General features: G+C 56.5%; 108 protein-coding genes, 1 tRNA gene and 1 riboswitch (2 of these 110 cut by a window edge). Of the genes, 58 read left to right on the forward strand and 51 right to left on the reverse strand.

The window, feature by feature from the left end; translation table 11 throughout:
• Together parC and U9O48_RS19005 are read right to left on the reverse strand one after the other, a co-directional pair.
• Positions 1–1,687, reverse strand: partial view of a DNA topoisomerase IV subunit A gene (parC, locus tag U9O48_RS19000; RefSeq protein ID WP_282494306.1) — the 5' portion only. Its footprint begins 572 nt before the window's first position; only the first 1,687 of its 2,259 coding nucleotides appear in the window; its start codon is at positions 1,685–1,687; the stop codon falls past the left edge of the window.
• Between the two features lie 119 nt (positions 1,688–1,806).
• Positions 1,807–2,208, reverse strand: coding sequence for a YgiW/YdeI family stress tolerance OB fold protein (locus U9O48_RS19005; RefSeq protein WP_282494305.1), 402 nt, complete (start codon positions 2,206–2,208; stop codon positions 1,807–1,809).
• Between the two features lie 149 nt (positions 2,209–2,357).
• On the opposite strand from U9O48_RS19005, the gene qseB reads away from it, so the two are divergent.
• The 4 genes from qseB to U9O48_RS19025 all read left to right on the forward strand — a co-directional run bounded on the left by qseB (position 2,358) and on the right by U9O48_RS19025 (position 5,402).
• Positions 2,358–3,017 carry a quorum sensing response regulator transcription factor QseB gene (qseB, locus tag U9O48_RS19010; protein ID WP_324723007.1) on the forward strand — a complete coding sequence of 220 codons (660 nt, stop codon included), beginning with the start codon at positions 2,358–2,360 and terminating at the stop codon, positions 3,015–3,017.
• Positions 3,014–4,363 carry a quorum sensing histidine kinase QseC gene (qseC, locus tag U9O48_RS19015; protein WP_285143982.1) on the forward strand — a complete coding sequence of 450 codons (1,350 nt, stop codon included), beginning with the start codon at positions 3,014–3,016 and terminating at the stop codon, positions 4,361–4,363. The genes qseB and qseC overlap by 4 nt, the downstream gene beginning before the upstream one ends.
• Positions 4,364–4,469: 106 nt before the next feature.
• A complete protein-coding gene (locus U9O48_RS19020) occupies positions 4,470–5,051 on the forward strand; it encodes an NAD(P)H-dependent oxidoreductase (RefSeq protein WP_103948117.1) in 582 nt (193 codons plus the stop codon).
• Between the two features lie 36 nt (positions 5,052–5,087).
• Complete coding sequence (locus U9O48_RS19025) at positions 5,088–5,402, forward strand: putative quinol monooxygenase (protein ID WP_285144002.1); 315 nt, start codon at positions 5,088–5,090, stop codon at positions 5,400–5,402.
• Positions 5,403–5,500: 98 nt separating this feature from the next.
• On the opposite strand, the gene U9O48_RS19030 is transcribed toward U9O48_RS19025, so the two are convergent.
• From U9O48_RS19030 to U9O48_RS19040, 3 genes are read right to left on the reverse strand one after another with little or no spacing between them, the layout of a single operon-like run.
• On the reverse strand, positions 5,501–6,688 hold the full coding sequence (locus U9O48_RS19030) for a glycoside hydrolase family 88 protein (RefSeq protein WP_285143983.1): 1,188 nt from the start codon (positions 6,686–6,688) through the stop codon (positions 5,501–5,503).
• Between the two features lie 28 nt (positions 6,689–6,716).
• On the reverse strand, positions 6,717–7,982 hold the full coding sequence (locus U9O48_RS19035) for an oligosaccharide MFS transporter (protein ID WP_282494300.1): 1,266 nt from the start codon (positions 7,980–7,982) through the stop codon (positions 6,717–6,719).
• A gap of 33 nt (positions 7,983–8,015) precedes the next feature.
• Positions 8,016–9,833, reverse strand: coding sequence for a DUF2264 domain-containing protein (locus tag U9O48_RS19040; protein WP_324724416.1), 1,818 nt, complete (start codon positions 9,831–9,833; stop codon positions 8,016–8,018).
• 166 nt (positions 9,834–9,999) lie between these two features.
• On the opposite strand from U9O48_RS19040, the gene U9O48_RS19045 reads away from it, so the two are divergent.
• Positions 10,000–10,839 (forward strand): helix-turn-helix transcriptional regulator, encoded by an 840-nt coding sequence (locus tag U9O48_RS19045; protein ID WP_285148275.1) that lies wholly within the window; start codon positions 10,000–10,002, stop codon positions 10,837–10,839.
• Between the two features lie 103 nt (positions 10,840–10,942).
• Here U9O48_RS19045 and U9O48_RS19050 read toward each other — a convergent pair whose 3' ends face one another.
• The 5 genes from U9O48_RS19050 to U9O48_RS19070 are packed head-to-tail and all read right to left on the reverse strand — an operon-like array spanning position 10,943 to position 15,628.
• Positions 10,943–11,830: a MurR/RpiR family transcriptional regulator gene (locus U9O48_RS19050; RefSeq protein ID WP_285143985.1), complete on the reverse strand. Its 888-nt coding sequence runs from the start codon at positions 11,828–11,830 to the stop codon at positions 10,943–10,945.
• Positions 11,827–12,774, reverse strand: coding sequence for an iron-siderophore ABC transporter substrate-binding protein (locus U9O48_RS19055; RefSeq protein WP_285148273.1), 948 nt, complete (start codon positions 12,772–12,774; stop codon positions 11,827–11,829). Before U9O48_RS19055 ends, U9O48_RS19050 begins: the two co-directional genes overlap by 4 nt.
• A gap of 12 nt (positions 12,775–12,786) precedes the next feature.
• Positions 12,787–13,824, reverse strand: coding sequence for a FecCD family ABC transporter permease (locus U9O48_RS19060; RefSeq protein WP_285148388.1), 1,038 nt, complete (start codon positions 13,822–13,824; stop codon positions 12,787–12,789).
• Positions 13,825–13,835: 11 nt separating this feature from the next.
• Positions 13,836–14,819: a FecCD family ABC transporter permease gene (locus U9O48_RS19065; protein ID WP_285148272.1), complete on the reverse strand. Its 984-nt coding sequence runs from the start codon at positions 14,817–14,819 to the stop codon at positions 13,836–13,838.
• Positions 14,816–15,628: an ABC transporter ATP-binding protein gene (locus U9O48_RS19070; protein WP_285158782.1), complete on the reverse strand. Its 813-nt coding sequence runs from the start codon at positions 15,626–15,628 to the stop codon at positions 14,816–14,818. The genes U9O48_RS19065 and U9O48_RS19070 overlap by 4 nt, the downstream gene beginning before the upstream one ends.
• A 380-nt stretch (positions 15,629–16,008) precedes the next feature.
• Here U9O48_RS19070 and U9O48_RS19075 point away from each other — a divergent pair, with 380 nt between their 5' ends.
• Positions 16,009–18,150, forward strand: coding sequence for a TonB-dependent siderophore receptor (locus tag U9O48_RS19075; RefSeq protein ID WP_285143989.1), 2,142 nt, complete (start codon positions 16,009–16,011; stop codon positions 18,148–18,150).
• Positions 18,151–18,247: 97 nt separating this feature from the next.
• Here U9O48_RS19075 and parE read toward each other — a convergent pair whose 3' ends face one another.
• The 5 genes from parE to nudF are packed head-to-tail and all read right to left on the reverse strand — an operon-like array spanning position 18,248 to position 22,655.
• Positions 18,248–20,140: a DNA topoisomerase IV subunit B gene (parE, locus tag U9O48_RS19080; protein WP_282494293.1), complete on the reverse strand. Its 1,893-nt coding sequence runs from the start codon at positions 20,138–20,140 to the stop codon at positions 18,248–18,250.
• Positions 20,141–20,167: 27 nt separating this feature from the next.
• Entirely contained in the window at positions 20,168–20,749 is a 582-nt protein-coding gene (gene yqiA / locus U9O48_RS19085) for an esterase YqiA (protein ID WP_282494292.1), read from the reverse strand.
• Entirely contained in the window at positions 20,749–21,576 is an 828-nt protein-coding gene (gene cpdA, locus U9O48_RS19090) for a 3',5'-cyclic-AMP phosphodiesterase (RefSeq protein ID WP_282494291.1), read from the reverse strand. The genes yqiA and cpdA overlap by 1 nt, the downstream gene beginning before the upstream one ends.
• Positions 21,577–21,603: 27 nt before the next feature.
• On the reverse strand, positions 21,604–22,026 hold the full coding sequence (locus tag U9O48_RS19095) for a DUF1249 family protein (RefSeq protein ID WP_102104786.1): 423 nt from the start codon (positions 22,024–22,026) through the stop codon (positions 21,604–21,606).
• Positions 22,023–22,655: an ADP-ribose diphosphatase gene (nudF, locus tag U9O48_RS19100; protein ID WP_282494289.1), complete on the reverse strand. Its 633-nt coding sequence runs from the start codon at positions 22,653–22,655 to the stop codon at positions 22,023–22,025. Before nudF ends, U9O48_RS19095 begins: the two co-directional genes overlap by 4 nt.
• Positions 22,656–22,856: 201 nt before the next feature.
• Here nudF and tolC point away from each other — a divergent pair, with 201 nt between their 5' ends.
• From tolC to U9O48_RS19115, 3 genes are all read left to right on the forward strand, one after another.
• On the forward strand, positions 22,857–24,341 hold the full coding sequence (gene tolC, locus U9O48_RS19105; RefSeq protein ID WP_282494288.1) for an outer membrane channel protein TolC: 1,485 nt from the start codon (positions 22,857–22,859) through the stop codon (positions 24,339–24,341).
• 203 nt (positions 24,342–24,544) lie between these two features.
• Positions 24,545–25,207 (forward strand): DUF1190 family protein, encoded by a 663-nt coding sequence (locus U9O48_RS19110; RefSeq protein ID WP_285143991.1) that lies wholly within the window; start codon positions 24,545–24,547, stop codon positions 25,205–25,207.
• 2 nt (positions 25,208–25,209) lie between these two features.
• Positions 25,210–26,370, forward strand: coding sequence for a glutathionylspermidine synthase family protein (locus U9O48_RS19115; RefSeq protein WP_103946988.1), 1,161 nt, complete (start codon positions 25,210–25,212; stop codon positions 26,368–26,370).
• An 87-nt stretch (positions 26,371–26,457) separates the two neighbouring features.
• On the opposite strand, the gene ygiD is transcribed toward U9O48_RS19115, so the two are convergent.
• Positions 26,458–27,246: a 4,5-DOPA dioxygenase extradiol gene (ygiD, locus tag U9O48_RS19120; RefSeq protein WP_285148269.1), complete on the reverse strand. Its 789-nt coding sequence runs from the start codon at positions 27,244–27,246 to the stop codon at positions 26,458–26,460.
• A gap of 196 nt (positions 27,247–27,442) precedes the next feature.
• On the opposite strand from ygiD, the gene zupT reads away from it, so the two are divergent.
• Positions 27,443–28,216, forward strand: a complete 774-nt coding sequence (zupT, locus tag U9O48_RS19125) for a zinc transporter ZupT (RefSeq protein ID WP_100778889.1) — start codon at positions 27,443–27,445, stop codon at positions 28,214–28,216.
• 31 nt (positions 28,217–28,247) lie between these two features.
• On the opposite strand, the gene ribB is transcribed toward zupT, so the two are convergent.
• Positions 28,248–28,901 (reverse strand): 3,4-dihydroxy-2-butanone-4-phosphate synthase, encoded by a 654-nt coding sequence (gene ribB, locus U9O48_RS19130; RefSeq protein ID WP_095283406.1) that lies wholly within the window; start codon positions 28,899–28,901, stop codon positions 28,248–28,250.
• 105 nt (positions 28,902–29,006) lie between these two features.
• A riboswitch (FMN riboswitch) is annotated at positions 29,007–29,157 on the reverse strand.
• A gap of 121 nt (positions 29,158–29,278) precedes the next feature.
• On the opposite strand from ribB, the gene ubiK reads away from it, so the two are divergent.
• Both ubiK and U9O48_RS19140 read left to right on the forward strand, forming a co-directional pair.
• Positions 29,279–29,572 (forward strand): ubiquinone biosynthesis accessory factor UbiK, encoded by a 294-nt coding sequence (gene ubiK, locus U9O48_RS19135; protein WP_285148268.1) that lies wholly within the window; start codon positions 29,279–29,281, stop codon positions 29,570–29,572.
• Between the two features lie 106 nt (positions 29,573–29,678).
• A complete protein-coding gene (locus tag U9O48_RS19140) occupies positions 29,679–30,836 on the forward strand; it encodes a DDE-type integrase/transposase/recombinase (protein ID WP_324723013.1) in 1,158 nt (385 codons plus the stop codon).
• 134 nt (positions 30,837–30,970) lie between these two features.
• On the opposite strand, the gene hldE is transcribed toward U9O48_RS19140, so the two are convergent.
• From hldE to U9O48_RS19155, 3 genes are read right to left on the reverse strand one after another with little or no spacing between them, the layout of a single operon-like run.
• The gene (gene hldE, locus U9O48_RS19145) at positions 30,971–32,401 is read right to left on the reverse strand and encodes a bifunctional D-glycero-beta-D-manno-heptose-7-phosphate kinase/D-glycero-beta-D-manno-heptose 1-phosphate adenylyltransferase HldE (RefSeq protein WP_282494285.1); all 1,431 of its coding nucleotides are present in this window, start codon (positions 32,399–32,401) and stop codon (positions 30,971–30,973) included.
• A gap of 40 nt (positions 32,402–32,441) precedes the next feature.
• Positions 32,442–35,297: a bifunctional [glutamate--ammonia ligase]-adenylyl-L-tyrosine phosphorylase/[glutamate--ammonia-ligase] adenylyltransferase gene (glnE, locus tag U9O48_RS19150; RefSeq protein ID WP_324723014.1), complete on the reverse strand. Its 2,856-nt coding sequence runs from the start codon at positions 35,295–35,297 to the stop codon at positions 32,442–32,444.
• 20 nt (positions 35,298–35,317) lie between these two features.
• Complete coding sequence (locus U9O48_RS19155; protein ID WP_324723015.1) at positions 35,318–36,619, reverse strand: inorganic triphosphatase; 1,302 nt, start codon at positions 36,617–36,619, stop codon at positions 35,318–35,320.
• Positions 36,620–36,850: 231 nt separating this feature from the next.
• On the opposite strand from U9O48_RS19155, the gene U9O48_RS19160 reads away from it, so the two are divergent.
• Together U9O48_RS19160 and U9O48_RS19165 are read left to right on the forward strand one after the other, a co-directional pair.
• Positions 36,851–37,471 (forward strand): TIGR04211 family SH3 domain-containing protein, encoded by a 621-nt coding sequence (locus tag U9O48_RS19160; RefSeq protein ID WP_282494496.1) that lies wholly within the window; start codon positions 36,851–36,853, stop codon positions 37,469–37,471.
• 60 nt (positions 37,472–37,531) lie between these two features.
• Positions 37,532–38,773 carry a multifunctional CCA addition/repair protein gene (locus U9O48_RS19165; RefSeq protein ID WP_324723016.1) on the forward strand — a complete coding sequence of 414 codons (1,242 nt, stop codon included), beginning with the start codon at positions 37,532–37,534 and terminating at the stop codon, positions 38,771–38,773.
• A gap of 10 nt (positions 38,774–38,783) precedes the next feature.
• On the opposite strand, the gene bacA is transcribed toward U9O48_RS19165, so the two are convergent.
• A complete protein-coding gene (gene bacA, locus U9O48_RS19170) occupies positions 38,784–39,605 on the reverse strand; it encodes an undecaprenyl-diphosphate phosphatase (protein ID WP_282494281.1) in 822 nt (273 codons plus the stop codon).
• 105 nt (positions 39,606–39,710) lie between these two features.
• Positions 39,711–40,079 carry a bifunctional dihydroneopterin aldolase/7,8-dihydroneopterin epimerase gene (folB, locus tag U9O48_RS19175; RefSeq protein ID WP_282494280.1) on the reverse strand — a complete coding sequence of 123 codons (369 nt, stop codon included), beginning with the start codon at positions 40,077–40,079 and terminating at the stop codon, positions 39,711–39,713.
• 107 nt (positions 40,080–40,186) lie between these two features.
• Between folB and plsY the strand changes: the two genes are divergently transcribed.
• From plsY to ureG, 8 genes are all read left to right on the forward strand, one after another.
• Entirely contained in the window at positions 40,187–40,801 is a 615-nt protein-coding gene (gene plsY / locus U9O48_RS19180; RefSeq protein ID WP_282494279.1) for a glycerol-3-phosphate 1-O-acyltransferase PlsY, read from the forward strand.
• Between the two features lie 98 nt (positions 40,802–40,899).
• Positions 40,900–41,727: an urease accessory protein UreD gene (locus tag U9O48_RS19185; RefSeq protein ID WP_324723017.1), complete on the forward strand. Its 828-nt coding sequence runs from the start codon at positions 40,900–40,902 to the stop codon at positions 41,725–41,727.
• 9 nt (positions 41,728–41,736) lie between these two features.
• Positions 41,737–42,039: an urease subunit gamma gene (locus U9O48_RS19190; RefSeq protein WP_039031754.1), complete on the forward strand. Its 303-nt coding sequence runs from the start codon at positions 41,737–41,739 to the stop codon at positions 42,037–42,039.
• Between the two features lie 9 nt (positions 42,040–42,048).
• Positions 42,049–42,369: an urease subunit beta gene (locus tag U9O48_RS19195; protein WP_324723019.1), complete on the forward strand. Its 321-nt coding sequence runs from the start codon at positions 42,049–42,051 to the stop codon at positions 42,367–42,369.
• Positions 42,362–44,065, forward strand: coding sequence for an urease subunit alpha (ureC, locus tag U9O48_RS19200; protein ID WP_285158791.1), 1,704 nt, complete (start codon positions 42,362–42,364; stop codon positions 44,063–44,065). Before U9O48_RS19195 ends, ureC begins: the two co-directional genes overlap by 8 nt.
• Positions 44,066–44,074: 9 nt before the next feature.
• Positions 44,075–44,533, forward strand: coding sequence for an urease accessory protein UreE (gene ureE, locus U9O48_RS19205; RefSeq protein ID WP_285158792.1), 459 nt, complete (start codon positions 44,075–44,077; stop codon positions 44,531–44,533).
• Between the two features lie 14 nt (positions 44,534–44,547).
• The gene (locus U9O48_RS19210) at positions 44,548–45,222 is read left to right on the forward strand and encodes an urease accessory protein UreF (RefSeq protein WP_285158793.1); all 675 of its coding nucleotides are present in this window, start codon (positions 44,548–44,550) and stop codon (positions 45,220–45,222) included.
• A 10-nt stretch (positions 45,223–45,232) separates the two neighbouring features.
• Complete coding sequence (gene ureG / locus U9O48_RS19215) at positions 45,233–45,850, forward strand: urease accessory protein UreG (protein WP_285145545.1); 618 nt, start codon at positions 45,233–45,235, stop codon at positions 45,848–45,850.
• Positions 45,851–45,914: 64 nt separating this feature from the next.
• Here the strand turns inward: ureG and tsaD are convergent, their stop codons facing one another.
• Positions 45,915–46,928, reverse strand: a complete 1,014-nt coding sequence (gene tsaD, locus U9O48_RS19220) for a tRNA (adenosine(37)-N6)-threonylcarbamoyltransferase complex transferase subunit TsaD (protein WP_282494271.1) — start codon at positions 46,926–46,928, stop codon at positions 45,915–45,917.
• A 227-nt stretch (positions 46,929–47,155) separates the two neighbouring features.
• On the opposite strand from tsaD, the gene rpsU reads away from it, so the two are divergent.
• The 4 genes from rpsU (at position 47,156) to U9O48_RS19240 (ending at position 52,085) form a co-directional block, all read left to right on the forward strand.
• A complete protein-coding gene (gene rpsU / locus U9O48_RS19225) occupies positions 47,156–47,371 on the forward strand; it encodes a 30S ribosomal protein S21 (RefSeq protein ID WP_001144069.1) in 216 nt (71 codons plus the stop codon).
• Positions 47,372–47,607: 236 nt separating this feature from the next.
• On the forward strand, positions 47,608–49,353 hold the full coding sequence (gene dnaG, locus U9O48_RS19230) for a DNA primase (protein ID WP_285148253.1): 1,746 nt from the start codon (positions 47,608–47,610) through the stop codon (positions 49,351–49,353).
• Positions 49,354–49,627: 274 nt separating this feature from the next.
• A complete protein-coding gene (gene rpoD / locus U9O48_RS19235; RefSeq protein ID WP_282494269.1) occupies positions 49,628–51,472 on the forward strand; it encodes an RNA polymerase sigma factor RpoD in 1,845 nt (614 codons plus the stop codon).
• A 202-nt stretch (positions 51,473–51,674) separates the two neighbouring features.
• Positions 51,675–52,085: a hypothetical protein gene (locus U9O48_RS19240; protein WP_285148252.1), complete on the forward strand. Its 411-nt coding sequence runs from the start codon at positions 51,675–51,677 to the stop codon at positions 52,083–52,085.
• 33 nt (positions 52,086–52,118) lie between these two features.
• Here U9O48_RS19240 and mug read toward each other — a convergent pair whose 3' ends face one another.
• Positions 52,119–52,625, reverse strand: a complete 507-nt coding sequence (gene mug, locus U9O48_RS19245; RefSeq protein ID WP_282494267.1) for a G/U mismatch-specific DNA glycosylase — start codon at positions 52,623–52,625, stop codon at positions 52,119–52,121.
• Between the two features lie 125 nt (positions 52,626–52,750).
• Between mug and U9O48_RS19250 the strand changes: the two genes are divergently transcribed.
• Positions 52,751–52,826, forward strand: a tRNA-Ile gene (locus tag U9O48_RS19250).
• 1,555 nt (positions 52,827–54,381) lie between these two features.
• Here the strand turns inward: U9O48_RS19250 and U9O48_RS19255 are convergent.
• The 10 genes from U9O48_RS19255 to U9O48_RS19300 all read right to left on the reverse strand — a co-directional run bounded on the left by U9O48_RS19255 (position 54,382) and on the right by U9O48_RS19300 (position 61,610).
• The gene (locus U9O48_RS19255; protein ID WP_324723020.1) at positions 54,382–55,407 is read right to left on the reverse strand and encodes a tyrosine-type recombinase/integrase; all 1,026 of its coding nucleotides are present in this window, start codon (positions 55,405–55,407) and stop codon (positions 54,382–54,384) included.
• 155 nt (positions 55,408–55,562) lie between these two features.
• Complete coding sequence (locus U9O48_RS19260) at positions 55,563–55,766, reverse strand: hypothetical protein (RefSeq protein WP_285148243.1); 204 nt, start codon at positions 55,764–55,766, stop codon at positions 55,563–55,565.
• Positions 55,767–56,171: 405 nt separating this feature from the next.
• A complete protein-coding gene (locus U9O48_RS19265; protein WP_285148242.1) occupies positions 56,172–56,429 on the reverse strand; it encodes a hypothetical protein in 258 nt (85 codons plus the stop codon).
• Between the two features lie 35 nt (positions 56,430–56,464).
• Positions 56,465–56,899 (reverse strand): hypothetical protein, encoded by a 435-nt coding sequence (locus tag U9O48_RS19270; RefSeq protein ID WP_285148241.1) that lies wholly within the window; start codon positions 56,897–56,899, stop codon positions 56,465–56,467.
• A gap of 38 nt (positions 56,900–56,937) precedes the next feature.
• Positions 56,938–57,186 (reverse strand): hypothetical protein, encoded by a 249-nt coding sequence (locus tag U9O48_RS19275; RefSeq protein WP_285148239.1) that lies wholly within the window; start codon positions 57,184–57,186, stop codon positions 56,938–56,940.
• Positions 57,183–57,434 (reverse strand): hypothetical protein, encoded by a 252-nt coding sequence (locus U9O48_RS19280; protein ID WP_285148238.1) that lies wholly within the window; start codon positions 57,432–57,434, stop codon positions 57,183–57,185. The genes U9O48_RS19275 and U9O48_RS19280 overlap by 4 nt, the downstream gene beginning before the upstream one ends.
• On the reverse strand, positions 57,434–57,910 hold the full coding sequence (locus U9O48_RS19285) for a DUF2778 domain-containing protein (protein WP_285148237.1): 477 nt from the start codon (positions 57,908–57,910) through the stop codon (positions 57,434–57,436). Before U9O48_RS19285 ends, U9O48_RS19280 begins: the two co-directional genes overlap by 1 nt.
• The gene (locus tag U9O48_RS19290) at positions 57,907–58,389 is read right to left on the reverse strand and encodes an Hcp family type VI secretion system effector (RefSeq protein ID WP_229237645.1); all 483 of its coding nucleotides are present in this window, start codon (positions 58,387–58,389) and stop codon (positions 57,907–57,909) included. The genes U9O48_RS19285 and U9O48_RS19290 overlap by 4 nt, the downstream gene beginning before the upstream one ends.
• An 805-nt stretch (positions 58,390–59,194) precedes the next feature.
• A complete protein-coding gene (locus U9O48_RS19295; protein ID WP_324723021.1) occupies positions 59,195–60,979 on the reverse strand; it encodes an AIPR family protein in 1,785 nt (594 codons plus the stop codon).
• A 331-nt stretch (positions 60,980–61,310) separates the two neighbouring features.
• Positions 61,311–61,610, reverse strand: coding sequence for a DUF1889 family protein (locus U9O48_RS19300; protein WP_285145554.1), 300 nt, complete (start codon positions 61,608–61,610; stop codon positions 61,311–61,313).
• 296 nt (positions 61,611–61,906) lie between these two features.
• Here U9O48_RS19300 and U9O48_RS19305 point away from each other — a divergent pair, with 296 nt between their 5' ends.
• Positions 61,907–63,076: a DNA repair protein gene (locus U9O48_RS19305; protein WP_285145555.1), complete on the forward strand. Its 1,170-nt coding sequence runs from the start codon at positions 61,907–61,909 to the stop codon at positions 63,074–63,076.
• Here the strand turns inward: U9O48_RS19305 and U9O48_RS19310 are convergent, their stop codons facing one another.
• On the reverse strand, positions 63,077–63,841 hold the full coding sequence (locus U9O48_RS19310) for a siderophore-interacting protein (protein ID WP_324723022.1): 765 nt from the start codon (positions 63,839–63,841) through the stop codon (positions 63,077–63,079).
• A 235-nt stretch (positions 63,842–64,076) separates the two neighbouring features.
• Here U9O48_RS19310 and U9O48_RS19315 point away from each other — a divergent pair, with 235 nt between their 5' ends.
• Complete coding sequence (locus U9O48_RS19315) at positions 64,077–64,625, forward strand: PadR family transcriptional regulator (RefSeq protein ID WP_324723023.1); 549 nt, start codon at positions 64,077–64,079, stop codon at positions 64,623–64,625.
• On the opposite strand, the gene U9O48_RS19320 is transcribed toward U9O48_RS19315, so the two are convergent.
• Entirely contained in the window at positions 64,622–66,181 is a 1,560-nt protein-coding gene (locus tag U9O48_RS19320) for a methyl-accepting chemotaxis protein (RefSeq protein ID WP_285148229.1), read from the reverse strand. The genes U9O48_RS19315 and U9O48_RS19320 overlap by 4 nt on opposite strands.
• A gap of 231 nt (positions 66,182–66,412) precedes the next feature.
• A complete protein-coding gene (locus U9O48_RS19325; protein ID WP_324723024.1) occupies positions 66,413–67,933 on the reverse strand; it encodes a PAS domain-containing methyl-accepting chemotaxis protein in 1,521 nt (506 codons plus the stop codon).
• 435 nt (positions 67,934–68,368) lie between these two features.
• Between U9O48_RS19325 and ygjG the strand changes: the two genes are divergently transcribed.
• On the forward strand, positions 68,369–69,748 hold the full coding sequence (ygjG, locus tag U9O48_RS19330) for a putrescine aminotransferase (protein WP_282494259.1): 1,380 nt from the start codon (positions 68,369–68,371) through the stop codon (positions 69,746–69,748).
• Between the two features lie 69 nt (positions 69,749–69,817).
• On the opposite strand, the gene U9O48_RS19335 is transcribed toward ygjG, so the two are convergent.
• Positions 69,818–70,150 carry a tRNA-binding protein gene (locus U9O48_RS19335; RefSeq protein WP_324723025.1) on the reverse strand — a complete coding sequence of 111 codons (333 nt, stop codon included), beginning with the start codon at positions 70,148–70,150 and terminating at the stop codon, positions 69,818–69,820.
• Between the two features lie 136 nt (positions 70,151–70,286).
• On the opposite strand from U9O48_RS19335, the gene ebgR reads away from it, so the two are divergent.
• The 6 genes from ebgR (at position 70,287) to ygjK (ending at position 79,947) form a co-directional block, all read left to right on the forward strand.
• A complete protein-coding gene (gene ebgR, locus U9O48_RS19340; RefSeq protein ID WP_285153886.1) occupies positions 70,287–71,270 on the forward strand; it encodes a transcriptional regulator EbgR in 984 nt (327 codons plus the stop codon).
• A 218-nt stretch (positions 71,271–71,488) separates the two neighbouring features.
• Positions 71,489–74,548, forward strand: a complete 3,060-nt coding sequence (ebgA, locus tag U9O48_RS19345) for a beta-galactosidase subunit alpha (RefSeq protein WP_324723027.1) — start codon at positions 71,489–71,491, stop codon at positions 74,546–74,548.
• Positions 74,548–74,997, forward strand: coding sequence for a beta-galactosidase subunit beta (locus U9O48_RS19350; RefSeq protein WP_282494255.1), 450 nt, complete (start codon positions 74,548–74,550; stop codon positions 74,995–74,997). The genes ebgA and U9O48_RS19350 overlap by 1 nt, the downstream gene beginning before the upstream one ends.
• Before the next feature lie 56 nt (positions 74,998–75,053).
• Complete coding sequence (locus tag U9O48_RS19355; protein ID WP_324723028.1) at positions 75,054–76,502, forward strand: amino acid permease; 1,449 nt, start codon at positions 75,054–75,056, stop codon at positions 76,500–76,502.
• A gap of 18 nt (positions 76,503–76,520) precedes the next feature.
• On the forward strand, positions 76,521–77,579 hold the full coding sequence (gene ygjJ / locus U9O48_RS19360; protein ID WP_285145564.1) for a protein YgjJ: 1,059 nt from the start codon (positions 76,521–76,523) through the stop codon (positions 77,577–77,579).
• Between the two features lie 16 nt (positions 77,580–77,595).
• Positions 77,596–79,947, forward strand: a complete 2,352-nt coding sequence (gene ygjK / locus U9O48_RS19365) for an alpha-glucosidase (RefSeq protein WP_285145565.1) — start codon at positions 77,596–77,598, stop codon at positions 79,945–79,947.
• Between the two features lie 111 nt (positions 79,948–80,058).
• Here ygjK and lsrG read toward each other — a convergent pair whose 3' ends face one another.
• The 6 genes from lsrG to lsrA are packed head-to-tail and all read right to left on the reverse strand — an operon-like array spanning position 80,059 to position 85,748.
• Positions 80,059–80,355: a (4S)-4-hydroxy-5-phosphonooxypentane-2,3-dione isomerase gene (lsrG, locus tag U9O48_RS19370; RefSeq protein ID WP_285145566.1), complete on the reverse strand. Its 297-nt coding sequence runs from the start codon at positions 80,353–80,355 to the stop codon at positions 80,059–80,061.
• Positions 80,352–81,239: a 3-hydroxy-5-phosphonooxypentane-2,4-dione thiolase gene (lsrF, locus tag U9O48_RS19375; RefSeq protein WP_285145567.1), complete on the reverse strand. Its 888-nt coding sequence runs from the start codon at positions 81,237–81,239 to the stop codon at positions 80,352–80,354. Before lsrF ends, lsrG begins: the two co-directional genes overlap by 4 nt.
• 11 nt (positions 81,240–81,250) lie before the next feature.
• Complete coding sequence (gene lsrB, locus U9O48_RS19380; RefSeq protein ID WP_095283484.1) at positions 81,251–82,252, reverse strand: autoinducer 2 ABC transporter substrate-binding protein LsrB; 1,002 nt, start codon at positions 82,250–82,252, stop codon at positions 81,251–81,253.
• Positions 82,249–83,232, reverse strand: a complete 984-nt coding sequence (gene lsrD / locus U9O48_RS19385; RefSeq protein WP_282494248.1) for an autoinducer 2 ABC transporter permease LsrD — start codon at positions 83,230–83,232, stop codon at positions 82,249–82,251. Before lsrD ends, lsrB begins: the two co-directional genes overlap by 4 nt.
• Positions 83,233–84,264, reverse strand: a complete 1,032-nt coding sequence (gene lsrC, locus U9O48_RS19390; RefSeq protein ID WP_324723030.1) for an autoinducer 2 ABC transporter permease LsrC — start codon at positions 84,262–84,264, stop codon at positions 83,233–83,235. It lies immediately after the preceding gene.
• Positions 84,261–85,748, reverse strand: coding sequence for an autoinducer 2 ABC transporter ATP-binding protein LsrA (gene lsrA / locus U9O48_RS19395; RefSeq protein WP_324724417.1), 1,488 nt, complete (start codon positions 85,746–85,748; stop codon positions 84,261–84,263). The genes lsrC and lsrA overlap by 4 nt, the downstream gene beginning before the upstream one ends.
• Before the next feature lie 217 nt (positions 85,749–85,965).
• Here lsrA and lsrR point away from each other — a divergent pair, with 217 nt between their 5' ends.
• Entirely contained in the window at positions 85,966–86,937 is a 972-nt protein-coding gene (gene lsrR / locus U9O48_RS19400) for a transcriptional regulator LsrR (protein WP_282494246.1), read from the forward strand.
• 33 nt (positions 86,938–86,970) lie between these two features.
• The gene (lsrK, locus tag U9O48_RS19405) at positions 86,971–88,551 is read left to right on the forward strand and encodes an autoinducer-2 kinase (protein WP_324723032.1); all 1,581 of its coding nucleotides are present in this window, start codon (positions 86,971–86,973) and stop codon (positions 88,549–88,551) included.
• A 61-nt stretch (positions 88,552–88,612) separates the two neighbouring features.
• Here lsrK and U9O48_RS19410 read toward each other — a convergent pair whose 3' ends face one another.
• Together U9O48_RS19410 and U9O48_RS19415 are read right to left on the reverse strand one after the other, a co-directional pair.
• Positions 88,613–89,140 carry a DUF943 family protein gene (locus U9O48_RS19410; protein WP_285145570.1) on the reverse strand — a complete coding sequence of 176 codons (528 nt, stop codon included), beginning with the start codon at positions 89,138–89,140 and terminating at the stop codon, positions 88,613–88,615.
• Positions 89,140–89,373: a DUF3289 family protein gene (locus tag U9O48_RS19415; RefSeq protein ID WP_324723033.1), complete on the reverse strand. Its 234-nt coding sequence runs from the start codon at positions 89,371–89,373 to the stop codon at positions 89,140–89,142. The genes U9O48_RS19410 and U9O48_RS19415 overlap by 1 nt, the downstream gene beginning before the upstream one ends.
• Before the next feature lie 233 nt (positions 89,374–89,606).
• Here U9O48_RS19415 and U9O48_RS19420 point away from each other — a divergent pair, with 233 nt between their 5' ends.
• Entirely contained in the window at positions 89,607–91,628 is a 2,022-nt protein-coding gene (locus tag U9O48_RS19420) for an NADPH-dependent 2,4-dienoyl-CoA reductase (protein WP_324723034.1), read from the forward strand.
• Positions 91,629–91,713: 85 nt separating this feature from the next.
• On the opposite strand, the gene rlmG is transcribed toward U9O48_RS19420, so the two are convergent.
• On the reverse strand, positions 91,714–92,850 hold the full coding sequence (rlmG, locus tag U9O48_RS19425; RefSeq protein ID WP_324723035.1) for a 23S rRNA (guanine(1835)-N(2))-methyltransferase RlmG: 1,137 nt from the start codon (positions 92,848–92,850) through the stop codon (positions 91,714–91,716).
• A gap of 84 nt (positions 92,851–92,934) precedes the next feature.
• Between rlmG and U9O48_RS19430 the strand changes: the two genes are divergently transcribed.
• The 3 genes from U9O48_RS19430 to U9O48_RS19440 all read left to right on the forward strand — a co-directional run bounded on the left by U9O48_RS19430 (position 92,935) and on the right by U9O48_RS19440 (position 95,751).
• The gene (locus U9O48_RS19430; protein WP_285148207.1) at positions 92,935–93,438 is read left to right on the forward strand and encodes a YgjP-like metallopeptidase domain-containing protein; all 504 of its coding nucleotides are present in this window, start codon (positions 92,935–92,937) and stop codon (positions 93,436–93,438) included.
• A 70-nt stretch (positions 93,439–93,508) separates the two neighbouring features.
• Complete coding sequence (locus U9O48_RS19435) at positions 93,509–94,507, forward strand: Gfo/Idh/MocA family oxidoreductase (protein WP_324723037.1); 999 nt, start codon at positions 93,509–93,511, stop codon at positions 94,505–94,507.
• A gap of 275 nt (positions 94,508–94,782) precedes the next feature.
• On the forward strand, positions 94,783–95,751 hold the full coding sequence (locus U9O48_RS19440) for a TerC family protein (protein ID WP_324723038.1): 969 nt from the start codon (positions 94,783–94,785) through the stop codon (positions 95,749–95,751).
• Between the two features lie 117 nt (positions 95,752–95,868).
• On the opposite strand, the gene U9O48_RS19445 is transcribed toward U9O48_RS19440, so the two are convergent.
• Both U9O48_RS19445 and uxaC read right to left on the reverse strand, forming a co-directional pair.
• Positions 95,869–97,356, reverse strand: coding sequence for a UxaA family hydrolase (locus tag U9O48_RS19445; protein ID WP_285148204.1), 1,488 nt, complete (start codon positions 97,354–97,356; stop codon positions 95,869–95,871).
• A gap of 17 nt (positions 97,357–97,373) precedes the next feature.
• The gene (uxaC, locus tag U9O48_RS19450) at positions 97,374–98,786 is read right to left on the reverse strand and encodes a glucuronate isomerase (RefSeq protein WP_285157401.1); all 1,413 of its coding nucleotides are present in this window, start codon (positions 98,784–98,786) and stop codon (positions 97,374–97,376) included.
• Positions 98,787–99,266: 480 nt separating this feature from the next.
• On the opposite strand from uxaC, the gene U9O48_RS19455 reads away from it, so the two are divergent.
• The 15 genes from U9O48_RS19455 (at position 99,267) to opgB (ending at position 111,126) form a co-directional block, all read left to right on the forward strand.
• Positions 99,267–100,565: an MFS transporter gene (locus U9O48_RS19455; protein ID WP_282491746.1), complete on the forward strand. Its 1,299-nt coding sequence runs from the start codon at positions 99,267–99,269 to the stop codon at positions 100,563–100,565.
• A gap of 119 nt (positions 100,566–100,684) precedes the next feature.
• A complete protein-coding gene (gene exuR / locus U9O48_RS19460; RefSeq protein WP_282491747.1) occupies positions 100,685–101,461 on the forward strand; it encodes a transcriptional regulator ExuR in 777 nt (258 codons plus the stop codon).
• Positions 101,462–101,809: 348 nt separating this feature from the next.
• Positions 101,810–102,472, forward strand: a complete 663-nt coding sequence (yqjA, locus tag U9O48_RS19465; protein ID WP_282491748.1) for a DedA family general envelope maintenance protein YqjA — start codon at positions 101,810–101,812, stop codon at positions 102,470–102,472.
• A gap of 1 nt (position 102,473) precedes the next feature.
• Positions 102,474–102,857, forward strand: a complete 384-nt coding sequence (gene mzrA / locus U9O48_RS19470) for an EnvZ/OmpR regulon moderator MzrA (RefSeq protein WP_282491749.1) — start codon at positions 102,474–102,476, stop codon at positions 102,855–102,857.
• Positions 102,858–103,012: 155 nt separating this feature from the next.
• Positions 103,013–103,381 carry a DUF1090 domain-containing protein gene (locus U9O48_RS19475; RefSeq protein ID WP_282491750.1) on the forward strand — a complete coding sequence of 123 codons (369 nt, stop codon included), beginning with the start codon at positions 103,013–103,015 and terminating at the stop codon, positions 103,379–103,381.
• Between the two features lie 29 nt (positions 103,382–103,410).
• Complete coding sequence (locus U9O48_RS19480; RefSeq protein ID WP_282491751.1) at positions 103,411–103,716, forward strand: DUF883 family protein; 306 nt, start codon at positions 103,411–103,413, stop codon at positions 103,714–103,716.
• A gap of 2 nt (positions 103,717–103,718) precedes the next feature.
• Positions 103,719–104,117: a phage holin family protein gene (locus U9O48_RS19485; protein ID WP_282491752.1), complete on the forward strand. Its 399-nt coding sequence runs from the start codon at positions 103,719–103,721 to the stop codon at positions 104,115–104,117.
• Entirely contained in the window at positions 104,114–104,413 is a 300-nt protein-coding gene (locus U9O48_RS19490) for a YqjK-like family protein (RefSeq protein ID WP_282491753.1), read from the forward strand. Before U9O48_RS19485 ends, U9O48_RS19490 begins: the two co-directional genes overlap by 4 nt.
• A gap of 268 nt (positions 104,414–104,681) precedes the next feature.
• Complete coding sequence (locus U9O48_RS19495; protein ID WP_282491754.1) at positions 104,682–105,074, forward strand: DoxX family protein; 393 nt, start codon at positions 104,682–104,684, stop codon at positions 105,072–105,074.
• Positions 105,075–105,147: 73 nt separating this feature from the next.
• Entirely contained in the window at positions 105,148–106,134 is a 987-nt protein-coding gene (locus U9O48_RS19500) for a glutathione S-transferase family protein (RefSeq protein ID WP_282491755.1), read from the forward strand.
• 104 nt (positions 106,135–106,238) lie between these two features.
• Complete coding sequence (locus tag U9O48_RS19505) at positions 106,239–106,604, forward strand: DUF805 domain-containing protein (protein ID WP_324723040.1); 366 nt, start codon at positions 106,239–106,241, stop codon at positions 106,602–106,604.
• Positions 106,605–106,714: 110 nt separating this feature from the next.
• Complete coding sequence (gene dnaT, locus U9O48_RS19510) at positions 106,715–107,254, forward strand: primosomal protein DnaT (protein WP_285145580.1); 540 nt, start codon at positions 106,715–106,717, stop codon at positions 107,252–107,254.
• A 1-nt stretch (position 107,255) separates the two neighbouring features.
• Positions 107,256–107,993, forward strand: coding sequence for a DNA replication protein DnaC (dnaC, locus tag U9O48_RS19515; RefSeq protein WP_282493445.1), 738 nt, complete (start codon positions 107,256–107,258; stop codon positions 107,991–107,993).
• Positions 107,994–108,077: 84 nt separating this feature from the next.
• Positions 108,078–108,563 (forward strand): DUF2501 domain-containing protein, encoded by a 486-nt coding sequence (locus tag U9O48_RS19520; protein ID WP_285145581.1) that lies wholly within the window; start codon positions 108,078–108,080, stop codon positions 108,561–108,563.
• 271 nt (positions 108,564–108,834) lie between these two features.
• Positions 108,835–111,126, forward strand: a complete 2,292-nt coding sequence (gene opgB / locus U9O48_RS19525) for a phosphatidylglycerol--membrane-oligosaccharide glycerophosphotransferase (RefSeq protein ID WP_282493443.1) — start codon at positions 108,835–108,837, stop codon at positions 111,124–111,126.
• Between the two features lie 131 nt (positions 111,127–111,257).
• Here opgB and U9O48_RS19530 read toward each other — a convergent pair whose 3' ends face one another.
• Together U9O48_RS19530 and tsr are read right to left on the reverse strand one after the other, a co-directional pair.
• Positions 111,258–112,415 (reverse strand): integrase core domain-containing protein, encoded by a 1,158-nt coding sequence (locus tag U9O48_RS19530; protein ID WP_324723042.1) that lies wholly within the window; start codon positions 112,413–112,415, stop codon positions 111,258–111,260.
• 180 nt (positions 112,416–112,595) lie between these two features.
• Positions 112,596–114,266: a methyl-accepting chemotaxis protein gene (gene tsr / locus U9O48_RS19535; protein WP_285145583.1), complete on the reverse strand. Its 1,671-nt coding sequence runs from the start codon at positions 114,264–114,266 to the stop codon at positions 112,596–112,598.
• Positions 114,267–114,505: 239 nt separating this feature from the next.
• Here tsr and U9O48_RS19540 point away from each other — a divergent pair, with 239 nt between their 5' ends.
• A protein-coding gene (locus tag U9O48_RS19540) for a helix-turn-helix transcriptional regulator (RefSeq protein WP_324723043.1) crosses the window boundary here: on the forward strand, positions 114,506–114,784 show its 5' end (the start). 624 nt of this gene lie beyond the right edge of the window; only the first 279 of its 903 coding nucleotides appear in the window; it begins with the start codon at positions 114,506–114,508; the stop codon falls past the right edge of the window.

Here is a 114,784-nt window from a genome sequence, read left to right on the forward strand (position 1 = left end):
CCGACGGCAGCGTGATCGGGTCGATGGCATAGCTGCGGCCGGTGGAATCGAGGAACACCACCGGCTGGTTGCTCTTGCCCTTCACCGCCGATTTGAAGCTATCGCCAGATTTGTAGCTGAGGCCCGGCGCGTCGATATCGTGGCCTTTGGCGCTGCGCACCCAGCCGCTTTGGGACAGCACGATCGTCACCGGTTCAGACGGCTGCATGTCGTGCTCGTTCATCGCTTTCGCTTCTTCGCGCTCGTGCAGCGGTGAGCGACGGTCGTCGCCGAACGCTTCCGCATCCGCCTGCAGCTCTTTCTTCAGCAGGTTGCTCATCTTGCGCTCGGACGCCAGAATCGCCTGCAGCTGATCGCGCTCTTTCGCCAGCTCGTCCTGCTCGCCGCGAATTTTCACCTCTTCCAGTTTGGCGAGGTGGCGCAATTTCAGTTCAAGGATCGCTTCAGCCTGGGTTTCGCTGATGCCAAAACGCGACATCAGAGCCGGCTTCGGTTCGTCCTCGGAGCGGATAATCTCGATCACTTCGTCGATATTGAGGAACGCCACCAGCAAACCTTCGAGGATATGCAGGCGCTTGAGGACTTTTTCCAGACGATAGTTCAGACGGCGGCGCACCGTATCGCGACGGAACGCCAGCCACTCGGTCAGGATCTCCAGCAGGTTTTTCACCGACGGGCGACCGTCCAGACCGATCATGTTCAGGTTGATGCGGTAGCTTTTTTCCAGATCGGTGGTGGCGAACAGGTGGTTCATCACCTGGTCCATATCCACGCGGTTCGAGCGCGGGACAATCACCAGACGCGTCGGGTTTTCGTGGTCCGACTCGTCGCGCAGGTCGTCGACCATCGGCAGCTTTTTGTTGCGCATCTGGGCGGCGATCTGCTCCAGCACTTTCGCGCCGGAGACCTGGTGCGGCAGCGCGGTGATCACCACGGCACCGTCTTCTTTATTCCACACCGCGCGCATACGCACGGAGCCGCGACCGTTCTGGTAGATTTTGCGGATTTCGGCGCGGGAGGTGATGATCTCCGCTTCGGTCGGATAGTCCGGCCCCTGCACGATATCCAGCAGTTCATCCAGCGTGGTTTTCGGCTGTTCAATCAGGGTAATCGCGGCTTTTGCCACTTCGCGCAGGTTGTGCGGCGGAATATCCGTTGCCATGCCCACGGCGATACCGGTAGTGCCGTTCAGCAGGATATTCGGCAGACGGGCAGGCAGCATTTTCGGCTCCTGCATGGTGCCGTCGAAGTTTGGCACCCAGTCCACCGTGCCCTGGCCGAGTTCGCCGAGCAGCAGTTCTGCGTATTTAGAGAGGCGGGATTCGGTATAACGCATCGCCGCGAAGGATTTCGGATCGTCCGGTGCCCCCCAGTTTCCCTGGCCGTCGACCAGCGGATAACGGTAGGAGAACGGCTGCGCCATTAATACCATCGCTTCGTAGCAGGCGCTGTCGCCGTGCGGATGGTATTTACCGAGCACATCACCCACGGTACGGGCGGATTTTTTGAATTTGGCGCTGGCGCTCAGGCCCAGCTCAGACATCGCGTAAACGATGCGACGCTGAACAGGTTTCAGGCCATCGCCGATAAACGGCAGTGCCCTGTCCATGATGACGTACATGGAATAGTTCAGATAGGCGTTTTCAGTGAATTCATGTAGCGCGAGGCGCTCTGCCATATCGCTCATTAAATGTCATTCCTCAACTCAGAAACCTGTGGGTTTCAGGCAATATTGCCGCAGATACTACCCTATCTGACGAGTTGAGTCACAAAGAAAAAGGGCCGCGGAATCGGCCCTTTTCATCATTATTTGCTCAGTTTGATGACTTGTTTCACGTCGATTTCAAACTCGTTCCACTCTTTATCGACCTTACCCTGGATCTCCACTTTGTCCTGCGGGCTGATGGTCTGTCCGTTCCAGCGTTTGTGGTCAATTTCCACATTCACCGTGCCAGTGGTATCTCGGAACAGATAGCGGTCATCGGACAGGCGCTCGGTGATGTTCCCGCGCAGTTTGACCCAGCTGTCGTCCTTCTGATCTTTCACTTTGGCCGCGGTGGTCAGGTTGGCGTCGTTATCGACAAAACCGCCCTGCTGGGTCTGGGTTTGTGCCGGTGTGGCGGACGGGCCGTTGAATCCGCCCTCTGCTGCAAATACCGGTGCCGTGGTCATCATCATGATTGCCGTAATGGCTGCGAATTTTTTCATCGTTTTCTCTCCCTTTAATGTGGTGTCGAATGCCATTAAACAGGGTAAACCTTAACGACTTCTTAAGGGGAAAATATAAATTTTATTGCTGTACAGCATGATGTCACAGAGGGTTTACTGCACTTATCTCGCGGCATCAAGGAGGGAACATGCGCATTTTACTGGTAGAAGACGACCGGCTGATTGGTGACGGCATCAAAGCGGGCTTAACGAAAATGGGCTTTAGCGTGGACTGGTTCACCGACGGAGCCACCGGGAAAGCAGCAATTTATACCGCGCCTTTCGATGCGGTGGTGCTCGACCTGACGCTGCCGGGCATGGACGGCCTCGATATCCTGCGCGAATGGCGCGAAAACGGGCGCAGCGAGCCGGTGCTGATCCTCACCGCGCGCGATGCTCTCGATCAGCGCGTCGAAGGTTTGCGGCTCGGCGCGGACGACTATCTGTGCAAACCCTTTGCCCTGATCGAAGTGGCGGCGCGCCTCGAAGCGCTGGTGCGGCGCAGCCACGGCAAAACCCGCAGCGAACTGCGCCACGGCCCGGTCACGCTCGACCCGGTCAGTCTGGTCGCGACCCTCAACGGCGAAACGCTGGTCCTCAAACCGAAAGAGTTCGCCCTGCTGGAGCTATTGATGCGTAACGCGGGCCGGGTTCTGCAGCGCAAACTGATCGAAGAGAAGCTTTATACCTGGGACGACGACGTCTCCAGCAACGCCGTCGAAGTCCACGTCCATCATTTACGTCGCAAGCTCGGCAGCCATTTTATCCGCACCGTGCACGGCATCGGTTATACCCTGGGTGACGCATGAAACTGACTCAACGCCTGAGCCTGAAGCTGCGCCTGACGCTGCTTTTTCTGGTGCTGTCCCTCGGCGCATGGCTGGCGGCCAGCGTCGTCGCCTGGCAGCAGACCACCCACAAGCTAGACAAGCTGTTCGATACCCAGCAGATGCTGTTCGCCAAACGGCTGATGACCATGGATCTCGACGAACTTAACGCGCCGGTGCGCATGAGCGACGTACCGAAAAAAGCCAAACACGGCCATCTGGATGACGACGCGCTGGCGTTTGCTATCTACTCCGCCGACGGGAAAATGCTGCTCAACGACGGCGAAAATGGCCGGGATATTCCTTATCACTATCGCCGCGACGGTTTTACGGACGGACGGCTGAAGGACGATAACGACGAATGGCGTTTTCTGTGGCTGAGCGCGCCGAACGGCAAATACCGGATTGTGGTCGGCCAGGAGTGGGAGTATCGCCAGGAGATGGCGCTGGATATTGTCACCTCGCAGCTCACCCCGTGGCTGGTGGCGCTCCCGCTGATGCTGCTGCTGTTGATTGTGTTACTCGCCCGCGAACTGCGTCCGTTGAAAAATCTTGCCCGGACGTTGCGCCAGCGGTCACCCGATGCAACCGATCAGCTGGCGACAAACGGGCTACCGACGGAAGTGCGCCCGCTGCTCGACGCCCTGAATCATCTGTTTACCCGCACCCAGGAGATGATGACCCGCGAGCGGCGCTTTACCTCGGATGCCGCCCACGAACTGCGCAGCCCGCTGGCCGCTCTGAAGGTGCAGACCGAAGTGGCGCAGCTGTCACTCGACGATCCGCAGGCGCAGGAAAAAGCGCTCAAACAGCTGCACGCGGGGATCGACCGCGCCTCGCGGCTGGTGGATCAGCTCCTCACCCTTTCACGGCTTGATTCGCTGGAAAATCTCGATGATATCCAGCCGATCGCGCTGGCGGATCTGCTGCAATCGGCGGTGATGGACAATTACCATCCGGCGCAGCAGGCGGGCATCGAACTGCGTCTGAACATCCACGCGCCTGACGTGGTGCGCTCCGGCCAGCCGCTACTGCTGAGCCTGCTGGTGCGCAATCTTCTGGATAATGCCGTGCGTTATAGCCCGCGCGGAAGCGTGGTAGATGTCACCCTGGAAGCCAACTGTTTTATCGTGCGCGACAACGGGCCGGGAATTTCTGCTGCCGATTTGGCGCGCATCGGCGAGCGTTTTTATCGTCCACCAGGCCAGGAACAGACCGGCAGCGGGCTGGGGTTATCCATCGTCAAACGCATCGCCACCCTGCACGGGATGCGGGTCACCCTTGCCAACGCGCGCGAGGGCGGGTTTGAGGCGACGGTGAGCTGGTAGTCAGATTATTGCCCTGTGAGCAAAAGACTTTGCACATTTTGCTCATTTTTCCGCACCGTTATTACGGGTAACATGACTGCCAAACTCGCCATTCTGAGGACAAATAATGAGCAACATTCTGATTATCAACGGTGCGAAAAAATTCGCCCACTCCAACGGCCAACTGAATGACACCCTGACCGAGGTCGCGGATGGTTTCCTGCGCGACGCCGGGCATGATGTTAAGGTCGTGCGCGCCGATAGCGATTACGACATTCAGGCCGAAGTGCAGAACTTCCTGTGGGCCGACGTGATTGTCTGGCAGATGCCAGGCTGGTGGATGGGCGCGCCGTGGACCGTGAAAAAGTACATGGATGATGTCTTCACCGAAGGTCACGGTTCTCTGTATGCCAGCGATGGCCGCACCCGCTCCGACGCGTCCAAAAAATACGGTTCTGGCGGTCTGCTGCACGGTAAAAAATACATGCTCTCCCTGACCTGGAATGCTCCGCTGGATGCGTTCACCGATGAAGATCAGTTCTTCCACGGCGTCGGCGTAGACGGTGCTTACCTGCCGTTCCACAAAGCTAACCAGTTCCTGGCGCTGGAGCCACTCCCGACCTTTATCGTCAACGACGTGATTAAAATGCCGGACGTGCCGCGCTATATCGCAGAATATCGCAAGCATCTGGCTGAGATTTTTGCTTAACTGGTAGCCTGGAATTAGAAGGAGTTAATCATGTCTATGCTTACTGTTATTGCTGAAATCCGTACGCGTCCAGGTCAACATCACCGTCAGGCGGTGCTGGATGAATTTGCGAAGATTATCCCGACCGTGCTGAAAGAAGAAGGCTGCCACGGCTATGCGCCGATGGTCGACACCGCCGCCGGCGTGAGCTTCCAGACCACCGCGCCCGATTCGATCATCATGGTTGAACTGTGGGAAACCGTGGCACACCTGGAAGCACACCTGCAAACCGAGCACATGAAAGCGTGGAGCGAAGCGGTGAAAGGGAACGTTCTGGAAACGCATATTCGTATTCTGGAGCAAGGGGTTTAAGTTCTGTGGACGTTGCCGGGTGGCACTGCGTTTACCCGGCCTACAAAACCAACCCTAACCCGTAGGCCCGGTAAGCGCAGCGCCACCGGGCTTTTTTATTACCAGTACAACTTCCAGCTCTGCGTAAACCGCACCAGCGCCTCAACGTAGAAATAATCCCCCCAGCTCGCACACTCATCCACCCCTTTATTGCTCGCCAGGTGGTAAACCGAGTGCTTCAGCAGCCCGTTGCCCTTCTCCTCTTTGCCCATCAGATAGTGACGGGTCAACGATGACATCATCCCTTTCGCCCACTCCAGATAACGCTCGCGATCCGGATCGGTCACCGGGAGATGCTTCACCAGCTCCAGCAAACCGCACACCGCAATCGCCGCCGACGACGAATCGCGCAGCGCATCGGTGCCCACCAGCGCCAGATCCCAGTGGCAGACGTAATCCTCCGGCAGTCGATTGAGGAAGTAGTTCGCCAGCCGCTTCGACAGGGCGATCATCGTCTCATCGCCGGTGTAGATGTAGCTCAGCAGGAAGCCGTAAATCCCCCACGCCTGGCCGCGCGACCAGCAGGAGTCGTCCGCATAGCCCTGCTGCGTATTGCCATAGCGCGGCGCGCCGGTTTTCACGTCCATATAGTAGGTATGGAACGTCGAGGCATCCTCGCGGATCAGATATGTCGCCGCCTGCATCACGTGCGCCATCGCAGCCTCAGCAAAGCGCGGATCGCCGGTCTGCTCCGTCGCCCAGTAGAGCAGCGGCAGGTTCATGTTGCAGTCGATGATCATCCGCCCGGCCTGTTCGGGGTCAGAAAGATCGCCCCACGCCTGAATGATTTTCGCCTTCTCATGGAAGCGCTCAAGCAGCGCCTCGGCGGCCAGCAGCGAGAAACCGCGCGCTTCGCGGTTGCCGGTCAGACGCCAGGCCGCCACGCACGACAGGGTATACAGAAAGCCTAAATCGTGGGTATTAGTGTCGTTTCGCCCGGCGATGCGCAGGCCAAACGAGCGCACATTTTTCTCGGCCATCGCGCGGAATTTCTCCTCGCCGCTCATCTCCCACGCCAGCCACAGCTGTCCGGTCCAGAAGCTGGTGGTCCACTCGACGTTGTCCGTCAGGGGATAAAAACCCTCCTCACAGGTTTCCGCCGGGAATTTTTCACCGAACTCCGTTAAATGACGGCTAATCAGTTCGAGGACATGATCCCGCGCCGAACTTAATTCATCCCTGAACACGCGCGCATCAACGGGTGCAGGAATAGCGGACAGGCGTTCCTCTGCGATACGATTTAACATATTTCGGTTCCTTCTTTGACAGCAAAAATTAGCGTGATGGGTGTTGTTCTGCGACGTTAATTGCCTGCGCGCCGCGCCATTTGCTCTGGCAGGCGGATAAGGTAAAGGCAGAAATAAGCGTAAAGGTCAGCGCCGTCGCGCCCATGATGATATAGGTCTGCTCGAAGCCGATGCGGTCATACATATATCCGGCCGGTGAAGAGACCACCACGTTGCCGACATACAGCATCGCCTGATAGCCTAATAAATACATGGTGGCGTTCACGCGTTTATCGAAATGCTCGGCGATATATTTAAATACCGATACCAGCAGGAGACAGATTTCCAGACCGTATAGCGGTTTGAGAATAGAAATTAACAGGTGCGAATCGCACATCCCGGAAATAATCAGGCGCGCGCCGACCACTAATCCGACGATTAATAATCCGCGTTTGGCGCCGATAAAGTTCACGAACAGCGGGATCACCATATACATCAGGAATTCCATCCCCGACTGCACGGTGCCCAGATAACCAAATACCGCGTTGCCCTGATGTACGTCGTCGAAGAAGGTGACGAAGTAGCGCGAGAACTGCTGCTCGGCGATAAACATCATCCACGCCACGCCCGCGACATACAGGCAGAAGGCCCAGAACTTGCGGTTACGCAGCAGCGCGTAGACGTCTGACGGCGCGATTTTCTCTTTGGTCAGCACCTCGCCCGCATGGACGGAGTTAGTGTTCACTTTCAGGTTCAGCAGGACAATCAGCATGATGACCGACGCCACGCTGCCCATGATGAAGTTGTAGGCCGGAGAGAGGTTAAACAGCAGCCCGGAGAACGACGACGCCACCGCCCAGCCGAGCGATCCCCACATACGGATCTGGCCGAACTCCATGCCGTTCAGGCGGCTAAAGCGGTCGGAATAGGATTCGCACGCCGCCACGCCCGCATACCAGGCGAAGCTTAAATAGAGCGCGCCGATAATAATCCCCAGCATCGTGTTGGACATGAGTAACGGCTGATAGACATAAATAAAGAACGGAGCCATCAGCGCCGACATCGCCACCACAAAATAGAGCAGATATTTGCTCATGCCGATTTTATCGAGAATATAGCCATAAATCGGTTTCAGAATAACGGAGAACACGCCGTTCACCGCAAATACGGTGCCAATCACCGAACCGCTGAGATTCGCCTTTTGGCCGAGCCAGATCGCCAGCAGGCCAATACTGGCCGACCAGGTAAAGAAGTAGAGAAAAATAAAGGTACTGATTTTGTAATATTCGGTTTTATTCGTTGAGCTGATTTTCATAGAATCCTCGCCAACTTGTAGGGTCCAGAGTGTTTATATAAAGAACGACAACTGACGTTCGCTTCCCGGCTCGTGGATCACGACCTGGTTATTGTTGATTTGTAGCCGCGGTGTGACCGCGTAGTTTTTCTGTTCTCCACAGGCTGTGACGGCGCAGCAGAGCCAGCTCTCTCCGACCGGGATTTCAGTCGTGAGCACAGGAATCGACGCGCACTGGGCAAACATCACGCTGCTGTTCGGGGGCGTAACAATGCTGTCGGGCTGGCGGGCCATCACGGGTGAGAGATCGACAATCACGCTGCTGCCATTTTCCGCATTCAAAACAGACCCGCGCCCCTGCAGGCGATGTTCTGTCTTGATCACCGCGAATCCGCCCTCCACCGTTTGCAATTTGCGCGCGCTATCAATGCGATGCAGGCGCAAATGCCACTCGCCAAACGGCACCAGCCAGGTATCGATATGCACGTCGTGCCACGGCGACCAGCGGGAGAAAATGAAATTCTCATCGACGCGCACTTCCTCGCAGTCGCGACGACCGCGGAAGTAGTTATCGCCATCACTGAGCAGCAGCATCGAGTCGCAGGCGGCGTGTTTGATGCCGTAGCGCCCGCGCTCAATGGTGAAACCAAAGCGGCTGGAGTAGGCAAATTTGGTGTATTTCGCCTCGGTGTTGACGTAGTTATTCAACTCCAGCTGCCCGGCGGTGAGCAGGGTGACGTGCTGCGAATTGTCGGCGTGGATCAGGATCTGCTGCGCGTTGGGGATCAGGTGTTTTTCCGCGCGTTTCGGCAACGGCTGTTCCTCTGCCTGCCAGAACGGATGATCCTCTTTCAGCGCCAGAATCAGGTAAGTTTTCAGCGCCCAGTACGGCGATCCAGGGGAGTTGTAGTCCTCGCACATCGCCAGATTGGGGTAGGCAAAACCGAGGGTCAGAATACCGTCGCGATCGAGGATCGGCTGCTGCTGCCACCAACGCAGATGGCGCAGAATCACGCCTTTCACAATGCCAGGCGTGAACACATCCAGCTCAGAAAATGCCACCGCGCTCCAGAAAGCGACCATCGCAAAACGGTAGGTCAGGCTGCGCCCAAAGGGGATCGACGCCCCGTCGGCGGCGGACAGGTAAATGAAATCGTCAGCAAACTGGCGCGCGCGGGCTTTCAGCACCGCCGCCCTCGCCTCGTCACCGCTCAGGGTGGCGTAGATCAGGCCGTAGAAGTGGAACGCCATTGAGATGTAATAGTCTTTCGGGCGGCCCACGCCGTCGGAATACCAGCCGTCGCCGAGGTAGTAGGCGTCCATCAGCGCAAAGCGGCGATCGATGGCGGACTGGTCAAACGGCAGTCCGGCGCGTTTAAAACCGAGCTGGACCATAATGGCAAAATAGTTCCAGTTGCTGTCCGGCATTTGTGCATCGGTTATCTGATTCAGCCACGCATGCAGGTTCTGCACCTCGCGCTCGCTGAAGAGATCCGTGAGCCGGTTTTGCAGCAGCGCCAGCCCGAGGCCGTAGGCCGCCATCTCCACCAGACGCTGATCGTAAGGCGCGGTTTCGCCCCAGTAGCCGGCGCTTTGCGGATCGGTGCCCAGTTTGATCGCGGTGATGTATTTCTCGCTATAGGGCGTGCTGTCACCAGACGCCAGCAGCGGGAACAGGCCCCACAGGGCGCGCGACAGCCCTTCCATTTCGGCAATATCCGTCGCGTAGTGCGCGCAGGTATCACCCAGCGAAATACGTGAACTGCCCGGTGCAAACTGGTTATCCAGCGCGCCCAACAGGGAATTTAGCTCCGCCACCACATCCTGACGGGAAGACAATGGTTTTGATGTTTCTTTATTTGCCGCCCACATACGCTCGTCCTCGTAATCATCTGCGGCAAAGAATAGTGAATCCATAACCCTCAGAAATGTTAGCCGTGTCACAGGGAAGAGAGATGAATAAACCCGAAGTTGAGAAAATTTAAAAAGGTGGTTTATAACGAGAAGGAGACGGGGAAAAGTTGAGTTTTATTGCACTATGCTTGATTCGCCAAAATCCGACCATCTGGAGCTGATCACCCTCAACGACACCATCGTGTCGTTCAGCCGCCTGTTCGCCAATACCGTGCGCTATCATCACTGGCATCAGTGTCTGGAAATTCTGTACGTCGAAGAGGGATTTGGCGTGGCGATTGTCGATAACCGTCACTACACCATGCGTCCCGGGCGGATGTTTTTCTTCCCACCGTTTACCCTGCATAAAGTGATGGTGGATGAGCAGGCCGAGGCGATTTATCGCCGCACCATTATCCATCTCGATCACCGGGCGCTGCTGAAAGTGCTGCGCGATTTTCCGCAGGCGCAGCAGCGGCTACAAAAACTGTCGCGACACGGCGGCCCCGCGTGGGTGGCCGACGTGGCGCAAAGTCAGATCCATATTAATCATCTGCTGAACTGCTATCAGCCGCCGATGAACAGCGAAAGCATCGCCAGCCTGCTGATTGGGCTGTTTGCCATGCTGCCGGACGACAGCGACGGCGCGCCGGGGAGCAGTCACGGGATCGCCAGCCAGGTGATGTTCTGGCTGGATGAGAACTATCAGGTCAAATTTAGCCTCGACGCGCTGGCGCTTGAGCTGGGTAAATCCCGCAGCTATGTGTCGCGTAAATTCCACGCGGAGACGGGCGAGAAAATTCACGATTACCTGAATACGCTGCGACTGCGAAAGGCCTGTGAGTGCCTGTTGCACAGTGACGAGAGCGTGCGGGATATCGGTGCGCGGGTCGGATTTTCGGATGTGACGTATTTTATCAGCGCGTTTAAGAAGGGGATCGGCGAGACGCCGCTGCAGTATCGGAAGAATCATTCGGGCGCTTGAGCGAGTTTTGCATTGACCTTGTAGGCCGGGTAAGGCGAAGCCGCCACCCGGCGTTTTGCCCGGCGGCGCTGCGCTTGCGCGGGCCTACGAAAACCGGTCGGCTTTATGCACTTTTCTTCCCCGGCTTTAATCCGCGGTGAAACTCGTTGATACGCTTCATGGACTTGATCGTACGCTGCGGCGCGGTGGAAGCCACGGATAACACAATCATCTCCAGACACAGCATCACCGTGCCGTGCAGCGGGATTTTGCCCTTCTCGTTCCCGCGCGGAACGTGGATCACCACGCTCGCCTCTTTGCTGAACCGCGAATCGACGGCATTGGTCAGCAGAATGGTCGGTATACCTAAACGCCGAGCTTCGCGCAGAGTGGTCTGCCCTTCCCGGTGCGCGGATTTTTGCGCCATCATCACCAGCACATCCCCGCGCTGGAGGTCGATAAGCTGCTCGGCGAGGTTAATCCCGGTACGGTTTAGCGCCGTGGCGGGCAGGCCGATGCGGCTGAACAGTCGGGCGGTGTATTCCGCCAGAATCCCCGAGGCACCGATGCCGAAAATCGCCACCTGGCGCGCCTCGCCCAGCAGCGCCACCGCCTGCGCCAGGGCGTAACGGTTGGCGGGTTCAGACAGCACTTCGCAGGTGTGCTGATGCCCCTCCAGAACAAAATCGATGCTCGAATTAACGTCGCTGGTCAGCGCCTTCACGGTGGTGGTGATCTTCTCGCTGGAACTCAGCGTCGGGCCAAACCAGTGCTCCAGCGTCTGTTTCAGATCGCGCAGTCCGGCAAAGCCCAGCGCCTGAATGGCGCGCACCACGGTGGCATCGGAGGTTTTCAGCGTGGCGGCGATCTCCATCGCCGTTTGCTCCATCACCGCTTCACGGTTGTCGTTGATGTAGCTGGCGACCAGCAGCAGGCGTGGCGTCAGCTGATGCCCACGGGCGCGAAAACGCTCGCCATACACGTCCACTCGCGATTTGTCTTTTCGGATCATTTCGCCTCCGGTAGCGGACGACCAGCGATCTGTGACTGGATCTGCGCGGCCATTAACCCCAGCGAGGCGAAGGAGTTGGAGATCGCCTCTTCGCGTGAAATCAGCACGTAATGCCCGGTGCGGCAGGCGTTGAGGAACTGGCACCAGCCGGGCATCACGGCATCCATCGCCGCCAGCTCGTCCTGCGGTTTACCGCCCGTGTCGCCGCGCCAGGTGGCAAACACGAAATCCGCATCCAGTTCCGGCAGGCGTTCGGCGCTGACGTCAATGCGCCCGCCCTCGGGAATGCTCTCGACCAGCGGCGGGAAAGTAAACCCGGCGTCACGCAGCACGCGGCCCAGGGAGTGATAGCTGTGCATGACGGTGATTTTGCCCTGATTGGCCTGGATCACTGAGACGCTGATTTTCTTCGTCTCGATCGTCGCTTTTAGCGCGCTGATCTGATCATGATAGCGACGCTCAAGGAGCTTGAGCCGTTCCTGGGTTCCGGTCAGCTGCGCCAGTTTACGGTAGATTTCCGGCGCACCGCCGTCGAGGTGATCGATGCTCACCGTCGGCGCGATTTTCTCCAGCTGCGCTACCGGCGTATTGCGGGTCGGCTCGGTGATGATCAGATCCGGTTTGGCGGCGGCGATGGCTTCGATATCAATATCCGCCGTGCCGATAAACTGAATCGACGAATTGTCGAAATCCACGCCCGTCAGCAGCCCGCCGGAGCGAATAAAATGGCTGCCATCCGGACGCGTGCGCCCGTGGCTGGCCACCGGCGGCACGCCGAGTTCGATCAGCGGAATAGTGATGTCGAGATCGTGCAGCGACACGATGCGTTTCGGGTGCAGGGGCACCGTCACCGTGCGCCCCAAATCATCCGTAAACGTCTGAACCGGTTCGGCTGCGCTCGCGGAAAACCCCGCCAGCAGCAGCATCAATAACATGACGCGCATACCCTTCCCCTTTTAAAACCTGTCCCGGCGCGCCCAGAGCAACACCAGGAAAAATGGCCCGCCAATCAGCGAGATAACAATGCCCGCGGGCAGTTGCAGCGGCAGAAACGCCAGTCGGCCGATGTTGTCTGCCAGCAGAACCAGCAGCGCACCCAGCGCCGCACTGCCCACCAGCAGCGTGGTCTGGCCGCCGCGCAGCAGAAAACGCGCCATGTGCGGGGCGATCAAACCAACAAATCCAATACTCCCCACGCAAGAGACGCAGGCCGCCGTCAGCAGCACCGGGGCCAGCACGCGCAGCAGCGCCAGACGCGAGATGCGCACGCCGAGCCCGGTGGCAGTGTGGTTGCCGAGCAGGGCAACATCCGCCGCACGGGCCGTGAACAGCAGCAAAGCAAACGCGGGCAGCGCCCAGCCCGCCGCCACGCTCACCAGCGTCCAGTTTGCAGCATGCAGGCTTCCCGCCAGCCATAGCAGCGCGGTCTGCACGTCGCGCACGTCTGCGGTGGTCATGAACACGCCCATCCCGGCGGCGAAGGCCCAGGAGACGCCAATCCCAATCAGGATGAAACGCGGACGGGAGATATCACGGGCGAGAAGCACCACCAGCAGCGCGGTCAGCAAGCCGCCCGCCATTCCCACCACCGGACGCCAGAGCACTGACAGCGCCGGGAACTGGAATATCAGCAGCAGCACCGCCACGCTACAGCCCTCTTTCACCCCGATAAGACCGGGATCGGCCAGCCCGTTGCGAGTGATGGACTGCATCGCCGCCCCGGCCATGCCGAGCATCGCCCCGCAGAGCAGCGCCATCAGCAGGCGCGGCAGACGGATCTCCTGCACGATGTAACGCGCGTCGGCGCTCAGGACCTCGGGATAAAACAGGGCGCGCGCCACGTCGGACGTGGGGATCGGCAGCGTGCCGTGGGTCAAGCCCAGCACCAGCAGCGCAGCGATCAGTGCCATGAGTCCTGCCAGCCAGGCCAAGGCCTTGGGGCGAATCAATGTTGAAAACCGGCCCCAACGCAGCGGGCGCAACTCAGCGCGCAGCACGGCCCGGCTCATCGGAACATCCTCGCGGCCATCAGGATAAACACCGGCGCACCTACCAGGGCCGTCATCACGCCGGTCGCCAGTTCGTGCGGCGTAAACAGAGTGCGGGCCGCGATATCCGCCAGCAGTAACACCAGCGCGCCGCAGCAGGCCGAGAGCGGGACCATCACACGCAAATCCACCGACACCAGACGGCGGATAATCTGCGGGACGACGAGCCCGATAAAGCCAATCGGCCCGGCAATCGACACCGCTGCGCCGCACAGCAACGCAATGGCGATCAGGGCAAGTATCCGCATGCGCACGAGCGAGACGCCTAGCCCCTGCGCCATGCGATCGCCCAGCGCCAGCATGTTCAGGGAAGGCGAAATCCACACGGCAAGCGCCAGTCCCACCGCCGTAACCCAGGCGGCGTTTTGCGTCGTTGCCCAGCTTAAGCCCGCCAGATCGCCCGCCAGCCAGGTGCGCATCGCCAGCAGGGTTTGTTCATCGAGGATCAGCACCGCCGCAGTAATCGACGACGCAAACGCCGACAGCGCCACACCGCAGAGGGTCACTTTCATCGGCGTCAGGCCGGTGCGTCCGGCAGACGACAGGGTGAGCACCAGCAGAAACAGGATCGCCGCCCCCGCCGCCGCAATCAGCGGACGCCCTACCGGGAGCGCCAGCCCGAGGGCGCTGGTGATGACCACGGCCAGCGCGGCGCCAGCGTTTAAGCCGAGAATATGCGGTTCGCCGAGAGAATTGCGGATCACCGCCTGCAGCAGCACGCCCGCCACGCCGAGCGCGGCACCGGTGGTCAGCGCTGCCGCCAGACGCAGCAGGCGCAGATTGATGATCACGTTGTGGTCGAAGTTGCGCGGATCAAACGCCAGAAACGCCTGCACCACGGCCTGCGGAGCGATAAAGCGCGCGCCGAGGCCGAGATGGACAATGGCGCCCATCAGCAGCAGCGCCAAAAATACGACGGAAGCCAGACTCGTGCGCATCATGCTGTTACGCCGCTGCGGCGAAACGGGATAAAGAAGGGTTTGCCGGTCATCGGGTTGATGGACATTTGCACGTCGACATCGAACACGGTTTTGATAAGTGTAGGCGTGCAGACGTCGCCCTCGTGCAGCACGCCCTCCACCTTGCCTTCGCGTAAGAACACCAGCGTATCGCCGTAGTTCACCGCAAAATTGAGATCGTGGAGCACCACCACGACGGTACGCCCGTGATGACGGGTGAGATCGTGCAGCAGTTCGAGGATCTCCACCTGATAGCGCAGATCGAGGAAGGTCGTGGGTTCGTCCAGCAGAATGGTGGGCGTTTGCTGGGCCAGCGCCATCGCGATCCAGCAGCGCTGACGCTGACCGCCGGAGAGACTCTCGACGGGCAGATGCGCGAAAGCCTGGGTGCCCGTCAGACGGAGCGCCTCTTCGACCGCCAGCTCGTCGGCGTCGGTCCACTGGCGCATAAAGTTCTGCCACGGAAAACGCCCGCGCGACACCAGCTCAAACACCGTCAGCCCTTCTGGCAGCAGCGGCGATTGCGGCAAAATGCCCAGCTCGCGCGAGACCGCTTTGGTCGGCTGGTCGTGGATCGCTTTGCCGTCCAGCAAGACTGTGCCGCCCATCGGCTGCAGCAGGCGCGCCATGGTGCTGAGGAGCGTCGATTTCCCGCAGCCGTTCGCCCCGACCAGCACGGTCATTTTTTCAGAGGGAATAGTGAGGGAAATATCATCGACGATGATGTTTTTCTGATAGCCAGCAGAGAGGTTTTCAAGAACCAGCCCCTGCTTTGTCGCGTTATGAGCCACGTGTACGCCAACTTAATCAAATAACCAATAAATAAAAATAAATCTCATTCTCTTTTGTGAGTTTGCCGCTGCGCCATGTAGTAGTCAAGGGGATAAACACCCTAAAAAAACCAGGGATTAATGGGCTGTATCGCTTTAAGGAATCACTTAATTAATTCCATATTTTCATAGCATTAAGAGTTTCATGGCTATCGCAAATCCGACGATTTTTGACTGTAGCCGAATTTTGCTTTTTTCCATTTACTACTACATTCCCGCATGCTTGAATGATTCTCAATTACATACCCGATACCGGACAGGCAAACGGGTAGCGCTTTACGGGCAATGACACACCATCTTCATCCGCGACCCTTCGCGGGTATTTCGGGAAAACAGATTTAATGGCTAAGTTCACACCTTCATTCTCTGGGATTAAAGGGCGCGCGCTCTTTTCACTGCTGTTCCTCGCCCCCTTCGCACAGGCGGCCGACAGCGCCACCGCGAAAGACGGCGAAACCCTGACCGTCACCGCCGATACGTCTGCGAAAACGGATGCCACCAACGGCTATCAGCCGCTGAACACCTCCACCGCCACGCTCACCAACATGCCGATGCTGGATATCCCGCAGGTGGTGAATACCGTGAGCGACAAGGTGCTGGAAGATCAGCACGCCACCACGCTCGACGAAGCGCTGTATAACGTCAGCAACGTGGTGCAAACCAACACCCTCGGCGGCACGCAGGATGCGTTCGTGCGCCGCGGTTTTGGCGCCAACCGTGACGGGTCGATCATGACCAACGGCCTGCGCACCGTGCTGCCGCGCAGCTTTAACGCCTCGACGGAGCGCGTCGAAGTGCTGAAAGGCCCGGCGTCGACGCTGTATGGCATTCTCGATCCCGGCGGGCTGATCAACGTGGTGACAAAGCGTCCGGAGCAGCAGTTTGGCGGCTCGATCTCGGCGACCTCCACCAGCTTTGGCGGCGGCACCGGACAGCTCGACGTGACCGGTCCGATTGAAGGCACGCGTCTTGCCTATCGCCTGACGGGGGAATATCAGAAAGAGGATTACTGGCGCAATTTCGGCAAAGAGCGCAGCACCTTTATCGCGCCGTCCCTGACCTGGTTTGGCGACGACGCGACCGTCACGGTGCTCTATTCCCACCGCGATTATCAGACCCCGTTCGATCGCGGGACGATCTTCGATCTGACGACCAAACAGCCGGTGAATGTGGATCGCAAAACGCGCTTTGACGAACCCTTCAACATTACCGACGGGGAGTCCGATCTGGCCCAGCTGAACGCCGAATACCGTCTCAACAGCCAATGGACCGCGAAATTCGACTACAGCTTTAGCCAGGATAAATACACGGATAATCAGGCGCGCGTGATGGCCTATGACTCCGCCACCGGCAACCTGACCCGCCGCGTGGACGCCACCCAGGGTTCGACCCAGCGCATGCACTCAACCCGCGCGGATCTGCAGGGCAACGTGGATATTGCCGGGTTTTACAATGAGATCCTGACCGGGGTGTCGTACGAGAATTACGATCTGCTGCGCACGGACATGATCCGCTGTAAGAACGTGAAAGATTTCAATATCTACAATCCGTCTTATGGCAATCTGGGTAAATGTACGACCGTGTCGGCCTCCGACAGCGACCAGACCATCAAGCAGGAGAGCTACTCCGCCTACGTGCAGGATGCGCTCTATCTGACGGATAAATGGATTGCGGTCACCGGCCTGCGCTATCAGTCTTACACTCAGTACGCGGGGAAAGGCCGTCCGTTTAACGTCAACACCGACAGCCGCGACGACCAGTGGACGCCGAAAGCGGGCCTGGTCTACAAGCTGACGCCGCAGGTGTCGTTGTTCGCCAACTACTCGCAGACGTTTATGCCGCAGTCGTCTATTGCCAGCTACATTGGCAACCTGCCGCCGGAAACGTCGAATGCCTACGAAGTGGGCGCCAAGTTTGACCTGTTCGACGGGATTACCGCTAATATCGCGCTATTTGATATTCATAAGCGCAACGTGCTCTACACGGAGAGCGTGGGAGATGAGACGGTGGCGAAAACCGCCGGTCGCGTGCGTTCTCAGGGCGTGGAAGTGGATCTGGCGGGCCGTTTGACCGAGAACACCAACGTGATCGCCAGCTATGGCTACACGGACGCGAAGGTGCTGGAGGATCCGGACTACGCGGGCAAACCGCTGCCGAACGTGCCGCGTCATACGGGTTCTCTGTTCCTGACTTACGATATTCAAAACGCGATCGGCGGGAATACCCTGACGCTCGGCGGCGGCGGGCATGGCGTGAGCCGTCGCTCTGCGACCAACGGTGCGGATTACTATCTGCCGGGCTATTTTGTGGCTGACGCCTTTGCGGCGTACAAGCTGAAGTTACAGTATCCGGTGACGCTGCAGCTGAACGTGAAAAACCTGTTTGATAAGACCTACTACACGTCGTCGATTGGCACCAATAACCTGGGCAACCAGATTGGCGATCCGCGCGAAGTGCAGTTTACGGTGAAGATGGATTTTTGATTGGTGCGGGGTTTCCCCTCACCCTAACCCTCTCCCCAAAGGGGCGAGGGGATCGATCGTAGGCCCGGTAAGCGTAGCGCCACCGGGCTTTTTCGCATCAACCTTCGATATCCGCCAGATCGCCTTTTTCCTGCAACCAGTTGCGTCGATCTTCGGAACGTTTCTTGGCTAACAGCATGTCCATCATGGCGTTGGTCTGCTGTTCGTCTTCGTCGCTGATCACTAGCTGCACCAGACGGCGGGTGTTCGGGTCCAGCGTGGTTTCACGCAGCTGCATCGGGTTCATCTCACCCAGCCCTTTAAAGCGCTGGACGTTTGGTTTGCCTTTCTTGCGTTTCAGCTGCTCCAGCACGCCCGCTTTCTCTTCTTCCGTCAGGGCGTAATAGACCTCTTTGCCGAGATCGATACGGTACAACGGCGGCAGTGCGACGTGGACGTGACCGTTCTTCACCAGCGTACGGAAGTGTTTCACGAACAGCGCGCACAGCAGCGTGGCGATGTGCAGACCATCGGAGTCCGCATCCGCGAGGATACAGATCTTGCCGTAGCGCAGCTGGCTCAGGTCGTCGCTGTCTGGATCGATGCCGATCGCCACCGAGATGTCATGCACCTCCTGCGAGGCCAGCACTTCATCAGAAGAGACTTCCCAGGTGTTCAGGATCTTACCCTTCAGCGGCATGATCGCCTGGAATTCACGGTCGCGCGCCTGTTTGGCAGAGCCGCCCGCCGAGTCACCTTCCACGAGGAACAGTTCGGTGCGATTCAGATCCTGCGCGGTACAGTCGGCCAGTTTGCCCGGCAGGGCCGGACCGCTGGTCAGCTTTTTACGCACCACTTTCTTCGCCGCACGCATACGGCGCTGGGCGCTGGAGATCGCCATTTCCGCCAGCATTTCGGCGGTCTGAATGTTCTGGTTCAGCCACAGGCTGAAGGCGTCTTTTACCACGCCGGAAACGAAGGCCGCGCACTGACGCGAGGAGAGACGCTCTTTGGTCTGCCCGGCAAACTGCGGATCCTGCATTTTGACCGACAGCACATACGCGCAGCGATCCCAGATATCTTCCGCCGAGAGCTTCACGCCGCGCGGCAGAATGTTGCGGTATTCGCAGAATTCACGCATCGCATCCAGCAGACCCTGACGCAGACCGTTGACGTGCGTACCGCCCTGCATGGTTGGGATCAGGTTGACGTAGCTTTCCGTCAGCAGTTCACCGCCTTCCGGCAGCCACAGCAGCGCCCAGTCGACCGCTTCCGTATCGCCGGAGAAGTTACCGAGGAACGGTTTTTCCGGCAGCGTCGGCAGGCCGTTAATCGCCTCGCCCAGATAGTCGTTCAGACCATCCTGATAACACCAGCGCTGCTCGCTGCCGTTCACTTCGTCTTTGAAGGTGATTTCCACGCCAGGGCACAGCACCGCTTTCGCTTTCAGAATGTGCGTTAAGCGCGAGACGGAAAAACGCGGGCTGTCGAAGAAGCTTTCGTCGGGCCAGAAGTGGACGCTGGTGCCGGTATTGCGTTTGCCGCAGGTGCCGATGACCTGCAGTTCCTGAACTTTGTCGCCGTTTTCAAAGGCGATGTTGTAGACCTGGCCGTCGCGGCGCACGGTCACTTCCACGCGCTTAGACAGGGCGTTAACCACGGAGATCCCCACGCCGTGCAGGCCGCCGGAGAACTGGTAGTTTTTATTGGAGAACTTACCGCCCGCGTGCAGACGGCAAAGGATCAGTTCAACGGCCGGGACACCCTCTTCCGGGTGAATATCGACCGGCATACCGCGCCCGTCGTCGATCACTTCGAGCGACTGGTCGGCGTGCAGGATCACGTCGATGCGTTTGGCATGGCCTGCCAGTGCTTCATCGACGCTGTTATCAATTACTTCCTGGCCCAGGTGGTTTGGGCGCGTGGTATCGGTGTACATCCCAGGGCGGCGGCGAACCGGCTCAAGCCCGGTGAGTACCTCAATGGCATCAGCGTTATAGGTTTGCGTCATGATTTAGCTAGCAATTCGCATTGGTTGTCAGAGGCTGTGCAGCCCAAGAAAATCGACAATCTGGGTGAAATGATTCTCAAAGCCCGTGAAAGCATGGTTTCCGCCTTCTTCTACAGTCTGGCGGCAAGACGCGTAATACGCCACCGCCTGGCGGTAATCCAGCACTTCATCACCCGTCTGTTGCAGCAGCCAGAGGAGATCTGGCGCGTCCAGCGGGTCTATTTGCATCACTTTGAGGTCGTAAATATGGCGTGACTCTAGCACATATTGCTGCCCCGTGTAGGGGTTCTCGTTGTGGCCGAGAAAGTCCGTCAGCAGCTCAAACGGGCGTACCGCCGGGTTAACCACGACCGCAGGCAGCATGAAGCATTGCGACAGCCAGGTGGCGTAATAACCGCCCAGCGACGAGCCGACGACGCCGAAGGATTCTCCGCCGTGTTCCATCACGATGGACTCGAGCATTTCGGCGGCGTCCGCCGGGTAGGGCGGCAGCTGCGGGACGATCATCTCGATGTGCGGATGATGCTCGCTAAGCCACTGGCGAAACTGGGTCGCCTTCGCAGAACGCGGGGAGCTATTAAACCCGTGCAGGTAGAGGAGCGTAGACATCAGTATCCTTCTGAAGCGGTGTCCGGGCGGAACTGCGCGCCTTCCAGACGACAAACTTCCGTGGTCAGCCGGCCATCCGCATGGAGGTCCAGCCAGCGCCATCCCGGCGCAATGGTATCTAAAGTAAAGTTGGCGCAGTGGGGTTTAAACTGTACGCAGGTTGACGGGGTCGCCAGCAGACGGCGGCCATTCCAGTCGAGATCTTGTTCCTGGTGAATGTGTCCGCACAGCAGATTATTCACATGAGGATATTTCGAGAGCACGCGATCCAGCGCGGCAGAGTTGCGCAGACTGTGCTGATCGAGCCAGCTGCATCCCGCCGGAAGCGGGTGATGGTGCAGCAACAGCAGAGTGTGGCGATCTGGCACATCAATGAGCTTGTTCTCAAGCCACTCGAGCTGGAAATCACTCAACTCACCGTGCGGCACGCCGAACACCTGGGTGTCGAGCAGCAGGATTTGCCAGTGATCGCCCACGAACACGCGCTTGGCCGGGGAGATCCCCGCTTCCTGCAACGCACTGTACATGGCAGGCTGGAAGTCGTGATTGCCCGGTAACCAGACGCAAGGCACGCTGAAGCTCGCGATCCCGGTAGCAAAATGCTGATAGGCCGCGGCGCTTTGATCCTGTGCCAAATCGCCGGTCGCGACGATTAAATCGCAGTCGCGGTTTTCGGTACGAATGGCATCAAGTACAGCCTGATAACTCTCCCAGGTGTTGACCCCCAGCAGCGTTTCATGCTTTTCGGCGAACAGGTGAGTATCAGTAATTTGTAATATCCTGACTGGCGCCCCACCAGCAACAGTCAGGTTCAACAGGCTTTCCAAATGGTGTCCTTAGGTAGGTTTATGACGCTAACAAACCGGAATCGCCATTGCTCCATGTGCTAAACAATATCTTAGCCAGTCAGCTAAAAACTGGTTAATTTGATGCTTTTCGTCGCGTTGATGCAACTTTTTATTAGGATAATCATATCGCGCTTTGAAGCGAAAGATCTGCTGACTTGAACACACTTCAGCCACCATCGCGTCGTGATAAAGCCTGACGGTCATCGACGGCAGGCTCCAGTAGCTCACCGAGGGAGCCGTCTGTTTGATCTCGACAAGCGTAGTGTAGCGAGTGGATTCCACAATCGTTAAGCGATATTGCGCGTTGCTCACCTGATAGCTCACCGTTTCACCGGCCGCGTCGGTGCGCGGCAACAGGCGACGTAATTGTGCGAAGTTGGTCTCGCACAGACGCATCATTTCTGGGAAGTCAGGTGTATAACGCTTCATTTTTTCCACTCTTTTCGTAAGTCTTGATAATGCAGCTGGAGCCATTGCAAAGCGATGACAGAGGCTGCGTTGTCGATTTTCCCCTCATTGACCCATTGATAAGCCTGCTCCCGACTCACCACATGAACACGAATATCTTCGTTTTCATCTGCCAGACCGTGAATACCTTGCGCGGTCGTGGCGTCCACTTCACCCACCAGAATCGAAGAGCGCTCGGTAGCTCCACCCGGGCTTGCCAGGTAGCTCAGCACCGGTTTGGTTCGGCCCACAATCAGCCCTGCTTCTTCCTGTGCCTCGCGGCGGGCGACGTCTTCCGGCGTTTCGCCCTCTTCGATCATCCCGGCGACGATCTCCAGCAGCCACGGGCTTTCGCTGGTATCCAGGGCGGCAATTCGAATCTGCTCAATCAATACCACTTCGTCACGCACTGGGTCAAAGGGTAGCAACACTGCGGCATGCCCGCGCTCAAAAATTTCGCGGCGGACTTCGCCACTCATTTCACCGTTAAACAGCCGATGCCTGAAACGGTAAAGTTCCAGTGAAAAAAAACCGCTATAAAGCTTTTCCCGTGCAATAATTTCTACATCGTTTTTGGTGAAAGTCACTGGCAACTTATCTGGTTTCTGCATGGCGGTATCCTGGTCACAATTGTGTTGAAATCATGAATTTCAAGCTGTTTGGCTGCCGTTTCAAAGGCTATATGATAGATTGGTGCAAATTACCGCCAGATGGCACGTAACGCCAACCTTTTGGTGTGGATGATTCTGTTAGAATCGGCAATTATTTTTAATTAGATCAGCGCTAATACTGCTTCACAACAAGGAATGCAAATGAAGAAATTGCTCCCCATCCTTATCGGCCTGAGCCTGACGGGCTTCAGCGCGATGAGCCAGGCAGAAAACCTGTTACAGGTTTATCAGCAAGCACGTCTGGGCAACCCTGAGCTGCGTAAGTCAGCCGCCGACCGTGATGCTGCGTTCGAAAAGATTAATGAAGCACGTAGCCCGCTGCTGCCGCAATTGGGTTTAGGCGCAGATTATACCTACAACAATGGCTTCCGCGATGCGAACGGCGTGAACTCCAACGTCACCAGCGCGTCCCTGCAATTAACGCAGACCTTGTTTGATATGTCCAAATGGCGCGCGCTCTCCCTGCAGGAAAAAAGCGCCGGTATCCAGGACGTGACCTATCAGACCGATCAGCAAACGCTGATCCTGAACACCGCCACCGCGTATTTCAATGTGTTGAGCGCGATCGATTCGCTCTCCTATACCGAAGCGCAGAAACAGGCGATTTACCGTCAGTTAGATCAAACCACCCAGCGCTTCAACGTGGGTCTGGTGGCGATCACTGACGTGCAGAACGCCCGTTCACAGTACGACAGCGTGCTGGCGAACGAAGTGACTGCCCGTAACAACCTGGACAACGCACTCGAATCTCTGCGTCAGGTGACCGGCAATTACTACCCTGAGCTGGCGTCCCTGAACGTCGACAATTTCAAGACGGACAAGCCGCAGGCCGTTAACGCCCTGTTGAAAGAAGCTGAAAACCGTAACCTGGCACTGCTGCAGGCTCGTCTGAGCCAGGATCTGGCGCGCGAGCAAATCCGCCAGGCGCAGGATGGCCATCTGCCTACCGTGGGCCTGACCGCATCGACGGGCGTTTCTGACACCAGCTACAGCGGTTCAAAAACCAATAATTCGACCCAGTACGATGACAGCAACATGGGGCAGAATAAGATCGGCCTGAACTTCTCTCTGCCTCTGTACCAGGGCGGCATGGTGAACTCTCAGGTCAAACAGGCTCAGTACAACTTTGTTGGCGCGAGCGAGCAGCTTGAAAGCGCGCACCGCAACGTCGTGCAGACTGTACGTTCTTCCTTTAACAACGTGAACGCCTCCATCAGCAGCATCAACGCGTACAAACAGGCCGTTGTGTCTGCGCAAAGCTCCCTCGATGCGATGGAAGCGGGTTACTCCGTCGGTACTCGTACCATCGTTGACGTGTTAGACGCGACCACCACGCTGTATAACGCGAAGCAACAGCTCTCCAGCGCACGTTACAACTACCTGATCAACCAGCTGAATATCAAATCAGCGCTGGGTACGTTGAACGAGCAGGACCTGCAGATGCTGAACAGCACGCTGGGCAAACCGGTTTCCACCACGCCTGAAAGCGTGGCACCAGAAAACCCACAGCAGGACGCTAATGCTGATGGCTACAACGCCAATAGCACCGCCCCTGCTGCACAGCCAGCCGCCGCTCGCACCACCACGACCGGTAGCAACAGCAACAACCCGTTCCGTAGCCATTAAGTTTTGCCCGATGGCGCTTCGCTTATCGGGCCTACCGTCGTGTAGGCCGGTTAAGCAGAGCGCCAGCTGGGGCGAAATCACATCCAAACGTAAGCCAACGTAAAGATCCCCCCGAATCCCCCTCTGCGCTTCATTTTCGACCACTCATCCTCTATCCTGAGCCTTATTTACTGTGTGTTCACCTCTGGGTCCTGGAAGACAAAATGAAACGGACAAAAACGATTAATCACGCTTCGTTCCGCAAAAACTGGAACGCGCGCCACCTCACCCCTGTCGCCCTGGCGTTCACCGCCGTCTTTATGCTGGCAGGCTGTGAGCAATCCGATGAAACGGTATCGATGTATCAGAATGCCGATGACTGCTCGTCAGCCACCGGTAAAAGCGCAGAATGTACCACTGCCTATAACAACGCCCTGAAAGAAGCGGAACGTACCGCGCCGAAATATGCCACCCGTGAAGACTGTATCGCCGAGTTCGGTGAAGGTCAGTGCCAGCAGGCACCGGCTCAGGCCGGTATGGCGCCAGAAAACCAGGCGCAGGCTCAGTCCAGCGGCAGCTTCTGGATGCCGCTGATGGCGGGTTACATGATGGGTCGTATGATGGGCGGCGGTATGGGCCAGCAGCAGCCGCTGTTCAGCTCCAAAAATCCGTCCAGCCCGGCGTACGGTAAGTACACCGATGCGAGCGGCAAAAACTACGGTGCGGCAACGCCTGGCCGTACCGCGACCGTTCCGAAATCCGCTATGGCACCTAAACCTGCGACCACCAGCACCGTAACGCGCGGTGGCTTTGGCGAATCCGTGGCGAAACAGTCCACTATGCAGCGTAGCGCGACAGGCTCCACTTCTCGCTCAATGGGCGGCTGACCATGGAACGAGTCAGTATTGTCGAGCGCCCGGACTGGCGCGAAAAAGCGACTGAATACGGTTTTAACTTCCACACCATGTACGGCGAACCCTACTGGTGTGAAGATGCCTACTACAAGCTCACCCTCGCCCAGGTCGAAAAACTGGAAGAGGTGACCGCCGAGCTGCACCAGATGTGCCTGAAGGTGGTGGAAAAGGTGGTTGCCAGCGATGAGCTGATGACCAAATTCCGCATCCCTAAACACACCTGGGGTTTTGTGCGTCACGCCTGGCAGACTAACCAGCCTTCCCTCTACTCGCGCCTCGATCTGGCGTGGGACGGCGTGGGCGATCCTAAGATGCTGGAAAACAACGCTGATACGCCGACCTCGCTGTACGAAGCGGCGTTCTTCCAGTGGATTTGGCTTGAAGATCAGATTGCTGCGGGCAACCTGCCGGAAGGCAGCGACCAGTTCAACTCCCTGCAGGAGAAGCTGATCGAGCGCTTCGCAGAGCTGCGCGAGCAGCACGGGTTTAATTACCTGCATCTGGCCTGCTGCCGCGATACCGTGGAAGATCGCGGTACCGTGCAATATCTGCAAGATTGCGCCGCCGAAGCGGAAGTGGCGACGGAATTCCTGTACATCGAAGACATCGGTTTAGGCGAGCGCGGCCAGTTTACGGATACCCAGGACCAGGTGATCAGCAACCTGTTCAAACTCTATCCGTGGGAATACATGCTGCGCGAAGTGTTCTCCACCAAGCTTGAAGACGCGGGCGTGCGCTGGCTGGAACCGGCCTGGAAGAGCATTATCTCCAACAAAGCGCTGCTGCCGATGCTGTGGGAGATGTTCCCGAACCATCCGAACCTGCTGCCCGCGTATTTCGCCGAAGACGACTATCCGCCGATGGATAAGTACGTCATCAAGCCGATCTTCTCCCGCGAAGGGGCCAACGTTTCGATTATTGAAAACGGCAAAACCCTGGAAGCGGCCGAAGGGCCGTACGGCGAAGAAGGGATGATCGTGCAGGAGTTCTATCCCCTGCCGAAATTTGGCGACAGCTATGTGCTGATTGGCAGTTGGCTCATCAACGATCAGCCAGCCGGGATTGGCATTCGCGAAGATCGCGCGCTGATCACTCAGGATCTGTCACGCTTCTATCCGCATATTTTTGTGGAGTGAGTGTTTGTGCCGGGTGGCGGCTTCGCCTTACCCGGCCTACGATCTGCCTTTGTAGGTCCGGTAAGCGCAGCGCCACCGGGCTTTCTTTTAGCCCACCTGCACGGAAAGCATACTCAGACTTCCCATCTCAATGCCGTCCACCGGTACGGTAACGGGTTCACTGCCGTCCCACGCACCGAGGACGTACAGCAGCGGCAGGAAGTGCTCCTCCGTTGGGTTCGAGAGCGAACCGCCCTCATGATCCAGATAGTTCACCAGCGGATGGTCTTCCGCCGGGCCCTGCCAGGTCAGATTCGCTTTGACAAAATCATTGAACGACGTCGCCCACGGATACGGCGTGTTTTCACCGTGCCAGCGCGCCGTGCGCAGGTTGTGGACCACGTTGCCGCTCGCCACCAGCATGATGCCTTCGTCGCGCAGTTTCGCTAGCTTGCGGCCCATCTCCAGGTGCCACGCCGCCGGTTTGTTGCTGTCGATACTCAGCTGCACCATCGGGATGTCAGCATCCGGGTACATTTTGATCAGCACGCCCCAGGAGCCGTGGTCGAAGCCCCAGGCCTCTTTATCCAGCGTCACAGGAACCGGGGCCAGCAGATCGACCAACTGCTGTGCCAGCGCTGGCGAGCCCGGTGCCGGGTAGTGCGTGTCGTACAGCGCCTGCGGGAAGCCGCCAAAATCATGAATGGTTTTCGGTGCTTCCATGGCCGTGACGCCGGTGCCGCGGGTAAACCAGTGCGCAGAGACCACCACGATCGCCTTCGGACGAGGCAACGTCTCGCCGAGATGACGCCAGGCGCGGGTATAGACGTTATCTTCCAGGACGTTCATCGGGCTACCGTGGCCCAAAAACAGTGCTGGCATACGAGAAGAAGTCATGGTGATATCCTTACATAGGGTGTCTGTTTAATGTCACTACATTACCCGCTATCTGCACAACATGAACTCAGATAAGCATGATGGAGATCTTCAGTAAATTTGAATGTAAGGAAACTGTAAAGCCGGGAGTCCCCTCTCGCTTTGCAGCAGATTAATCATTAGCATTAATGAGAATCATTATCATAAGGAGCGATTCATGTCAGTACCCTTGATTCTGACGATACTTGCGGGTGCCGCCACCTTCATTGGTGCGATTCTTGGCGTGCTCGGGCAAAAGCCTTCGAACCGCGTACTGGCATTTTCTCTCGGCTTTGCCGCCGGGATCATGCTGCTGATCTCCCTGATGGAGATGCTGCCCGCGGCGCTCGGCACCGAGGGAATGTCGCCGGTGCTCGGCTACGGCATGTTCGTCGTGGGTCTGCTGGGCTATTTCGGTCTCGACCGCATGCTGCCCCACGCGCATCCGCAGGATTTGATGCAAAAAAGCGTCAAACCGTCGCACGGAAATATCAAACGCACGGCCATTTTGCTCACCCTCGGCATCAGCCTGCACAACTTCCCCGAGGGCGTCGCCACCTACGTGACGGCGAGCAATAACCTCGAGCTGGGCTTTGGCATTGCGCTGGCCGTAGCGTTGCACAATATTCCTGAAGGACTGGCGGTGGCTGGACCGGTTTATGCAGCAACGGGCTCAAAACGCACGGCGGTGTTCTGGGCCGGGATTTCGGGTCTGGCGGAAATTTTAGGCGGCGTGCTGGCGTGGCTGATTCTCGGCAGCATGATCTCCCCGGTAGTGATGGCGGCGATTATGGCGGCGGTAGCGGGGATCATGGTCGCGCTGTCGGTTGACGAGCTGATGCCGCTGGCGAAGGAGATCGATCCTAACAACAACCCCAGTTACGGCGTGCTGTGCGGAATGTCAGTGATGGGATTGAGTCTGGTGCTGCTACAAACTGCGGGCATTGGATAAAAAAACGCCGGGATAACCCGGCGTTTTTTATTTAGCTGGCTTTGCGTTCGTGCGCCTGGCGGTAGGCCACCAGGTCTTCGATCGTCACCACAGCCATATTGTGTTTCTTCGCAAACTCGATGCACTCCGGCGCGCGTGCCATGGTGCCATCGTCGTTGGTCAGTTCACAGAGTACACCCGCAGATTTAAAGCCTGCCAGCGTCACCAGATCGATGGTCGCTTCAGTGTGGCCGCCGCGAGTCAACACGCCGCCCGGCTGCGCGCGCAGCGGGAAGACGTGGCCAGGACGGTTCAGGTCTGAAGGTTTTGCGTTGTCAGCGGTAGCGGCACGAACGGTCGTCAGACGGTCAGCGGCAGAAACGCCGGTGGTCACACCGTGCGCGGCTTCGATGGTCACGGTAAAACCGGTGCCGAATGCGCTGGTGTTGTTTTCGACCATCATCGGCAGATCGAGCTGTTTACGACGTTCGTCGGTCAGACAAAGACACACGATGCCACTGCCGTGACGGATGGTCAGCGCCATCTGCTCAACGGTCATGGTTTCTGCGGCGAAAATCATATCGCCTTCGTTTTCACGGTCTTCGTCATCGAGAACCATCACACCGCGATGTTCACGGAGTGCGGTCAGTGCAAGCTCTACACGATCGGTAGAGGTGCCAAAAGCGGAAAGTAGCGTCTGATTCATGGTAAAAAAACCTCATTAAAATTATGGTTACCAGAATCAGGGCAGTCTTAGGAGCACCGCGTAAGCGGCAAAAAAATAACGTGAGCGGGCCTCGCCCGGCTGGATCGTTACTCTCTCCCATCCGGACTCTAACCGTCGGCTCTGGAATTACACCAGATCTGCTGACCTTTGAGTTTTCACCCAAAGCGCTCGCGGGCTTTCAGCGCAAGGCTGATTTACCGCCGGTGGGGAATTTCGCCCCGCCCTGAGAATAAGCGAGATAACTATAACGCTATTGATTATGCTGGGCAATGCATAAGCATCAAACAATTCTGGTTTATGTCTATGGGTTACGCGCTACAATGTTCGCTAACACCTTCCGATCAAGGGAAACGACCATGATTGACCCGAAAAAAATTGAACAAATTGCCCGTCAGGTTCATGAATCCATGCCGAAAGGCATTCGTGAGTTTGGCGATGACGTCGAGAAGAAAATCCGCCAGGTACTGCAGTCGCAGCTGACGCGTCTTGATCTGGTGAGCCGTGAAGAGTTTGACGTGCAGACGCAGGTTCTGCTGCGTACCCGCGAAAAGCTGGCGCTGCTTGAACAGCGTCTGACCGAGCTGGAAAACCGCAGTCAGCCAGCGGAAGTGAAACCGGCGCCGGCGATCCCGCCCGTCGAAGAAGCATAAGCACTTATTGCCCGGTGGCGCTTCGGTATGAACCGGAAACATGGGTAACACTTTAGACCGGATACATGGGTAACAGTTATAACTGGCATAGAAGAGGAGACTCACTATGCCCTGGACTGAGACCCGACCTATGCAACGCCTTGAATTTATCCGTGCCTGCCATGCAGGCGCGGACTCCTTTTCTGCCCTTTGCCGTCTCTTCGGCATCAGCCGCAAAACCGGCTACAAGTGGCTTCAGCGCTTCGAACCTTCTGACCCTTCCTCGCTCTTCGACCGCTCGCGGGCACCCCACTCCTCGTCCCGCTCTGTCCCGGATGACATCGCCGGTTATCTGACGGCATTACGGCAAAAACACCCGGACTGGGGGCCTAAAAAACTGCGGATGTGGTGTCTCAACCACGCTGTCGATTTTACCGTGCCCGCGGCCAGCACCATCGGCGATATCCTCAAACGCGAAGGCCTCGTACCGGATAAAAAACGTAAGCGCAGGACACCGGGAAATCGTCAGCCGCTGACCAGGGTCAGTGAAAACAATCAGGTCTGGAGCGCTGATTTTAAAGGCAAGTTCAGACTGCTGAGCAGGGAGTACTGCCATCCCTTCACCCTGACCGATAACCACAGCCGGTATCTCCTGAGCTGTCGCGGAACAGACCGGGAGAGCGAGCCGTTCGTCCGACAGTGCCTGACGGAGGCGTTCCTGGAATACGGGCTCCCGGATGTGCTCAGAACCGACAACGGCCAGCCGTTCGCCGGGACGGGTATCGCCGGATTAAGCCGTCTTGCGGTCTGGCTGATAAAGCTGGGTGTCAGGCCGGAGCGTATCCGGCTGGGACATCCGGAGGAGAACGGACGTCATGAACGCATGCACCGTTCGCTGAAGAGCGCCCTGCGGCATGGCAATACCTTCATGACGATGGAAGAGCAGCAGCGCTGGTTCAGCCATTACCGGGAAGAGTTTAACTACGAAAGGCCGCATGAAGCCCTGGCGGGCGCAACGCCCGGAACGGTGTGGCAACCCTCAGGCCGGCAGTGGGATGGCAGGGTTCCTGAATACGCTTATCCGGCAGGGGGTATGGTGTACAGAGTCAAATCGAGGGGCACGCTGTATATGGGTAAAAAGGGGACGGTGTTCCTGAGTGAAGCCCTGACTGGCGAATGCATTATGCTGGAAGAACAGGATGATGGCCTGGAGGCCATCATCTTTAATGGAATAACGCTTGCGTACTACGACCGAAAAACCGAGAGTGTGGTCCGGATAGACTAGAAAGTGTTACCTATGTTCCCGGTCTGATCTGTCACCTATGTATCCGGTCATACACTTCGCTTACCGGGCCTACAAAACCGTAGGCCGGGTAAGGCGCAGCCGCCACCCGGCGAAAAAGCGCCACCGGGCTTTTGTTACTGACTATCCTTCTGGATCTTCTTAATGATGTTGGTGGTTGAACACCCGTCCTCAAAGTTGAGCACCATCACTTCGCCGCCATTGGCCCAGACCTCTTCGCTACCCGCAATCTGCTCTGGCTTATAATCGCCGCCTTTCACCAGCAGATCCGGCAGGATGCCGGCAATCAGACGCTGCGGCGTGTCTTCTTCAAAGGAGACAACCCAGTCGACGGCTTCCAGCGCGCCGAGCACAATCATGCGCTGCTCCAGCGGATTCACCGGACGCGTTTCGCCCTTCAGACGTTTGGTCGATGCATCGCTGTTCACCGCGACAATCAGGCGATCGCCGAGCTTGCGCGCATTCGCCAGATACGAAACGTGGCCCGCGTGCAGAATGTCGAACACGCCGTTGGTCATCACCACTTTCTCGCCGCGCTTACGCGCCGCCGCGACGGCGGTTTTCAGCTCGTCTTCACTCATCACGCCAAAACCGGTATCCGCACGACCGCGCACCGCGTTTTCCAGCTCGATCGGTGACACGGTAGACGTCCCGAGTTTACCGACAACCACGCCCGCCGCCGCGTTCGCGAAGTAGCAAGCTTCTTCGAGGGAATTGCCCGCCGCCAGCGTTGCCGCCAGCACGCCAATCACCGTATCGCCCGCACCGGTCACGTCGTAAACTTCCTGTGCCTGGGTCGGCATATGCAGCGGTGGCTTGCCCGGCTGCAGCAGCGTCATGCCCTGCTCAGAGCGCGTCACCAGCAGCGCGGAGAAGTCGAAATCGGCGATGATTTTCATCCCGCGTTCAACGATCTCTTCTTCGTTTTTGCACTTACCCGCCACCGCTTCAAACTCAGACAGGTTTGGCGTCAGCAGCGTCGCACCGCGATAGCGCTCGAAATCGGTCCCTTTCGGGTCGATCAGCACCGGAACGCCCGCTTTACGCGCCAGCTGGATCATCTGCTGTACGCTGGCGAGCGCGCCTTTGGCGTAGTCAGACAGCACCAGCGCGCCGATATTGCCCAGCGCCTGTGCGATACGCTCGTGCAGCGGCTCAGGATCGACGCCTTCAAAACCTTCTTCAAAGTCGAGGCGGATCAGCTGCTGGTTGCGGGAGAGCACGCGCAGTTTGGTGATGGTCGGATGCGTCGGCACGGAAACGAAGTCGCATTTCACGTTGACTTCGGTCAGCGTTTTGCTGAGCGCGCGCGCCGCATCATCAATGCCGGTCAGCCCGACCAGACGGGAATGCGCGCCGAGAGAAGCAATGTTCATCGCCACGTTGGCCGCGCCGCCAGGACGCTCTTCAATGGTATCGACCTTAACGACCGGGACCGGGGCTTCCGGCGAGATGCGGCTGGTTGGCCCGTACCAGTAGCGGTCCAGCATCACATCACCGACAACCATAACCCCAGCACGTTCAAACTCTGGCAGTGTTACTTTCATTCCTGACTCCAGAAAGATTCACAATTTGCGCGCGATAATATCACACTTGTTTCGATACGCACGGCTCCACCAGCCACTTCTGCCAGCTGGTACGAACACGTTCTCGCTCGATGTTAAAACATTCCGGCGCCACATGGCCCGGCTGTTCCTGTAACGCCAGATGATGCAATTCATCGCGCAGCGTGGTGTAAGCGTGGGTCAACGCCTGCGCTTCCTGCTCATCCATAATGTCGTTTTGCGCCAGCAGTTCCAGAATGCGCACGTTATCAGACCAGCGCGTCAGCTTCGGCTTGTCATGCGCATGACGGAGCACCAGGTACTGGGTAATAAACTCGATATCGGTGATCCCGCCCTCATCGGCTTTGATATCAAAGCGATCGCGATGTTTGTTGCCCAGATGGGCGCGCATTTTCTCGCGCATTTCGCGCACGTCGGTCTGCAACTTTTCGCCCTCGCGCGTCGCGGTCAGGACATCGCGGCGAATCGCGTCGAACTGCGTTTTCAGCTGCGGATCGCCGTACACCACGCGAGCGCGCACCAGCGCCTGATGCTCCCACGTCCATGCCTCGTTTTGCTGATAATCCGCAAAAGATTCAGTGGAAGTGACTAACATGCCCGCCGCGCCGGACGGACGCAGTCTTGCATCCACTTCGTACAAAATCCCGGACGACGTTCGGGTGCTGAAGAGGTGCATAATGCGCTGCGCCAGGCGCAGGTAGAACTGACGCCCGTCGATTTCCCGCTCGCCGTCGGTCATGACATCAACCGGGCAATCGTGAAGGAAGATCAGATCCAGATCGGAGCTGTAACCCAGCTCCCAGCCGCCCAGTTTGCCGTAGCCGACCACGGCAAAACCGCGGCCTTCGCGATCCGCCAGATGTTTCGGCTGGCCGTAGCGCACCACCATCTGCCCCCAGGCCTGCTGGACCACCGCGTCGATGATCGCTTCCGCAAGCCAGGTGAGATGGTCGCTGACTTTCATCACGGGCAGGGTTCCGGCGATATCCGCCGCCGCCACGCGCAGCATCTGCGCCTGCTTAAACTGGCGCAGCGCCTCGAGCTGTTGCTCTTCGTCCTCTTCCGGCACACGCAGCAGATACTGGCGCAGCTCATCGCGATAGGCATCCATCGCCGTCGGCTGATAGAGCGTATTCGGGTCGAGCAGTTCGTCCAGCAGCAGCGGATAGCGCGCGAGTTTACTGGCCACCATCGGCGACGCGGCGCAGAGCGAAATCAGGTGTTTGAGCGCGCCGGGGAATTCGCTCAGGAGTTCAAGATAAGTCGTGCGGGTGATAATCCCGGTGAGCAGCGGCGTCAGGCGCGATAGCGGGATCGGCGCATCCGCCCGCGAGCAGACGTTGCTCAGCAGATGCGGCATCAGGTGATCGAGCACCTGTCGCCCGCGCGGCCCGATGGCGCGTTTGTTCATTTCCATGCGAAAATCTGCGATGAGCGCCACCACGCGATGGCGGTCGTCATCGCTCAAATGCGCCAGCACCGGCGTGGTGTCGTCCTCCTGCAGCGCATCCTGCCACAGTTCGCGCCAGTGTTCGGACAGGGTATCGTCCGCCGATTCGGCTTCGTCATCGCCAATCAAATCGTTGAAGATCCGCCGCACGCCCGCCATATGGGCGTCGAGCTGTTCGGTCAGTTTTTGCCAGTCGTCAACGCGCATCCCCCAGGCCAGACGCGCCCGGTTGAGATCGTCGCCCGGCAGGGTCTGGGTCTGTTCGTCGTTGATACTTTGCAGCAGGTTTTCGAGACGACGCAAATAGAGATAGGCATCGTGCAGGGTTTGTGCATCGCCTTCCGGCAGTAAATGCAGTTGTTCGATGGCGTTCAGCGTCGGGAGCAGCGAACGGGATTGCAGGGACGGCTCGCGCCCGCCGCGGATCAGCTGGAAGACCTGAACGATAAACTCAATTTCACGGATACCGCCCGCGCCGAGTTTGATGTTGTCTTTCAGGCTCCGACGACGCACCTCGCGGGCAATCATCCCTTTCATGTTGCGCAGGGACTGAATGACGCTGAAATCGATATAGCGGCGGAAAACGAACGGGCGCAGCATGGCGCGCAGCTCATCGGCGTAAACGTCGCCGTTATCGCCCATGATCCGCGCTTTCACCATCGCGTAGCGCTCCCAGTCGCGGCCCTGCTCCTGGTAATAATCTTCCAGCGCGGCAAAGCTCAGCACCAGCGGACCGCTGTCGCCGAACGGACGCAGGCGCATATCCACGCGATAGACGAAACCGTCCTGAGTCGGCTGGTCCAGCGCCTTAATCAGCCGCTGACCGAGGCGGGTAAAGAACTGCGCGTTATCGAGCTCGCGGCGTCCGCCGCGGGTTGCGCCCTTTTCCGGCCAGGCGAAGATCAGGTCGATATCCGACGAGAAATTCAGCTCGCCGCCGCCCAGTTTCCCCATGCCCAAAATCATCAGCGGCTGCGGCGTGCCCTCTTCGCTGCACGGCGTGCCCCACTCTTTGCAGCAGGCGTCGTACAGCCAGTCGCGCGCGGCCACAATCAGCGTTTCTGCAAGAACGCTAAGTTGCTGCAGGGTGCTCTCTTCGCTCACCAGCTCCAGCGACTGCGCCCAGGCGATACGCACCATCACGCGGCGGCGGAACTGGCGCAAAACGCGCATCAGCGTCGGCTCATCGTTCACCTCTGCCAGCGCGTCGCTCAGCCACTGCGCATAGTGCTGCCACTCGTCGGCCTGCGGCGGTGCCGCTTCCAGTTCAGCCAGCCAGTCAGGATTCGCGGTGATGCTCTCCTGGACAAAATCACTAAAAGTAAGCACTTGCTGCGCCTGCTCACTGAGTGAGTCGGCGGGTAATGATTCCGGCAGACGCGCACAAACCGTCTGCCAGTGCTGCGTGAGCTGTGAAGAAAGCGGCATTATCGGGTTCCTTGCCTGAGTTAACGTTTTCCGCTGTGCAGCCAGAACGGCTCTTGCGAAATAGCCTCATTGCGGAAATGTTCAATTTCAATACGCTGGCGCGTTTCAATGGCATGGCGAAGCCCCTGCCAGTTCTCCAGCCACGCCTGCGCTTTCGGGCCGTCATAGCTCCCCGCCAGCAGCAGAACGCTGTCGATATCGCGGTTCAGACGCACCAGCTGATCGCTGTACTGATCGCCAAGCGGGCGGTCAAAAATGGTTTTCAGCTCCGAGTTGCTGCGGGAGAGATGCGTATCGGCGAAACGCTTGAATGAGTCGGCGATTTTCTTCTGGGTTTTGTCATCCAGAAAACGCTGCCAGCCGCGCGTCACCAGAAACTCAGTCAACGCCAGTTTGGCGGCTGCAGTTTGCGGGCTGTAGACCGCCGTCTCAGCAGAGACGTCCGTCGCCATCAGGGTTTCGGTCTGGGTCAGGAAATCACGTAAGTGAGCGCTCGCTTTACGCGGCACCACACCGCCAAACAGGGTCAGGGTACTGCGCACCAGGCCCATCGCCGCAATCACATGTTTTTTCGCTTCGCTCACGCCGCGCACCCACAGCTCTTCGTGGTATTGCCACTGGCTCAGAGCCAGCTCCAGCGAGGCTTCCAGCCCCTGCTCGACGCTGGATTTGGGTGCCACGTGCAGAAGGGTGGTGGCTTTCACCTGACGCGGCGCATTGCCCGCCGCCAGATGGTACCCGCGCGCGGCTTTGCTGAGGCTGCCCTGACGCAGGCCAGACTGGCCCACCAGCTTACGCGCCAGCTTCAGCACGTCGTCGGCGTTGCCTTCCAGCAGTTCAAGTTCCAGCTCGCAAATCGGCTCCTGGAACTCGCCCGCTTTCACTTCGCCCAGATCGAGGGCAATCTCAATGCGACTTTTCCCTTCGTTCACCAGCCACTTTTCGCGCCAGAAATCGGTGCTGAACAGCGGCTGCACCTGGTCTGACAGCCCGTCCGGCAGTTCGCCGTTCGGCCAGACGTCTGCCGGAAGTCGACTCAATTCAAGTTCTGGTTTTTCAATGTCGATATTATATTCAGGGCGCTGATGTAAACCGCCGACCACACGCCCGGCAATTTTCATCGTCATCTCGTAGCGCCCATTCGCGCCACGAATGCGCAGCCCCATATCATGGCTACGCAGCCAGTTATCGGCGGTTTCGTAATAGATATTAAGGAGTTGAACCGGTTCGTGATGTTCAGCGTTCAGCTGATTCAGATGGGTTCGCAGCGCATCGACGCTGCCCTTTTCGACGATAAATTTTAGTTCGATTTCTTGTGCCATAGCCCTGTACTTTCGGTTGCGTCACAGCCGCGTCAATGAAGGCGAACTTCCTCGCCATTTGTTTGTCAGTACATAGTATTTTGCGCCAAATTGCCACGCAATGAGCAATTTGACGGGCGTAAAAGTTTAACGCGGTGGCACAGATGATTCCGATAGCTGATGCGAATGCTTTGCGTGGAGACACTGTTGCCACTACTATCGTTCCACTTTTTATGAAAATAACGACTAATGATGCTTAAATTACGCCTGATTGGACTGACTTTACTTGCTTTCAGCGCCGCGACCGCGGTCCATGCTGAAGAGAAACGTTATGTTTCTGACGAATTAAACACCTGGGTACGTAGCGGCCCTGGAGACAATTATCGCCTCGTGGGCACGGTGAATGCCGGCGAGGAAGTGGTTCTGTTACAGACAAATCAGGACAGTAATTACGGTCAGGTGCGCGACAGCACGGGCCGTACGTCGTGGATCCCGCTTAAACAGCTGAGTAATGTGCCTAGCCTGCGCACCCGCGTGCCGGATCTGGAAAATCAGGTCAAAACCCTGACCGACAAACTGACCAACATCGACACCACCTGGAACCAGCGCACGGCCGAAATGCAGCAGAAAGTGGCCCAGAGCGACAGCGTGATCAACGGCCTGAAAGAAGAGAACCAGAAGCTGAAAAACGAGCTGATTGTGGCGCAGAAGAAAGTGAGCGCCGCCAATCTGCAGCTCGATGACAAACAGCGCACCATCATTATGCAGTGGTTTATGTATGGCGGTGGCGTGCTGGGCGTGGGTCTGTTCCTCGGTCTGGTGCTGCCACATCTGATCCCGAGCCGTAAGCGTAAAGATCGCTGGATGAACTAATTCGTCTTCTCTGCCAGACTTACGTATTATCTGGTCAAAAGAGAATTCGGGAGTTCAGGCGTGAAGATTTATCTGGTCGGTGGTGCGGTTCGTGATGCGTTGTTAGGTCTGCCGGTCAAAGATAAAGACTGGGTTGTGGTGGGTGCCACGCCCGAAGAGATGCTTAACGCGGGCTACCAGCAGGTAGGCCGCGATTTTCCCGTGTTTCTTCACCCTAAAAGCCGCGAAGAGTACGCCCTGGCGCGCACGGAGCGTAAAGCCGGTTTCGGTTATACCGGTTTTACCTGCTATGCCGCGCCGGACGTCACGCTGGAGCAGGATCTGCTGCGCCGCGATCTGACCATCAACGCCCTGGCGCAGGACGATGACGGCCAGATCGTCGATGCCTACGGCGGCCAGGCCGATCTGCAAAACCGAATTTTACGCCACGTCTCCCCGGCCTTCTCTGAAGACCCGCTCCGCGTCCTGCGCGTGGCGCGTTTTGCTGCCCGCTACGCCCATCTGAGTTTCCGCATTGCCGATGAAACCATGGCCTTAATGACCGCCATGACCGACGCGGGCGAGCTGGAACATCTCACGCCGGAACGGGTGTGGAAAGAGACGGAAAACGCCCTCACGACGCGCAATCCGCAGGTCTTTTTCCAGGTGCTCCGCGACTGCGGCGCGCTGAAGGTACTGTTCCCGGAGATCGACGCCCTGTTTGGCGTTCCGGCCCCGGCGAAGTGGCATCCGGAAATCGATACCGGTATTCATACCCTGATGACCTTAAGCATGGCGGCGATGCTCAGCCCGGAGGTGGACGTACGTTTCGCCACGCTCTGTCACGATCTGGGTAAAGGCTTAACCCCGAAAGCGCTTTGGCCTCGTCATCACGGGCACGGCCCGGCGGGCGTCAAACTGGTGGAAAACATCTGCCTGCGCCTGCGGGTGCCCAACGAGATCCGCGATCTGGCAAAACTGGTCGCTGAATTCCACGACCTGATCCACACCTTCCCGATCCTGAAACCGGCCACCATCGTCAAGCTGTTCGACAGCATTGACGCCTGGCGCAAACCGCAGCGCGTCGAGCAGATCGCGCTCACCAGCGAAGCGGACGTGCGCGGGCGCACCGGTTTTGAAGCCTGTGATTATCCGCAGGGCCGTTTGCTGCGTGAAGCCTGGGAAATTGCGAAAGCGGTGCCGACGAAAGCGGTGGTGGAAGCTGGATTTAAAGGCCCGGCAATCCGCGACGAGTTAACCAAACGCCGGATTCAGGCCGTAACAGACTGGAAGGAAACGCGTTGCCCTCAGCCGAAAGACTGAGGGCAGTGGCTCAGAAGAAGACCACGTAAACGGCCGCTGCCACGATGAAGCGGTAGATCGCAAACGGAATGAAGGAAATACGTTTGATGATCTGCAGGAAGGTTTTGATCGCCACCAGCGCGACCAGGAACGCGGTCACAAAGCCCACGGCGAACATCGGGATATCGCCCGCCGTCAGGAAGTGGTAACTCTTATAGAGATCCAGCGCGGTCGCACCCATCATCATTGGCACCGCCAGCAGGAACGAGAACTCGGACGCCGCGTAGCGACTCACACCCATCAGCATCCCGCCGGAAATCGTCGCCCCTGAACGGGAAAAGCCCGGCCAGAGCGCCAGACACTGGAAGCAGCCAATCATAAACGCCTGACGGTAGGTCATGTCGTCCAGACCCGGCGCTTTCGGCTCTTTCGGTTTCAGCAGTTCGGCGGCAATCAGCAGCACACCGCCAACCACCAGCGCGTACATCACGTTAATCGGGTTAAACAGCGATTTGATCGTGTCGTGGAAAATCAGCCCCAGCACCACCGCCGGCACCATACCGAGCAGGATGTGAATCAGCGTCAGACGGCCTTTACCCTCACCTTCGTGCTGCGGCGGACGGCCAAAGTGAATGCCGATAAGCCCAAACAGGCGACGCCAGAACATCACCACCACGGCCAGAATGGAGCCCAGCTGAATCACCACTTCAAAGGTCTTTGCCGTTTCACCTTCGAAACCGAGCAAATGACCGACGATGATCATGTGTCCGGTACTGGAAACGGGCAAAAATTCCGTCAATCCTTCGACCACACCCAGTATTGCCGCCACCAGCAGCGAGTGTATATCGCTCATCTATTAACCCTTCTAAAAATGTAAAAAACGGCGCACCACAATGGACGCCGTGAAAGAGACAGCTTTAAGACCTGTATATCTAAAAATGGTTTAGCATTTATGACGTTAAATCTTTGCTTTAAGATTTGTGCCACGCTCGATGATCACGCCAACGTTGGCAGCACGCGCCACGGCCCCCGGTTTGCTGAGTTTAATGCGCACCCACGGCGAGTTGAAACGGCTTAACAGCAGATCGGCCACCTCTTCTGCCACACGCTCCACCAGTGCAAAACGTTGTCCTTCGACATGCTTCACTACCGTTTCGCTGATATCGGCATAGCTCAGGCAGTCTTTGACATCATCACTTTTTGCGGCGAGACGGTTATCCCAGCCCATTTCGATATCGAACACCAGCTTCTGCTCGATGGTCTGTTCCCAGTCGTAAACACCAATTGTGGTGATTACCGAAAGTTGCTCTATAAATACAATATCCATCACGACCTGCCTGGTTTTTGGCTAAACCGGATACCACTTCCGGCGAATTATGCGTATTATCCACAGATGCAGAGAATACAGATACATTTTCAAAACGGAACAGCGTTATGAGTGCAATCGCGCCTGGAATGATCTTCCTCGCTTACCTTTGCGGCTCAATCTCCAGCGCCATTCTGGTCTGCCGCATCGCCGGATTGCCTGACCCTCGCGTCAGCGGATCCGGGAATCCAGGGGCGACCAATGTATTACGAATTGGCGGCAAGGGAGCAGCCGTAGCGGTATTGATCTTTGATGTTCTGAAAGGGATGTTACCCGTCTGGGGCGCTTATGCTCTGGGCGTGACGCCGTTCTGGCTGGGGCTTATTGCCATCGCCGCCTGTCTGGGCCACATCTGGCCGGTATTCTTTGGTTTTAAAGGCGGCAAAGGCGTCGCCACCGCGTTCGGCGCGATTGCCCCCATCGGCTGGGATTTAACCGGCGTAATGGCAGGCACCTGGCTGCTGAGCGTGTTGTTGAGCGGCTATTCGTCGCTGGGCGCGATTGTCAGCGCGCTGATCGCCCCGTTCTATGTCTGGTGGTTTAAACCCCAGTTTACCTTCCCCGTTTCCATGCTCTCCTGCCTGATTCTCCTGCGTCATCACGACAACATCCAGCGTCTGTGGCGTCGCCAGGAAACCAAAATCTGGACCAAGTTGAAGAGAAAGAAAAAAGACCCGGAGTAATTCGGGTTTTACGCCTCCATCCATAAGCGTCTCATATGACAAGGTTCATTTCTGCCAGGGCATACTGAAGCAGTAAATGGCGAGCGGATGGATGCAGCATGTTAGCAACCCAGGTCACTGATAACGCGTATAAAGGCTGGCAGGCATCGCTTGCGTTGCAGTTTCGCCACACCCCTGAAAAAACCATCCTGCACTCGGCGCGACACGTCGGCCCGCTCACCGTTCAACGCCCTTTTTATCCCGAAGACGAAACCTGTCATCTCTATTTATTGCACCCGCCCGGTGGGATTGTCGGCGGCGATTCGCTCGATATTTCGGTCGAACTGGCCGCGGATAGCCATGCGCTCATCACCATGCCGGGTGCCAGCAAGTTCTATCGTAGCCAGGGCGCGCCGGCCCTTCTCAATCAACGATTTTTCATTGAAGAGAACGCGACGCTTGAGTGGCTGCCGCAGGACACCATTTTCTTCCCCGGTGCGAACGCCCGGCTTCGCTCCGTATTCCATCTGCATCACTCCAGTACGTTGCTGGCCTGGGAGTTGCTGTGCCTGGGCCGCCCGGTGATCGGCGAGACCTTCAGCCACGGCAGGCTCGACAGCCGACTGGAGGTATGGCTCGACGACGTACCGCTGCTCATTGAGCGCCAGCATCTGGTCGATGGCGATTTAACCCCGGTTGCGAATCACCCGTGGATCGGCACCCTGCTCTGTTATCCGGCGAGCGACACCCTGCTGGACGGCGTGCGCGAGCGCCTCACGCCGCTTGAACATTTTGCCGGTGCGACCCTCACCGACGGCCTACTGTCGGTGCGTTTTCTCTCTCACGACAACCTGATTTGCCAGCAGGCGATGCGCGACATCTGGCAGTACCTGCGACCGTTTGTTACCGCCAAAGTGCCCCACGCCCCCCGAATCTGGCAGACCTAAGAGAACCCTATGGAACTGACCCCCAGAGAAAAAGACAAGCTGTTGCTGTTTACCGCCGCGCTGGTCGCGGAGCGCCGCCTCGCGCGCGGCGTCAAACTCAACTACCCGGAATCGGTCGCGCTGATCAGCGCCTTCATTATGGAAGGCGCGCGCGACGGACAAACCGTGGCGGAGCTGATGGAAGCGGGCCGCCATGTCCTGACGCGCGCGCAGGTGATGGAGGGCGTGCCGGAGATGATCCCGGATATTCAGGTGGAAGCCACTTTCCCGGACGGCTCCAAGCTCGTCACCGTCCACAATCCGATCCTTTGAGGGGGAACGATGATCCCAGGCGAATACCAGATTAAACCCGGCCAGATCACCCTCAACGTCGGGCGCAAAACCCAGCGCACGATCGTCGAAAACCACGGCGACCGCCCGATCCAGGTCGGATCCCATTACCATTTTTACGAAGTCAATCCGGCGCTGAAATTCGATCGCGAAGCGACCAAAGGCTATCGCCTGAACATTCCGGCAGGCACCGCCGTGCGTTTCGAACCGGGGCAAAAGCGCGAGGTGACGCTGGTGCTGATCGCCGGGGCACAGCGGGTGTTTGGTTTTCGCGGCGAAGTGATGGGTCGTCTGGAGGAGAACAATGGCTGAGATTTCGCGGCAGGCGTATGCTGACATGTTTGGTCCGACGACGGGCGATAAAGTGCGGCTGGCCGACACCGAGCTGTGGATCGAGGTGGAAAACGATCTGACGATTTACGGTGAAGAGGTCAAATTCGGCGGCGGAAAAGTGATCCGCGACGGCATGGGCCAGGGGCAGATGACCGCTCAGGACTGTGTAGACCTGGTGCTGACCAACGCGCTGATCGTCGATCACTGGGGGATCGTGAAGGCCGATATCGGCGTCAAAGACGGCAGGATCTTCGCCATCGGCAAAGCCGGAAATCCGGATATTCAGCCCGGCGTGACGATCCCGATCGGCGCGGCGACAGAGGTGATCGCCGCCGAAGGCAAGATCGTCACCGCCGGTGGGATCGACACCCACATCCACTGGATCTGTCCGCAGCAGGCGGAAGAGGCGCTGGTCTCCGGCGTGACGACGATGATTGGCGGCGGCACCGGTCCGGCGGCGGGCACCAACGCCACCACCTGCACACCGGGGCCATGGTATATCGCGCGAATGTTGCAGGCCGCCGACACCCTGCCGGTGAATATCGGTCTGCTGGGCAAAGGCAACGCGTCCAATCCTGACGCCCTGCGCGAACAGGTCGCGGCGGGCGCGATCGGCCTGAAAATTCACGAAGACTGGGGCTCAACGCCAGCGGCGATCAACTGCTCGCTGGAGGTTGCCGAAGAGATGGACATTCAGGTGGCGCTGCACAGCGACACCCTCAATGAAGGCGGGTTTGTCGAAGATACGCTGGCAGCCATCGGCGGGCGAACCATTCACACCTTCCATACCGAAGGGGCGGGCGGCGGCCATGCGCCGGATATTATTACCGCCTGCGCGCACCCGAACATTTTGCCCTCCTCCACCAACCCGACGCTGCCGTACACGGTCAATACCATCGACGAGCACCTCGATATGCTGATGGTTTGCCACCATCTTGATCCGGATATCGCCGAGGACGTGGCCTTTGCCGAATCGCGCATTCGCCGCGAAACCATTGCCGCCGAAGATGTGTTGCATGATATCGGCGCCTTCTCCCTGACTTCGTCCGATTCCCAGGCGATGGGCCGCGTGGGTGAAGTGATTATCCGCACCTGGCAGGTGGCGCACCGCATGAAGGTGCAGCGCGGACCGCTTGCGGAAGAGTCCGGGGATAACGACAACTTCCGCGTTAAACGCTACGTCGCCAAATACACCATCAACCCGGCGCTGACCCACGGCATCGCCCACGAAGTCGGCTCGATTGAAGCGGGAAAACTGGCGGATCTGGTGGTCTGGTCCCCGGCGTTTTTTGGCGTCAAACCGGCCACGATCGTCAAAGGCGGGATGATCGCCTGCGCGCCGATGGGGGATATCAACGCCTCGATCCCCACGCCGCAGCCGGTGCACTATCGCCCGATGTTTGGATCCCTCGGGGCAGCACGTCACGCCACGCGCCTGACCTTTGTCTCCCAGGCCGCCGCCGCGAACGGCATTCCCCAGCAGCTCAATTTACAAAGCGCTATTGCCGTAGTGAAGGGCTGCCGGACGGTGAAAAAAGCCGACATGATCCACAACAGCCTGCAGCCGAACATCACCGTCGACGCGCAAACCTATGAGGTACGCGTTGACGGCGAACTGATCACCAGCGAACCGGCAGACGTCCTGCCGATGGCGCAACGCTATTTCCTGTTCTGAGGAGAGATAATGATCTACTTAACCCAACGCCTTGATCACGCCCACCCGGTCACCGCCAGCGTGACCCTGCCGATTGATGTGCGGGTGAAAAGCCGCGCCCGCGTGGAGTTGAACGATGGGCGCGAAGCGGGCCTGATGCTACCGCGCGGGCTTTTGCTGCGAGGCGGCGATCTGCTCACCACCGACGACGGCCTGGAGGTGATCGAAGTGATCGCCGCGCCGGAGTCCGTGTCGGTGGTGCGCTGCGCCGACCCGTATCTGCTCGCCCGCGCCTGCTATCACCTTGGCAATCGCCATGTGCCGCTGCAAATCATGCCCGGCGAACTGCGCTATCACCACGATCACGTCCTCGACGACATGCTGCGCCAGTTCGATCTCGACGTAACTTTTGCGCATCTGCCGTTTGAGCCGGAAGCCGGGGCCTACACAAGTGAAGCCCAGGGTCACTCGCACGCCCATTCCCATTAAGGCGCGCTGAACGAATGGAGCACAACCGCCAGCAGTTACGCCTGATGCAGCTCTCCAGCAGCAGCCTGCCGGTCGGCTCGTTCACCTGGTCCCAGGGGCTCGAGTGGGCGGTGGAAGCAGGCTGGATCACTACGGTGGCAGAGTTCAGCCACTGGCAGATTCAGCAGATGGAGCAGAGTTTTTTGTGCGTCGATTTGCCGCTGTTTCTGCGCCTGTATCGCGCCTGCGAGCAGAACGACTTCGCCGCCGCAAAACGCTGGACGGCGTACCTGCTCGCCTGCCGGGAAACGCGCGAACTGCGCGAAGAGGAGCGCAATCGCGGCGCGGCTTTTACCCGGCTGATTAAGAGCTGGGAGCCTGACTGTCCACCCGACTGGCTGCCGCTCTTTTCACAGAGCCAGCTGTGCGGCATGGCGTGGCTCGGCGTGCGCTGGAAAATCGACGCTCATGCCCTGGCCCTGAGTCTCGGCTACAGCTGGATAGAGAGCGCGGTGATGGCGGGTGTGAAGCTGGTGCCCTTTGGCCAGCAGGCGGCCCAGCAGTTGATTATCGAATTAAGCGACCATTTTGCTGAAAAGCTCGGTCAGGCGTGGGCGCGCAGCGATGACGAACTGGGGGCGGCGACGCCGCTCTCGGCCATCGCCTCGGCGCGTCACGAAAACCAATATTCACGGTTATTCCGATCCTGAGGATTTTTTTATGGCTGATTACAAACATCCCCTGCGCGTGGGCGTCGGTGGCCCGGTCGGTTCGGGAAAAACCGCCCTGCTCGAAGCGCTGTGCAAAGCGATGCGCGACACATACCAGCTGGCCGTCGTGACCAACGACATCTACACCAAAGAGGATCAGCGCATCCTGACGGAAGCGGGGGCGCTGGAGCCGGAACGCATTGTCGGCGTGGAAACAGGCGGCTGCCCGCATACGGCGATCCGCGAAGATGCCTCGATGAATCTCGCGGCGGTGGAAGCGTTAAGCGAGAAGTTCGGCAATCTGGATCTGATTTTTGTCGAGAGCGGCGGGGATAATCTCAGCGCCACCTTTAGTCCGGAGCTGGCGGATCTGACGATCTACGTGATTGACGTCGCCGAGGGCGAAAAGATCCCGCGCAAAGGCGGACCGGGGATCACCAAATCGGATTTCCTGGTGATCAACAAAACGGATCTGGCACCGTACGTGGGGGCATCTCTGGAAGTCATGGAAAGCGACACCAACCGGATGCGCGGGGAACGTCCATGGACCTTTACCAACCTGAAAGCAGGCGACGGCCTGGCGAGGATTATTGAATTTCTGGAAGTGAAAGGGATGTTGAGGGTTTAGCGGGTTTTGCCTAAGGTTTTGTAGGCCCGGTAAGCGCAGCGCCACCGGGCAATACAGACCGCACTTATGCAGCAGGCAACTCCGCCAGCGGCCAGCGTGGACGCACGGAAACGCTCAAATCCGCCGTCGCGCCCGCTTTCGCACGCACCATGCCCGCGTAGGCAATCATCGCGCCGTTATCGGTGCAAAACTCCGGACGCGCGTAAAACACTTCGCCGCGACGTTTTTGCATCATCTCCGCCAGCTTCGCACGCAGCGTGCGGTTGGCGCTCACGCCCCCCGCCATCACCAGACGCTTAAAGCCGGTCTGATCCAGCGCACGTTTGCACTTGATCATCAGCGTATCCACCACCGCATCTTCAAACGCACGAGCGATATCCGCGCGGGTCTGATCGTCGTTTTCATTATTACGAATGGTGTTCGCCGCGAAGGTTTTCAGGCCCGAAAAGCTGAAATCCAGCCCTGGGCGATCGGTCATCGGGCGCGGGAAAACAAAGCGTTTCTCAACACCCTGCGACGCCAGTTTCGACAGCATTGGGCCGCCAGGATAATCCAGGCCCAGCAGTTTGGCGGTTTTATCGAAAGCTTCACCGGCGGCGTCATCGATGGACTCGCCGAGCAGCTCGTACTCACCAATGCCGGTTACGCTGATTAGCTGGGTATGACCGCCGGAAACCAGCAGCGCTACGAACGGAAACTCAGGCGGATTCTCTTCCAGCATTGGTGCCAGAAGGTGCCCTTCCATATGGTGAACCGCAATCGCCGGAACATCCCACGCGAACGCCAAAGAACGCCCGACTGTCGCCCCGACCAACAGTGCGCCGACCAGACCCGGACCGGCGGTATAGGCCACCGCATCGATATCTTTTGCGGTCAATCCGGACTCTTTCAGCGCCGCCTGAATCAGGGGAACCGTTTTGCGCACGTGATCGCGCGACGCCAGTTCAGGCACCACTCCGCCGTAATCAGCGTGCAATTTCACCTGACTATACAGTTGGTTGGCTAACAGACCTTTTTCGTCGTCGTAAATGGCGATGCCGGTTTCATCGCAGGATGTTTCAATACCCAGTACACGCATGGCTTAATTTACCTCTTTTCAATACCGCGCAGTGTAGGGCGAATGCGGGTCGATGTATACCCTGAGGGGTGAGTTCGTGTATACTCTCACCCCTTACAAAAGTCCCGTTCAAAAACGGCATTGGTGCTTTACAAAGCAGCATTAGTTGCAGTAAAATTCCGCACCATTTTGAAATAAGCTGGCGCCGATGCCAGCGGCAAACCGAATTTATCAAAGGTGAGAGTTACATGCCGGTAATTAAAGTACGTGAAAACGAGCCGTTCGACGTAGCACTGCGTCGCTTCAAGCGTTCATGCGAGAAAGCAGGTGTTCTGGCGGAAGTTCGTCGTCGTGAGTTCTATGAAAAACCGACTACCGAACGTAAACGCGCTAAAGCTTCTGCTGTGAAACGTCACGCGAAGAAACTGGCTCGCGAAAACGCACGCCGTACTCGTCTGTACTAATCTGTTGAGGGCGCACGCCCTCAATGGTCAGACTGAGTTATAGTCGTAAGGCCGTGCTTCCGGAAGGAATGCGCGGCTTATTTTCGTTTATGAATCAGCACTTACACAAAATCATTCACACTGTATCAAGGCGGCAAGTGAGTGAATCCCCGGAGCTTACTTAAGTAAGTGACAGGGGTGAACGAACGCAGCCAACGCAGAGACAGTTTGAAGGATGAAGTGTAATTACGGGGCCTATGGCTGGACGAATCCCACGCGTTTTTATCAATGACCTGCTGGCCAGAACCGACATCGTCGATCTCATCGACGCGCGGGTAAAGCTCAAAAAGCAGGGCAAGAACTACCATGCGTGCTGTCCGTTCCATAACGAAAAAACCCCCTCTTTCACCGTAAACGGTGAAAAACAGTTTTACCACTGCTTTGGCTGTGGCGCACACGGTAATGCCGTCGACTTCCTGATGAACTACGACAAGCTCGAGTTCGTGGAAACCGTCGAAGAACTGGCGGCGATGCACAACCTTGAAGTGCCTTACGAAGCAGGCAGCGGTCCGAGTCAGATAGAGCGTCATCAACGACAAACGCTTTACCAGCTGATGGACGGTCTGAATTCGTTTTACCAACAGTCTCTTAAGCAAAAAGTAGCTGAACCTGCGCGTCAGTATCTGACCCGACGCGGTTTAAGCGACGAAGTCATTGCGCGTTTCGCTATTGGTTACGCCCCGCCCGGTTGGGACAACGTGTTAAAGCGTTTTGGTGGCAATAGCGAAGATCGTCAATCTCTGATCGACGCCGGAATGCTGGTGACAAACGATCAGGGAAGAAGTTACGACCGCTTCCGCGAGCGGGTGATGTTCCCCATTCGCGATAAGCGAGGCCGGGTGATTGGTTTTGGTGGGCGCGTGCTGGGTGACGGCATGCCGAAATACCTCAACTCCCCGGAAACCGATATTTTCCACAAAGGTCGCCAGCTGTATGGCCTTTATGAAGCCCAGCAGGATAACGCTGAACCCCGGCGTTTACTGGTGGTCGAAGGCTATATGGACGTGGTCGCGCTGGCGCAGTACGACATCAACTACGCGGTAGCGTCGTTGGGAACGTCCACCACCGCCGACCACATTCAGCTCCTGTTCCGGGCGACGAATAACGTCATCTGTTGTTACGACGGTGACCGAGCCGGACGCGACGCCGCCTGGCGCGCGCTGGAAACTGCACTACCTTATATGACCGACGGGCGCCAGCTGCGCTTTATGTTCCTGCCCGACGGTGAAGACCCGGATACGCTGGTGCGTAAAGAGGGCAAAGCGGCGTTTGAAGCGCGGATGGAGCAGGCTCAGCCGCTCTCCACGTTTTTGTTTAACAGCCTGATGCCGCAGGTGGATTTGAGTACCCCGGACGGGCGCGCTCAGCTGAGTACGCTGGCCCTGCCGCTGATTTCTCAGGTCCCTGGCGAGACGCTGCGCATTTACCTGCGTCAGGAGCTCGGCAACAAGCTCGGCATTCTGGATGACAGCCAGCTTGAACGTTTAATGCCTAAACTGGCGGAAAACGGTGCGGTTCGCCCCGCGCCACAGCTAAAACGCACAACCATGCGTATACTGATAGGGTTACTGGTGCAAAACCCAGAGCTGGCACCGCAAGTGCCGCCACTCGCGGGTTTGAATCATGAAAAGCTGCCAGGACTTGGCCTGTTTTCAGAACTGGTCAGCACCTGTTTGTCGCAGCCTGGTCTGACGACCGGCCAGCTTTTGGAGCACTATCGCGGCACAAAAGAGGCCGCCACCCTTGAAAAACTGTCGATGTGGGACGATATAGCAGATAAGGACATTGCAGAAAAAACGTTCACCGACTCACTTAACCATATGTTTGATTCGATGCTTGAACTGCGCCAGGAAGAGTTGATTGCTCGCGAGCGAACTCACGGCTTAAGCAGCGAAGAACGCCGGGAACTCTGGATGTTAAACCAGGAACTGGCCAAGAAATAAACGAAAGACAAAATCATTCAAGTTGTATCAAGGCAGCAAGTGAACGAATGCCTGGGAGTGTACATAAGTACATGACCAGGATTCGAGAACGAAGCTAACGCAGAGACAACTTGAAGGATGAAGTATTTAACGGCTTAAGTGCCGAATATCGATCGGGAAGCCCCCGGCAGCCGCACTGAGAGGCAGCGGCAAAAATATAAGTACGCCCTCGCTTCAAAGGTTGGCAGCGACACCGCCGACACCAATTAAACGAATTAAGTGTGGATACCGTCTTATGGAGCAAAACCCGCAGTCACAGCTGAAACTTCTTGTCCAACGTGGTAAGGAGCAAGGCTATCTGACCTATGCCGAGGTCAATGACCATCTGCCGGAAGATATCGTCGATTCAGATCAAATCGAAGACATCATCCAAATGATCAATGACATGGGTATTCAGGTGATGGAAGAAGCACCGGATGCCGATGATCTGTTGCTGGCTGAAAACTCCAACAACACCGACGAAGATGCAGAAGAAGCCGCTGCACAGGTGTTGTCCAGCGTTGAATCTGAAATCGGCCGTACCACTGACCCGGTGCGCATGTACATGCGCGAAATGGGTACCGTTGAACTGCTGACCCGCGAAGGCGAAATCGACATCGCGAAACGCATCGAAGACGGGATCAACCAGGTTCAGTGCTCCGTTGCCGAATACCCTGAAGCGATCACCTATCTGCTCGAGCAGTACGATCGCGTCGAAGCCGAAGAAGCGCGTCTTTCTGACCTGATCACCGGCTTTGTCGATCCAAACGCGGAAGAAGACCTGGCGCCAACGGCGACTCACGTCGGCTCTGAACTGTCTCAGGAAGAGATGGATGACGACGAAGACGAAGAGGAAGAAGACGACGACGACAGCAGCGACGATGACAACAGCATCGATCCTGAGCTGGCGCGCGAGAAGTTTGGCGAGCTGCGTACCCAGTACGAACTGGCTCGTGACACCATCAAAGCCAAAGGCCGCAGCCATGCAGCCGCTCAGGCCGAGATTCAGAAACTGTCTGAAGTCTTCAAACAGTTCCGCCTGGTGCCGAAGCAGTTCGACTACCTGGTAAACAGCATGCGCGTCATGATGGACCGCGTTCGTACTCAAGAACGTATCATCATGAAGCTGTGTGTTGAGCAGTGCAAAATGCCGAAAAAGAACTTCATCACCCTGTTCACCGGCAACGAGACCAGCGAAACCTGGTTCAACGCGGCTATCGCGATGAACAAGCCATGGTCTGAAAAACTGCACGATGTGGCTGATGATGTTCAGCGCGGCCTGCAGAAACTGCGTCAAATCGAAGAAGAGACCGGCCTGACCATCGAGCAGGTTAAAGACATCAACCGTCGCATGTCCATCGGCGAAGCGAAAGCCCGTCGTGCGAAGAAAGAGATGGTTGAAGCGAACTTACGTCTGGTTATTTCGATCGCCAAGAAATACACCAACCGTGGTCTGCAGTTCCTGGATCTGATCCAGGAAGGTAACATCGGTCTGATGAAAGCGGTTGATAAGTTTGAATATCGCCGTGGTTACAAATTCTCCACCTATGCTACCTGGTGGATCCGTCAGGCAATCACCCGCTCTATCGCGGATCAGGCGCGCACCATCCGTATCCCGGTGCATATGATTGAGACCATCAACAAACTCAACCGTATCTCCCGCCAGATGCTGCAAGAGATGGGCCGCGAGCCGACGCCAGAAGAGCTGGCCGAGCGCATGCTGATGCCAGAAGATAAGATTCGTAAGGTGCTGAAAATCGCCAAAGAGCCTATCTCCATGGAAACGCCAATCGGCGACGATGAAGATTCGCATTTGGGTGATTTCATCGAGGATACCACCCTCGAGCTGCCGCTGGACTCTGCCACGACCGAGAGCCTGCGTGCTGCGACCCACGACGTTCTGGCGGGCCTCACCGCTCGTGAAGCGAAAGTCCTGCGTATGCGTTTCGGTATCGATATGAACACCGACCACACGCTGGAAGAAGTGGGTAAACAGTTCGACGTTACCCGCGAACGTATCCGTCAGATCGAAGCGAAGGCTCTGCGCAAACTGCGCCACCCAAGCCGCTCTGAAGTTCTGCGTAGCTTCCTCGACGATTAATCGCAAATCGTTCTGAATAAGGCCACAGCTTGCTGTGGCCTTTTTTTATCTCTCGATAACTGCCCTGTGAAAATCATCGCAACAGCGATAAACCCACGTTGCTATTGTTATCTTTCATCATATAATCAATCCCTCAGATGATTCTTACCTAAGTAACAGAGTATTCCCCACTCTCCATTACCCAGCAGGGACTGATAAAAAAATGAAAAAAGCATGGCTTCTGATGATATGCGTGGCCCTGGCGGGTTGTGTCAATAAACAGCAAAATGCGCCTAAATCTCTGGTGACTCCTGCTGCAACACCGGTAGCGCAAGAAACTCAGGGTGTGACTAACGACGATGCGGTGAAGAGCCGCTCCCTGACGGCAAACGAGACCTGCGTCCGCTCATTGAGCGCCCTGCGCGCCTATAACCCAAAAACCTGGGAAAAATACAGCCTCGCGATGGCCGATCTGAACAAGAAAAACAGCCTGTTCCTGTCCGTGAAAAACGATCTGAACCCACAGCTGAACGATCTTGTGGTTAACGCGTACGACTCGAAAATGAAGACGCTGTGCTATCGCATTGAAAGCACGCTCGGTCAGTCGATGATTGCCCAGGTTGACTCGCTGTAACGGAATACCGGATCCCGGCAGCCTCTGTCGGGATCATCTCCCCCGCACCATCAACGCTTCATCCAGCTCCCGATATGCCTCCACCAGCTTGTCCAGCGTCGCTCGGTTCAGCCCACTCGGATTCGGCAGCACCCACACCTGCGTCATGCCAATGGTGATATTCTGTTTGCCCCACTGCGCCCCGCGCTGGCTAAATGCCTGCTCGTACGCCTGCTTGCCGAGGATCGCCAGCGCCGAGGGCTGATAGTCTTCGATCTTCTTCACCAGCTCCCGCCCGCCGCTGCGCAGCTCGTGCAGGTTCACTTCCGTCGCCTGCACCGTCGGACGTTCCACCAGCATGGTAATGCCGCAGCGCGTATCCAGAAGATGCATTTCCTCTTCAGGCTTCAGTAATCTATCGGTAAAACCCGCCTGATGAATCACCTTCCAGAAGCGGTTTCCCGGATGAGCAAAGTGAAACCCCGTATGTGCAGAGGACTTGCCAGGATTGATGCCGCAGAAGACCACCCGCAGGCCAGGTGCCAGAATGTCATTGATCATCTCATTCCCCGATGAATATATCAGGTGGTCAGTATAAAGGATTGATAATGCGTTGTTTATAAAAACAGCAGGCAGGTGTGAATGTCTGGATTGCGGCAGGGAGTTACTCTATAATTCACCGCCACGGCCCCTTAGCTCAGTGGTTAGAGCAGGCGACTCATAATCGCTTGGTCGCTGGTTCAAGTCCAGCAGGGGCCACCAGACACCGCAAGGGCTGGCGGGGAGTCACCCACCAGCCTGATTTTTCCGGGGATATTCCAGAAAAGTAACCATAGTGATTAATGGTTATTAAGTGACCGGGCATACATTGCGCCGCACTTCCTGCCACAAACTCAAACAGCCTTTTTTCATCACCAATTTTTTACCGCGCAAAGTACGCAGAAAAAAAGCGCGCTTTGGGTGCGTACCTTGCTGCGTACTTCCCCCGGGTGTGCGTACCGGTCTGACTCACTGCATTTTTGACGGCCCAATCATTCAATCTGAACCAAAGCCAGCAGCGGCAACGATTGCGAGCGTGTTGTGTTTTTTTTCCGTCAAGAACAGTCCAAATTTTTGCGCTCTATCTTCGCCTCGGCTCTGGTTTTTTCCAGTGGTACTCCGGGGATCTAACTTTCTGGATAAACCGTTCGCGCCGGGCTGCATCCCCAGCGATCACCCTCTCCAGTTCGCGGCACAGATAAGGCGTGAGCTCTGCGTTACCCCTCTCGATAAGCGCGGCCACAATGTCAGCCTTTTGCCTTGTCGTAATGTTCATGGCTTTTGTGGGCTCCTCTTTGTGTGGTAGCACGCCATTTAAAGCGCCGTGCGCATGGCGTGTTGCTGGTGGCCGGAGTGAAAAAGGAATAATAACGTATATATAGACACTGAAAAAACGTCAGTTCAGTTGGTTCACGGCCCTGCAAGCCGCGCCAGTGCTCGCTTTGTGTGAACCTACAAACAGTAAAATGAGGTTGGTTCACCCCTTAAAATGTCGGTTCACCAGTACCGGCGGACCGTGCGCACCGAACACGCCAGGCTTTCCGCTGTTAACGCCTGCGTTAATCCGGACAGTTTGCATTGCTGAATTTGTTCACGCTTTCGCGCCCTCGCTCGTTCGGCATGGCACGCGCCACCAGCCGCCCCGCGCCTGCGGTGCTGCCTCCTCAACTCCCACTGCCTTTCCCTTTCCGCTTCGGCTGCGGCCAGTATCTTTCTTGCCTCTGGCTCAGAAGGTGGGTTTCTATACCAGTCGCACTCCTGGTATCGCGCCGGTTTATCCGCACACAATCTCGCGCGCTCGATGAAGTGCCGGATCACTTTATCGGCTGTCGAGCTGCGCGCCCTTAACATCCTGATCGCTTTCTCACTGACGCCAAAATGAAAAGCAGCGCGGTGATTACTCATTGCCCGGTGCATTTCGGCCACCTTCTGCAGCACCTCGGTGAATGCCTCCTCCGTTCACCATATCCCCTTAAATCGGAATGCGCTTTCTTCACCAGAAAATGCCGTCATAAATCACCTTCTCTGAGCAATAGTCGAAAAATATCAGGAGGACACGAACCCGCAAAAAGTCCGCGTAAGAATTCGAACGGTAGAATGCGGGTTGCAGCGTGGGATGTCGCACCGGATCGGCCTGCAATGTCCGCCGCGCCTCATTTCTCCGCATTTTCTCTTTAACTCGCAAAAAATCACGAAAAAATGCGGCATTATCCAAAAACGGATGAATCGTCGATTTAAGCCAGTAAACCCGCATCACAGCAGGAAAGTAAGGAGTTTATTATATTCTCCTTACTCCACCGCGCAGGGCGTTTTTTAATGATGGTTTTTCGCGGAAAAGGTGGCCGTAAACATTCAGTGTCACCGAGGGTCTGGAATGCCCCACCATGTCCGACACATCCAGAATATCGACACCACTTTTCACCAGGCTGGACACGGCAAAATGTCGCAGGTCATGGAACCGGGCAACGCCGAATTCATTCAGCAGGCGTTTCATTACTCCTGACGTGCTGTAATTCAGGCTCAGGCGCTCACCACTACGCCCGGCAATCACCGGCGTATCGGAACCCAACAATGTTTTATCCAGGCATTCATACAAGCCGATCGGCATATCAATGGGGCGGCCCTTGCCTCTTTTCCTTCCCCTGGCAATTCCCCGCGTTGTAAGGTGTTTGTTTACCTGAATTTCATCGATACTCAGATCGCGATATGTCAGCGCCAGCACTTCACTGATACGCAAGGCACACGCCGCCCCCAGCCAGATCGCTATTTTTTCCCGCCTTTCCGCTTTTTCCAGCATGGCGATCACGGTTTCCTCGTCGGGAATTATCCAGGGTCTGTCCGCCTGCTTTTTGGTTTTCTTCACTGGGTTGTGCGCAATCATCCCGACGCGGGTGAGATAGGAAAAAGCCGCACCGATATAATTCAACGCGTGAGGATCTAACCGTTCCGTCAGTTGCCGTGAGGTAATTTTATTCAGGTATTTATCCAGCAGGTCTGCTGGCAGGCTTAACAGGCTGTAGCGGTACCGGTCATAACTGGTCGCCCGGATTTTATTTCGATTCAGCTGATCGCGCTGGTGGCCCAGCCAGAACCATGCCAGCTTCTGCAGCGTCCAGCGCTTCACTGTCTCTGCATTGTCAGCTGTTCGCCAGTCCAGGGCGGACACCTCGAGCTGATACATAAACTCTGCGGCGTCATCGATAACACGGAATTTTTTCCGGCGGCCCGTCATGGCGTCCTCATCCCGATAGTTAACGATATAGCGACGGCGCGCGCCTGTGCCTGTTTCCCGGATAAATGCCATATTTCCCCCTACCTACCCAGCAAAGGCCATTTAAGAGGACGCCAGCCGAAAGCGATCGCGTATTCCTCTTTCCCTACGTCGCGCACCAGCTGAATAAGGATATCTGCGCGGGGTGAGTATCGCATAAGGGCTGCCAGCGCGTCCGCCTGCCTCACTCACGGGTTTCTTGCCTGAAATTCATCAATCTCCGGCCCCGCCAACGCTTTTAATAACTCTTTCGCTGTCATATCCGGGCTGGCATTCCTGAGGCGCTCAAACTCTTCTGCAGCGGCCATACGCAGAGGGGTGTAAATCTGTCCCTCCAGATCAATTAGCTGCCTGTGGGCAGGCATGGCCGTATGATTCTTGCCAATAACCACACTATCCACCAGCTGAGAGACGCGGACACGGAATGCAAGCTGATCCGCTGGTGGCATCCATTCATCAGAGATAAAGCTATTCAGGAGCTCTGCGCGCGCCTATATGCGCTCAACAGAGGATAGCTCACCGTTAACGGCATTATCAGCAAGGCGCTGGCGGTATGCCTCTATTGATTCATTATTTTTCGCGGTTTGATTCATCGTTTTCATCCTGGCATTTCTAAGCCTCACAAACTGCGAATTCGCAGTTTATAAACACGCGTAAAGACAGACACAGCAATGCTTTCACGATACTTTTTTCTAAGATTTAAATTTGCGAATTCGCAGTTTAAAACCTTAGGAAATCTTAGGGGAAAATTGCGAATTCGCAGAGGGGGTAAGGGCCCGTAAACGGGCCTTGCTGAATCACCTGATAATCTTTTCACCGAGAAAAATAGCGATACCGGCAACCAGCGCGTTAAGCACTATGTACATCGTGAAATAGTTATCCTCCACGCGGTCGGGGTAAGGTTCTATCTTCTCCGTCGGGATATAATTCATCAGGTCCGTGACGGCATATTTCAGACTTTCGGCCAGCGGATCGAACATTCCCGAAAGCATCAGCACGAAAGTAATAGCCAGAAACGCCAGCAGGCGCAAAGACCACTTAGCAGGGCGTGACATCGCAACTCCCTGAGGCATTCCCAATCACCGTATTTTTATGGATCCTTTTGCTCCTCTAGCGCCTGGTCTGCCGCGCTCCCAACTTTTTCACATAGTTGTTTGCTGTGGTCCGGACAGTTTTTCTGAGCACGTCTGGCAACCGCCTCTAAATCCCCACTGTCTAGCGTGGTGTCGATGTGATTAAGTACCCAATCACCAAAGGCGGGATTTTTTTTCGCCAGCGCATCGAGCGCCGGCAGCGTGTTCCACTTGTCCACCAGCAGGCGGATCACCGCCTCAGAGTTACCCTCAGCTATGCTCCCGTCGTCGCATTGCCCGTAATGGCTGTAGTTCTCGCTAACCGCCTGCCAGCTGCTGAGACTATCCACGGCAAGATCTGCCGCCTCGGCATCCGCCGGGGTACAGTCTTTCGCCATGGCGTTACTCATGGCCAGCAGGAAAAGCGCAGCTATTGGGATAATCCGGTTCATATGAAATACGTCCTTACGCCATGAAGTCACGTAGCGAGTTATCTGCGTGATCGTCTCATTGCAACGAATGCCACCAGCCACACCAGCAGGAAGGTTATTGCAGCCCTGCCAAGTATTATCAGATTGTTGTACATGTTATCCCACTCGGCACCGGGAACCGGGCCGGCGATCTTTTCATATAGCGCAAAGAGATCACCAGCAGGGACAAGCGCATACATCAGGATCACCACCACAGCATAAGCAGCGAAAGACAACAGCCACAGCAGAGCAATATGAATAGCTTTCATCTGCCGCCACGTTTCTGCTTTAGCGTGCCTACAACCAATATTAATAAGGCATTAATGAGCACTGACAAGCCTAGTGCTGTGAACATAAACAAATCGTTCCAGTCAGCCTCCGTAATAAATCCTATCGAATTACTGAAGAGCTCAAATAAATATACCTCAGGCAAGAGGAGGTAGAACGCCGCAAAAATGATGAAAAAAGACAAAAACTGTGCGAGCCATAACCCGGCTTGTTTTGCTGGCGTCATCATTAATACACCTGAACTGTGCCGTATGCATAGAGTGAGCCAGATACCAGAAGCTTAGGGGTTTTCATGAGGGCATCTCGCAAGATCAAAAAGTGTGAAGGAGACGGCAACGTAATACACCCGTTGCTTATCCCCTCATAGCCTGCTGGGTGAAGCCTGAAATTTCCTCGTTCTACCGCTTCAATAAACGTGTGGTCGTCAATGCTTCCATCTACGCGGTATAGCGCAAACCATATTGAATGATCGGATCCTGTGTATTTAGTGGCAAATACGTCCTTCACCCGGGTGCCAATGCTTCGAGGTCTGTCCACTATGTAGTATTGACCTGGGGGCAACGGGCCAGCCCCTTTAACTGCAACTGAGGCCGGGTTATTACGATGCTGACCTTCGTTCCCCGAGTACGCGGGGAAGAAACCAATACCAGGGCAACTGAGGTTTGATAAGCCGTTGCCATTCAGCCTGAACGTACACCGGATCATCGTTCGTTCCATGAGTCAGAGAAAATGATATTCCCGTCGCAATGCTTCCAGGTGATTTTGTCGTAGCGGAGGGCGATCCCCTCGAGGTGATTGTGTTTCTCAGTGCTTTCGTTTTTGCAGTTGTGCATTAGCGGGCATACAGAAACGATTTTGACGCCTTCCAGCAGCATATTGAAGTATTCCACCTCCTGGCCTGCATCGTTGATTTTGTACCACTTAAATTCAGCGCTCTTAAGCGTCTGGCCGGTGGCTACGGCCTTGTAAAGATAGGGGCTGGAGTAATCAAACTCCTTTTCAAAATTGAGCGCGCTGTGTACCCGCGTGCCGGTGATCTTGCCCGTATTGTTGTCGGTCGGCAGGAACAAACCGTGACCAAAACCGAGCACCTCTATGCTACCCTCGCGATCCCTTACATCAACCCCGCCCTTAATATCCGCGCCGCCGTCGTCTTTAAGCCATAAATAAGCTGGAATAGCCACTTCATTAATTCCATTTAGTTGAAAAATCAACCAAACCTTACAGCTACTGAATTTGACAAAATGTAATTTTTTATAAGCACAGAAACCTCGATAAATTATTAATATGGATAACTTATATTAATAATCGCACTCAATAAATTAAGCGGGAGGGGTATGGAATCTCTACACGCGCCAACATGCCAGATTGCCTACCCATCAAATTTTCACACCCGTGAAATTAAAAAAAGTAGGCTGCCTCGATGGGTGGGCGGGCGTCGGATTATGAACAAAAAAATGAACAACCCACCATCATCAAAAAATCAGAACTAAATAACAATGAGTTAGGTCGATAATGATGTTGTCAATGAAATCCAAAAAGATAGGCTACCCCTAATGTGTCTGTGCCCTGTGCTGCTGTCTCATACCATTACTTAGTACTGGTCTCATTGAGGCGAAGATCTACCACTATCTTAGTCATGTCCTTAACCACTTTGTTAATTCCGCTGTTCTGGTTCTGCTCTCCATTCTCATTAATCACGAATAGAGAGGACTCAGAGTTAATGGCCCGTGCTGCGTCTGATTTAGCGCTGCTGGCACAATGAGTAAAGCCGGTAGGATGTTTAACGACTTCCCGTTAACGTCCTGCAGTGTACGCATGTTGTAACTTTAATTGTTGAGTTATGTCTTGCCATCATTTTATAATTAGTTATTCTTATGTGTTAGCCTATCTTGGGACATTTAAACATGAAAATATCTAGAGGATATATTTATATCACTTAAATTATATTTATTCTAAAAAATAAAGGGGCTTTCGCCCCTTACTAAATTATATTTTATTATCTATTTTTTTTACGAAAAATTCAAATGGGTTACCACCTGTCATTGATTTCATGAATGGAGCAATAGTTCCGGCTGATCTTATAAATTCTTTTTGAGCCTTTTGAATTTCACCGCTATTTGATAATCGCCCTGTTGTACCAGGCCGCAAGAGAACAACAAGTTTCGAAAATACCTTAAGAAGATTCATCCATAAATCGCATGCCTGATCTTTTGAAACTGTTTTTTTGAATCCAATTTTATATGGTGACAATATTTTAGTTTCTAGTAATGTTTCTAAAAGACCACTCATACCATGTACAGTCATGAAAGCACTTCCTCGCTCATTCAGAAAACCAAGGAGATCTTTTTCATCCTGCGTTATCTGACCTTGTTTCTGCTTCTCTTGCAATTCTGATTTGAGTAAATTGGCTGCCTCGTTGAGTGAATAAACAAAAAGAACATGCTGAGCAGAAATGACTTCATTGAAAGCAATTTTGTAATGTTTATCATCCTCCCATATCTGCATCTTATTATGATAACTATCATATGGGCTACCATGCCATGCAGTAAGAGCCTGTGCAGCAGTATGTGATTCAATTTTATTTTTCTTATTCTCGAAAATATGGCCTCTTAAGCCGCCATCATATTCAGCGATCCGTAAAGTTCTAAACTCATCTCTAAGCCTACTCTGAATTGTGTCATGCGCTCTAAAGTCAGATTGAATAACTTTATTTTGACTATTATTGAATCTAGTAATAGAACGAACGGTTTCTTTATTTTCACACTTGATAAATCTTACGCCAACCTCTATTTTAGACAAATCTTCTCGTGGATCTAGCTCCCCTAACGAACCAGTGGTCTGAGCGCCATTCACAATCCCAATGCCGGTAACTGATTTAATTAGTGCATCGTCGACTAATTCAAAATCGTGTACTAAGGCTGTGATGCCATTATTAAAAACGAAGAAATCCTGTGGTGACTCTTTCGCTGAAGATTGTATTCCTGCATTTATAACCTTGTCCGAATCTTTATTGTTAGCTCCCATGAACCCTCGGACGTTTGGATTATACAACCCCCTACTCTCATATTTCCGATAAAGATCGGCCAACCATTGACCGTTAACAGTCGTAATGAAAGTTTTCCAATCAGCGTCATGCATTAAAAAACCTTTTCGAGGCTCACCAAATTCAAATAGATCAGTAACAGCGATCGACTGTGATGATGCACGATAAAAACTGTCTAATGTTTCTAAACCTACTTCTTTAAACTGCAATGCAATGTTTTTACTAACATCACCATATGCATCCAACATAGTTTTAATTCCAGCCACACAGAGCTCCATGTCCTGCTGGATTTGAAGACTCTCAGGGCAGTTATGCACATACCAAACATGAACCGCACGAATGGTGCCTTCTCTTATAGCAGCCCTTGCATCTTTGATATGAGGAGCAACTCCCTCCGGAAGTTTTGCCTCATCTGTTGCCAGCAAAACTGACATAGCGTGCCCCAAATCAGTTCCTTTATTGCCTAAAGCACTTTTCCTAAATCTGCTCGACTCATATGCTTGACAGACGACTATCACACCAAGATCGCGGCTTACAAAAAGCAAATCAATTTTGGCATCACCACCGCCTCCCGTAACAGCGGGTAGCAAAGTCGCAATGGGGTCATCAATACTGAAGCATAACTCCATTCCAAATGCAGCAATTTTATTCTCTTTAAATGGGTCTAGATCGTCTCTTTGTTTTAATGCCAACATAAATTGGCAATCATCGAAATCTTGATACGACATGCGATATGTTATCCTTAGGTTTAAAATGCCAATAAATAATAATTATCGGATGATTCATCATATGAATTATCAACGGAGAGAAGAGGACCTGGATCACATTTTATGAAATGGGTAAAAATATGGATATACAGTGATCAGAAATGGTTAATTTTATTAAATAACAAACTAACTATATAAATAAAACATAACCCATTATAATTTTTTTAAATTAGAACACAATAATCAAAGATCAGTGTTTCAAGTCCAGCCCCTCAACCAAACATCAAGGGCTTACGCCAAAACGTAAGCCCTTAGTCATTTCCAGGATTAACCAATCAGCATCGTGGGCAACTCACACGAGCTCCCGCAATTGCTCCTGCATATACGCAGAAAAGTATTCAGGGTTCTTGATCACTACGTGGTCGGTTGCGTTAATTTTCTCGGCCCATCCGGCCACTTTCTTCGTAAAGTCGGGATCCCATCCCTCCTGAGCCCCGCGCGCCATCACGTCGGCGGCGCTGGCTGGTGTACCCAACTCTTTCAAATACTTGAATATTCCCTTCGCTGTACTCTCGTCCATCGACTGCGGCACTGACGCGGAAGTGTCCATACCACCAATGAAATCCAATGCTTTCTCAATGACTGTTGGCATACTCTTATCCTTAAAATTAACCTTTAGTAAACAAAGGTTTGCTATGGCCTGAAATTGATCGGAAATTCAAAGAGATTGTCAAGGTACCGGAAACCACATCACACACCCTTGAGCGCTTCCGATACATTCCTGAAGCATTGCATAAACCACACCCCCGAACCATTAACCCCCTCACAAACATCTAAAACTAAAGAAATCCCCCGTCGCGCCGATCATCATCCGTGTGTATTATTTCCTGTAGCTCTTACCACAACTAACCTTAACTCAAATACTTAAGCGCTAAAGCGAAAGGCATCATGAGCACACCGATCAAGCGGCTAGAAATTATTAAAAATGCCATTGAACTGGAAGATGACGACATCATCGACAGCCAGCTGGCACGGCTGAAAAGTGAAGCGTTTGACGATGAGCTACAGGCGATCGTCGCGGCGCTTGAGAATAAAAATTACACCGCAGCGATAAAAGCCATCACCGCCTGGCTGCAGAGTCAGCGCTCACTGACGCAGTGGCGCGATCCGCAGGTGGCCGCCAGCAAGCTGGAGCTGCGAGCGCTGGAAGAGCGTCTGCGCGATCTGATTGACCGCCGCAACGCCCGCGTGCAGCAGCTCGATGAGTTCAACGATCTCTATTTCTCCCGCCTCGGCCCTTTGATGTCGCAAATCCTTCAACTGCGTAAAACGCTGGCGGAGCTGAATCTGCGCCGTCAGCAGGCGGAGGCGCGTCGTCGCGAAGAGGATTATCGTCGCTGCCAGCAATATATGGCGCAGGCCGTTGAAGTGCTGACGACGCTCACGCAGCGCTGGCGCGCGCTGCCTGCCGATTCGGTGCAGGCTGCCGACGCGCGTAAACATCTGCAGCAGCAGAGCGATCTGATTGCCAATCTGCTGGCCGAAGCGCAAGAGCTCGAAATGGGCTTAACGCGCGAAGAAGAGCCGGCGCGTCAGGCGCGGGACGAGGCCAACGAAGAGTATGAGAAATATCGCGAGCAGCACCACGATGCCGAAGTACGTCTGCGCAAAGGCAAGGACTTGTCGGAAGAGGATCAGAACGAGCTGAAACGGCTCTGGCGTCAGGCCAGCAAGCTCTGCCATCCGGATCTGGTGGCGGACGATCTGAAAGAAGAAGCCAACACCATGATGGTGCAGCTCAATCAGGCCAAACAGCGCGGAGATGTGAAAGCTATCCGTTCACTGGTGGCGCGTCTGCAGCAGGGCTTTGAACCCCTGATGGCAAGCGATCGCCTGAACGATCTGGAACGTATTCGCAAAAAGATGGCGCAGGTACGCGAGCAAATCGACACATTAGTGAACGAACTGGCGGAGCTGGAAAAAGAGGAGTCGTGGCTGTTGGTCTCCTCGCTGAGCAATATGGAGTCCTATTTTGCCCAGCAGGAGAAAGCGCTGCACGACGTGCGCGCTGCGCTCGAAAATCAGGTGAACGAAGCGCAGCTCGACGAAGTGGCTTGATTACTTCGCGTGCCAGTACGCGCTGGCACGCACTAGCTGCGGGTCAATCGCGTCCGTCTCAAACTGGCGGCTCAGGTTTTTGACCACCTTCCCTTCCCCAGTCAGCCAGATAAAGTAATCTTCGGCAGGCACACTCACTTCAGCCAGACGATCCACCACCGCCTGCTCGCTGTGCCCGACAATCCAGGTGATGTTGAAATCACTCAGATGCGCCAGATAGTCCTTGTAAGATTCTTCACCGACGGTCACCACCGCGCGGATCTCCGGGCGAACCGGCAGTTGCGCGATCGCCTCCAGTCGACGACGCAGCGCAGGCATCCCGGACTCATCACACACGTACAGCTGCCACGCATAATCTTCCGGCACCACCAGAGATCCGCGCGGGCCGCCGATGGTCAGCTTATCGCCCTCTTTCGCCTGCACCGCCCACTGGCTTGCGACACCGCCATCGTGCACGAAGAAATCGAGCACCAGTTCGTGGCGCGCGTCGTCGTACAGCGGCGTGTAGTCACGCGCCATCGGGCGCACACCGTCGCCCCAGTCGATGCCTTCGTCGGTCACCACCGGCGGGACAAAAGTTGCGCCCGGAGCCGGGAAAAAGACTTTGGTATGGTCGTCAAAACCCTGTGAGTTGAAGCCCTCCAGCGCCTCGCCGCCTAAGACGATGCGTTGAAAGCCAGCAGTGACACGCTCAACGCGGAGCACGGTCAGCTCGCGAAAGCGCAGTTCATTGCGTACACGTTGTGGGTAGCGGGTTGATCTCATTTTTCTGCCTTCGTGATGTGAATACGATATATCTAAATAAATTTTAAATGATAATGATTGCTAACAAAGGAGATTGCAAGTCTTTTTTTGATATACCAAACCCAGCACATTCCAGAGCATGAGAATAAATAATAAAACCATTAATTTCAATCAACTAAAACATAATCAGCAAACGGCATTGCTAAAAAGAGACATTTAGATATAAATTAGATATATCAAATTAAGGAGAAAACCTATGCGACATTCACACGACGATTTCGATCGCGGCCACCATCATCATGGCCGCGGCGGAGAGCACCACGGCGGGGGCGGCGGGCGCCGTCAGCGCTTCTTCGGCCACGGCGAATTACGCCTGGTGATTCTGGAGATCCTGACCCGCAACGCCAGCCACGGCTATGAGCTGATCAAAGAGATTGAGAGCATGACCCAGGGGAATTACACCCCCAGTCCTGGCGTGATCTACCCGACCCTCGATTTCCTGCAGGATCAGTCATTTATTACCATTTCGGAAGAGGAAGGCGGGCGCAGAAAGATTGCGATCACCGTAGCCGGGCAGCAGTGGCTGGACGAAAATCAGGAACATCTGGAGCACATTCAGGCGCGCATTACAGCACGCTGCGTCGGCTTCCAGCTGCGTAAAAACCCGCAGATGAAGCGGGCTCTGGATAACTTCAAAGCGGTTCTGGACCTGAAAGTGAATCAGGGAGAGTTAAGCGACGCGCAGCTTAAACAGATCATCGGCGTGATCGACCGCGCGGCGCTGGATATCTCCCAGCTGGATTAAGCCAGCGCATCCTCGCTCACGCGGAACACTTTGACTAACTCTTTCAGGTGCATGGCCTGATCGTTAAGCGACGCCGCTGCCGCAACCGACTCCTCCACCAGCGCAGAGTTCTGCTGGGTGGTGGAGTCAATCAGGCCAATCGCGCTGTTAATCTGCGAGATGCCCTGCGTCTGCTCGTGGCTGGCCTGACGAATCTCCTGTAAAATCACATCCATCTCTTCGACGTTCCCGACCATACCGTTAATCAGCCCGCTGGCTTTTTCCACCAGCGTCATCCCGTCCTGCGCCTGGAGGGTTGAGTTTTCGATCAACTGGCGGATTTCGCGGGCTGAGGAGGCACTTTTTTGCGCCAGCTGGCGTACTTCACCTGCCACCACCGCAAAACCTCGTCCGTGCTCACCGGCGCGCGCGGCCTCAACCGCCGCATTGAGTGCCAGAATATTGGTCTGGAAGGCAATGGTGTCGATCAGGTTGATGATGTCCGACATGCGATGAGTCGTGTCATTAATCAGGCGCATTTTCTGCGTCACCTGCATCATCATCTCGCCGTTATTTTTGACCGCACTCGCGGCATCGGCGGACAAATTCGTCGCGTCTCCCGTATGGGCAGCCGTGTTTTTCACCGTCACGGTGATCTGCTCCATTGAGGCTGCAGTCTGCTCCACGGAGCTGGCCTGCGCTTCGGTGCGCGCCGCCAGATCCTGATTCCCCGCCACAATTTGCGCCGCCGCGCTGGAGATGTTTTCAGAGCCGGACTGTACCCGCTGCACAATATCCAGCAGGCGGGTTTTCATCTCCATCAGCGCAGAGAGCAGTTGCCCGGTCTCGTCCTGGCTGTGAGTGGTGATATTGCGGGTCAGATCGCCGTCGGCAATGGCTTTGGCAAACGAGACCGCCTCGCCCAGCGGACGAGTAATGGAACGCACGATCAACCAGCCGATCGCACTGCCGATCACCACGCTAAACGCGGTCAGGGTCATCATCCACATGCGGTTGCTGCTGGAATCCTCCTCCACCAGCGCGCCTGCGTTCTGCATCTCGGTATTTTGTACCGCGATCAGCTCCTGCACTTTGTCTTTGTAAGTCTGCTGCACCTCGACGGTTTTGGTCATCATCTCCCGAATCGCCCCCTCCCGGTCGTGGTTTTGCACCGCTTTGAGAATGCGAAAACGGGAATCCAGATATTGCTGACGTACGTCGCGAAACTCCGCCAGGATCTGTACGGATTTGGGATCGTGCAAAGTATTCGTCAATTCTTTATAAATGACGCTGATATGCGCGCTGATCTCTTTCAGGCGCTCCTGCGACTGCCCGGTATATTGGCCTTTTTCGTCGAGCAGCATCAGTTGCTGGATGCTGACAAATTCCTGGAATGAATCAATTAATTCATTGGCTTTCACCGTCGCGGGGTAATCATGGGTGAGAATAGATTTCATCTCATTATTTCCCCGGCTCAACCCCACGAGCGACAGGCTGGCGCTCAGCACCATCAACACCATTAAAAAGCCAAAACCCAAAAATAATTTTTTCCCGATCTTCACGTTATGCAAGAACATCGCTACACCATTAATGTGGTTATTTCTTAGATACTCAGCGTTATCGGATATTGGCGCGGTAACTTTATTAATAGAATAAATAATTTCACCAACACTATTACAATATATAAGCCACATGAATTAATGATGTTTAGATTTAATTTAACATCAATAAATACCGCGTATTTATTAATAAAAAAAGCCCGCTTATTCGTGCCGAAATAAGCGGGCTGGTTCCTGAATCTTACTGACTCAGTGGAGAACCGTCACCGCATCTTCAAGACGTCCGGCGCGGTGCTTCACCATCGCCGAGACGCGAGCGCTCTCTTCCACCAGATCGGCGTTTTTCTGCGTGATGTCGTCCAGTTCGGCCACCGCGCGGGTCAGGTCCGACAGCCCGGTTGCCTGCTCGGATGTCGAGTGGCTTATCTGGGCAATCAGGCGCGTCACGTTTTGCACCTGCTCGACAATATCATCCATCGTACGCCCGGCGGCGTGAACCTGATCCGACCCCGACCGCACCTTGCTGGCGCTGGCATCAATCAACTTACGAATATCGTTCGCGGCGCTGGCGCTGCGGCTTGCCAGATGGCGCACCTCTCCGGCCACCACGGCAAAGCCTTTACCCTGCTCGCCCGCGCGCGCCGCTTCCACCGCCGCGTTCAGCGCCAGGATATTGGTCTGGAAGGCGATGTCGTTGATAAGTTTGGTGATGGAGCCAATGCGCTGGGTACTGTCGGCAATATCATCCATGGTTTTGACGACGGTCTGCATCGCGTGACCGCCTTCCGCTGCCGCGCCGCTCGCCACGATTGAGAGTTTATCGGCCGCCGCTGCGGTTTCAGAGTTACTCTGCACCGACGCCGCCATCTGATTCATGGTGCTCACGGTCTGCTGCACATTCGCCACCGTCTGACGGGTGCGATCGTTGAGATCTTCATTGCCCTTCGCCAGTCGGTCGCTACCATCGCGCACACTCACCACCTGGCTGGAAACATCATTGATCAGCCAGCGGCACATCAGCCCCAGCTGTCCGACCGAACGCAGGGTCAGCCCCAGCTCGTCGCTGCGGTTCAGATGATCGACGCTGTTGCGCTCGCCGGTCGCCACTTTGAGGGCCTGGCGCGCCACATTCTCTATCGGACGGACGATTTGCTGCTCGAACAGAACGGTGCCCAGCAGCATCACCAGGGCGCTCACGCCCAGTGCGGCCCAGCTCGCATTTGTCGCAATAAGGGTGGCCGCCAGCACCGCAAACAGCACCGCCATCACGCCACGCACCCGCCAGCGCAGCGGCATCGCCGGTAATTTCCCGAGCCAGCCCTTACTCACCACCAGCCCTTTATGGACGCGCTTCCTGCAGCGCCCCTCGTTCAGGGCTTGATAGAGCGGCTCCACCGCCGCGATCTCCTCCGCCGTCGCCCGGGTACGAATCGACATGTAGCCCGTCACCTCGCCGCCGCGCACCATCGGCACGGCGTTTGCGCGCACCCAGTAGTGGTCGCCATTCTTACGGCGGTTTTTCACAATCCCGCTCCAGGGTTCGCCCTGTTTCAGGGTGTACCACATATCGGCAAAGGCCGCTTTCGGCATATCCGGATGGCGCACCAGGTTGTGCGGCTGGCCCAGCAGTTCATTGAGTTGGTAGCCACTCACTTTCACGAAAGTGTCGTTGGTGTGGGTCATGTGGCTGTGGAGATCGGTGGTGGACATGAGGGTGGTATCGTCGTTCAGAGGATAGTCATTCTGAGTGACATACGGTTGAGCGGACATGATGGGCATCCCTTGCAGGTTATTTGAATGTTAATTTTGTGGGTTTATCTCTTTTCGGCGGTAAATAATTTATCTTTAGTTGTTAAATCCGATCGAGATCGCAAATTGCAGTTAAACCGCACTTTTTGTACGCATTTCTAATTGATTGATTTCAAATACTTTCATGAAGAAATTACCCACAAAGCCTGACCTGTTAACGCCTCCTTAAGTAGCACGCCTCGCACCACGCCGGTGCAATTGACGTTTTTCCGGGCATCTGCCACGCACTAAAGCCCACCGGCAAAGCTGAGAACCCTCCTTCCGGCACGATTAAATTTTGCGCAACATTATTTTAACCTGGCGTTTATCCCGATTTTCGTTAAGTCACCGGAAGTGGCGTAATCCCTGCAATAATTAATTCAGTATCATGTGATACGCGATCCCCCGGAGCTCATTTTGAACAGGTTACCTTCCAGCGCCTCGGCTCTCGCCTGTACCGCGCACGCACTGAATCTCATCGAAAAGCGAACGCTTGACCATGAGGAGATGAAACAACTTAACCGAGAGGTGATTGACTACTTTAAAGAGCATGTGAATCCAGGGTTTTTAGAGTACCGAAAATCTGTTACCGCTGGCGGGGATTACGGAGCCGTAGAGTGGCAAGCGGGAAGTCTGAATACGCTTGTCGACACCCAGGGACAGGAGTTTATTGATTGCCTGGGTGGTTTTGGAATTTTCAACGTGGGGCACCGTAATCCAACTGTGGTTTCCGCCGTACAGAATCAACTCGCGAAACAACCCCTTCACAGCCAGGAACTGCTCGACCCGCTTCGCGCGATGCTGGCGAAGACGCTGGCGGCCTTAACGCCTGGCAAACTGAAATACAGCTTCTTCTGCAATAGCGGCACGGAATCGGTCGAAGCGGCGCTGAAACTCGCCAAAGCGTACCAGTCGCCGCGCGGCAAATTCACCTTTATTGCCACCACCGGCGCGTTCCACGGGAAATCCCTTGGCGCACTGTCGGCGACAGCAAAATCGACCTTCCGCAAACCCTTTATGCCGCTGCTGCCGGGCTTTCGCCACGTGCCGTTCGGCGATATCAACGCGATGCGCACCGTACTCACCGAGTGCCGGAAAACCGGTGACGACGTGGCGGCGGTGATCCTCGAGCCGATTCAGGGCGAAGGCGGGGTGATCCTGCCGCCGCAGGGCTATCTGCCTGCGGTGCGTAAGCTGTGCGATGAGTTTGGCGCGCTGCTGATCCTCGACGAAGTGCAAACGGGGATGGGCCGCACCGGGAAGATGTTTGCCTGCGAACACGAGAACGTGCAGCCGGACATTCTCTGTCTGGCGAAAGCCCTCGGCGGCGGCGTGATGCCGATTGGCGCGACCGTTGCCACCGAAGAGGTGTTCTCGGTGCTGTTCGATAATCCGTTCCTGCACACCACCACTTTTGGCGGCAACCCGCTGGCCTGTGCGGCCGCACTGGCAACCATCAACGTGCTGCTGGAGCAGAACTTACCGGCTCAGGCTGAGCAGAAAGGCGATATGTTGCTGGACGGCTTCCTGCAGCTTGGCCGTGAATACCCGGATCTGGTGCAGGACGCACGCGGGAAAGGGATGCTGATGGCGATCGAGTTTGTGGATAACGAAATCGGCTACAACTTCGCGAGCGAGATGTTCCGCCAGCGGGTGTTAGTGGCCGGGACGTTGAACAACTCGAAAACCATTCGTATCGAACCCCCGCTGACGCTGACCATTGAGCAGTGCGAGACCGTGCTGAAAGCGGCCCGTAAGGCGCTGGCGGCGATGAGGGTGAGTGTGGAAGAGGCATAAGTGCCACCATCCGGCCTACGTGAGTGTGGTTTCGTAGGCCGGATAAGCGCAGCGCCATCCGGCTTTTTTTTAAACGATACGCACGCCTGACGGCATCACCCGCTCCGCCGTCAACAATACGCTTTCGCTGCCGTCTTCAGTTTCGGCGCATAGCAACATGCATTCCGACACTTCCCCGCGCATTTTGGCCTTTTCCAGATTACACAGCACCACCACCGATTTCCCCAGCAGCTCCTCCTCCGTGTAATAAGGCACCAGGCTGGTGACGGTCTGCAACTGGCGCTCGCCAATATCAATCTGCACGATGTACAGCTTATCGGCATTCGCGTGGCGCTTAACGTCGATAATTTTCCCGGTGCGCATCTCCAGGCGGGCAAAATCTCCGTACGAAACCTTTTCCATGATAACCCCTCAAGTAAATATTTAGTAAAATTATCACAGCATAAGCGGCGCTGGCGATCAACGGATTTTTACTAAACAGGCGGGATTCATTACAATGGCGGAAGACTCAATTTTAACTCCCGCGCTGAGGGGCCCCATGGCAACACTGAAAGATATCGCAAAGGAAGCGGGCGTGTCGCAGGCCACCGTGTCGCGCATTCTGAACGACGACCGGACGCTGAACGTCAAAGAGGAGACCCGTCACCGGATCCTCGAAATCGCTGAAAAACTGGAATATCGCGGGAGCAGCGCGCGCAAAAGCCTGGTCCAGCACGACGCCTGTCACCACGTGCTGGCGCTCTACAGCTACCGTCAGGAGCTGGAAATCAACGACCCCTACTATCTGGCCATCCGCCACGGCATTGAAACTCAATGCGAAAAGCTGAATATCGGCCTGACGAATTGCTATGAAAATCAGGGGCTGCCGGAGATCAGCAAGGTCAGCGGGATCCTGATTGTCGGCAAACCGGCAGAGCAGATGCGCCAGGCGGCAGAAGCCCTGAGCGACAATATTTGCTTCATCGATTTTCACGAGGCGGGTTCCGCTTTTGACTCGGTGGATATCGACCTGGTGCGCATCAGCAAAGAGGTGATCGACTTCTTCGCCGCACAGGGCGTACAGCGCATCGGCTTTATCGGCGGGGAAGACGAGCCGGGCAAAGCGGACATCCGCGAAAAAGCGTTCGTCGAATATGGCCAGCTCAAAGGCGTGGTGTCGGAGAAAGACATCTGGCGCGGCGGCTTCTCCAGTTCGTCGGGCTATGAGCTGGCGACGAAGATGCTGGCGCAGGACGATTTCCCCGAAGCGCTGTTTGTCGCCTCGGATTCTATCGCCATCGGCGTGCTGCGGGCGATCCACGAGAAAGGGCTGACGATTCCGCAGGATATCAGCCTGATTAGCGTCAACGATATCCCCACCGCCCGCTTTACCTTCCCGCCGCTGACCACCGTGCGCATCCACTCGGAAATGATGGGCAGCCAGGGCGTGAACCTGCTGCTGGAAAAAGCGCGCGATGGCCGTGCGCTGCCGCTGCAGGTGTTTGTGCCGAGCCGGTTGAAGTTGCGTGGTACGACGCGTTAAACCCCATGCCCGGTGGCGGCTACGCCTTACCCGGCCTACAAAAACAACCATTCTCCTGTAGGCCGGGTAAGGCGCAGCCGCCACCCGGCAATTTCCCCGCTCTCCCCAAATCCCCTATTTTCGTGATCCGCTTAACTCATTTCAGTTTTACTGATTTTATTTAGTAAAATATTTACTAAACTCCCCTGCAATGATGTTTTAACCCGCAGGGAGATGAGATGAACCGCTGGGAGAATGTTCAACTGACGCACGAAAACCGGCTGCCGCCGCGCGCGTACTTTTTTGCTTATCAGGATATCGACCAGGCCCGCCGCTTTGCCCGAGAGGCCAGCAGCCATTTTCTGCTGCTGAGCGGCCAATGGACGTTCCGCTATTTCGACCATCCGCTGAAAGTGCCAGAGTCCTTCCCCCACCAGTTGATGAGCGACTGGGGCCAGATCGGCGTGCCGTCCATGTGGCAGCTGGAAGGCCACGGCAAGCTGCAATACACCGACGAAGGATTCCCCTTCCCGATTGACGTGCCGTTCGTGCCGAGCGCCAACCCGACCGGGGCCTATCAACGCCTGTTCACTCTCGGCGACAGCTGGAGCACGCGCCAGACGATTATCAAATTCGACGGCGTAGAGACCTATTTCGAAGTCTACATAAACGGCCACTACGTCGGCTTCAGCAAGGGCAGCCGCCTGACCGCTGAATTTGACGTTTCGCCTTACGTTCACGCGGGAGAAAACCTGCTGTGCGTCAAAGTGATGCAGTGGGCCGACTCCACCTACATCGAAGATCAGGATATGTGGTGGACGGCGGGGATCTTCCGCGACGTCTACCTGGTGGGCCGACCACTCACTCATATCGACGATTTCACCGTCACCACCACCTTTAACGACGACTACCGCGACGCCACCCTCGCCTGCCACGTCGAGCTGGAAAACCTGACTGCCCAGTCGGAAAACGTCACCCTCGAGGTTCAGCTTTTCGACGGCGAAAAGCGTCTGTATCAGGGCGAAACCCAAGCCAGCGTCGGGAAGCGTCAGACCGTTGATTTCAGCATCGACGTCAAACAACCAAAGCAGTGGTCTGCCGAAACGCCGCATCTCTATCACCTGCTGCTGATCATGAAAAACGCCGCAGGCGACACGCTGGAAGTGGTCCCGCAGCGCGTGGGCTTCCGCGATATCCAGGTGCGCGACGGCCTGATGCTGATCAACAACCGCTACGTGATGCTCCACGGCGTTAACCGCCACGATAACGATCATCGCAGAGGCCGCGCGGTGAGCATGGATCGCGTCGAAAAAGATCTGATCCTGATGAAGCGGCACAATATCAACTCGGTGCGCACCGCCCATTACCCAAACGATCCGCGCTTTTACGAGCTGTGCGATCTCTACGGCCTGTTTGTGATGGCGGAGACGGACGTCGAGTCCCACGGTTTTGCCAACGTCGGCGATCTGAGCCGCATCACCGACGATCCGACATGGGAACCGGTCTACGTTGAACGCATCGTGCGCCACGTGCAGGCGCAGAAAAACCATCCGTCGATCGTCATCTGGTCGCTCGGCAACGAGTCCGGCTACGGGTGCAACATCCGCTCGATGGCGAAAGCCTGCAAGGCGCTGGATCCCACCCGTCTGGTGCATTACGAAGAGGACCGCGACGCCGAAGTGGTGGACATCATCTCCACCATGTACACCCGCGTGCCGCTGATGAACGAGTTCGGCGAATTCCCGCACCCGAAACCGCGCATCATCTGCGAATACGCCCACGCCATGGGCAACGGCCCCGGCGGCTTAAGCGAATATCAGAACGTCTTTTATCGTCACGACTGTCTGCAGGGGCATTACGTCTGGGAGTGGTGCGATCACGGCATTCAGGCCCAGGACGCGGACGGCAAAACCTTCTACCAGTACGGCGGTGACTTTGGCGACTACCCGAATAACGCCAACTTCTGCCTCGACGGGCTGATCTACTCCGATCAAACGCCAGGCCCTGGCCTGCGGGAGTACAAGCAGGTGATCGCCCCGGTGAAAATTCACGCCGTCGATCTGGCGCGCGGCGAGCTGCGGGTCGAGAACAAACTGTGGTTCAGCACAGTCGACGACTACACCCTGCGGGTGGAGATCAAAGCCGAAGGCGAGTTGCTGAGCAGCCAGGTGTTGAAAGTGAGCGATTTAGCCCCGAACAGCGCCCGCACCGTTCAGATTACCGTCCCAGAGACAGACGGTCGCGAAAGCTGGGTCAACGTGTTCGTCAGCAAAGATTCCGCCACGCCCTACAGCGACGCGAATCACCCGATTGCACAGTATCAGTTTTCGCTGGCCCCGCGCACGCAGGTTGCGCAGCCGCTGGCCGTCAGCGCCACGCCGCTGATCGTTCACGATGAACGCCTGACCTGCACCGTCAGCGGACATAACTTCCGCATGCTGTTCTCAAAACTCAGCGGCAAGCTCACGTCGTGGCGGGTGAACGGTGAAGAGCTGATTGCCAAAGAGGGCAAAATCAATTTCTTCAAGCCGATGATTGATAACCACAAGCAGGAGTACGAAGGGCTGTGGGAACCGAATCATCTGCAGATCATGCAGGAGCATCTGCGCACCATTGAGATTTCCCGCGACGGCGATGACCTGGTGATGGAAACCCGCACCACCATCGCGCCGCCGGTGTTTGATTTCGGCATGCGCTGCACCTACCGCTGGCGCGTCACACCGGCGGGCGCACTGAGCGTCGTGCTGGCGGGCACTCCGTACGGGGACTACCCGCACATCATCCCGTGCATCGGCTTTACGCTCGGCATCAACGAAAGCCTCAACCAGGTGACGTACTACGGGCGCGGGCCGGGCGAGAACTACCCGGACAGCCAGCGGGCGAACCTGATCGACGTCTGGAAAAGCAACGTCGAGGCGATGTTCGAGAACTACCCGTTCCCGCAGAACAACGGCAACCGCCAGCAGGTACGCTGGGCGGCGCTAACCGGTCATAGCGGCCACGGCCTGCTCGTGGTGCCGCAACAGCCGATCCACTTCAGCGCCTGGCCGTACACCGCCGAGGCGATCCACGCCGCGCGCCACTGCAACGAACTCGAGCGCAGCGGGCACATCACGCTGAATCTTGACCACCAGCAACTGGGGCTGGGCTCTAACTCCTGGGGCAGCGAAGTGCTGGACAGCTGGCGCGTGCGCTTCCAGCCGTTCCGCTATGGCTTCACCCTGCTGCCGACACACGGCGATGTGCAGGCCCAGGCGTTTTCTCTCACTCCCGCAGCCGCCGAAAGCGAGGCCGAATAATGGATATTTTGAACAACCTGGAAGAGTTTACCCGCCGCTACCAGGGCGGTCGCAAATGGCAGCGCTGCGTGGAAGCGATACAGAACATCGACAACATTCGCCCCGGCGTGGCCCATTCGATTGGCGATTCGCTGAGCTATCGCCTGACCACCGACACCACCACCGACGCGCTGTTCCTCGGGCACAGACGATATTTCGACGTGCATTACTACCTGCAAGGGGCGCAAAAAATCGAGTTTGCCCCGAAGGCGCAATTACAGGTGGTGGAGTGCTACCGCGACGAAACCGACCGCGAGTTTCTCAAAGGCTGCGGCAACACGGTGGAGGTGCATGAAGGACAGATGGTGATCTGCGACATCGACGAAGCCTACCGTTTTATCAGCGACGGCGCGGTGAAAAAGGTCGTCCTGCGGGTGACCGTTGAAGACGGCTATTTCCATAACAAATAAAAAATCCGGCGGCGCCGATGTAGCGCCGCTATCCTCCCTGTACCTGGAGATTCGTTATGTCAGAGTCCACTGTTTCACAGTCCAAGCGTAATACCATCGGCAAGTTCGGCCTGCTGTCGCTGACCTTTGCCGCCGTTTTTAGCTTCAACAACGTCATCAACAATAATATCGAGCTGGGGCTGGCGTCCGCGCCAATGTTCTTCCTGGCGACGCTGTTCTACTTTATTCCGTTTTGTCTCATCATCGCCGAATTCGTCTCGCTGAATAAAAACTCCGAGGCGGGCGTATATGCGTGGGTGAAAAGTTCCCTCGGCGGGCGCTGGGCGTTTATTACCGCCTACACCTACTGGTTCGTGAATCTGTTCTTCTTCACCTCGTTATTACCGCGCGTTATTGCCTACGCCTCCTACGCTTTTCTCGGCTATGAGTACATTCTCACGCCGTTTGCCACCGTGGTGCTGAGTCTGGTGCTGTTTGCCTTTTCGACGTGGGTTTCGACCAACGGCGCGAAGATGCTCGGGCCGATCACCTCCGTCACTTCCACGCTGATGCTGCTCCTGACGATGTCCTATATTCTGCTGGCGGGCGCGGCGCTGGTCGGCGGCGTGCAGCCTGCGGATCCGATCACCGTCGAGGCGATGATCCCCAACTTTAACTGGGCATTCCTCGGAATAACCACCTGGATCTTCATGGCCGCGGGCGGTGCGGAATCTGTCGCCGTATACGTCAACGACGTGAAGGGCGGATCGAAGTCGTTCGTGAAAGTGATCATCCTCGCCGGGATCTTCATCGGCGTGCTCTATTCCATCTCCTCGGTGCTGATCAACGTCTTTATCAGCAGCAAAGAGCTGAAGTTCACCGGCGGTTCGGTGCAGGTGTTCCACGGTCTGGCGGTGTACTTCGGCCTGCCGGAAGTGCTGATGAACCGCTTTGTCGGCCTGGTCTCCTTTACCGCCATGTTCGGCTCTCTGCTGATGTGGACCGCCACGCCGGTGAAAATCTTCTTCTCGGAAATCCCGTCCGGCATTTTTGGGCCTAAAACCGTCGCCCTCAATGAGAACGGCGTTCCGGCGCGCGCGGCGTGGATCCAGTATCTGATCGTGATCCCGCTGATGATTATCCCGACCATGGGATCGAACACCGCGCAGGATCTGATGAACACGGTGATCAACATGACCGCCGCCGCCTCGATGCTGCCGCCGCTGTTTATCATGCTGGCCTACCTGAACCTGCGCCGCAAACTCGATCACCTGCCGCGTGATTTCAAAATGGGCTCACGCACCACGGGTACGGTCGTTGTGTCGATGCTGATTGTGATTTTCACCATTGGCTTTATCGCCTCCACCTTCCCGACGGGCGGCAATATTCTGACGATTGTGTTCTACAACGTCGGCGGCATCGTGATTTTCCTTGGCTTTGCGTGGTGGAAATACAGCAAATACATCAAGGGATTATCGCAAGACGAAAAAAAGATTGAAGCCGCTCCTGCTTCGACGGCCTCCTGATCACACCCGAAAAACAAAATGAAAATAACACCGACTCTTTACGGGGCACTGGCTGCCCTCTCTTTTTGCACGCCATCGATGGCCGCGGAAGAAGCACGACCAGCAGAACATGACGACACCCGCACGCCGGAACTGAGCGCCACTTCGTACCGTTTTTACGGCGAGCTGGGCGTCGGCGGGTATATGGATCTCGAAGGCCCGGAGAAACACAAATACAGCGACGGAACCTATATCGAAGGCGGGCTGGAGATCAAACACGGCCCGTGGTTTGGCCTGATCTACGGCGAAGGCTGGACCGTACAGGCGGACCATCAGGGCAACGCCTGGGTTCCCGACCACAGCTGGGGCGGGTTCGAGGGCGGTCTGAACCGTTTTTACGGCGGCTATCGCACGGAGGACAGCACCGAAATCATGCTCAGCCTGCGCCAGGATTCGTCCCTCGACGACCTGCAATGGTGGGGCGATTTCACCCCGGATCTGGGCTATGTCATCCCAAACACCCGCGACATCATGACCGCGCTGAAAGTGCAAAACCTGGCGGGTAAACTGCGCTACAGCGTGACCGCCACACCCGCCGGGCATCACGACGAAAGCAAGGCCTGGCTGCACTTCGGGAAGTACGATCGCTACGACGATAAGTACACTTATCCGGCGATGATGAACGGTTATTTACAGTACGAATTCATCGACGGCGTGACCTGGATGAACGGCCTGGAAGTGACCGACGGCACCGGCGAATTGTTCTTAACCGGACTGCTGTCACCCAATCTGGCCGCCCGCGCATGGCATCATACCGGGCGCGCCAAAGGGCAAAACGTGCCGGGCACGGAGACCGGGTTTATGGCAAGCGCGATGGTCGAAACCCTGAAAGGGCTCTACTTCTCCACCGCCTGGAGCTACGCCAAACATCGCCCTGATGATTCCGCCAACGAAACCACCTCGTTTATGCAGTTCGGCATCTGGTACGAATACGGCAACGGGCGTTTTGCTACCGCCGCCGACAGCCGCTGGTACATGAAAACCGCCTCGGGCGACCCGAGCGACCAGGTTTTCCTGATGCAATATTTCTACTGGTAACAAGGACCGATTGACCATGAAACTGACTACCCCACTTGCCCCGCTGGCCTGCGCGCTGCTGCTCAGCCTGTCGGCGCATGCAACGACTGCCGACCACTATAAAAACGTGATTAACCGCGTCGGCGCGCCGCACTACATGCAGGATTTCGACAGCGACGACCACCAGCGTTTTAACCCCTTCTTCGATCTCGGGGCCTGGCACGGACATCTCCTGCCCGATGGCCCGGAAACCATGGGCGGCTTCCCCGGCCCGGCGCTGCTGACGGAAGAGTACATCAACTTTATGGCCAGTAACTTTGACCGGCTGACGGTCACGCGCGGCGGCAAAAAAGTGGATTTCACGATGCAGGCCTGGAGTCTTCCTGGCGCGTTAGTCCAGACCCTGACCGCGCCGGGCGTGAAGATCGTCATGACATTGCGTTTCGCCAGCCCGCGCACCTCGCTTCTGGAAACGCAAATCACCACTGACGCGCCTCTGGTGCTGCAATGGGACGGCGAGCTGCTGGAAAAACTGGAAGCCAAAGAGGGCAAAGCGGTCTCCGATAAGACCATCGACGCGGCATACCCGGACTATCAGCGCCGCCTGATCGCCACGCGCGACGGCGTGAACGTGACCTTTGGAAAAGTGCGTTCAACCTGGGATCTACTGACCTCCGGCGCATCGCAGTATCAGGTGCATAAATCGATTCCCGTTGAGACCCACATTGACGGGCATCGCTTCACCAGCACCGCGCGCGTCAACGGTTCGACGAGGATCTGGACGACGTATTCCCATCTGCTGACCGCCGATGACGTCAGCCATGAGAAGGCGCAGATCCGCGATATCCTCGCCCGTCCTGCGCACTTTATGCAGGCGTCGGAGCAGCGCTGGGAAGGTTATTTGCAGCGCGGGCTGACCAACCCGGACGCCACGCCGGAACAGACGCGCGTCGCGGTAAAAGCCATCGAAACCCTGAACGGCAACTGGCGCTCGCCGGGCGGCGCGGTGAAATTCAATACCGTCACGCCGTCGGTCACCGGGCGCTGGTTCTCCGGCAACCAGACCTGGCCGTGGGACACCTGGAAGCAGGCGTTTGCGATGGCGCACTTCAACCCGGAGATCGCTAAAGAGAACATCCGCGCGGTCTTCTCGTGGCAAGTGAAAGCCGACGATAAAGTGCGTCCGCAGGATGCCGGATTTGTCCCGGATCTGATCGCCTGGAACCTCAGCCCGGATCGCGGCGGCGACGGCGGGAACTGGAACGAACGCAACACCAAGCCGAGTCTTGCGGCCTGGTCGGTGATGGCGGTTTATAAAACCACCCAGGACAAAGCCTGGCTGGAGGAGATGTACCCGAAACTGGTGGCTTATCACGACTGGTGGCTGCGCAACCGCGATCACAACCACAACGGCGTGCCGGAATACGGGGCGACGCGCGATAAAGCCCATAACACTGAAAACGGCGAGATGCTGTTCACGGTGAAAACTGGCGATAAAGAACAAACCCTTTCAGGGCTTAAGAATTACGACACGACCGTCAGCAAAGGCCAGTACGACAGCCTGCAAATTCCGGCGCAGGTGGCGGCCTCCTGGGAGTCCGGACGCGACGATGCGGCGGTGTTTGGCTTTATCGACAAAGATCAGCTGGATAAATACGTGCAGAACGGCGGGAAGCGCAGCGACTGGACGGTGAGTTTCGCCGAAAACCGCGACGCCAAAGGCACCCTGCTCGGCTATTCCCTGATGCAGGAGTCCGTCGATCAGGCGAGCTATATGTTCAGCGATAACCGCTATCTGGCGGAAATGGCGACGATCCTCGGCAAACCCGAAGCGGCGAAGCACTACGCGCAACTGGCGGATAAACTCGCGGAGTACATCAACACCTGCATGTTTGATGCGAAAACGCAGTTCTATTACGACATTCGCATCGAAGATAAACCGCTGGCCAACGGCTGCGCGGGCAGACCGATCGTCGAGCGCGGCAAAGGGCCGGAAGGCTGGTCGCCGCTGTTTAACGGCGCGGCAACGCAGGTGCACGCCGATGCGGTGGTGAACGTGATGCTCGACCCGAAAGAGTTTAATACCTTTGTGCCGCTCGGCACTGCGGCGTTAACCAACCCGGCGTTTGGCGCAGATATCTACTGGCGCGGACGCGTGTGGGTGGATCAGTTCTGGTTTGGGCTCAAAGGGATGGAACGCTACGGGCATCGCGACGCGGCGCTGAAACTGGCGGATACGTTCTTCCAGCACGCCAAAGGGCTGACCAGCGATGGGCCGATTCAGGAGAACTACAACCCGCTGACCGGCGCGCAGCAGGGTGCGCCGAACTTCTCATGGAGTTCTGCGCATTTGTATATGTTGTATAACGATTTTTTCCGTAAGGAGTAGTCTGGGCCCCTCACCCCGGCCCTCTCCCCAGGGGAGAGGGAGAAAACCGAATGCCCCCTGATCGCACTGGACGGTCCCCTCTCCCTGTGGGAGAGGGTTAGGGTGAGGGCATCAGCCTTCCGGCATCAACCCCACAAAACTCCGTTTCTTACGCGGCTCCGACATCAACGCCTCAAGCTTATCGACGCACGCCAGATAGTGCGGGGTCTGCTTGTGTGCCAGCACCGCCTCTTCGTCTTTGTACGCCTCGTAGATAAAGAACCGGGTCTTCACCCGCGGGTCCTGCAGTACGTCAAAACGCAGATTCCCCGGCTCCTGAATCGCCCCTTCGTGGTTGGCGCGAAACACCTCCAGAAACTCATCCACACGTTCCGGTTTGATATTGATTTCCACTAACGTCACATTCATTTCACCTCTCCCTGTTTCTCTTCCTGCCAGAACTGGAACGCCTCGCGGGCGCTCATGTTCTCGTGTACCACTTTTTTCACCGCTTTCAGCATCGCCAGCGGCGCGCTGGACTGGAAGATGTTGCGCCCCATGTCCACACCCGACGCCCCCTGATCGATGGCACGGAAACACATCTCCAGCGCCTCATGCTCCGGCAGCTTTTTACCCCCGGCGATCACAATCGGTACCGGGCAGCTGGCGGTCACTTTTTCAAAGCCCTCTTCCACGAAATAGGTTTTGACGAACTGCGCCCCCATTTCGGCGGCAATGCGGCTGGCGAGCGAGAAATAGCGCGCGTCGCGGGCCATCTCTTTCCCGACGCCGGTCACCGCCAGCGTCGGAATGCCGTAGCGGTTGCCCGCATCCACCAGCTTGATAATGTTGTTGATCGACTGATGCTCAAACTCGCTGCCGATATAGACCTGCGCCGCCACGGCGCAGACGTTCAGGCGCAGCGCATCTTCCATCGCCACCGCCACGCACTCGTTCGACAGCTCGCCCAGAATCGAGTTACCGCCCGACGCGCGCAGCACCACCGGTTTGTTGGTGGCAGGCGGCACCTGGCTTCGCAAAATGCCGCGGGTACACATCAGCACGTCGGTTTCGGCAAACAGCGGAGCAATCGACAGATCGATACGCTCAAGCCCGGTGGTCGGTCCCTGAAAATAGCCATGGTCAAAGGCGAGCATCACCGTGCGGTTACTTTTCGGGTTAAAGATGCGCGCCAGCCGCGACTGCATTCCCCAGTCCAGCGCCCCGCAGCCCTTCAGGGTAAAGGGCACGTTCTGCTGCGGCGTGCCGATGCCAAAATCTTTTCCGTCTTTGATGTCATCTAAATCAGCCATGTTCTCCCCCGTCAGAAGTCGTATTTGTCGATGTTCTCTTTGGTGAACACCACGCGCTCCGGCAGCAGCACGATGCCGTTCCCTTTCGCCTCATACTGATAACCCTGCACGCTGTTCGGCTCGACCTTCAGCACGCCGATGCCTTTCACATCCACGCTATCGCCCACGTTAAGATCGCCTTTTTTCAGCAAATGATCGGCGACATTGACCGCAATTTTGCCCTGCTGCACCACATCCCACAGGCCGAAGGCTTTCACCGTGCCGCGCTCGACGTACGGGCGCATCACGTTTGGCGTACTAAAGCCGACAATCGCCACCCCTTCGCGCTTGAGGTTTTCCGCCGCCTGCGCCGCCGCTGGCAGGGCGTTGGCATCCGGGGCGATGATCGCATCCAGATCCGGATAGGCTTTTAAAATCCCTTCAGCGGTTTGCAGGGATTTGGTGGCGTCGTTATAGCCAAACTGGGTGGTGACAACCTGCCACTGCGGATGGTCTTTCTCGATTTTGGCCTTCGCCTCTTTCACCCACTGGTTCTGGTCGGTCACGGTGGGGCTGGAGTAGAAGAAGGCGACCTTGGCGTTCGGCTTAGTGACCTGTTTTCCGGCCATGTCGACCAGCAGGCCGCCGAGCTGTTCCGGCGTGCCCTGGTTGATGTAGACGCTGCGGCACTCGGGTTTGGTGTCGGAATCCCAGGTCAGCACTTTCACGCCGCGCTGCATCGCGCGTTTCAGCGCCGGGCAGAGCCCGTCCGGCGAGACGGCGGAGACGATAATGGCGTTGAAGCCCTGGTTGACGAAGTTGTTGATGAGCTGCACCTGGCCGGAGACGCTCGGCTCGGTCGGGCCGTCGTAGGTCACGTCCACGCCGAGTTCTTTACCCGCCTCTTTCGCGCCGTTGCCGCCGCTGGTAAAGAAGCCGACGCCGACCAGTTTCGGAATGAAGGCAATCCGTTCGGCGGCCTGCGCCGAGGCAAAGCTTAACGCCATCGCCAGGACTATCAGTTTTGTTTTCATCTTACGCTCCGGGTATTTTTTGTGAGAAGAGTGCGCAGCCATTCACGGTGCAAACTCAGCGAACGTCCCATCACCACCACAACCAGCAGCGCCCCTGACAGCGCGCTCGACACCTGGTTGGGGATGCCGACCATCTGTAAACCCTGCTGCAGATACCCCACCAGCAATGCCGCCAGCGCCGTACCGACAACCGAACCTGAACCGCCATAAATATTTGCCCCGCCAAGCACCGCCGCCGTGAGCGCGGGCATCAGCAGGTCGCGCCCCAAATCGGAACGCGCCGAGCCGAAATAGGAGACCATCACCAGGGCGGCAATCGCCGAGGCCACGCCGACCAGGCCGTACAACGCATAGGGCATACCGTTGACCGACAGCGCCGCATAGCGCGCCGCGCGAGGGTTTTGCCCGATCAAAAACAGGTGTCGGCCAAAGCGCCCGCGATGGGTGATCAGCCAGAAGAAGAAGGTGATCACCGCGAACAGCACGAGCGGGATCGGCAGGCCAAACAGCGTCAGATTGGCAAAGGCGGTGAAGCTGTCCGGGAAGCCGCCGATGCCTTCGTAGCCGGTCGCGCCTGCCATGCCGGAGAGCAGCAGCGCCCCGCCGCCGTAGAGGTAAAGCGTGCCGAGAGTGATCACCAGCGGGCTGATGCCGGTGTAGTGGATCAGCGCGGCGTTGAACAGGCCGCACAGCAGGCCGAGTACCAGCGTGAGCGGGATCGCCAGCGCCATCGGCCACCCCGCCTGCATCATCACGCCCAGCGCAATCGCGCACAGGCCAATGGTCGAGCCGAGAGAAATATCAATTCCGCCGCTGATGATCACCAGCGTCAGCGGCAGGGCCACGATGCCGATGCAGATGAAGTCGCTGGTGCTGAACAGCAGCATGTTGATGTCTAACATCCGTGGGTTAATGGCCCCGAACAGCAGGATCTCCAGCACCAGTAAAATCAGCAGCGCGCTTTCCCAGTTAAGCTTCATTTACGCCACCTCTTTTTTGCGTTTCGGAAACGGGGTGACGTGCTTTCCCCCTTTGTTGCCGGGCTGGAAACGGCTGTATTTCAGGGCGCGCTGATGGCGGGTCAGCGCCTGACGCAGCCGCCCGTCGAGGACCAGCACGCCGAGCAGCACCAGCCCGGCGATAAAGTCATTCCACCAGGCCGGGAGTTTGAACAGCACCAGCACGGTGTCGATTTGCGTGAGGAAAAAGGCACCGAGAAACGCGCCGATCAGCGTCCCGGTTCCACCGAGAAGCGAAATCCCGCCCAGCACGCAGGCGGCGATGGCTTTCATCTCCAGCCCGCTGCCGGTCTGATTGGGCACAAAACCGATCTGCGAGGCAAAGACGATCCCGGCGCAGGCGGCCAGCACACCGTTGAGGGTAAAAGCGATCATCCGGGTGCGGTTTACCGCCACGCCGAGCTGACGCGCGGCGGCGAGGTTATCGCCCACGGCGTAAAAATCGCGACCCGACGCGGTGCGCGACAGGTTCCACGCGCCGATCAGCGCCAGAAACAGCACCACCATCCCAAGCGGCGAAATGCCGACAGCGACCGGCTCCGACAGAGCTTTCAGGCTAGAGGGCAAACCTTCGATCCACTTCCCGCCCGTCCACAGCAGCATCGCCCCGCGGTAGAGCCCCAGCGTGCCGAGGGTGGCGACAATCGCCGGGATGCGCAGCCCGACCACCAGCAGCCCGTTAAAGGCCCCGGCCAGCGCGCCAATCGCCACGGCAAACAGCATGGAAACTGGCAGGCTGTAGCCGTTGTTGAGCGCTACGCCGACGGCAATGGCGCACAGCCCGACGGTAGACCCGACCGAGACATCAATGTTGCGCGTCAGCATCACCAGGGTCGCACCCAGGGCCAGCAGGATCAGGATTTGCGAGCTGGCGAAAATCATCCCCAGCGTCTGAAAGCTCAGATAGGCCGGATTGAGCGCCACCAGCACGCCGAACAGCGCCAGAATGGCGAGGAAGGCGCTCAGCTCGCGGTTTTTCAGTAACGTCTTCATGATTGCCCTCCAAAGGCCAGCGCCATCATCCGGTCGAGGCTCACGGCGTGGCGCGGCAGTTCGCCGCTGAGTACGCCCTGATGCATCACCAGCACCCGGTCGGCAAGGCCCGGAAATTCATCGAGATCGCTGGAGATCATCAGCACCGCCACGTTCTGCGCCGCCACGCTTTTGATCAGCTGATAGATGTCTGCGCGGGCCGATACGTCCACCCCGCGCGTCGGTTCATCGACAATCAACAGCAGCGGATTGGCCTCCAGACAGCGCGCCAGCAGCACCTTCTGCTGATTACCGCCGGAGAGCGTGCGCACGGTTTGATCCGGGTGATTGAGTTTGATCCCCAGCGCCCGGTGATAACGCTCCACCACCGCCGCCTCGCGCTTGCGCTGCTGCCAGATGGAAGGCTCATTCAGCGCCACGGTGTTCCAGCGGATCGGCGCATCGAGGAACAGGCCGGAGACCTGACGATCCTCCGGGAGATAGACCAGCCCTTTGTCGAGCCGCGACAGCACCGAATCGCCGCCGATCTCCTGATTCTCCAGCCAGATCTTTCCGCCACGCACGGGCCGCAGCCCGTACAGCGTTTCGGCAAACTCGGTGCGCCCCGATCCCACAAGACCCGCCAGGCCGACGATCTCCCCGGCGTAGATCTCAAGATTCAGATCGATAAAGCCTTCGCCCGTCAGATCTTCCACCCGCAGCACCGGGAAATCCTGCGCCTGGGTGCGGCGATTGCCCGGCAGGGCCAGCCACAGTTTTTGCGTGTCGCTTAAGGCATGATCCCGGCTGACCGGCGTCATGGCGGCAATTAAGGCGTTGTCATCGAAGGCTGTCGTTTCGCCGCTCAGCACCACCGCCCCGTCGCGCATGACGGACACATGGCTGGCAAGCTGGCGGATCTCCGGCAGTTTGTGGGAGATAAACACGATGCCGACGCCAAGGGCCTGCAACGCGCGGATCTGGCGAAACAGGCGCTCGGTTTCCCCAGGGGTGAGCGACGCCGTCGGTTCATCGAGGATCAGGATCTTCGCCTCGCGCATCAGTCCGCGCAGGATCTCCACCATCTGCTGATCCGCCACTTCCAGGGTGCTGGCGGCGGCGTCGAGATTGAGCTGGCACTGGAGCTGCTGGAGTTTATCGGCGAGGCGTTTTTCGAGCGTATTTTCACGCGGCAGGCGAAAGAGAATGTTTTCCCGCACGGTAAGATTGGGGAACAGCATCGGCTCCTGCGGTACCAGATAGATACCTAACTGGTGCGCCTGACCCGGCTTGAGGCGCGCAAATGGCTTTCCTTCCACCGTCAGTTCACCGCCGTCGGGCGTTTCCACCCCGGCGATGATTTTCATCAACGTCGATTTTCCCGCGCCGTTCCCGCCCATTAAGGCGTGAACCTGACCGGACAGCAGCGTGAAATCAATGCCTTTCAGCACCGGTACGCCGGAGAACTGCTTGTGGATATCACGCGCTTCGATCAGGACCGTCATCATCGCTCCGTTATTGAACAAATGATTTTTTGATTTAATAATGTTCAAAAGCGTAGACGGTGAACTATATTGACAACCGTGCAGGGATCACAATTTCATGGATTGAGATCCTAATTACCGGGCATCGATTTTTAAATGATCCGTTTTGCCGCGTGGCTCACACTTTCTGCCCGCGTCAGAGCGAACATATGATCTAAATTTTTATAAGAGTTCAAATATGGGCGATAAACGCATTGCCGAAGAGAGTCGGTTTGCCGGACTGGCGCTGGCAGAGGAAGAACTGGTCGCCCGGGTGGCGTGGTGTTACTACCACGACGGCCTGACGCAGAATGATATTGGCGAGCGCTTAGGCCTGCCGCGCCTGAAGATCTCGCGCTTGCTGGAAAAAGGGCGTCAGTCGGGGGTGATCCGCGTACAGATTAACTCCCGCTACGAAGGGTGTCTGGCGCTGGAGACCGAATTGCAGCAGCGCTTTAATCTGAAAATGGTGCGCGTGGTGCCGGCCCTGAATACCGCGCCGATGAACGTGCGCCTCGGGATTGGCGCGGCGCAGTCGCTGATGGGCTTGCTGGAACCCGGACAGCTGCTGGCAGTGGGATTTGGTGAAGCCACTATGAGCTGCATTCAGCACTTAAGCGGCTTTATTAGCTCCCAGCAGGTGCGGCTGGTGACGCTTTCCGGTGGCGTGGGGCCGTATATGACCGGCATCGGCCAGCTGGATGCGGCCTGTAGCATCAGCATGATCCCGGCTCCGCTGCGGGTTTCATCGGCAGAAGTGGCCGGAATTTTAAAACGCGAAGCCAGCGTGCGGGATGTGATCCTCGCCGCCACCGCCGCCGACGCAGCGGTCGTGGGGATTGGCTCCGTGAATCAGCGCCGTGACGCCACCATTTTGCGCTCGGGCTATATCAGCGAAGGCGAACAGCTCATGTATGCGCGCAAAGGCGCGGTCGGCGACATCCTCGGCTATTTCCTCAATGCCGCAGGGGAACGGGTGCCGGATCTGGAGATTCATCAGGAATTGCTCGGCGTCACGCTCGATGAACTGGCGCAGCTGCCAACCATCGTCGGCGTGGCCGGAGGGGAAGAGAAAGCAGATGCGATTTACGCCGCACTGAAAGGTCGCCTGATTAATGGCCTGGTGACGGAAGAGACGACAGCCCGCGCGGTGCTGGCCCTGGCGAACTAAGCCACCTGCCCCGTGCCAGACACGAGGCATGCTATGAGTTATCTTTTAGCGTTAGATGCAGGGACGGGAAGCGTTCGCGCCGTAGTTTTTGATTTGCAGGGCAACCAGATCGCCGTCGGCCAGGCGGAGTGGAAACACCTGAGCGTGGAGAACGTGCCTGGCTCGATGGAGTTCGATCTCGACACCAACTGGCGGCTGGCCTGTCAGTGCATCCATCAGGCGCTGGAGCGTGCGCACCTGAGCGCGGCGGATATTCAGTCCGTCGCCTGCTGTTCGATGCGCGAGGGGATCGTGCTATACGATCGCAACGGCGACGCCATCTGGGCCTGCGCCAACGTCGACGCCCGTGCCAGCCGCGAAGTGGCTGAACTCAAAGAGATCCACGATTACCATTTCGAATCCGAAGTGTATGACGTCTCCGGCCAGACTCTGGCTCTCTCCGCCATGCCGCGCCTGCTGTGGCTGGCGCACCATCGCCCGGATATTTATCGCAAAGCGGCGACGATCACCATGATCAGCGACTGGCTGGCGGCGAAGCTCTCCGGCGAGCTGGCGGTGGACCCTTCTAACGCAGGCACCACCGGAATGCTCGATCTGTTCAGCCGCGACTGGCGTCCTGCTCTGCTGGATATGGCCGGGCTGCGCGCCGATATTCTCTCGCCGGTCAAAGAGACCGGTACCGTACTGGGAGCTGTCACCCGCGAGGCGGCGTCGCAGTGTGGTCTGCGCGAAGGCACGCCGGTGGTGATGGGCGGCGGCGACGTGCAGCTGGGCTGTCTGGGCCTCGGGGTTGTGCGCGCCGGGCAAACCGCGGTACTGGGCGGGACCTTCTGGCAGCAGGTGGTGAATCTCCCGCAGGTACGTACCGATCCGGAGATGAATATCCGCGTGAATCCGCATGTGATCCCCGGTATGGCGCAGGCGGAATCCATCAGCTTCTTTACCGGGCTGACGATGCGCTGGTTCCGCGACGCGTTTTGCGCCGAAGAGAAGCTGATTGCCGAGCGGATGGGGATGGACGCCTACGCCCTTCTCGAAGAGATGGCGAGTCGCGTTCCGGCGGGTTCACACGGCGTGATGCCGATCTTCTCCGACGCCATGCATTTTAAGCAGTGGTACCACGCGGCACCGTCGTTTATTAACCTCTCCATCGACCCGGAAAAATGCAACAAAGCGACGCTGTTCCGTGCGCTGGAGGAGAATGCGGCGATTGTCTCCGCCTGCAATCTGGCGCAGATTTCGCACTTTTCCGGCGTGAGGTTTGAGAGCCTGGTCTTCGCCGGTGGCGGCGCAAAAGGGGCACTCTGGAGCCAGATCTTATCCGACGTCACCGGACTGCCGGTGCGCGTCCCGGAAGTCAAAGAGGCGACTGCGCTGGGCTGCGCGATTGCGGCAGGTACGGGGGCCGGGTTATATGCGGATATGGCCTCAACGGGCGAAAAACTGGTGCGCTGGAGCCGGGAGTTTACGCCTAATCCTGAGCACCGCGAGCTGTACGACGGCATGATGCAGAAGTGGCAGGCTGTGTACGCCGATCAGCTCGGGCTGGTGGATAGCGGGCTGACGACGTCGATGTGGCAGGCGCCGGGTTTAAGTAAACTTTCCGAGGCGTAAGTGTCCATCACCCTCTCGGGTTTTAAATAATAGTCTGCCTGCCCGTAAAATGGGCAGGTGGTCAGCGAAACAACCAACGATCCAGACTATTGCCTAACCTTTTGTCCAGATCCTCAAAATACCTTTCATAATTACTTTTCTGCAGGCTACCGTCCGTACCCTGAACATATATCCCGCCCAGACCATAAATATAAAATGTTACCGTTCCGTCCTGATCGCGATCAATTCGCATCTGCATACTTTTATCTACACAACGATTGTCGCTATCAATATCTCTGAAGCAATAATAATCATCGATCCAGCGGCTATGGCTATTTTTTATACCACCAACAGCTTCCATTATTACAATACTTTCAAAGTGTTCCACTGAAATATGATAACGATTCCGTAAGATTTCCTTGTTATCATAAAACCAATTAATTTTATCCAGATCGGTTAATGGTAAGTGATCAACAGCAATTACATAATCACCAGACCATATATTTTCAGAAAACAAAACATTAACTTTCTGCAACGTACACGCATTATAGAAAGCCAACATTAAAAAGACTAACGCTAGCGGTTTCTTTAAAAAAAAGATGGCTCTCATCAATGATCACCGTTTCTTAAAAACTGTACCAAAAATGGTGAAAAATGGTTTGAATATAAAATCTCTATATAAGGATCCACATTGGCAGAGATATCCTTGAGGCTATGCGCCAGTAGCTCGCACTCCCTCATATCCCCACACAGCATATCGTTGGCGCTTACATTGTTAAAATGCGAGGCCGTATCGAAGAGTGTGCCTGGTAAATCCATTGATAGGCTGAAACAGTTGACCATCTCTTATTTACCTGAATAATAATCAATGAGTTACGAGAATTCAGTGTCAGACAGTATATTAAAATTACACGAAAAACAGGGCTTTTCTCACATTCTCTCAGCAACCTACTCGGTTGCTCCAATCTTTGAATCCCATCACATTCACCGCACTCCTCTTTTCCCCTTTTGCCCGCGACTGGCTAAATTAGTAACTCATCCGACCACATAACAATAATTTTACACTGGAAGAGATTATGAGCCGCTATCCGTCGCTTTTTGCCCCCCTCGATCTGGGGTTTACTACGCTCAAAAACCGCGTGTTGATGGGCTCTATGCATACCGGTCTGGAGGAGCATCCGGACGGCGCTGAGCGTCTGGCGGCGTTTTATGCCGAGCGTGCGCGCCACGGCGTGGCGCTGATTGTCACGGGAGGCGTGGCGCCTGCCCCTTCTGGCGTCGGCATGGAGGGCGGTGCGGTGCTAAACGACGCCAGCCAGCTACCGCATCACCGGATTGTGACCGACGCGGTGCACAAAGAAGGCGGCAAAATCGCCCTGCAAATCCTGCACACCGGGCGCTACAGCTATCAGCCGCATCTGGTCGCACCTTCCGCCATTCAGGCACCGATTAACCGCTTTAAACCCCACGCCCTCACCCACGAGGAGATCCTCGCGCTGATCGACGACTTCGCCCGCTGCGCCGCACTGGCGCGTGAAGCTGGCTACGACGGCGTGGAAATCATGGGTTCCGAAGGCTATCTGATTAACGAATTTCTGGCCGCACGCACCAACCAGCGCGACGACGAATGGGGCGGCGATTATCCGCGTCGGATGCGCTTTGCCGTCGAAGTGGTACGGGCCGTACGCGAGCGCGCCGGGGCTGATTTTATTATCGTCTTCCGCCTGTCGATGCTTGACCTGGTCGAAGGCGGCGGCACTTTTGACGAGACCGTCCAGCTGGCGCAGGCCATCGAAGCGGCGGGCGCGACCATCATAAATACCGGCATCGGCTGGCACGAGGCGCGCATTCCGACGATCGCCACCCCGGTCCCGCGCGCGGCGTTTAGCTGGGTGACGCGCAAGCTGAAAGGCAAAGTGTCGATCCCGCTGGTCACCACCAACCGAATCAACGATCCGCAGGTCGCGGACGACGTGCTGGCAAAAGGCGATGCCGATATAGTGTCGATGGCACGTCCGTTCCTCGCCGATGCGGAACTGCTGTCCAAAGCGCAGAGCGGTCGCGCGGATGAGATCAACACCTGCATCGGCTGTAATCAGGCGTGCCTGGACCAGATTTTCGTCGGCAAAGTTACTTCCTGCCTGGTCAACCCGCGCGCCTGTCATGAGACTAAAATGCCGATTGTTCCGGCGGTGAAAACCAAACGTCTGGCGGTGGTCGGCGCAGGTCCGGCGGGGCTGGCGTTCGCCATTAATGCCGCGTCACGCGGGCATTCGGTGACGTTGTTCGATGCCCTGGCGGAGATCGGCGGACAGTTTAACATCGCCAAGCAGATCCCCGGCAAAGAGGAGTTTTACGAAACCCTGCGCTATTACCGCCGGATGATCGCCCTGACGGGCGTGGATCTGCGGCTCAATCAGTTTGTCCGCGCGGAAGATCTGACCGCGTTTGACGAAGTGATCCTCGCCAGCGGGATCGCCCCACGCACCCCGGCGATCGAGGGCATCGATCACCCGAAAGTGCTGAGCTATCTCGACGTGCTGCGCGATAAAGTCCCGGTCGGCGAACGCGTGGCGATTATCGGCTGCGGCGGTATTGGCTTTGATACGGCGATGTATTTGAGTCAGCCGGGCGAAGCGACCAGCCAGAATATCGCTGAATTTTGCGTGGAATGGGGGATCGACACCAGCCTGAATCAGTCCGGCGGTCTGCGTCCGGAAGGACCGCAGTTGCCGAAAAGCCCGCGCCAGATCGTGATGCTCCAGCGTAAAGCCAGTAAACCGGGCGAAGGACTGGGCAAAACCACCGGCTGGATCCACCGCGCGACGCTGCTGTCGCGCGGCGTGAAGATGATCCCGGCGGTAAGTTATCAGAAGATCGACGATGAGGGGCTGCACCTGACGATCGGCGGTGAGCCGCAGGTATTACGCGTGGATCATGTGATTTTGTGCGCCGGACAGGAGCCAAAACGCGATCTGGCAGATCCGCTGCGCGAGGCCGGGAAAACGGTGCATTTGATTGGCGGGTGCGATGTGGCGATGGAGCTGGACGCCCGACGCGCGATTGCGCAGGGAACAAAACTGGCGTTAACCATTTAACCTGGTGCCCGGTAGCGCGGCGCTTACCGGGCCAACAAAACCTCACAGGGCGGTGCAAGCGACGCGCCGCCCGGCAAACACTATTTTAGCGACGACGACCCAGTTTCACCGCTTTCAGCACCACGAATTTGTTATTGGTGGCGACGGTTGCGCAGTTACCGAAGATCTTCTTCAGCTTGTGGAAGTAGTCGAGGTGGCGGTTCGCAACGATGTACAGCTCGCCGTTAATTTTCAGGCAACGACGCGCGTGGTGGAACATCTCCCATGCCACGTTATCCGTCAGGGCGTGTTTCTGGTGGAACGGCGGGTTGCAGATCACCGCGTTGAAGCGGAACGGCTCCACGCCTGACAGGGCGTTGTTGATCATGAACTCGCAGCGATCCAGGTTTTCCGGCATGTTGGTTTCAACATTGAGGCGGCTGGAGGCCACGGCCATTGGCGATTCATCGGTAAAGATGACGCTGGCTTCCGGGTTTTTCTCAAGCAACGTCAGACCGACCACACCGTTACCGCAGCCGAGGTCGACGATTTCGCCTTCCAGATTATCCGGCAGATGTTCCAGGAAAAAGCGTGCGCCGATATCCAGACCCGTGCGCGAGAAGACGTTAGCATAGTTGTGAATGGTCCAGTTAGTTCCATCCAGCTTCCAGCTCAGGGTTTCTGGCGCATCGGCAAGTTCAGGTTTGGTGAACGTCGGGTTGATCAAACGCGCTTTTTTCCACGCCAGCGTGGTGGTGGTTGGACCCAGCACTTTTTCGAACAACTCAATCGTGGAGTTGTGAATATCACGCGCTTTGGCGCCCGCGATAATGCGCGTCTCTGGCGTAACGACCTGGCGCAGGGCGCGCAGCTGCTGTTCCAGCAGAGCCAGCGTTTTAGGAATTTTAATGAGCACCACGCCCGGCGCCTGTGGGTATTCCGCAGTGCTGTCGAGGAACTTGACGCTGGATTCCGCGATATCGTTGTGACGCAGGTTTTCACGCGTCGCGAGCTCGCTTAAATAGGAGTCGCCGATGCTGTAAGGCGTGTGTTCGGCCAGCGCGCAACCCAGCGCACCGAAGGTGTCATTCAGGATCAGAACCGGGCCGACAATTTCAGTGTCATCCAACTGTTGCAGCAGATATTCATCCGCCGCTTCCCACGCCTGAAGCGGGTTAACGTCGTCCGTTTCCGGGAAACGTTTAAGATTGAGTGAACGGAAACCGTTGTCTAAGTGGCTCATCGGCCCTCCTGAGTGGTAAAATTTGGCGTTATCCCTGAAAAGGGTGCGTGAGTATACCCTTTTTATAATCTGCGTGGAGCGTTGATGAGCAATCTTAGTTATCTCCAGGGCTATCCGGAGAATTTACTCTCCCAGGTTCGCACCTTAATTGCCGAAGAGCGCCTGGGCAGTGTTCTTGAAAAACGTTATCCAGGAACACACAGCTTCGCGACGGATAAAGCGCTCTGGCAGTACACCCAGGATCTGAAAAGTCAGTTTCTGCGTAACGCCCCGCCGATCAACAAAGTGATGTATGACAACAAGATCCACGTGCTGAAAAATGCGCTGGGTCTGCACACCGCCGTGTCCCGCGTGCAGGGCGGAAAGCTGAAGGCTAAAGCGGAGATCCGCGTCGCCACGGTGTTCCGCAATGCGCCGGAAGCCTTTTTACGCATGATCGTGGTGCATGAGCTGGCGCATCTGAAAGAAAAGGAGCACGACAAAGCGTTCTATTCGTTGTGCTGCCACATGGAGCCGCAGTACCACCAGCTGGAGTTTGATACGCGCTTGTGGCTAACGCATTTATCGTTAAATGGTAATGCGGTGTGAAGCACTGGTTTTGTCATCCACGCGTGCTAAAGTGACAAAAGGTTCCCCGCTACGGAGTACGTGAACGTTTATGATACGTTTCGCAGTTATAGGCACGAACTGGATCACGCGCCAGTTCGTCGACGCCGCCCATGAAACCGGCAAATTCAAACTCACCGCCGTCTATTCCCGCAGCCATGAACAGGCGCAGACGTTTGCGAACGATTATCTCGTCGAGCATCTGTTTACCTCGCTGGATGAGATGGCGCAGAGCGATGCGATTGACGCGGTGTATATCGCCAGCCCGAACTCCCTGCACTCCCCTCAGACCCTGCAGTTCCTTGCGCACAAAAAACATGTGATTTGCGAGAAGCCGCTGGCGTCCAATATTCAGGAAGTGGAAGCCGCCATCCAGATGGCGCGGGAAAATCAGGTGGTGCTGTTCGAAGCATTCAAAACAGCCAGCCTGCCTAACTTCCTGCTGTTGCAGCAGTCGTTGCCGAAACTCGGCAAAATGCGTAAAGCCTTTATTAACTACTGCCAGTACTCCTCGCGCTACCAGCGCTATCTCGACGGCGAAAATCCCAACACCTTTAATCCGGCCTTCTCGAACGGCTCGATCATGGATATCGGTTTTTACTGCCTGGCCTCTGCGGTGGCCCTGTGGGGCGAGCCACACGGCGTAACCGCCACCGCCAGCCTGCTGGAAAGCGGCGTGGATGCCCACGGCGTTGTGGTGCTGGATTACGGCGATTTCAGCGTGACGCTCCAGCACTCCAAAGTCAGTGATTCGGTGCTGCCGAGCGAGATTCAGGGCGAAGAAGGCTCGCTGGTTATCGAGAAGATCTCCGAGTGCCAGAAGGTGAGCTTTATCCCGCGCGGCGGCAAGGCGCAGGAGCTGACGCAGCCTCAGCATATTAACACTATGCTGTATGAGGCAGAGGTATTCGCACGCCTGGTAGAGACCAATGAAGTGAACCACCCGGGGCTGGCCGTGAGCCGCACCACGGCGAAACTGCAGACCGAAATTCGCCGTCAGACCGGTGTAGTGTTCCCTGCGGATGACGTGAGCGCTAAAGCGATCGCGTAAAGCTGTGTAATAGAATCGTTAAGGGCATTGACGAAATCAGTGTCCTGACATATTTTGTTACCTGCAAAGGGGAGTAACTTCATTGCCGGTGGGTCGTCATTACGATGCGTGCAATACCGCATCCGGTCGCCGGGCAACGAAAAAGAGTCACGACACGTGTTCTTTTTGGTTGTAAGTGAGACCTTGCCGGAAGGCGAGGTCCCTGCATAAATAACGCAACGGCTATCGTCTTCTGACGTTGGCCGTTTTTGTTTTTTATGGAAGGAAAAATCTCTATGCACTCTGTCGGCACTCCAATGTTATGGGGCGGATTTGCAGTCGTGGTGGTCATCATGCTGGCGATCGACCTCTTTTTACAGGGCCGTCGCGGCGAACATGGTATGACCATGAAACAGGCCGCGGCCTGGTCGCTGGTATGGGTCACCCTCTCCCTGTTGTTCTGCGCCGCGTTCTGGTGGTATCTGGCACAAACGGAAGGCCGTGCGGTGGCAGACCCACAGGCGCTCGCCTTCCTCACCGGCTATCTGATTGAGAAAGCCCTCGCCGTTGATAACGTCTTTGTCTGGCTGATGCTGTTCAGCTATTTTGCGGTGCCTGCTGCACTGCAGCGTCGCGTGCTGGTCTACGGCGTGCTGGGCGCGATTATCCTGCGTACGGTGATGATCTTCGCCGGTAGCTGGCTGATTACCCAGTTCGAGTGGCTGCTGTATGTCTTCGGCGCGTTCCTGCTGTTCACCGGTGTGAAAATGGCGCTGGCGAAAGAGGACGAAACCGGGATTGGCGAGAAGCCGCTGGTGAAGTGGATCCGTGGGCATCTGCGCATGACCGACACCATCGACAACGAGCACTTCTTCGTGCGTAAGAACGGCCTGCTGTTTGCGACGCCGCTGCTGCTGGTGCTGATTCTGGTCGAGCTGAGCGACGTGATCTTTGCGGTCGACAGCATTCCGGCGATCTTCGCGGTGACCACCGATCCGTTCATCGTGTTGACCTCTAACCTGTTTGCGATCCTCGGCTTGCGTGCGATGTACTTCCTGCTGGCGGGCGTGGCGGAGCGCTTCTCGATGCTGAAATACGGTCTGTCGGTGATTCTGGTGTTTATCGGTATCAAGATGCTGATCGTCGATTTCTACCATATCCCGATCGCGATTTCGCTGGGCGTGGTGTTTGGTATTCTGGCGCTGACGCTGATCATTAACGCGTGGGTTAACCATCAGCACGATAAGAAACAGCAGGCGCAGTAAGCTGCATTATTGCCTGTGAAAATCGCCCGGTGGCGCTGCGCTTACCGGGCCTACAGGTGACCTTGACCTTGTAGGCCGGGTAAGGCGCAGCCGCCACCCGGCAACACATGCGACGCCTTACAACGTCACACCGCTTTTGAAAATCGCCAGCTCGCGGAAATCGTTCTTTTCGTTGCAGGTCTGCTTGCCGTTGGCGAAATCAACGATGGTATCGATAAACTCATTCAGCAGCTGCGGCATGGCTTTGCCGTGAATCAGCTGCCCCGCATCAAAGTCGATCCAGTGCTTTTTCTTTGCTGCCAGCTCGCTGTTGGTGGCGATTTTCACCGTCGGCACAAAACCGCCGTACGGCGTGCCGCGCCCGGTGCTGAACAGCACCATATGACAGCCCGCGCCCGCCAGTGCGCTGGTAGCGACGGCGTCATTCCCCGGCGCGCTGAGCAGATTCAGGCCGTGCGTTTTCAGGCGTTCGCCGTAGCGCAGGACATCAACGACCTGGCTGGCACCGGCTTTTTGCGTACAGCCGAGGGATTTCTCCTCGAGCGTGGTGATGCCACCCGCTTTGTTGCCCGGCGACGGGTTTTCGTAAATCGGCTGGTTGTGGGCGATGAAATACTGTTTGAAGTCGTTCACCATGGTGACGGTTTTTTCAAACGTCTCTTCGTCGCGGCAGTGGCTCATCAGAATACGTTCCGCACCGAACATCTCCGGCACTTCGGTCAGCACGGTGGTGCCGCCGTTGGTGATCATATAATCCGAGAAGCGGCCCAGCATCGGGTTGGCGGTGATGCCTGACAGACCATCGGACCCGCCGCACTCCAGACCGAACTTCAGCTCGCTCAGTTTGCCCGGCTCACGTTTGTCGTGGCGCATCACCTCATACAGCTGATGCAGCTGTTCAAGGCCCGCTTCCACTTCGTCGTCCTGATGCTGACACACCATAAAGTGCACGCGCTCAGGATCGAAATCCCCCAGCGTTTCGCGGAATGCATCAACCTGGTTGTTTTCACATCCGAGGCCAATCACCAGCACCGCGCCTGCGTTCGGGTGGCGCACCATGTTTTGCAGCATGGTGCGCGTGTTGATGTGGTCGTCCCCCAGCTGCGAGCAGCCGTAGGTGTGGCTGAACAGGAACACGCCGTCTGTGCCTTCGGCATTGTTCGTCTCTTTCAGAAAACGGTTCTGAATTTGACGCGCAATCCCGTTCACGCAGCCGACGGTCGGCAGGATCCACAGTTCGTTGCGAATCCCGACTTCTCCGCTGGCGCGGCGGTAGATCTCCACGTCGCGATCTGCCCCCTGCCCCTCTTCAGCCTGAAAATCAGGTTGATAGCTGTACTCGTCCAGATCGCTGAGATTGGTGCGGGTATTGTGGGAATGAATATGTTCACCCGGCGCAATATCCGCCAGCGCATGACCGATCGGCAGACCATACTTCACCACGTTTTCGCCTTTGGCGATGGGGAACACGGCAAATTTATGCCCGCGTACAATCGCCTGGCGCAAGGTGATGGTCTGGTTTTCCACGGTCACTTCCGCGCCTTCACTCAGATCCGCCAGCGCTACGGCAACGTTATCCAGCGAATGGATCTTGATGTATTGCATATCAACCTCAAACGGCCTTAGTTCAGTTCAATGGCGAAGTAATCGCGCGCATTGTTAAAGCAGATGTTTTTCACCATTTCGCCCAGCAGCTGGATATCGGCCGGGGCTTCACCCGCAGCCACCCAGCGGCCAATCATCTGGCACAGAATGCGGCGGAAATATTCATGGCGGGTATAAGAGAGGAAGCTACGGCTGTCGGTCAGCATGCCAACGAAGCGGCTTAACAGACCCAGCTGTGCAAGCTGCGTCATCTGACGTTCCATGCCGTCTTTCTGATCGTTGAACCACCAGCCGGAACCGAACTGCATTTTGCCTGGCATCCCTTCGCCCTGGAAGTTACCGGTCATAGTGCCCAGCACTTCGTTATCGCGCGGATTCAGGCAGTACAGAATGGTTTTTGGCAGCAGATTTTGTTCGTTCTGTTTGCTCAACAGTTTCGACAGCTCTTCCGCCATCGGGCGGTCGTTGATGGAGTCGAAGCCGACGTCTGCGCCCAGCAGTTTGAACTGGCGCTGATTGTTATTGCGCAGCGCACCGATGTGGTACTGCTGCACCCAGCCGCGACGCGCGTATTCTGCGCCCAGGAACACCAGCACGGCGGTTTTGAACTGAGCCACTTCGTGCCCGGTCAGGGATTCACCCGCCAGACGGCGCGCCAGGATACTGTCCAGTTCGGCTTCATTCGATTCCGCGAACAGCACCACGTCCAGCGCATGGTCAGAGACTTTACAGCCGTGAGCCGCAAAGTGGTCGAGACGTTTGGTCAGTGCCGTTTGCAGATCGGTGAAACGACGAATATCCGTATCAGAGACTTCGGCCAGCTTCGCCATGTAGTCGCCGAAGGTCGCCTGTTCAATGTTGAAGGCTTTATCCGGGCGCCAGCTCGGCAGCACTTTGATGTCAAAGCTGCTGTCCTGTGCCACCACCGCGTGGTGCTCCAGGGTGTCGATCGGGTCGTCGGTCGTGCCGACCATCTTCACGTTCATCTGCTTCATGATGCCGCGCGCGGAGAATTTGTCCTGCGCCAGCAGGTCGTTGCACTGGTTCCAGATTTCGTCAGCGGTAGAAGGCGACAGCAGTTTGCCGGTGATGCCGAACGGACGACGCAGTTCCAGATGAGTCCAGTGATACAGGGGGTTGCCGATGGTGTGCGGCACGGTCGCCGCCCAGGCATCAAACTTCTCGCGGTCAGTCGCGTCGCCGGTACACAGGCGCTCGGCCACGCCGTTGGTACGCATGGCACGCCATTTGTAGTGGTCGCCCTTCAGCCAGATGTCATACAGGTTTTTGAAACGGTAATTTTCGGCAACCTGCTGCGGCGGTAAATGGCAGTGGTAGTCGAAAATCGGCTGGTCTTTTGCGTAGTCGTGGTACAGACGGCGGGCAAATTCGGTATCTAACAGGAAATCTTCGGTCATAAACGGCGTCATTATCGTCTTCCTCTATCACGAGAGTGTCGGAAAGCTAAAGCGTGTGTTCAGATGCTGCAAAGTTATCACACCAATTTCCAGAGACCGATGTTTTTTTCGTGAGTTAGATCAATAAACGCTGACAAATAAATTACCCCTAAAGGAGCAAACCCCGCCGCAAGCCGCGCCGCATCTGGCTTTGCGCAGGGTTAATAATGACCACACAAAGATTCACACATTTGTGATGTCACTCACCTTTTAAAGATGTATGACAAGTTATCTTTTCGCCGTCGCAACATATAAGCCGACGGAATGCGTTACCGGTGTGAAATCACCGGAATTAGCGGTACGGATACCGACTTCTGCACGATGACAACTGGCAAGGTTCGGGCCGTTCCGGGAGACACTCCCGGTTACGCCCTCCCGTTACAAGACAGCTCCCGGAAACGGTCGAGATGTACCGTGCTCCGGCGCGGCAATACTATAACGATGAGGTTTTAGATGCGTAAAATTAAAGGGTTACGTTGGTACATGATTGCACTGGTGACGCTCGGCACCGTGCTGGGTTACCTGACGCGTAACACCATAGCGGCGGCTGCGCCAACGCTAATGGAAGAGCTGCACATCTCCACCCAGCAGTATTCCTACATTATCGCGGCCTACTCCGCGGCTTATACCATCATGCAGCCTGTTGCGGGCTACCTTCTGGATATCCTGGGTACCAAAGTGGGCTACGCCTTCTTCGCCGTCACCTGGGCTATCTTCTGCGGCGCGACAGCGCTGGCAGGCAGCTGGGGCGGACTGGCGCTGGCGCGTGGTGCGGTCGGTGCGGCGGAAGCGGCGATGATCCCTGCGGGTCTGAAAGCGAGCTCCGAATGGTTCCCGGCAAAAGAACGCTCTATCGCGGTCGGCTACTTTAACGTCGGTTCCTCTATCGGTGCGATGATTGCTCCACCGCTGGTGGTCTGGGCGATCGTGATGCACAGCTGGCAGCTGGCGTTCATTATCTCCGGCGTGCTGAGCTTCGCCTGGGCGATGGCCTGGCTGATCTTCTACAAACACCCGCGCGATCAGAAGAAACTGTCTGACGAAGAACGCGAATACATCATTGGCGGTCAGGAATCCCATCACCAGACCAACAACGGTAAAAAAATGTCCGTGTGGCAGATTCTGGGTACCCGTCAGTTCTGGGGTATCGCCCTGCCGCGCTTCCTGGCAGAACCGGCCTGGGGGACATTCAACGCCTGGATCCCGCTGTTCATGTTTAAAGTCTACGGCTTTAACCTGAAAGAAATCGCGATGTTTGCCTGGATGCCTATGCTGTTTGCTGACCTCGGCTGTATCGTCGGCGGCTACCTGCCACCGCTGTTCCAGCGCTGGTTCGGTGTGAACCTGATCGTCTCCCGTAAAATGGTCGTCACCATGGGTGCACTGCTGATGATTGGCCCTGGCATGATCGGCCTGTTCACCAGCCCATACGTGGCCATCGGCCTGCTGTGTATCGGTGGTTTCGCGCACCAGTCTCTGTCTGGGGCACTGATTACCCTCTCTTCTGACGTCTTTGGACGTAACGAAGTGGCCACCGCCAACGGCCTGACCGGGATGGCCGCCTGGACCGCAAGTACCATGTTTGCTCTGGTGGTCGGTGCGCTGGCCGATACCATCGGCTTTAGCCCGCTGTTCGCGGTACTGGCTATCTTCGACCTGATGGGTGCAGTGGTGATCTGGACGGTGCTGAAAAACCAGTCCGCCGAGGAGCTACTCAATTCTCAGGTTGGCGGACCCGCGGAACAGAGTTAGCGCAATTTATCTGATATCAACGAAGCCGCCTTCCGGGCGGCTTTTTCATGGGGAAATCTGGAGACTGGCTCGCAAAAGTGGTATAACAAATCATCCGCCGTACCCTGCCTGGAGCGCATATGGAAATCACCGAATCACGTCGTTTGTATCAGCAACTTGCTGCCGAGCTGAAAGATCGCATCGAGCAAGGTGTCTATCTCGTCGGTGATAAACTGCCTGCTGAACGTTTTATTGCTGATGAAAAGAGCGTCAGCCGCACCGTGGTGCGTGAAGCCATCATCATGCTGGAAGTCGAAGGCTACGTTGAGGTGCGCAAAGGTTCCGGCATTCACGTGATTTCCAACCTGCCAAAACACTCCCCGGTGCCGGACGAAAGTCTGGAGTTCGCCAGCTACGGTCCGTTCGAACTGCTCCAGGCCCGTCAGCTGATCGAAAGTAATATCGCTGAATTTGCCGCGACCCAGGTGACCAAGCAGGACATCATGAAGTTGATGGAAATCCAGGATCAGGCGCGCAAAGAAAAATGTTTCCGCGATTCCGAATGGGATCTGCAATTCCACGTTCAGGTCGCCCTCGCCACGCAAAACACGGCGCTGGCCGCAATCGTCGAAAAAATGTGGACTCAGCGCGTTCACAACCCGTACTGGAAGAAATTACACGATCACATTGATTCCCGTACCGTCGACAACTGGTGCGACGATCACGATCAGATTCTTAAAGCGCTGATTCGTAAAGACCCCCACGCGGCGAAACTGGCGATGTGGCAGCATCTGGAAAACACCAAGCTGATGCTGTTCAACGAAACCAGTGATGACTTCGAATTTAACGCCGACCGCTATCTTTTTGCTGATAATCCGGTTGTTCATCTCGATACCGCATCCAGTCAGGCAAAATAAGTCCCCGCAACGCTGGCAGGCGCACCGCTGCGCCTTCCGGCTCGCTGTGGGTCAGTAAACATATATAGTGTCAGCCTGTGTAAATACCCTCGCGTCAGTTCCTCTCCATAGGCCAAAATCATTTCCCCGGCCGATCGCAAATTCTGTGACGCATTACCTCGGGCTTTGTTACAATTGGATGCAAATTGCATTTTTTAGTTAGTGCTTGCTTACCTAGCCATTTAACAGGGATCAGTTCTGGCCACCACATTGTGTCCGCGAGCGACCATAATGAAATCATAAACGATGTCGCTGAGCTGTTTACCCCGAATAACAGGCGAGACGTTAACCGATTTCCAGGAACACTGAATGGAACTTTTGACCCAATTACTGAATGCCTTATGGGCCCAGGATTTCGAAACCCTGGCCAATCCGTCCATGATCGGCATGCTCTATTTCGTCTTGTTTATGATCCTGTTCCTTGAGAACGGACTGCTTCCTGCTGCCTTCCTGCCCGGCGACAGCCTGTTAGTGCTGGTCGGTGTGTTGTGCGCTAAAGGAGCGATGGCCTTTCCGCAAACGGTGTTACTGCTCACTATCGCTGCAAGCCTTGGCTGCTGGGTGAGTTACATTCAGGGACGATGGCTTGGCAACACACGCATCGTGCAGAACTGGCTTTCTCATCTTCCTGCCCACTATCATCAGCGCGCGCACCACCTGTTCCATAAGCACGGTCTCTCTGCTCTGTTGATCGCCCGCTTTATCGCTTTCGTTCGTACCCTGCTGCCGACCATTGCCGGTCTTTCTGGCCTGAGCAGCGCCCGTTTCCAGTTCTTCAACTGGATGAGCGGCCTGCTGTGGGTGCTGATTTTAACCACCCTCGGCTATCTGCTGGGCAAAACGCCGGTGTTCCTGAAATACGAAGATCAGCTGATGTCCTGCCTGATGCTGCTCCCGGTGGTATTGCTGGTGTTCGGCCTGCTCGGTTCAGTGTACGTCCTGCTGAAGAAGAAATACGGGGCGCGCAATTAATATGGTGATCACGCCGCGTTCCCTGCGCCGCCTGTCTTACGCCCTGATTGCGCTGACGATCCTCAGCGCGATGGTGCTGGTGTGGACGGCAGTTCAGCATCAGGAATCGACGCTCGCCATTCGCCCGATGAGCCAGGGCGCCAGCGTGCCGGACGGTTTTTCTGTCTGGCACCATCTGGATGCGAACGGCATTCGCTTCAAAAGCATTACGCCGCAGGACGACGTTTTGCTGATCAAGTTTGACTCCAGCGCCCAGAGCGCTGCCGCGAAAGAGGTTCTCGACCGCTCCCTGCCGCGCGGGTATATCGTGGCGCTGCAGGACGATGACAGTCAGACAGCACTGTGGTTAACGCGGCTGCGAGACACCTCGCATCGGTTTGGTTAATTACCAGGATTCTGAATCTTTTCACTCACTTTGGTGATTACCCCGTTTACTTACTATGCTTAAGTACGCGGAGCACCCCTCAGAAGTTCTCCGCATGACACTGGAAAAGCGGCATACTCTTTACAAGTGCCGTAACACAATGGAAGGTTTCTATAATGAAATACCGCATCACTCTGGCTTTGGCCCTTTTTTCTTTGAGCACCGCGTCCTTTGCTAACACTCTCTGTCAGGAGAAAGAAAAGGACATCCAGCGCGAGATCACTTATGCCGAGAAGCATAATAATCAGCACCGTATCGACGGTCTGAAAAAAGCGCTGAGCGAAGTGAAAGCCAACTGCTCGGATAGCAAGCTGCGTGCCGATCACCAGAAGAAAATCGCTGAACAGAAGGACGAGATTGCTGAACGCCGTCAAGACCTGAAAGAGGCGAAAGAGAAAGGGGATGCGGAGAAGATTGCTAAGCGTGAAGATAAGCTGAAAGAGGCCGAAGAAGAACTGAAAGCCCTTGAAGCTCGCGATTATTGAGTTAACGGAAATCTCAACAGGAGAGAATTATGTCTAAAGATACGACTTCAGAACATCTGCGCGCTGAGTTGAAATCCCTGGCGGATACCCTGGAAGAGGTACTGAACTCTTCTACTGACAAATCGAAAGAAGAGCTGAGCAAACTGCGCTCCAAAGCGGAAAGCGCGCTGAAAGAGAGCCGCTATCGCCTGGGTGAAACCGGTGATGCGCTGGCGAAACAGACCCGCGAAGCGGCTGCGAAGGCCGACGAATATGTCCGCGATAATCCGTGGACCGGCGTGGGCATCGGCGCGGCCGTCGGTGTGGTTCTGGGCGTTCTGCTGACGCGTCGCTGATTATGGAAGATCCTCGTCACGCACAAGGGCCGGCTAAAAACGTCCTCGGCATTGGCCAGCGTATGTTAACCACGCTGGTCGGGATTGCCGAAACGCGGGTTCGCCTGGCGGTGGTGGAGCTGGAAGAGGAGAAAGCCAATCTCTTCCAGATGCTGCTGATGCTGGGACTGACCATGCTCTTCGCCGCGTTCGGGCTGATGAGCCTGATGGTGTTAATCATCTGGGCTATCGATCCGCAGTACCGCCTGAACGCGATGATCGCCACGACCGTCGTGCTGTTGGTGGGCGCGCTCATTGGCGGGATCTGGACGCTGCATAAAGCACGCAGTTCAACGCTGCTGCGTCATACCCGTCAGGAGCTGGCCAACGACCGCGCGCTGCTGGAGGATGAGAAGCCGTGAGCAGCACAACGGAACGTCGTAAACGCAAAGCGTATCTGTTAAGCCAGATCCAGCAGCAACGGCTGGATCTGACGGCCAGCCGTCGCGACTGGCTGGAGGTCACGCGTTCCTACGATCGCGGCTGGAACACCTTCCTGAGCCTGCGCTCGTGGGCACTGGTTGGCAGCAGCGTGATGGCCATCTGGTCGGTTCGTCACCCCAGCATGTTAGTCCGCTGGGCACGACGCGGCTTCGGTGCCTGGAGTGCCTGGCGTCTGGTCAAATCGACGTTGCGCCAGCAGCAGCTACGTTCTTAATCTCTGTGGTATTGCCGGGTGGCGCTCACGCTTACCCGGCCTACAAAACCAAGCCGTGCCCGTAGGCCGGGTAAGGCGAAGCCGCCACCCGGCACACTTCCCCGATTCCACTCACTCAATATCTTTGAAGAAGATTGACAGTTTTCCTTGCTAACAATTGTCATTCGTCACGTTTATTATCCTCTCCATCGACAGCAAACACGCGGTATCTACCCGGATTTGCACACAAATAATCGTCAGCCGCGTAAGTGGTTTTCTGGAGAGTAAAATGAAAAAATTAGAAGATGTTGGTTTGCTGGTTGCGCGTGTATTGATGCCAATTCTGTTTATCACTGCGGGCTGGGGCAAAATCACCGGTTATGCAGGGACTCAGCAGTACATGGAAGCGATGGGCGTCCCTGGGTTCCTGCTGCCCCTGACTATCCTGCTTGAGTTCGGCGGCGGTCTGGCAGTGCTGTTCGGTTTCCTGACTCGCACTACCGCGCTGTTCACCGCCGGTTTCACCCTGCTGACGGCGTTCATCTTCCACAGCAACTTTGCGGAAGGTATGAACTCCCTGATGTTCATGAAAAACCTGACCATCGCAGGCGGCTTCCTGCTGCTGGCTATCACCGGTCCTGGCGCTTTCAGCATCGACCGTGTTCTGAATAAGAAGTGGTAAGCACGCTATACTGAATAAAAAAGCGAGGAGATTTCTCCTCGCTTTTGCTATCTGAAGTCTGAAGGAGGAAAGAATGGGACAATTAGTTGACGGCGTCTGGCAGGATATCTGGTACGACACCAAATCCACTGGAGGACGCTTCAAGCGTTCTGTTTCGGCTTTCCGTAACTGGCTGACCGCCGATGGCGCACCGGGCCCAAGCGGTGAAGGCGGCTTTGCGGCAGAAAAAGATCGCTACCATCTTTATGTTTCCCTCGCCTGTCCGTGGGCGCACCGCACGCTGATCGTGCGCAAACTGAAAGGGCTGGACTCCTTAATTCCAGTTTCCGTCGTCAATCCGCTGATGCTGGAAAACGGCTGGACCTTCGACAGCGACTTCCCTGCAGCCACCGGCGACGATCTTTACCACCACGATTTCCTCTATCAGCTCTATCTGCGCGCCGACCCGCACTACACCGGTCGCGTCACCGTCCCGGTCCTGTGGGACAAGAAAAACCAGACTATCGTCAGCAATGAATCTGCTGAAATCATTCGCATGTTCAATACGGCGTTTGACGCCCAGGGCGCGCGGGCCGGTGATTTTTATCCGCCAGAGCTGCGCGATAAGATCGACGAGCTGAACAGCTGGATCTACGACAATGTTAATAACGGCGTCTACAAAGCCGGTTTTGCCACCAGCCAGGAAGCTTACGACGAAGCCGTCGGGAAAGTGTTTGAATCCCTGGCGCGCCTGGAGCAGATCCTGGGCCAGCACCGCTATCTGACGGGCGACCGCCTGACGGAAGCGGACATTCGCCTGTGGACTACGCTGGTCCGCTTCGATCCGGTGTACGTCACCCACTTTAAGTGCGACAAACACCGCATCAGCGATTACCTGAATCTGTACGGTTTCCTGCGCGATATTTATCAGATGGACGGCATCGCTGAGACCGTCGATTTCGACCACATCCGCACCCACTACTATCGCAGCCATAAAACCATCAACCCGACGGGCATTATCTCCATCGGCCCGTGGCAGGATCTGGACGAGCCGCACGGCCGCGATACGCGTTTTCGCTAAATTTTAAGGGTATCCTCGGATGCCCTTTTTTAATTCAGAATCTGCGACTATCCTTACCTCGATCGCTTAAAAAACAAGAGATTGTCTGAATATCGAGGCAGAAAATGGACTGGTATCTAAAAGTACTGAGAAATTACGTGGGGTTCAGTGGTCGCGCCCGTCGCAAAGAGTACTGGATGTTCGTTTTGGTGAACTTCATCCTCACGCTGGTGCTGGGGATTGTCGATAAAATTCTGGGATGGGAGCGCGCGGGTGGCGAAGGTATTCTCACCACCATTTACGCGCTGCTGGTCTTTCTGCCGTCGCTGGCGGTGCTGTTCCGCCGACTCCACGACACGGATCGTTCGGCCTGGTGGCTGCTGCTGGTGTTGATCCCGATCGTCGGCTGGCTGATCATTCTGGCCTTTAACTGCCAGAGCGGCACGCCGGGCGAAAACCGCTTTGGGGCGGATCCGAAATTGCAGCCTTGATCGTTCCCCGGTGGCGCAGCGCCACCGGGGAAATCCCCCTCCGTCCCCCCTTCTCTCTGTGCTACTATGACCCCATATCACGACGTCGTATTCGAGTAGAGAAAGTTGTTATGTCATCCAGACTCCTGACCACCAGCGTCGCCGGTATCGATGCCTTTGTGCGCGATCCTCGTGGCGTCTTAGCCAAAGCCGATGGCGGCACCCTTGCCGTGTTTGCCGACAACGCGCCAGCGTTTTACGCGATCACGCCTGAACGCCTGGCCCAGCTTCTGGATATTGAGGCGCGTCTGTCGCGCCCGACCAGCGACGTCAGCTTAGACACCCAATTCTTTGAAGAACCGACCAGCGCGCCGATTGCCGTCCCGATGGGCAAATTTGCCATGTACGCTGGCTGGCAGCCGGATGCGGATTTCCAGCGTCAGGCCGCCCTGTGGGGCATCGCCCTGACGCAGCCCGCCACGCCGGAAGAGCTGGCGGCGTTCATCGCTTACTGGCAGGCCGAAGGCAAAGTATTCCATCATGTGCAGTGGCAGCAAAAACTTGCCCGCAGCATGCAGATCAACCGCGCCAGCAACGGCGGCCAGCCTAAGCGGGATATCAACACGATTTCCGAACCCGATAATCAGATCCCACCAGGATTCAGAGGATGATATGAAAAACGTCGGCGACCTGATGAAACGTCTGCAAAAAATGATGCCTGCCAACGTGAAGCCCGCCTTCACCTCGGGCGAGGAGCTGCTGGCCTGGCAAAAAGAGCAGGGAAAAATGCGCTCCGAAGCCCTGACGCGCGAAAACCGCGCCATGAAAATGCAGCGCACCTTTAACCGCTCGGGCATTCGTCCGCTGCACCAGAACTGCTCCTTCGATAATTATCGCGTCGAAAACGACGGCCAGATGATGGCCCTCGCCAAAGCGCGCCAGTATGTCGAAGAGTTTGACGGCAGCATCGCCAGCTTTATCTTCAGCGGCAAACCGGGCACCGGCAAAAATCACCTCGCAGCGGCGATCTGCAACGAACTGCTGCTGCGCGGCAAATCGGTGTTAATCATTACCGTCGCGGACATTATGTCGGCGATGAAAGACACCTTCAGCAATCGTGAAACCACGGAAGAGCAGCTGCTGAACGATCTCAGTCATGTCGATCTGCTGGTGATCGACGAAATCGGCGTCCAGACCGAATCCCGCTACGAGAAAGTGATCATCAACCAGATCGTCGACCGTCGCTCCTCGTCGAAGCGCCCGACCGGCATGCTCACCAACCATAAAGCAGAAGATATGACCAGGCTGCTGGGCGAGCGCGTGATGGACCGTATGCGCCTTGGCAACAGCCTGTGGGTGAACTTCACCTGGGACAGCTACCGCGATCGCGTCACCGGCAAAGAGTATTAGGATATTTCCAGGAATGGCGCGCCTTGCGCGGGTATATACTGAAGCCACTTCCAGCCCGAAACGGGCCACTTTTGAGTTCATTTTATGAAAAAGCACATTCTTCTCAGCACAGCATTCAGCGTCGTTCTGCTCACCGGTGCCGCCCATGCGGCGTCCTGGCAGGACTCTTTGTCCAGCGCCGCCAACGAGCTGAGCAAAAGCAGCGGTAGTTCCCAGAGCGGCGGTCTGTCCGCATCGTCTCTCACCAGCCTGTTAGGCGGCAGCAATCAGAGCCTGAGCGCGGGCACCATGAACAACGCGGCGGGTATCCTCGGCTATTGCGCGAAACAGAAGCTGGCCTCGGTCACTGACACCCAGAATATCAAAAACCAGGTTCTCGATAAGCTGGGCCTGGATACGCAAGAGCAGAAACAAGACACCAACTATATGGACGGGATTCAGGGCCTGCTGAATGCCAAAGACGGCCAGCAGCTGAACCTGAGCACCCTCGGCGACTCCGCGCTGGCGAAGCAGGTGAAAACCAAAGCCTGCGATCTGGTGCTGAAACAAGGCGTTAATTTCCTCTCCTGATCCATCCCTTTTTCTGCCACAACAGGCCGCGTTTGTTAGGTTAATCTGGCAACGCGGCGTCAGACTCGTTTTTTGCTCATCTTCTTACGTCTCAGCACCCGTATAACGCGATGCGACGGCGATCAAAATTTCTACTTTCTAAACCAAATCCTAACAACAGCACATTTTAGTGACACTAGAATTGCAGCTATGTGACTTCGCCATTAAATTGTATTAACCAAAAAACAATCAGTTAGCCAGCTAAGTGACTGGCGCTATTGAGGATAAGCTGTTGTCAGAGTTTATTTCCCTTGCCCTGTTCCTGGCTTCCATTGGCATCTATGCCTGGAAGGCAGGTCGCAACACCTGGTGGTTTATTGCCACGTTACTGGTGTTGGGGATTTTTATTGTTTTGAACATTACCCTGTACGCCAGCGATTACTTTACCGGTGACGGTATCAACGACGCCGTGCTCTATACGCTCACCAACAGCCTGACGGGCGCAGGAGTTAGTAAGTACATACTTCCTGGAACTGGACTGGTGCTGGCGCTGGTTGCGGTGTTTGGCACCCTCGGCTGGGTGCTGCGCCGTCGCCGTCATCTCCCGCATCATATGGGTTACAGCCTGCTGGCCCTGGTGCTGGCGCTCGGCTCCGTGGATGCCAGCCCGGCGTTCCATCAGATCACCGAGCTGGTGAAATCCCAGTCCCGCGACGGCGATCCGGATTTCACGGCCTGGTATAAAGAGCCGTCGAAAACCATCGCCAACCCGAAGCTGAACCTGGTTTATATCTACGGCGAAAGTCTGGAGCGCACCTATTTCGATAACGATGCCTTCCCGAATCTGACGCCGGATCTCGGCCCGCTGAAAGACGAAGGGCTGGATTTCAGCCACACGTCGCAGCTGCCGGGCACCGATTACACCATCGCCGGGATGGTCGCCTCCCAGTGCGGCATCCCGCTGTTCGCGCCGTTCGAGGGTAACGCCTCGGCGTCGATGTCGAGCTTCTTCCCGCAGAATATCTGCCTCGGCGACATCCTGAAAAACTCCGGCTACGAAAACTACTTTATGCAGGGGGCCAACCTGCGTTTTGCCGGAAAAGACGTGTTCCTGAAATCCCACGGCTTCGACCATCTCTATGGCGCGGAAGAGTTGAAAACCACGGTTGCCGACCCGTCCTACCGCAATGACTGGGGCTTTTACGACGACACGGTGCTGGACGAAACCTGGAAGAAGTTCGAGGAGCTGTCCAAATCCGGCAAACGCTTCTCGCTCTTCGCCTTAACCGTTGATACGCACCACCCGGACGGCTTTATCTCGCGCACCTGCGAGCGCAAAAAGTACGACATCAACGGCAAGACCAATCAGTCGTTCAGCGCCGTGACCTGTAGCCAGGAACACATCGCCGCGTTTATCAATAAAATCAAAGCCTCGCCGTATTTCAAAAACACGGTGATCGTCGTCTCTTCCGACCATCTGGCGATGAAAAACACCGCCTGGGACGAGCTGAACAAACAGGATCGCAGCAACCTGTTCTTCGTGATGCGCGGCGACCAGCCTCAGCAGGAGGTCATCGCCACCAAACGCAACACCATGGATAACGGCGCAACGGTGCTGGATATTCTGGGCGGGGATAACTTCATCGGGCTGGGACGCAGCACGCTCTCCGGCCAGTCGCTCTCCGAAGTGTTCCTCAACATGAAAGAGAAGATTCTGGCGTGGAAACCGGACGTGATCCGCCTGTGGAACTTCCCGAAAGAGATGAAAGATTTCACCATCGACCAGCAGAAAAACATGATTGCCTTCTCGGGCAGCCATTTCCGCCTGCCGCTGCTCCTGCGCGTATCGGATAACCGCGTCGAACCGCTGCCGGAGAGTGAATACTCCGCGCCGCTGCGCTTCCAGCTGGCCGACTTCGCCCCGCGCGATAACTTCGTCTGGGTCGACCGCTGCTACAAGATGGGCCAGCTGTGGTCGCAGCCGCTGTCGCTTTCCACGGACTGGTGCGTGTCACAGGGTCAGCTCGGCGGCGAACAAACCGTCCAGCGCGTGGATAAAGATCAGTGGAAAGGCAAAACCGCGTTCAAGGATACGGTGATCAATACCGACCGCTATCAGCGCAACGTGGATCTGCTGAAAGTGGTGGATAACGATATTCGCTACAAGGCGGACAGCTTCGTGTTTAACGTGGCGGGCGCGCCGGAAGAGGTGAAGCAGTTTAGCGGTATTTCACGCCCGGAATCCTGGGGACGCTGGTCCAACGCGCAGCTTGGCGACGAGGTGAAAATCGAATACGCCCAGCCGCTACCGGAGAAATTCGATCTGGTGATCACCGCCAAAGCCTTCGGCCCGAACGCCAACAAACCGATCCCGGTGCGCATCGGCGACAAAGAGCAGACCATCACCCTCGGCAACGATGTCACGACAACGACGCTGCATTTCGAGAACCCGTCGCGCAGCAATACGGTCGTGATCGTGCCGCCAGACCCGCAGTCGACGAACGAGGGCAATATCCTCGGACATTCACCGCGCAAGCTGGGGATTGGGATGGTTGAAATGAAGGTGGTGCAGACCGGAGTGTAAACTTGTAGGCCGGGTAAGGCGAAGCCGCCACCCGGCAACAAACGACTGTGCGGCCTAAAAACGCCCGGTGGCGCTGCTGTATGACCGGATACATAGGTGACAGATCAGACCGGGAACATAGGTAACACTTTCTAGTCTATCCGGACCACACTCTCGGTTTTTCGGTCGTAGTACGCAAGCGTTATTCCATTAAAGATGATGGCCTCCAGGCCATCATCCTGTTCCTCCAGCATTATGTATTCGCCAGTCAGGGCTTTACTCAGGAACACCGTCCCCTTTTTACCCATATACAGTGTGCCCCTCGATTTTACTCTGTAGACCATACCCCCTGCCGGATAAGCGTATTCAGGAACCCTGCCATCCCACTGCCGGCCTGAGGGTTGCCACACCGTTCCGGGTGTTGCGCCGTTCAGCGCTTCGTGTGGACGCTCATGATTAAACTCCTCCCGGTAATGGCTGAACCAGCGCTGCTGCTCTTCCATCGTCATGAAGGTATTGCCATGCCGCAGGGCGCTCTTCAGCGAACGGTGCATGCGTTCATGACGTCCGTTCTCCTCCGGATGTCCCAGCCGGATACGCTCCGGCCTGACACCCAGCTTTATCAGCCAGACCGCAAGACGGCTTAATCCGGCGATACCCGTCCCGGCGAACGGCTGGCCGTTGTCGGTTCTGAGCACATCCGGGAGCCCGTATTCCAGGAACGCCTCCGTCAGGCACTGTCTGACGAACGGCTCGCTCTCCCGGTCTGTTCCGCGACAGCTCAGGAGATACCGGCTGTGGTTATCGGTCAGGGTGAAGGGATGGCAGTATTCCCTGCTCAGCAGTCTGAACTTGCCTTTAAAATCAGCGCTCCAGACCTGATTGTTTTCACTGACCCTGGTCAGCGGCTGACGATTTCCCGGTGTCCTGCGCTTACGTTTTTTATCCGGGACGAGCCCCTCGCGTTTGAGGATATCGCCGATGGTGCTGGCCGCGGGCACGGTAAAATCGACAGCGTGGTTGAGACACCACATCCGCAGTTTTTTAGGCCCCCAGTCCGGGTGTTTTTGCCGTAATGCCGTCAGATAACCGGCGATGTCATCCGGGACAGAGCGGGACGAGGAGTGGGGTGCCCGCGAGCGGTCAAAGAGCGAGGAAGGGTCAGAAGGTTCGAAGCGCTGAAGCCACTTGTAGCCGGTTTTGCGGCTGATGCCGAAGAGACGGCAAAGGGCTGAAAAGGAGTCCGCGCCTGCATGGCAGGCACGGATAAATTCAAGGCGTTGCATAGGTCGGGTCTCAGTCCAGGGCATAGTGAGTCTCCTCTTCTATGCCAGTTATAACTGTTACCCATGTATCCGGTCTAAAGTGTTACCCATGTTTCCGGTTCATACCCTGCGCTTACCGGGCCTACAAAGGACCACGCATTTCCGCCACCCGGCAACATAACAGACGACTCAAGCGCCCTTCCTGAACAGGGCGCTTTTTTTACATCAGAAGGTTTCCCAGTTCTCACTGGACGCGGTCGTCGCGGCAGCGGCTTTACGCCCCTTGGCCGTCACCACCGGCGTTTTCAACCCGCCGTTATCGCGTGATTTCTGCTGCTCCTGCTGAATGCGGAACACCGCCACCGCCTGCGTCAGACGGCTCGCCTGCTCTTCCAGCGCGGCAGCTGCCGCAGCGGACTCTTCCACCAGCGAGGCGTTCTGCTGCGTCACACGGTCCATCTCTGCAACCGCCAGACCGACCTGGTCGATACCGCGGCTCTGCTCATCAGATGCAGAGGCGATTTCGCCCATAATGTCGGTCACGCGGGTCACCGCATTCACGATTTCGCCCATGGTTTCGCCAGCGCTTTCCACCAGGGTCGAACCCAGCTCAACGCGGCCCACGGAGTCTTCGATCAGGCTCTTAATTTCGCGTGCCGCCTGGGCGCTACGCTGCGCCAGGTTACGCACTTCACCTGCCACCACCGCAAAACCACGGCCCTGCTCGCCCGCACGTGCTGCTTCGACGGCGGCGTTCAGCGCCAGGATGTTGGTCTGGAAGGCAATCCCGTCGATCACGCTGATAATGTCAGCGATTTTCTGCGAGCTGCCCGCGATGTCACGCATGGTTTGCACCACGTTATCCACCACTTTCCCGCCTTTCTGCGCAGTCTCGGACGCGCTCAGCGCCAGATTGCTCGCCTGACGGGCGTTTTCGGCGTTCTGCTTCACGGTCGCGGTCAGCTCTTCCATGCTGGCAGCCGTCTCTTCCAGAGAAGCCGCCTGCTGCTCGGTACGGGAAGAGAGATCGTTGTTGCCGACAGAGATTTCGCTCGCGCCGCTGTAGATCGCATTCGCGCCGTTACGCACATCGCCAACGGTGCTCACCAGCTCGCTCTGCATGTGACGCAGAGTGTCCGCCAGCTGGCCCATCTCATTGGTACCTTCGACGTCAATACGCTTCACCAGATCGCCGCTGGCGATATGACGAATGCTGTCGATCAGACGATTCAGCGGAGAGATCAGTGACTGCTTAATGCCCAGCCAGACGCCAACGATCACTACCAGCACCGCGATCAGCACGCTGATCAGCACCCAGATCGCCTGAGTATACGAGCTGTTGCTGTCGTCCACGGCAGTCTGATACAGATGATCGTTCTGCTGCAGGTAGTTCACGTACTGCTTCTCAAAACCATCCTGATAGCTCTGGGTCGGCTGATCGAAGAAGTCATTGATCTTACCCGCGCCCAGCAGCTGGATAAGCTCGGCCAGCGCACCGTGATAGATATCGTAGTTACGTTTGATCTCCAGGGCGGCAGCGTCGCTCTGACGCGGATCGCGCGGCAGTGCTTCGTAATCAGCCCAGTTTTTCTCCGCCTGCTTCAGGGAAGCGGACGCAATCTGCATCAGTTCCGCAACGGTGGCGCCGCTGCCGATGTTGCTCTGATCCATCATGTAACGGATACCCGCGCGGTTCAGGGTATTACGGGTTTGCAGCAACGCGACCCAGCTGCCGTTAAGCGTGGATTGTTGCTGGCGAATAGTTTGTAGGACAGTGAAGTTTTCTTTGTCATGCTTCAGGGCATTGAAGAAAAGTCCACCGGATGTCAGTTGTAACAGGCCGAAAATAGCCAAAACCAGCAACAAGCTGGTGACAATCTTGATACGATTTAACATGTTTTCTCTTTCCATCAGACAGATAACAGAATTTTCGGCCTGGTTAGAGAAAACTTTACGAAAATCGTGTTGATGATTTGAACATTTACGGAGGATTTCGCAAAAAACTATTAATGTTTATCCTAAATCGCGCCGTTATATATTCCATAAGATAAATTTTATCTCTGTTGCACTGACATATTCTGTCAGTGACATCCTTATTCTGCAGAGATTTTCACCGCACTAAACGGGAATATAATATGACAACTCCAGCCCGCAGCCGCTCGGCTGAACGACTCGTCGATATTCTTATGGAGCTGCATTTAAACGGTGTGGTTAACCGTCGCGACTTGATGCATAAATTTAAAATTACCGAACGCACGGTATATCGCGATCTCAATGCTCTCGCCCCCATTGTTCAGCACACGGGAAATGGCCTGTATCGTCTGATTCACACCCAGCAAAACGCCAGCGGCCAGGGGCTACACAACGCCGTCGCTAACCTGTTGAATGTGGATAACTATTTTCCTGACCGCGGC

The sequence above is a fragment of the Lelliottia sp. JS-SCA-14 genome (genome assembly GCF_035593345.1).
In the GTDB taxonomy this organism is placed as follows: Bacteria; Pseudomonadota; Gammaproteobacteria; order Enterobacterales; family Enterobacteriaceae; genus Enterobacter; species Enterobacter wanjuensis.

Excerpts from the sequence above, each read along its gene's own strand:
- tolC (WP_282494288.1), top strand. The coding sequence starts at position 22,857 with ATGAAGAAATTGCTCCCCATCCTTATCGGCCTGAGCCTGACGGGCTTC.
- U9O48_RS19520 (WP_285145581.1), top strand. The coding sequence starts at position 108,078 with ATGAAAAAGCACATTCTTCTCAGCACAGCATTCAGCGTCGTTCTGCTC.
- lsrA (WP_324724417.1), bottom strand. The coding sequence starts at position 85,748 with ATGACGGTCCTGATCGAAGCGCGTGATATCCACAAGCAGTTCTCCGGC.
- U9O48_RS19430 (WP_285148207.1), top strand. The coding sequence starts at position 92,935 with ATGAGCAATCTTAGTTATCTCCAGGGCTATCCGGAGAATTTACTCTCC.
- ebgA (WP_324723027.1), top strand. The coding sequence starts at position 71,489 with ATGAACCGCTGGGAGAATGTTCAACTGACGCACGAAAACCGGCTGCCG.
- lsrB (WP_095283484.1), bottom strand. The coding sequence starts at position 82,252 with ATGAAAACAAAACTGATAGTCCTGGCGATGGCGTTAAGCTTTGCCTCG.
- U9O48_RS19455 (WP_282491746.1), top strand. The coding sequence starts at position 99,267 with ATGCGTAAAATTAAAGGGTTACGTTGGTACATGATTGCACTGGTGACG.
- plsY (WP_282494279.1), top strand. The coding sequence starts at position 40,187 with ATGAGTGCAATCGCGCCTGGAATGATCTTCCTCGCTTACCTTTGCGGC.
- ygjJ (WP_285145564.1), top strand. The coding sequence starts at position 76,521 with ATGAAAATAACACCGACTCTTTACGGGGCACTGGCTGCCCTCTCTTTT.
- lsrF (WP_285145567.1), bottom strand. The coding sequence starts at position 81,239 with ATGGCTGATTTAGATGACATCAAAGACGGAAAAGATTTTGGCATCGGC.
- ureG (WP_285145545.1), top strand. The coding sequence starts at position 45,233 with ATGGCTGATTACAAACATCCCCTGCGCGTGGGCGTCGGTGGCCCGGTC.
- U9O48_RS19445 (WP_285148204.1), bottom strand. The coding sequence starts at position 97,356 with ATGCAATACATCAAGATCCATTCGCTGGATAACGTTGCCGTAGCGCTG.
- U9O48_RS19270 (WP_285148241.1), bottom strand. The coding sequence starts at position 56,899 with ATGAACCGGATTATCCCAATAGCTGCGCTTTTCCTGCTGGCCATGAGT.
- U9O48_RS19095 (WP_102104786.1), bottom strand. The coding sequence starts at position 22,026 with ATGAAGCGTTATACACCTGACTTCCCAGAAATGATGCGTCTGTGCGAG.
- U9O48_RS19410 (WP_285145570.1), bottom strand. The coding sequence starts at position 89,140 with ATGAGAGCCATCTTTTTTTTAAAGAAACCGCTAGCGTTAGTCTTTTTA.
- uxaC (WP_285157401.1), bottom strand. The coding sequence starts at position 98,786 with ATGACGCCGTTTATGACCGAAGATTTCCTGTTAGATACCGAATTTGCC.
- U9O48_RS19305 (WP_285145555.1), top strand. The coding sequence starts at position 61,907 with ATGAGCACACCGATCAAGCGGCTAGAAATTATTAAAAATGCCATTGAA.
- exuR (WP_282491747.1), top strand. The coding sequence starts at position 100,685 with ATGGAAATCACCGAATCACGTCGTTTGTATCAGCAACTTGCTGCCGAG.
- mzrA (WP_282491749.1), top strand. The coding sequence starts at position 102,474 with ATGGTGATCACGCCGCGTTCCCTGCGCCGCCTGTCTTACGCCCTGATT.
- U9O48_RS19040 (WP_324724416.1), bottom strand. The coding sequence starts at position 9,833 with ATGTGGGCGGCAAATAAAGAAACATCAAAACCATTGTCTTCCCGTCAG.
- U9O48_RS19435 (WP_324723037.1), top strand. The coding sequence starts at position 93,509 with ATGATACGTTTCGCAGTTATAGGCACGAACTGGATCACGCGCCAGTTC.
- U9O48_RS19475 (WP_282491750.1), top strand. The coding sequence starts at position 103,013 with ATGAAATACCGCATCACTCTGGCTTTGGCCCTTTTTTCTTTGAGCACC.
- mug (WP_282494267.1), bottom strand. The coding sequence starts at position 52,625 with ATGATCAATGACATTCTGGCACCTGGCCTGCGGGTGGTCTTCTGCGGC.
- hldE (WP_282494285.1), bottom strand. The coding sequence starts at position 32,401 with ATGAAAGTAACACTGCCAGAGTTTGAACGTGCTGGGGTTATGGTTGTC.
- U9O48_RS19185 (WP_324723017.1), top strand. The coding sequence starts at position 40,900 with ATGTTAGCAACCCAGGTCACTGATAACGCGTATAAAGGCTGGCAGGCA.
- U9O48_RS19355 (WP_324723028.1), top strand. The coding sequence starts at position 75,054 with ATGTCAGAGTCCACTGTTTCACAGTCCAAGCGTAATACCATCGGCAAG.
- U9O48_RS19350 (WP_282494255.1), top strand. The coding sequence starts at position 74,548 with ATGGATATTTTGAACAACCTGGAAGAGTTTACCCGCCGCTACCAGGGC.
- U9O48_RS19030 (WP_285143983.1), bottom strand. The coding sequence starts at position 6,688 with ATGTTAAATCGTATCGCAGAGGAACGCCTGTCCGCTATTCCTGCACCC.
- zupT (WP_100778889.1), top strand. The coding sequence starts at position 27,443 with ATGTCAGTACCCTTGATTCTGACGATACTTGCGGGTGCCGCCACCTTC.
- nudF (WP_282494289.1), bottom strand. The coding sequence starts at position 22,655 with ATGCAGAAACCAGATAAGTTGCCAGTGACTTTCACCAAAAACGATGTA.
- dnaC (WP_282493445.1), top strand. The coding sequence starts at position 107,256 with ATGAAAAACGTCGGCGACCTGATGAAACGTCTGCAAAAAATGATGCCT.
- glnE (WP_324723014.1), bottom strand. The coding sequence starts at position 35,297 with ATGCCGCTTTCTTCACAGCTCACGCAGCACTGGCAGACGGTTTGTGCG.
- lsrR (WP_282494246.1), top strand. The coding sequence starts at position 85,966 with ATGGGCGATAAACGCATTGCCGAAGAGAGTCGGTTTGCCGGACTGGCG.
- yqiA (WP_282494292.1), bottom strand. The coding sequence starts at position 20,749 with ATGTCTACGCTCCTCTACCTGCACGGGTTTAATAGCTCCCCGCGTTCT.
- U9O48_RS19310 (WP_324723022.1), bottom strand. The coding sequence starts at position 63,841 with ATGAGATCAACCCGCTACCCACAACGTGTACGCAATGAACTGCGCTTT.
- U9O48_RS19500 (WP_282491755.1), top strand. The coding sequence starts at position 105,148 with ATGGGACAATTAGTTGACGGCGTCTGGCAGGATATCTGGTACGACACC.
- lsrC (WP_324723030.1), bottom strand. The coding sequence starts at position 84,264 with ATGAAGACGTTACTGAAAAACCGCGAGCTGAGCGCCTTCCTCGCCATT.
- qseB (WP_324723007.1), top strand. The coding sequence starts at position 2,358 with ATGCGCATTTTACTGGTAGAAGACGACCGGCTGATTGGTGACGGCATC.
- rpoD (WP_282494269.1), top strand. The coding sequence starts at position 49,628 with ATGGAGCAAAACCCGCAGTCACAGCTGAAACTTCTTGTCCAACGTGGT.
- U9O48_RS19035 (WP_282494300.1), bottom strand. The coding sequence starts at position 7,982 with ATGAAAATCAGCTCAACGAATAAAACCGAATATTACAAAATCAGTACC.
- U9O48_RS19480 (WP_282491751.1), top strand. The coding sequence starts at position 103,411 with ATGTCTAAAGATACGACTTCAGAACATCTGCGCGCTGAGTTGAAATCC.
- U9O48_RS19115 (WP_103946988.1), top strand. The coding sequence starts at position 25,210 with ATGGAACGAGTCAGTATTGTCGAGCGCCCGGACTGGCGCGAAAAAGCG.
- U9O48_RS19140 (WP_324723013.1), top strand. The coding sequence starts at position 29,679 with ATGCCCTGGACTGAGACCCGACCTATGCAACGCCTTGAATTTATCCGT.
- U9O48_RS19325 (WP_324723024.1), bottom strand. The coding sequence starts at position 67,933 with ATGTCCGCTCAACCGTATGTCACTCAGAATGACTATCCTCTGAACGAC.
- tsr (WP_285145583.1), bottom strand. The coding sequence starts at position 114,266 with ATGTTAAATCGTATCAAGATTGTCACCAGCTTGTTGCTGGTTTTGGCT.
- U9O48_RS19415 (WP_324723033.1), bottom strand. The coding sequence starts at position 89,373 with ATGGTCAACTGTTTCAGCCTATCAATGGATTTACCAGGCACACTCTTC.
- parE (WP_282494293.1), bottom strand. The coding sequence starts at position 20,140 with ATGACGCAAACCTATAACGCTGATGCCATTGAGGTACTCACCGGGCTT.
- rlmG (WP_324723035.1), bottom strand. The coding sequence starts at position 92,850 with ATGAGCCACTTAGACAACGGTTTCCGTTCACTCAATCTTAAACGTTTC.
- U9O48_RS19055 (WP_285148273.1), bottom strand. The coding sequence starts at position 12,774 with ATGCGCGTCATGTTATTGATGCTGCTGCTGGCGGGGTTTTCCGCGAGC.
- U9O48_RS19265 (WP_285148242.1), bottom strand. The coding sequence starts at position 56,429 with ATGTCACGCCCTGCTAAGTGGTCTTTGCGCCTGCTGGCGTTTCTGGCT.
- lsrK (WP_324723032.1), top strand. The coding sequence starts at position 86,971 with ATGAGTTATCTTTTAGCGTTAGATGCAGGGACGGGAAGCGTTCGCGCC.
- ebgR (WP_285153886.1), top strand. The coding sequence starts at position 70,287 with ATGGCAACACTGAAAGATATCGCAAAGGAAGCGGGCGTGTCGCAGGCC.
- ygjK (WP_285145565.1), top strand. The coding sequence starts at position 77,596 with ATGAAACTGACTACCCCACTTGCCCCGCTGGCCTGCGCGCTGCTGCTC.
- U9O48_RS19160 (WP_282494496.1), top strand. The coding sequence starts at position 36,851 with ATGCTTAAATTACGCCTGATTGGACTGACTTTACTTGCTTTCAGCGCC.
- ribB (WP_095283406.1), bottom strand. The coding sequence starts at position 28,901 with ATGAATCAGACGCTACTTTCCGCTTTTGGCACCTCTACCGATCGTGTA.
- U9O48_RS19320 (WP_285148229.1), bottom strand. The coding sequence starts at position 66,181 with ATGTTCTTGCATAACGTGAAGATCGGGAAAAAATTATTTTTGGGTTTT.
- U9O48_RS19195 (WP_324723019.1), top strand. The coding sequence starts at position 42,049 with ATGATCCCAGGCGAATACCAGATTAAACCCGGCCAGATCACCCTCAAC.
- U9O48_RS19240 (WP_285148252.1), top strand. The coding sequence starts at position 51,675 with ATGAAAAAAGCATGGCTTCTGATGATATGCGTGGCCCTGGCGGGTTGT.
- U9O48_RS19440 (WP_324723038.1), top strand. The coding sequence starts at position 94,783 with ATGCACTCTGTCGGCACTCCAATGTTATGGGGCGGATTTGCAGTCGTG.
- U9O48_RS19295 (WP_324723021.1), bottom strand. The coding sequence starts at position 60,979 with ATGTCGTATCAAGATTTCGATGATTGCCAATTTATGTTGGCATTAAAA.
- lsrD (WP_282494248.1), bottom strand. The coding sequence starts at position 83,232 with ATGAAGCTTAACTGGGAAAGCGCGCTGCTGATTTTACTGGTGCTGGAG.
- U9O48_RS19050 (WP_285143985.1), bottom strand. The coding sequence starts at position 11,830 with ATGATCCGAAAAGACAAATCGCGAGTGGACGTGTATGGCGAGCGTTTT.
- U9O48_RS19190 (WP_039031754.1), top strand. The coding sequence starts at position 41,737 with ATGGAACTGACCCCCAGAGAAAAAGACAAGCTGTTGCTGTTTACCGCC.
- U9O48_RS19505 (WP_324723040.1), top strand. The coding sequence starts at position 106,239 with ATGGACTGGTATCTAAAAGTACTGAGAAATTACGTGGGGTTCAGTGGT.
- U9O48_RS19065 (WP_285148272.1), bottom strand. The coding sequence starts at position 14,819 with ATGATGCGCACGAGTCTGGCTTCCGTCGTATTTTTGGCGCTGCTGCTG.
- U9O48_RS19315 (WP_324723023.1), top strand. The coding sequence starts at position 64,077 with ATGCGACATTCACACGACGATTTCGATCGCGGCCACCATCATCATGGC.
- U9O48_RS19045 (WP_285148275.1), top strand. The coding sequence starts at position 10,000 with ATGCTTGATTCGCCAAAATCCGACCATCTGGAGCTGATCACCCTCAAC.
- U9O48_RS19300 (WP_285145554.1), bottom strand. The coding sequence starts at position 61,610 with ATGCCAACAGTCATTGAGAAAGCATTGGATTTCATTGGTGGTATGGAC.
- U9O48_RS19025 (WP_285144002.1), top strand. The coding sequence starts at position 5,088 with ATGCTTACTGTTATTGCTGAAATCCGTACGCGTCCAGGTCAACATCAC.
- ureE (WP_285158792.1), top strand. The coding sequence starts at position 44,075 with ATGATCTACTTAACCCAACGCCTTGATCACGCCCACCCGGTCACCGCC.
- U9O48_RS19210 (WP_285158793.1), top strand. The coding sequence starts at position 44,548 with ATGGAGCACAACCGCCAGCAGTTACGCCTGATGCAGCTCTCCAGCAGC.
- ygiD (WP_285148269.1), bottom strand. The coding sequence starts at position 27,246 with ATGACTTCTTCTCGTATGCCAGCACTGTTTTTGGGCCACGGTAGCCCG.
- U9O48_RS19005 (WP_282494305.1), bottom strand. The coding sequence starts at position 2,208 with ATGAAAAAATTCGCAGCCATTACGGCAATCATGATGATGACCACGGCA.
- U9O48_RS19075 (WP_285143989.1), top strand. The coding sequence starts at position 16,009 with ATGGCTAAGTTCACACCTTCATTCTCTGGGATTAAAGGGCGCGCGCTC.
- folB (WP_282494280.1), bottom strand. The coding sequence starts at position 40,079 with ATGGATATTGTATTTATAGAGCAACTTTCGGTAATCACCACAATTGGT.
- U9O48_RS19275 (WP_285148239.1), bottom strand. The coding sequence starts at position 57,186 with ATGAAAGCTATTCATATTGCTCTGCTGTGGCTGTTGTCTTTCGCTGCT.
- lsrG (WP_285145566.1), bottom strand. The coding sequence starts at position 80,355 with ATGAATGTGACGTTAGTGGAAATCAATATCAAACCGGAACGTGTGGAT.
- U9O48_RS19530 (WP_324723042.1), bottom strand. The coding sequence starts at position 112,415 with ATGCCCTGGACTGAGACCCGACCTATGCAACGCCTTGAATTTATCCGT.
- dnaT (WP_285145580.1), top strand. The coding sequence starts at position 106,715 with ATGTCATCCAGACTCCTGACCACCAGCGTCGCCGGTATCGATGCCTTT.
- U9O48_RS19110 (WP_285143991.1), top strand. The coding sequence starts at position 24,545 with ATGAAACGGACAAAAACGATTAATCACGCTTCGTTCCGCAAAAACTGG.
- U9O48_RS19155 (WP_324723015.1), bottom strand. The coding sequence starts at position 36,619 with ATGGCACAAGAAATCGAACTAAAATTTATCGTCGAAAAGGGCAGCGTC.
- tsaD (WP_282494271.1), bottom strand. The coding sequence starts at position 46,928 with ATGCGTGTACTGGGTATTGAAACATCCTGCGATGAAACCGGCATCGCC.
- bacA (WP_282494281.1), bottom strand. The coding sequence starts at position 39,605 with ATGAGCGATATACACTCGCTGCTGGTGGCGGCAATACTGGGTGTGGTC.
- U9O48_RS19020 (WP_103948117.1), top strand. The coding sequence starts at position 4,470 with ATGAGCAACATTCTGATTATCAACGGTGCGAAAAAATTCGCCCACTCC.
- U9O48_RS19280 (WP_285148238.1), bottom strand. The coding sequence starts at position 57,434 with ATGATGACGCCAGCAAAACAAGCCGGGTTATGGCTCGCACAGTTTTTG.
- ureC (WP_285158791.1), top strand. The coding sequence starts at position 42,362 with ATGGCTGAGATTTCGCGGCAGGCGTATGCTGACATGTTTGGTCCGACG.
- U9O48_RS19285 (WP_285148237.1), bottom strand. The coding sequence starts at position 57,910 with ATGATCCGGTGTACGTTCAGGCTGAATGGCAACGGCTTATCAAACCTC.
- U9O48_RS19335 (WP_324723025.1), bottom strand. The coding sequence starts at position 70,150 with ATGGAAAAGGTTTCGTACGGAGATTTTGCCCGCCTGGAGATGCGCACC.
- ubiK (WP_285148268.1), top strand. The coding sequence starts at position 29,279 with ATGATTGACCCGAAAAAAATTGAACAAATTGCCCGTCAGGTTCATGAA.
- dnaG (WP_285148253.1), top strand. The coding sequence starts at position 47,608 with ATGGCTGGACGAATCCCACGCGTTTTTATCAATGACCTGCTGGCCAGA.
- U9O48_RS19495 (WP_282491754.1), top strand. The coding sequence starts at position 104,682 with ATGAAAAAATTAGAAGATGTTGGTTTGCTGGTTGCGCGTGTATTGATG.
- U9O48_RS19485 (WP_282491752.1), top strand. The coding sequence starts at position 103,719 with ATGGAAGATCCTCGTCACGCACAAGGGCCGGCTAAAAACGTCCTCGGC.
- qseC (WP_285143982.1), top strand. The coding sequence starts at position 3,014 with ATGAAACTGACTCAACGCCTGAGCCTGAAGCTGCGCCTGACGCTGCTT.
- yqjA (WP_282491748.1), top strand. The coding sequence starts at position 101,810 with ATGGAACTTTTGACCCAATTACTGAATGCCTTATGGGCCCAGGATTTC.
- rpsU (WP_001144069.1), top strand. The coding sequence starts at position 47,156 with ATGCCGGTAATTAAAGTACGTGAAAACGAGCCGTTCGACGTAGCACTG.
- U9O48_RS19255 (WP_324723020.1), bottom strand. The coding sequence starts at position 55,407 with ATGGCATTTATCCGGGAAACAGGCACAGGCGCGCGCCGTCGCTATATC.
- U9O48_RS19420 (WP_324723034.1), top strand. The coding sequence starts at position 89,607 with ATGAGCCGCTATCCGTCGCTTTTTGCCCCCCTCGATCTGGGGTTTACT.